Raw genomic sequence first — 112307 nt, forward strand, 5'->3', positions numbered from 1 at the left:
GGGCTTAGGACAAAAGTCCAGGGTGAGACTGAGACTGGTGGAGGAACGGACCGGGGAGGTGCCGGGGATGCCGGAACTGTCGCAGGAGACCGAGCGGGGGAGGGCGGTGGCGCCCTTCGGGCTGGCAGAGGTGACCGGCCCGTCCATGGTGCCCACGCTGCACCACGGGGACCGGTTGCTGGTGCGGTACGGGGGCGCGGTGCGGCCCGGTGACGTGGTGGCCCTGCGCCATCCCTTCCAGCAGGACCTGCTGGTGGTCAAGCGGGCGGTGGAGCGGCGCGACGGCGGCTGGTGGGTGCTCGGGGACAATCCGTACGCGGGCGGGGACAGCACGGACTACGGGGTGGTGCCCGAGGAACTGATCCTGGGCAAGGCGCTGTTCCGGTTCCGGCCGGCGGGGGCCGGTCAGCGGTCGCCGCTCGCGCTGCTGCGCTGGGCGCTCTCGGCGGCCCGGCCGCTGCTGCCGGACCGGTCGGCCTCCAGGCGCTTGCGGGCCCGGTAGGCGGCCACGTTGGCGCGGGTGGCGCAGCGGTCCGAGCAGTAGCGGCGGGAGCGGTTGGTGGAGGTGTCCAGGTAGGCGTTGCGGCACGGGGGCGCCTGGCACAGGCCGAGGCGGTCGACGCCGTACTCGGTGAGGTGGAAGGCGAGGCCCATCGCCGCTATCGCCGCGTAGCCGGCGGTGGCGTTGGAGGGGTGGTCGGCCAGGTGCATGTGCCACAGCGGCCGGCCGTCGTCGTCGCGGTGGTCGTGCCCGGAGATCTGCGGGCTGACCGGGAACTCCAGCAGCAGTGAGTTCAGCAGGTCCACGGCCAGGGTCTCGTCGCCCTGGTCGGCGGCCTCGAAGACCGCGCGCAGCCGGCCCCGGACCGAGCGGAAGCGGGTGACGTCGGCGTCCGTGGCGCGGCGGGCGGCCGACGCGTTGACGCCGAAGAGGTCGCGGACGGCCTCGACCGTGGTCAGGGTGTCCTTGCCCCGGGCCGGCTCCTCGCTGTTGACGAGACGTACGGCGTAATCCGAGTAATAGGCCAGTTCCACTTGTAGTCCTTACGAGGGCGTCTTATGGTCGTGTCTGCGGTCGGGTAAGAGCCGGTCGTGCTTCCAGGGTATTACGCGAATCCGAGGGGAGTCGGTGTTCCACATGACGACGGGTACCGGGACCGACTGGGCGGCCTGGCAGGAGAGCTGGGACCGGCAGCAGGAGTGGTACATGCCGGACCGCGAGGAGCGCTTCCGGATCATGCTCGACATGGTGGAGGCGCTCGTGGGCCCCGCCCCGCGCGTGCTCGACCTGGCCTGCGGCACCGGCAGCATCACCGCCCGGCTGCTGCGCCGCTTCCCGGAGGCCACCAGCACCGGTGTCGACCTGGACCCGGCGCTGCTGGCCATCGCGCACGGCACCTTCGACGGCGACGACCGCGTCCGGCTCGTCACCGCCGACCTCAAGGACCCCGACTGGCCGGCGCGGCTGCCGTACGACTCCTACGACGCCGTCCTCACCGCGACGGCCCTCCACTGGCTGCACGCCGAACCCCTCGCGGTCCTCTACGGCCGGGTCGCGGAGCTGGTCCGCGACGGCGGTGTCTTCATGAACGCGGACCACATGATCGACGAGACCACGCCCCGGATCAACGAGGCCGAGCGCGCCCGGCGGCACGCCCGTATGGAACAGGCCAGGCGGGACGGCGCCCTGGACTGGGCCGACTGGTGGCGGCTGGCGGCGGAGGACCCGGTCCTCGCCGGACCGACCGCCCGCCGCTTCGAGATCTACGGCGAGCACGCGGACGGGGACATGCCGTCGGCGCGGTGGCACGCGCGCGTGCTGCGCGAGAAGGGATTCGCCGAGGCCAGGCCGGTGTGGTGCTCCCCGTCGGACACGCTGCTGCTCGCGCTGAAGTAGGCGGACGGCGGTGAGGGGCGGTACGGGAGACCCGTACCGCCCCTCACGCGCGGGTTCAGAGGACCTTGGACAGGAACGACTGCGTCCGCTCGTGCCGCGGGTTCGTCAGGACGTCCCTGGGGTGGCCGGATTCGACCACCACACCGCCGTCCATGAAGACCAGGCTGTCGCCCACCTCGCGGGCGAAGCCCATCTCGTGGGTGACGACGACCATGGTCATGCCGGACTCGGCGAGGTCCCGCATGACGTCCAGGACGTCACCGACCAGCTCCGGGTCCAGGGCCGAGGTCGGCTCGTCGAAGAGCATCAGCTTCGGCTCCATCGCCAGGGCCCGGGCGATCGCCACCCGCTGCTGCTGGCCGCCGGAGAGCTGGGAGGGGTAGTGCCCGGCCCGGTCGGCCAGGCCCACGCGCTCCAGCAACTGCATCGCGCGCTCCCGGGCCTCGGCGCGGCTCGCGCCCTTCACCTGGACCGGCGCCTCCATGACGTTCTCCACGGCCGTCATGTGCGGGAACAGGTTGAAGCGCTGGAAGACCATGCCGATGTCGCGGCGCTTCATGGCGACCTCGCGGTCGCGCAGCTCGTACAGCTTGTCGCCCTGCTGGCGGTAGCCGACCAGCTCGCCGTCGACGTACAGCCGCCCGGCGTTGATCTTCTCCAGGTGGTTGATGCAGCGCAGGAAGGTCGACTTCCCGGAGCCGGAGGGGCCGATCAGGCAGAACACCTCGCCCGGCTTCACCTCCAGGTCGATGCCCTTGAGCACCTCGACCTGGCCGAAGGACTTGTGCACGCCCTCCGCCCTGACCATCGGGACCGCGTTCCGCGGCCGGGCGTCCTGCGTCTTGCTCAGCTTGTCGGTCATGCCGTGACCTTCCTGCTGGAGAAGGTCGTCAGATGCCTCTTCACCTTCTGCCACGGGGTCGGGGGGAGGGTGCGGCTGGAGCCGCGGGCGTAGTACCGCTCCAGGTAGTACTGGCCCACGCTCAGCACCGAGGTCATGATCAGGTACCAGGCCGCGGCGAGGAAGTACATCTCCACCGGGGCGCCGGAGTTCTGCCCGATGTCCTGGGCGTAGCGGAAGAGTTCGGAGAACTGGACGGCCGCCACGAGCGAGGTCGTCTTCAGCATGTTGATCACTTCGTTGCCCGTGGGCGGCACGATCACCCGCATCGCCTGCGGGACGACCACCCGGCGCAGGGTCTTGCCGTGGCTCATGCCGAGCGCGTGGGCCGCCTCGGTCTGGCCCTCGTCCACCGCGAGCAGGCCGGCCCGGCAGATCTCGGCCATGTACGCGGCCTCGTTCAGACCCAGGCCGAGCAACGCCGTCAGCAGCGGCGTCATGAAGCTCGACCAGTAGTCCTTGTAGATCGGCATCAGGTTGATGTACTCGAAGACCAGGCCCAGGTTGAACCAGAGGAACAGCTGGACCAGGACCGGGGTGCCGCGGAAGAACCAGATGTAGAACCAGGCGATGGACGAGGTCACCGGGTTCTTCGACAGCCGCATCACCGCCAGGACGATGCCGCCGACGATGCCGATCACCATCGACAGGACCGTCAGCAGGAGGGTCTTGCCGACACCGGTCATGATCCGGTCGTCGAAGAAGTAGTCGGGTACGGCGTGCCAGTTGATCTTGCCCTGGGCGAACGCGTAGACGATCGCGACGAGGACCGCGATCGCGATGACGGCGGTGACGTACCGTCCGTAGTGCCGGACCGGGATGGCCTTGATGGCCTCGGCGCCGGCCGGGGGCGTGTCCTTCGGATCCGCCGTCTTGTCGATGTCAGTCACGGATAGTGCCTCTCGGTGGCCGCTGCTGTCGGTCGCGGGTCACTTGCCGCCGTTGATGACGGACTGCTTGACGGCGCCGTCCTGGGCGCCCCACTTCTCGAGGATCTTCTGGTACTCGCCGTTCTTGATGACGGCGTCCATCGCCGCCTGGAGGGCGTCCCGCAGCTGCGTCTCCTTCTTGGAGACCGCGATGCCGTACGGGGCCGCCTCGACCTGGTCGCCGACCAGCTCGAAGTCCTTGCCGCCGCCGGAGGTCTTCACCGCGTACGCGGCGACCGGGAAGTCGGCGGACACCGCGTCCACACCGCCCGAGCGCAGCCGGGTCTGGGCCTGCTGGTTGTCGTCGAACGCCTCGATGGAGAGCTTCTTGCCCTTCGGACACTTCGCGGCCTGCGCCTTGGCCAGGTCGTCCGAGGTGGTGCCGCGCTGCACGGCCAGCTTCTTGCCGCACAGGTCGTCCCAGGTGGATATGGACTCGGTGTCGCCCTTGCGGGTGTATATGGAGACACCGGCCGTCAGGTAGTCGACGAAGTCGACGCCCTCGCCGACCTGCTTGCCGGTGTCCGGGTCCACGCCCTCCTGGCGGTTCTTGTTGTCCGTCATCGCCGACATCGCGATGTCGTAGCGGTCCGAGCGCAGACCGGTGAGCAGGGCGTCGAAGGTGCCGTTCTGGAACTCGAACGTCACCCCGAGCTGCTTGCCCAGGGCCTGGGCCAGGTCCGGGTCCAGGCCGACCACCTTGCCGGAGTCGTCCTTGTACTCCACCGGGGCGTACGCGATGTCCGAGCCGACCCGGATCTTGCCCTTGCTCCGGATGTCCTGCGGGAGCTTGTCGGCGAGCGGGGCGCTGCCGGTCGACGCGCTGCCGGAGTCCTTGTCCTTGTCCTTGGTCTGGTCACCACAGCCGGTGAGCAGCAGGGCGCCTGCGACCGCGATCGCACCGACCGCGGCAAGACGGGAGCGCGCGGCGGTGGTACGACGGGTGGAGCTTGCGGTCATCGTGGTTCCTCCGGCGGATGGGAAGAGGTGCCGATGGGTCGACGGAAACACACACCTTCGGGTGTCGCGACCTCGTGGGTTTACGGCATCTTGCCATTCGGACGACGCCATTCAGGGGACCCGTTATGTCAAAATCGGATAACGGGCGACCCCCGAACCGCACCAGGTCGGTACAACCTCGGTCCATAGCCGCAGGACCATCTGCGGGAATCCACTGCTCCGACCGGAGAATCTTCACCGCGTCTCACGATGTGGTCGCTCGACCCCGTGTGGCGCGTACGCGATTTCACGCCATTTCCGCCCGTCGGCCGTCCGTCATCCCCGCGTCGCCTCCGCGTTCCGGGATGTGACCTTGCACCTATTGGACTCGTCGCGGGCGCCGTCCGTCCGGTAAGAAGGTTCTTTACACCCCTCATCCGGGGCTCAGGGCGCGTGTGCGGCGCGCCCGTCGCGTATGGCCTCGCACGTATCAGCAATCGGGCCGTACGCGGTGCCCGCCCACCCCTCACCAGGAGTGGTCGACCCTCAAACCATGCATACCTAAGGGGTAAGACAAAGTGGCAGCGGAGATCGTCAATCCTCGCAGCGACGACACAACGGAGCAGGACGGCGGGGCCGAGCCCCTCGATTCCTTCGATCCCGTGTTCGCGCTGCACCGCGGCGGCAAGATGGCTGTGCAGGCCACCGTGCCGGTCCGCGACAAGGACGACCTTTCCCTCGCGTACACGCCCGGAGTCGCGCGCGTGTGCACCGCGATCGCGGAACAGCCGGAGCTGGTCAACGACTACACGTGGAAATCCAGTGTGGTCGCCGTCGTGACCGACGGTACGGCCGTGCTCGGGCTCGGGGACATCGGTCCCCAGGCCTCCCTCCCCGTGATGGAGGGCAAGGCCATCCTGTTCAAGCAGTTCGGAGGCGTGGACGCGGTCCCGATCGCCCTCGACTGCACCGACGTCGACGACATCGTGGAGACCGTCGTCCGGCTCGCTCCCTCCTTCGGCGGAGTGAACCTGGAGGACATCTCGGCCCCCCGGTGCTTCGAGATCGAGCGCCGGCTCCAGGAGCGCCTGGACATCCCGGTCTTCCACGACGACCAGCACGGCACGGCCGTCGTGACGCTCGCGGCGCTGCGCAACGCGGCGCGGCTGAGCGGACGCGAGATCGGGCAGCTGCGGGCCGTCATCTCGGGCGCCGGCGCGGCCGGTGTCGCCATCGCCAGGATGCTGGTCGAGGCCGGCATCGGGGACGTGGCGGTGACCGACCGCAAGGGCGTGGTCTCGGCCGACCGGGACGACCTGACCGCGGTCAAGCGCGAGCTGGCCGGCTTCACCAACAAGGCCGGCCTCACCGGCTCGCTGGAGGACGCCCTCGCGGGTGCGGACGTGTTCATCGGCGTCTCCGGCGGTACGGTCCCCGAGGAGGCCGTGGCCTCCATGGCGAAGGGCGCCTTCGTGTTCGCGATGGCCAACCCGAACCCCGAGGTGCACCCGGACGTCGCGCACAAGTACGCGGCGGTCGTCGCCACCGGGCGCTCGGACTTCCCCAACCAGATCAACAACGTGCTGGCCTTCCCCGGCATCTTCGCCGGCGCCCTCCAGGTGCGGGCCACGCGGATCACGGAGGGGATGAAGATCGCCGCCGCCGAGGCGCTGGCCGCGGTGGTCGGTGACGATCTCGCCGCCGACTACGTGATCCCGTCGCCGTTCGACGAGCGGGTCGCCCCGGCGGTCACCGCGGCGGTCGCGGCCGCCGCGCGCGCCGCGGGTGTCGCGCGTCGCTGACGTCGCGCCGCATGGTCCCGCCCGTCAGGGCGGGACCATTTTTTTGCCCACCGCACCGTCGGGGCACTGGCGAGTGCCGTCCGGGGGCCCGGGGATCCTGGCGAGTGCCGTCCGGGGCCGGGGGACCTGGTGAGCGCCGTCCGGGGGTCTGGCGAGCGCCGTCCGGGTGTCCGGAACCCGCCGTCCGGGACGTGCGGCTCGGAGGCCGGCGGGCGGGGTGCCGGTGGTCGTGCGCCGCACGGGTGCCGTTGCGCAAGAGGGCATGTGTCACAGGGGCGCCCGGTTCCGCCGGGTGCGTCGCGCCCCTATCGTCGGCTGCATGTTCGCTGTCTACGCCGCCCGAATCGACCGCGACCAGCCGCTCACCGGCCTCGAGTTGGGGGAGCGTCCGGCTCCCGAGGCCCGTCCCGGCTGGAGCACCATCACCGTGCGCGCCGCTTCCCTCAACCATCACGACCTCTGGTCCCTGCGGGGCGTCGGCCTCCCGGAGGACCGGCTGCCGATGATCCTCGGCTGCGATGCGGCCGGTGTCGACGCGGACGGCAACGAGGTCGTCCTGCACTCCGTCATCGGCCAGACCGGTCACGGCGTCGGCCCCGGTGAGCCGCGTTCCATCCTCACCGAGCGCTACCAGGGCACCTTCGCCGAACAGGTCGCCGTGCCGACCTGGAACGTCCTGCCCAAGCCGAGGGAACTGTCCTTCGCCGAGGCCGCCTGTCTGCCCACGGCCTGGCTGACCGCGTACCGGATGCTGTTCACCAACGCCGGGGTACGGCCCGGTGACTCGGTCCTCGTGCAGGGTGCGGGCGGTGGTGTCGCCACCGCCGCGATCGTCCTCGGCAAGGCGGCCGGGCTGCGCGTCTTCGCCACCAGCCGGGACGAGGCGAAGCGGAAGCGGGCCGTGGAACTGGGGGCCGTGGAGGCGCTGGAGCCGGGGGCCCGGCTGCCGCAGCGGGTGGACGCCGTCATCGAGACCGTGGGCGCCGCGACCTGGTCCCACTCGGTGAAGTCCCTGCGGCCCGGCGGCACGCTCGTCATCTCCGGGGCCACCAGCGGGGACCGGCCCTCGCACGCCGAGCTGACCCGGATCTTCTTCCTCGAACTGAAGGTCGTCGGCTCCACGATGGGCACCAAGGACGAGCTGGAGGACCTGCTCTCCTTCTGCGCGGTGACCGGGGTGCGGCCCGTCATCGACGAGGAACTGCCCCTGGACCGGGCCCGGGAGGGCTTCGAGCGGCTGGCGTCGGGGGAGCAGTTCGGGAAGATCGTGCTCACCAACTCCTGAGGTTCGACGAGACGTTGGGGTGAAGGGCGGGTCCGGGGTGCCGGGCCCGCCTTTCGCGTGCCCGGGCTGTCAACTGTGGTTGACGAAGGAGAGGTGTCAACCTACATTGACGGCATGAGTGAGGCAACCGATCTCGCCGAGCGTGCCGGTGACCGTGATCCACGGGTCGGGCTGCGGGCCGTGGCCGCGCTGCGCCGGCTGCTGGAGCAGCTGGAGGCGGTGCAGGTGCGCAGCGCGCGCAATCAGGGCTGGTCGTGGCAGGAGATCGCCGCGGAGCTGGGTGTCAGCAGGCAGGCCGTGCACAAGAAGTACGGGAGGCGTTGATGTTCGAGCGGTTCACCAAGGACGCGCGGGCGGTGGTCGAGGGAGCGGTCGCGCGGGCGCGGCAGGGCGGGGAGCGGACCGTGGGGCCCGAGCATCTGCTGCTGGCCCTGCTCGACAGCGAGGGAAGCCGGGCCTCCTTCGCGCTGTCCGCCCTCGGGCTCGCGCCGTCGCGGGACGCGGTGCGTGGCGCCCTGGGCGAGGCGCGGCGGAGGGCGGGGCTGACCCGGGCCGAGGCGGAGGCGCTCGCGGGGCTGGGGATCGACGTCGGGGAGATCGTGGCCCGGGTGGAGGAGGTGCACGGAGTCGGAGCGATGGCCGCGGACGCGGGGAAGCGGACGTGGCGGGCCGGGCGCCGGCCCCGGTTCGGCCGGGGGGCCAAGGACGTGCTGGAGCGGGCGTTGCGGGTGGCCCTCGGGCGGGGGGAGCGGTTTGTCGGGGGTGAGCATCTGTTGCTGGCGCTCACGGCTTTGCCGGGGGTGGGCGGGGAGGTGCTGGCGGACTTCGGGGTGACCTTCGAGGAGGTGTCGAGGGTCTGCCCACCCGCCCACCCGACTCGCTCGACTCGCTCGACTGGAGGGTGACCGCCGCGGGGCCGCCCCGGACCCCGGGCCCGCCCGCCCGCCGGGCTCCGCCCCTGCCTCGGGGGTTGCCCGCGCACCTGCCCGACTCGGCCGGCCGGAGCCGGGCCTCCGGGGTTCCGCCCTCAGCCCCGGAGTTCGCCCAGCTGTCCGGCCGGTCGACTCGGTTGGCCGGGAGACGGACCTCTGGGGTCCCTTGCCCCGGGAGCGCGCCCGCGGGTCCGCCCGTCTCGGTCGACTGGAGGCGGGTCTCCGGGGTTCCGCCCTCGGCCCGGGAGTTCGCCCAGCTGTCCGGCCGGTCGACTCGGTTGGCCGGGAGACGGACCTCTGGGGTCCCTTGCCCCGGGAGCGCGCCCACGGGTCCGCCCGTCTCGGTCGACTGGAAGCGGGTCTCCGGGGTTCCGCCGTCGGCCCGAGAGTTCGCCTGCTCGTCCGTCGAGTCGGTTGGCCGGCCGGGAGGTGGGCCCCTGCCTGGGCCCCTGGCCCTGGCCCGGGGAGTCTGCTCGCCCTCCCCCGACTTGGTCGGCTGGAGGGGGGAGGGCAGCGCAGGGCTCCGCCCCGGCCCCAGGGGCTTGCCCGCGGGGCCGCTCCGCTCGACCGGCCGGGAGGTGGGTCTCCAGGGCTTCCCCCTGGTTCCCGGGAGCTTGCCTGTGCCTCCCCCGAATCGGTCGGCTGGGAGGTGGGCCTCTCCGGGCGGGTCGGTTGGCGGAGGGCGGGGGTGCCCGAGGGCTGGTGTGGGGGCGGTCAGGGGGTGTGCGGGTGGAGGAGGGCCGCGATGTGGGCCGCTGCCTCGGTGAGGTGGTGGCGGGTTTCCCGGAGTTGGGCCGGGGTGATGCCGTTGTCCCGGGCCGCGTCCCGGATGTCGTCGCGGAAGCGGTCCAGGAGGCGGTCCAGGTCGCGGACCGGGTCGCCGGTGGGCGTCTCGTGGGCCCAGCTCGGTTCGTACCCGGCGGGGAAGTCCTCCGGGGCCGGGGTGTAGTGCGGCTCCGAGGACGGGGCGGGCCGGGGTGTCTCCTCGCCGGCGCGGGGGGAACCCCAGTCCCCGCCGAAGTCCTTGCCCGGGCCCCTTCCCCAGTCCTTGCCGAAGTCCTTTCCGAATTCGCCGAACTCCCTCGCCAGTTCGGACAGGCCCTCGCGCAGGCCCGTCGGCCAGTCGCCGCGCGTGAAGTGGTCCTGGACGCGCCGGGCGATGCGCTGCACCTCCTCCTGCGCCTGGACCCGCGCCCGCGCCTGTGCCTCCTGGGCCTGGCGGCGGGCCCGCTGGGCCTCCTCGCGGGCCCGGCGGCTCTCGTCCTTCGCGCGCCGCGCCTGCTCCTTCCACTCCTGCCTGGCCCGGCGCATCTCCTCCTTGGCGGCCTTCCACGCCTCCTTGTCACCCGGCTCGCCGTACTCCCCGTGGGCGAAGTCCTCCCCGGGCGTCCGTGCGCGGCGTGCCTCGGAGGCGGCGGCTCGCATCTCGCGGCGCAGGTCGCCGGCCGCGCCGCGCACGTCGGCCCTGATCTCGGCGGCCAGCTCCGCGACCGACTCGCGGATCTCCAGCTCCAGGTCGGCCAGCTCACCGCTGCGGTCGGCCAGCTCGGCGCGGCCCGCGTCCGTGATGGCGTACACCTTGCGGCCGCCCTCGGTGGTGTGCCGGACCAGGCCCTCCGCCTCCAGCTTGGCCAGGCGCGGGTAGACCGTGCCCGCCGAGGGGGCGTAGAGGCCCTGGAAGCGTTCCTCCAGGAGCCTGATCACCTCATAGCCGTGGCGCGGGGCCTCGTCGAGCAGTTTGAGCAGGTACAGGCGCAGGCGGCCGTGGGCGAAGACGGGAGGCATGTCAGAGCACCTTCTTGTCGGTCGTGCCGTCGGCCGGTGCGCCGGTGGCGGCGGCGTCCTGGCCGGAGACGGAATTGTCCCCCGGGGCGGCCGGGGAGCGATCGGCCGGGTGGGATGCCGTTCGGGCGTCCGGTGCGGTGGGGGCGGTGCCGTCCGTCGTGCCGGCGCCGGTGTCCGTGCCTCCGCTCGCGCCCCTGCCGGTGGCCGGGCCCGTGCCCTTGTCCGTGCCCGTGTCGGGGTCCCGCGGGGGCCTGGGGTCTCCGGCGCGCGCCTCCTCCTCGTCCCGGGGCGGGCGGCGCAGCAGGGCTATCGAGCCGGAGACCGTGGTGGCCCGCAGCCTGCCCGTGCCCGCGCCGAGGCGGCCGGTGATCTTGTGCATGCCCCACTGGCCTTGCACCCGCAGCCCCTCGAAGGCGTTGGAGATCACACCGCTCGCGGTGTTCGCCTCCACCTCGGCGTCCGCCGGCTGCGGCAGGCGGATGGCGATCTCACCGGAGACGCTGGTCAGGCCGACGTTCGTGGGGCCGTCCGGGTCCAGGTCGACGATCATCGAGCCGCTCACGGTGTCGGCGCGCACCGAGGGGCCCGAGCCGTCGACCACGGTGAGGTCTCCCGACACGGAGTGGAACGTCAGGTCCCCGGTGACCGCCTGGGCCTCCACGCTTCCCGAGACGGTCTCCGCGCGGACCGGGCCCGAGACGCCGACCAGGGTGGTGTCGCCGTTCACCCCCCTGATCACCGCCGGGCCGCGCATGCCCGAGACCACCGTGCCGGCGCCCCCCACGCCCACCTCCACGCGCGTGTCCGCCGGGACCGCCAGGGAGACCACCGCGCTGCGGCGCCAGCCCCTGCGCTCGATCCACCTGAGGAGGCCCTTCCAGGGCAGGTCTTCATAGGCCACGGTCAGCGTGGTGTCGGTCTGGGTGACCACCAGGGGCGGGCCGTCGAGTTCCGAGACCTCCAGGCGGGCCGTCGTCTCCTCCGTGCCGACCACGTTCACCGTGCCGTTGATGATGCGGACCTGGAGCTCGCGCACGGGGCTGTCGAAGGTCAGCTTCTTGGGTTCGGTGACGGACCACTCGGACATGGGACCTCCTCGGCCGGGCCGGAGCGACGACGCGCCATATCGCGTCCCCTGCAAAACACGATATATCGCGGCCAGGGGAAGTCAAGACACACTTTCGAGTGGCCGCGCGACCCCGTACCCGGCCCGAGCGGCGCGTGCGGCCGCGCCCGTCCGGTCCGCGACCGCCCCTGTCCGGCCCGCCGCGGCGGCGGCATACGCTGGTGGGGAGAGTTGCCGGCTGGATGTTTACGCAGGAGACGTAGCCCCTATGTACTTCACCGACCGCGGTATCGAGGAGCTGGAGAAGCGGCGTGGCGAGGAAGAGGTCACCTTCGAGTGGCTCGCTGAGCAGTTGCGCACGTTCGTGGACCTGAACCCCGACTTCGAGGTGCCCGTGGAGCGGCTGGCCACCTGGCTCGCCCGGCTCGACGACGAGGACGACGAGTAGGCCGGCGAGCCCCCGGCGCGGAGGCCGGACCCAGCCGGGCGCGCGGAGCGCGCGTACGGCCGCTTCCGCCCCGTGGCCACCGGCATGCGGTGCGGCACCGGGCCGGTGATGCGGCCGCCGACGAGCCGGCCGAGCCGCTGCCCATGCCCGAGTCCGCGCTCGCCGGGCCGGGCGCCGCGCTCGGTCCGGACCACCCGAGCGTGCCGGGCCGCGCCCGCAACGCGGCCGGCGGACGCGACTCTGCGGGCGGATCGGGGGCGCGGTGGAACCGAGCCGCGACACCCCGCGCCGGTCCCGCCACGCGCCCGGTCACGACACCCGCTGACCGTGTCCCGCCAGGAGGCGCTCGCCGCGGACCTCCGGGCGGCGAAGGAACAGGACGGGGCGGGCAAGCAGGAGGAGGACGCTCTCCTCACCCGCGCCCTGGGCGCACAGCACCCGCACGCCCTCTCGGCGCGGCGGCGGGCCGGGCCGCACCGGGACTTCGAGGCCTACCCCGGCCGACGCGAAAGGGCCCGGCACCGAGCGTGAACTCGGTACCGGGCCCTTTTCGGGAGGCCTACGCCTCGAACACCTCACGCACGAGCTGCTCCTGCTCGGCCTGGTGCCGCTTCGCGGAGCCCACCGCGGGCGACGAGGAGTGCGGACGCGAGATGCGCCGCAGCCGCTCGCCGGCCGGGATGTCCGCGCCGACCGCCAGGTCCAGGTGGTCGATCAGGTTGAGCGCGATGAACGGCCACGCACCCTGGTTCGCCGGCTCCTCCTGCGCCCAGAGGTACTTCTCGGCGTTCGGGTACTTGTTGACCTCCGCCTGGAGCTCGTCACCCGGCAGCGGGTACAGCCGCTCGATGCGGATGATCGCCGTGTCCGTCACGCCCCGCTTCTGCCGCTCGGCCTCCAGGTCGTAGTAGACCTTGCCGGCGCAGAAGACGACCTTGCGGACCGCGGCCGGGTCGACCGTGGCGTCGCCGATGACCGGGCGGAACTGGCCGTTCGTGAACTCGTCCGCCTTCGACGCGGCGGCCTTCAGGCGCAGCATCGACTTCGGGGTGAAGACGACCAGCGGCTTGTGGTGCGGGTTGTGCACCTGCCACCGCAGGAGGTGGAAGTAGTTCGACGGAGAGGTCGGCATGGCGACCGTCATGTTGTTCTGCGCGCACAGCTGGAGGAACCGCTCGGGGCGCGCGGAGGAGTGGTCCGGGCCCTGGCCCTCGTAGCCGTGCGGGAGCAGCAGGACGACGCCGGAGGTCTGGCTCCACTTCTGCTCCGCCGACGAGATGAACTCGTCGACGACCGTCTGGGCGCCGTTGACGAAGTCGCCGAACTGGGCCTCCCACATCACCAGCGCGTCCGGGCGGGCCAGCGAGTAGCCGTACTCGAAGCCCATCGCCGCGTACTCGGACAGCAGCGAGTTGTAGACGTTCAGCCGCGCCTGGTCCTCGGAGAGGTACTGCAGCGGGGTGTACTCCTCGCCGGTCTCCCGGTCGATCAGCACCGCGTGGCGCTGGCCGAAGGTGCCGCGCTGGGAGTCCTGGCCGGCCAGCCGGACCGGGGTGCCGTCCAGCAGCAGGGAGCCGATGGCGAGGGTCTCGCCCATGCCCCAGTCGATCGTGCCGTCCTCCACCATCGCCGCGCGGCGCTGGAGCTGCGGCAGCAGCCGCGGGTGGACGGTGATGGTGTCGGGGATGTTGACCTGGGACTCGGCGATCCGCTTGAGGACCTCCGAGGAGATCGCGGTCGGCACGGCGACCGGGAAGCCGTCCTGGGGCGCCCGGACGTCCCCGGCGGCCGGCTGCGAGGTGGCCTCGCGGACCTCCGTGAAGACCTTCTCCAGCTGACCCTGGTAGTCCTGGAGCGCCTGCTCGGCCTCTTCCAGGGTGATGTCGCCGCGACCGATCAGCGACTCGGTGTACAGCTTGCGCACCGAGCGCTTCTTGTCGATCAGGTCGTACATCAGCGGCTGGGTGAAGGCCGGGTTGTCCGACTCGTTGTGACCGCGGCGGCGGTAGCAGATGAGGTCGATCACCACGTCCTTGTTGAACGCCTGGCGGAACTCGAAGGCGAGCCGCGCCACGCGCACGACGGCCTCGGGGTCGTCGCCGTTGACGTGGAAGATCGGGGCCTCGATCATGCGGGCCACGTCCGTCGCGTACATGGAGGAACGCGAGGACTCGGGGGCCGCGGTGAAGCCGACCTGGTTGTTGATGACGATGTGGACCGTGCCGCCGGTGCGGTAGCCGCGCAGCTGCGACATGTTCAGGGTCTCGGCCACCACGCCCTGGCCCGCGAAGGCCGCGTCGCCGTGGATCGCCACCGGCAGCACCGTGAAGTCCGTGCCGCCCTTGTTGATGATGTCCTGCTTGGCGCGGGCGACACCCTCCAGGACCGGGTCGACGGCCTCCAGGTGGGAGGGGTTGGCGACCAGCGAGACCTTGATCTGCTCGCCGTCCAGGCCGGTGAAGGTGCCCTCGGCGCCCAGGTGGTACTTCACGTCGCCGGAGCCGTGCATCGACTTCGGGTCGAGGTTGCCCTCGAACTCGCGGAAGATTTGCGCGTACGACTTGCCGACGATGTTGGCGAGGACGTTCAGCCGGCCGCGGTGGGCCATGCCGATGACGACCTCGTCCAGGCGGGACTCGGCGGCGGAGTCGATCACCGCGTCGAGCAGCGGGATGACGGACTCGCCGCCCTCCAGCGAGAACCGCTTCTGGCCGACGTACTTGGTCTGCAGGAAGGTCTCGAACGCCTCGGCGGCGTTCAGCCGGCGCAGGATGCGCAGCTGCTCCTCGCGCTCCATCTTGGAGTGCGGGCGCTCCACCCGGTCCTGGATCCACTTGCGCTGCTTGGGGTCCTGGATGTGCATGAACTCGATGCCGGTGGTGCGGCAGTACGAGTCGCGGAGCACGCCGAGGATGTCGCGCAGCTTCATCATCGACTTGCCGGCGAAGCCGCCGACGGCGAACTCGCGCTCCAGGTCCCACAGGGTGAGGCCGTGCTCGACGATGTCCAGGTCGGGGTGCTTGCGCTGCTTGTACTCCAGCGGGTCGGTGTCGGCCATGACGTGGCCGCGGACCCGGTAGGAGTGGATCAGCTCGAAGACGCGGGCGGCCTTGGTGACGTCGTCGTCGTGGCTGGCGTCGATGTCCTTGAGCCAGCGGACCGGCTCGTAGGGGATGCGCAGCGCCTCGAAGATGTCGTCGTAGAAGCCGTTCTCGCCGAGCAGCAGGTTGGCCACCTGGCGCAGGAACTCGCCGGAGGCGGCGCCCTGGATGACCCGGTGGTCGTAGGTCGACGTGAGCGTCATGACCTTGGAGACGCCGAGCTTGTTCAGGGTGTCCTGGCTGGTGCCCTGGAACTCCGCCGGGTAGTCCATGGAGCCGACGCCCATGATCACGGACTGGCCGGGCATCAGACGCGGCACGGAGTGGACGGTGCCGAGGCCGCCGGGGTTGGTCAGGGAGACCGTGACGCCGGAGAAGTCGTCCATCGTCAGCTTGCCGTCGCGGGCGCGGCGGACGATGTCCTCGTAGGCCTGCCAGAACTCGAAGAAGTTCAGCGTCTCGGCCTTCTTGATGGCGGCCACGACGAGCTGGCGGTCACCGTTGGGCTTGACCAGGTCGATGGCCAGGCCGAGGTTGACGTGCGCCGGCTTGATCAGGGTCGGCTTGCCGTCCTTGACGCCGTACGCCCAGTTCATCGACGGCATGGCCTTGATGGCCTGCACCATCGCGTACCCGATGATGTGCGTGAAGGAGATCTTCCCGCCGCGGGCGCGCTTGAGGTGGTTGTTGATGACGATCCGGTTGTCGAACAGGAGCTTCACCGGGACGGCGCGGACCGAGGTGGCGGTCGGCATCTCCAGCGAGGCGTCCATGTTCTTCGCCACGGCGGCGGACGGGCCGCGCAGCGTGACCAGCTCGGGACCCTCCGGGGCCTCCTTCGCCGAAGACCGCGCGGCGTCGGCCGCTCCAGTGGAGCCGGTGCTTGCACCGGTCTTCGGCCGAGCGGGCGCCTGTGCGGGTTGCGCCGGCTTGGCCGGGGCGGCCTTCGCCGCGGGTGCCTGAGCGGGGGCCGCGGGCGCCTGGGCGGGGGCCGCGGGCGCCTGGGCGGGGGCCGCGGCGGGCTTCGGGGCCGGGGCGGCGGCCTGGGGGGCCGGGGCCGGGGCCGCGGGTGCCTGCGGGGCCGGGGTGGTCTCTGCGGCCCCCGTGGCCGCAGTGCCCGCCGGGGCCGGGGTGGCAGGAGCACCCGGCTTGTAGTCGGCGAAGAAGTCCCACCAGGCGCGGTCTACGGAATTCGGGTCCTGGAGGTACTGCTGATAGATCTCGTCGACGAGCCATTCGTTCGCACCGAACGCGGCGGCGGGGTTCTTCCCGGCTTGGTCGTCGGTGGAGATGCTCGATGAGTTACTGGGGGACTGTGGCGACACGGCGGCAACCGCCCTCTTCCGCTTCACAAGGTGATGGACAGCGGGAATAAAGGCTACGCCTCCCTGGCCGGGAAGGTCAGGTCGGGCATGGTCATCGTCGCGTAAGTCACATCGGAAATCTTGTTTCGGGGCTTGATATGGCGGGAAACAAGCGTGGTTCCGCGCAGGAGAGGGTGCGGCGGCGCGGCCCGGCGCGCCGTCGTCCGACGGGTGCCCCGGGCCTGCGCTGATCACACGTGTCGAGCTGCGCGAACGCGCGGCGACCGGCGTGGATCTTGGTCTTCCGGTTCGGACCTTACGTCAACTAGCCGGGGAAGTCAGTCCCGGAAGAGTGACGATGATCCGGCAGCCACGCTCGGATTCGGCCACGCCGATCCGGCCGCCGTGCAGATCCACCGCCCACCGGGCGATGGCCAGCCCGAGCCCGGTGCCGCCGTCGCTGCCCGGGCCGTGCGGCCGGGTCGCGGCACCCCGGTTGAACCGCTCGAAGACCCGGTGCCACTCGGAGCGGGGGATGCCGGGGCCCTCGTCCAGGACCTCCAGCACCAGCGACTCCGGCTGCGGCCCGCGCCGCGCCCGTACGGTGACCCGGCCGTGCGGGGGGCTGTGCTTGACCGCGTTGTCGATCAGGTTGGCGACGACCTGGTGGATGCGCTCGGGGTCCGCGTGCGCGGTCAGCTCCGGCGGTGTGACGTCCAGGTGTAGATGGACGTCCGTGCGGCTGTGGCTGCCCGAGCCGGAGGCGATGCCCGCGCGCGCGGAGGCGACCATGTTGGCCTCCTTCAGCACGCCCGACAGGTACGGCCACACCTCGAACCGCCGGGCCTTCAGCGGCACCACGCCGTTGTCCAGCCGGGACAGGTCCAGCAGGGTCTCCACCAGGCGGCCGAGCCGCTCGGTCTGCTTCAGGGCCGTCCGCATGGTCTCCGGGTCGGCCTCGGTGACCCCGTCGACGATGTTCTCCAGCACCGCGCGCAGCCCGGCGATCGGGGTGCGCAGCTCGTGCGAGACGTTCGCCACCAGCTCCTTGCGCTGGTTGTCCTGGGCCTCCAGCTCGTCGGCCATGACGTTGATCGTCTGGGCCAGGTCGCCGAGCTCGTCCCGGCGGTTCTCCCGCACCCGGCGGGTGTAGTCGCCGTGCGATATGGAGCGGGCCACCGTGTTCATCTCGTCCAGCGGCATGGTCAGCGAGTGCGCCACGAACTGGGTGATGAGCAGGGTGGCGATCATCGAGAAGACCGTGATGAAGCGCAGCTCCGTCTTGGTGTGCACCGCGACGATCGACAGTCCGGTGGTGATCAGCACCGCGATGACGACGAGCGCGCCCAGCTTGGTCTTGATCGAGAACGGGCGTACGCCGCCCCAGGGCTCCTCGCCGAGGATCCCGGGGCTCCTCCGTGCGGCCTGGCGCCCGCTGTCGCTCACGGGGCCGGTGTCTCCAGCGCGTAGCCCACGCCGTGCACGGTCCGGATGCGCTCGGCGCCGATCTTGCGCCGCAGCGCCTTGATGTGGCTGTCGACCGTGCGGGTGCCGGAGGCGTCCGCCCAGTCCCACACCTCGGCCAGCAGCTGCTCCCGGGAGAGCACCGCGCGCGGGGTGTTCGCCAGGCACACCAGCAGGTCGAACTCGGTGGGCGTCAGGTGGACGTCCTCGGACTTCACCCGCACCCGGCGCTGCGCGTGGTCGATCTCCAGTTCGCCGAGGCGCAGGATGCCGGTGCGGGGCGTGGCGGCGGCCAGCGCGGCCCGCTCCACCCGGCGCAGCAGCACGTGCACCCGGGCCGCCAGTTCCCGCATGGAGAACGGCTTGGTCATGTAGTCGTCGGCGCCCACGCCGAGCCCGACCAGCATGTCCGTCTCGTCGTCGCGTGCGGTGAGCATCAGCACCGGCACCGGCCGCTGCGCCTGCACCCGCCGGCACACCTCGAGGCCGTCGAAGCCGGGCAGCATGATGTCCAGGATCAGCAGGTCGGGCTGCCATGCCTCGGCCGTGTCGACGGCGGCCGGTCCGTCGGCCGCCGTTTGCACCAGAAATCCCTCGGCGCGGAGCCGGGCCGCGATGGCGTCGACGATCGTGGGGTCGTCCTCGACGACCAGCACCCGGCGCTGTGCGCCCGGGGTGGTCGTCGCCGCGCCGCTCTGGGAGGTGTGTGTCTGCTCCATCGCCCGCCCCTGTTGTTGCTTTCCGGAATCCGTGGGGTGATCCCATGTCTGCGTTCGACGCTTGAATGATCCGCGTCAGGGCAGCACATTACGGGGACTCGCCGCGCTGTCGCTATCCAGGTCGGACGGCGAGGTGGACGACGTCGGGAACGCCCCGGGCAACGGGCACCTCTTCGGTACGCACCTGCTGGAACCCGGCATTCCGCAAGGTTCCTTCAAATTCCGGAGAGGGTTCGGCGGACCATACCGCGAGTACTCCGCCGGGCCTCAACAGCCGTGCGCAGGCGGCGAGTCCGGCCGGCGCGTAGAGGCTGTCGTTGTCCTCGGTGACGGTCCAGCCGGGGCCGTTGTCGATGTCGAGGCACAGCGCGTCGAACGTGTCGGATGTCTCATTGACGTAGGTCACGAGATCCGCTCGCACGATCGTGGTGCGCGGGTCGGCGAGCGCGCCGGCGGAGATCTCGGACAGCGGGCCGTCCCGGTGCCAGTCGATGACGGCGGGCTCCCGCTCCACGACGGTGATCCGCCCCCACCCCGGGTCGGCCGCGGCGTGTGCGAGCGAGAAGCCCACGCCCAGCCCGCCGATCAGCACCGCCGGGGCGGGCCGCCCGTCCAGCGCGTCCCGCGCGGCGTCGACCAGCAGCCGTTCCGAGCGGCCGTCGGAGGTGTCCATCAGGAAGCAGCCGTTGGCGATGATCTGGAGGAGCGCGCCGTGCCTGCGCAGCACCACCTCGCCGTAGGGGCCTTCGCGTCGATCCAGGACCACGGGAGTGTCGTACACGGCAGTCATGCCCCCCATCCTGCTCGAACAGGGGCGGGCGGTCACGGGATTTGCGCGGGACGCCCACGGACGGGTGGCCCCGGGCGGGGCGCACGGATGCCCGGCGGGTGGGAGGGCGCCGCGCACCGCCCCGCGTCCGGCGCCGGCGCGGACGGCGGCGCCCCGGCGGCCCGGCGCGGGCCCCGGCGGCAGGGCGCGCCACCCCGTGGGGCCCGGAGAAGTCCCGTGACGCCGCACTCCCTTGGCCGTACGTGATCGCTCACAGCGAACAAGGCCCTGGGAACAATCGGCGGCGCCGGAACATTGAGTCGGCATAGCTCAAGTTGACTGCCTAAGGGGAGATCATGGCTGCTGAGTCACCGGCGTTCACGCTGACCCTGCCCGTGCTGCCGCTCGACGACGAGGTCGTGCTGCCCGGGATGGTGGTTCCGCTGGACCTGAGCGACGCCGAGGTACGGGCCGCGGTGGAGGCCGCGCAGGCCGCCGCCCGTTCCGAACCCGGAAAGCCCAAGGTGCTGCTGGTGCCGCGCATCGACGGCACGTACGCCAGGACCGGCGTCCTCGGCACGGTCGAGCAGGTCGGCCGGCTGGCCGACGGTGACCCCGGCGCCCTGATCCGCGGCCGCGACCGGGTCCGCATCGGCGCCGGCACCACCGGGCCGGGCGCCGCGCTCTGGGTGGAGGGCGCCCGCGTCGAGGAGGGCGTCCCGGAGCCGCTGCCCGGGCAGGTCGCCGAACTGGTCAAGGAGTACAAGGCGCTCGCCACCAGCTGGCTGCGCAAGCGCGGCGCCTGGCAGGTCGTGGACCGCGTCCAGGCCATCGACGACGTGTCCGCGCTCGCCGACAACTCCGGCTACTCGCCCTTCCTGACCACCGAACAGAAGGTCGAACTGCTGGAGACCGCCGACCCGGTGGCCCGCCTGCGCCTCGCCACCCAGCAACTGCGCGACCACCTCGCCGAGCAGGAGGTGGCCGAGACCATCGCCAAGGACGTCCAGGAAGGCGTCGACAAGCAGCAGCGCGAGTTCCTGCTGCGCCGTCAGCTGGAGGCCGTCCGCAAGGAACTGCGCGAGCTGAACGGCGAGCAGGAGGGCGAGGAGTCCGACGACTACCGCGCCCGCGTGGAGGCCGCCGACCTGCCGGAGAAGGTCCGCGAGGCCGCCCTGAAGGAGGTCGACAAGCTGGAGCGCGCCTCCGACCAGTCGCCCGAGGGCTCCTGGATCCGCACCTGGCTGGACACCGTCCTGGAGATGCCGTGGAACGAGCGGACCGATGACGCTTCCGCGTACGACATCCGGGGCGCCAGGGCCGTGCTGGACGCCGAGCACGCGGGCCTGGAGGACGTCAAGGAACGCATCACCGAGTACCTGGCCGTGCGCAAGCGGCGCACCGACCGGGGCCTGGGCGTCATCGGCGGGCGGCGCGGCGGCGCCGTCCTCGCCCTGGTGGGCCCGCCCGGCGTCGGCAAGACCAGTCTCGGGGAGTCCGTCGCGCACGCCATGGGCCGCAAGTTCGTCCGGGTCGCCCTCGGCGGCGTCCGCGACGAGGCCGAGATCCGCGGCCACCGCCGCACGTACGTCGGCGCGCTGCCCGGCCGGATCGTGCGCGCGATCAAGGAGGCCGGGTCGATGAACCCGGTGGTCCTGCTGGATGAGATCGACAAGGTCGGCTCCGACTTCCGGGGCGACCCGGCCGCCGCCCTGCTCGAAGTCCTCGACCCGGCGCAGAACCACACCTTCCGCGACCACTACCTGGAGGTCGAGCTGGACCTCTCCGACGTGGTCTTCCTCGCCACCGCCAACGTCCTGGAGGCCATCCCGGAGGCCCTCGCCGACCGCATGGAGATCGTCCGCCTGGACGGCTACACCGAGGACGAGAAGGTCGTCATCGCCCGTGACCACTTGCTCCCGCGCCAGCTGGAGCGCACGGGCCTGGACCGGGACGAGGTCACCCTGGAGGAGGGCGCCCTGCGCAAGCTGGCCGGGGAGTACACCCGCGAGGCGGGCGTGCGCACCCTGGAGCGCTCGATCGCGCGCCTGCTCCGCAAGGTCGCCGCCCAGCACGAACTGGGCGAGCGTCAGCTGCCGTTCACCGTCACCGAAGACGATCTGCGCGACCTGATCGGCCGGCCGCACCACGTGCCCGAGTCCGCCCAGGACCCGGCCGAGCGCCGTACGGCCGTGCCCGGCGTGGCGACCGGTCTCGCGGTCACCGGCGCGGGCGGCGACGTGCTCTACGTGGAGGCGTCCCTGGCCGACCCGGAGACGGGCGCGGCCGGGCTCACCCTCACCGGCCAGCTGGGCGACGTGATGAAGGAGTCGGCGCAGATCGCGCTGAGCTTCCTGCGCAGCCACGGCGCCGAGCTGGAGCTGCCGGTGGCCGACCTGAAGGACCGGGGCGTGCACATCCACTTCCCGGCGGGCGCGGTGCCCAAGGACGGCCCGAGCGCGGGCATCACGATGACCACGGCCCTCGCCTCGCTGCTCTCCGGCCGCCTGGTCCGCACCGACGTCGCCATGACCGGCGAGGTCTCGCTGACCGGCCGCGTCCTGCCCATCGGCGGGGTGAAGCAGAAGCTGCTCGCCGCCCACCGCGCCGGGGTGACCACCGTGATCATCCCCAAGCGCAACGAGCCCGACCTGGACGACGTCCCGGCCGAGGTGCTGGACAAGCTCGACGTCCACACCGTCACGGACGTCCGCCAGGTCCTGGAACTGGCGCTCGCGCCGGCCGTGAACGGCGCGGAGCCGGCGGTTCCCGTGGCGGCGTGACGGACGCCGCGGGAAAGGCGGGGCCCGGGTTCCGTGAGGGAGGCCCGGGCCCCGGCCGTGCCGCGTCCGGCGTCCGGCGTCCGCTCAGGGCGCGGCCGGGGACTGCTCCGCCCACACCGTCTTGCCCGTCCGCTCGTGCCGGGTGCCCCAGCGCTCGGCGAGCTGGGCGACCAGCAGCAGGCCCCGGCCGCCCTCGTCGAAGATCCGGGCCCGGCGCATGTGCGGGGTGCTGCCGCCGGCGTCGTACACCTCGCAGATCAGGCCGGTGCCCGGGCGGAGCAGCCGCAGCCGGATGGGCGGGCGGCCGTAGCGGATGGCGTTGGTGACCAGCTCGCTGGCGATCAGCTCGGTGGTGAACACGGCGTCCGCCAGGCCCCAGGCGGACAGCTGCTCGTCCACGTACCGGCGGACCCGGGAGACCACGGTCGGCTCGTTGTCCAGTTCCCAGCAGGCCACCCGGTCCCCGTGCAGGGCCCGGGTGCGGGCCAGCAGCAGGGCGATGTCGTCCTCGGGGTGGTGGCCGAGCAGCTCGGTGAGGACCCGGTCGCACACCGAGTCCAGCGGGGACGCGGGGTCTTCGGCCGCCCTTTCCAGCGCCCGGCCGAGGGCGTGGTCGCGGGCCCCGGACGGCCCGTTCGCGCAGAGCGCGAGGACGCTGCCCTCGGGCAGTTCCGTCTCGACCGTCTCGAAGGGCGGCCCGCCCATGCCCAGCGGCGGACCGGCGGGCACGTCGAGGAAGCGGACGGCGCCGTCCGGGTCCGCCACGGCGGGCGGCGGATGCCCGGCCCGGGCCGCCGCGCACCGGCGCGAGACGGGGTCGTAGACGGCGTACAGGCAGGTGGTGCCGATGCCGCCGGCGGTCTCGCCGGCCGGGTCCGCGCTGCCCTCGTCGGCGGCCAGCCGCAGCACCAGGTCGTCCAGGTGGGTGAGCAGCTCGTCGGGGGGCAGGTCCACGTCGGCCAGGGTGCGCACCGCCGTGCGCAGCCGGCCCACGGCGGCGGAGACGCGGATGCCGTGGCCGACCACGTCGCCCACGACGAGCGCCACCCGCGCCCCCGACAGCGGGATCACGTCGAACCAGTCGCCGCCCGGACCGGCCCCGTTCACGGCCGGCAGGCAGCGGGTGGCGATCTCCAGGGCGGCCTGGACGGGCGGCGGGTGCGGGAGCAGACCGTGCCGCAGCGGCGCCGGAGCGCGGGGCGGGGCCTCGGCGCGGGCCTGCTCGACGCAGGCGGCGGCCTTGGCGGCGAACTCCTCGGCGAGCCGCACGTCCTCCGGTCCGAAGGGCCCCCGCCCCCAGGTGCGGCCGAACAGGGCCACGCCGAGCGGGTCGCCCCCGGTGAGCAGCGGCACCGCCAGCAGGAACCGCGTCCCGGACGCGCGCAGCCACCCGGCGCACGGGTCCAGCGCCGCCCACTCGGCGATGCCCGGTTCCGCCGTGTCGTACAGCAGCGGGCGGGCCGTCGCCAGGCACCGGGCGGGCGGCGAGCCGGCCGGGCAGACGACCGCCTCGCCGACGCAGGTGCCCCGGGCGGGCTCGCCTCCCGGGTCCGCGCGCAGGGCGGCCCGGCGCAGCACGACCTGGCCCGGCGGCGGGCCGCCGGCCCCGGAGCGCGGGTGGTCCAGCAGGTCGACCGTCATGGCGTCGGCCAGCCGCGGGACCGTGGCCTTGCCCAGTTCCTGGGCGGCGAGGACCTGGTCCGCCGCCCGGGCGCGGGCGTCGGGCTCGCCCGCCGGGCGCTGCCGGCCGGCGCCGCCGGGGGCCGGTGGCGGCAGGGACAGGCAGACGGCCCGGACCCGGCCGTCGGCGTCCTTCAGGGGGGTCAGGGCGGCGGCCCGGGGGAGGTCCGGGCCGAGCGGTCCGCGCGCCTCCTGCGGCCGGCCGGTCTCCAGCGCGGCCCGCATGGACCGCTCGGCCTCCTCGCTCGCGGCGCCGGGCACGATGTGGCCGAGGCGCAGCCCGCGCATCGCGGCCTCGGGCAGGGCGAGCGCCTCCTCCAGCCGGCGGTTGGCCCGCAGCAGGCGCAGGTCGGGGCCGAAGAGGGCCAGTGGAAAGGGGGACTGGAGGAAGGTCCACTCCTCCAGGGGGTCGCCCCGGGGCGGCTGCGGCCGGGCCGTCACCGCGCTCACCACGAGCCAGTCGGTGCGCCCGGTGCCGGAGGTCCGGCGGTGGGCGATGACGTCCAGCTCCAGGCGCCGGCCGTCCTGGTGGCGCAGCGGGACGGTCCCGTGCCAGCGGCCCTGCCCGGCCAGCGTGCGGCGGGTGGCGGCCGGGTCGGTGGCCGGGTCGGTGGCGAGCAGCGCGGCGGCGGGCCGGCCGATCACCGCCGGGGAGTCGTAGCCGAGCAGCCGGCGCGCGCCGTCGCTCCAGCCGGTCAGGATGCCCCGCTCATCGATGGTGGCCGTGGCCGTGTACGTCGACTGTCGCTCCATCGCCGCTCATCTCGCCCTTGCTCGGCAGGCTCTCCTGACCAGCATGATCCCGGACGGGGCGGAGCACCAACGCAGGGCCGCGGCGGGCGGGGACGGCCCCCGTCCGCCCCCCGTGCGCGCCGGACGCGCACGGGGTGTGCGCCGCAGCCGCCCCGCCCCGGGCCGGCCCGGGGGCCGGCCGCCGCCTCAGCCGTTGGCCAGGGCCTGCACCCGGTCCAGGGCGCCGTTGAACTTGTCGTGGTCGCCGACGGTCGGGCCGGAGGAGGTGTACTGCCACATGGTGTAGAACGACCACCCGGCCGGCAGGGTCCCCGGGTCGGTGGCGTAGCGGGCGATCCACAGCGGGTTGTTCACCGCGAAGCCGCCGTAGTTGCCGGTGCACTGGGTCCACCAGCTGGTGGCCGTGTAGATCACGGCGTACCGCCCGGTGCGCGCCTTGTAGGTGTTGACGAAGTCGGCGATCCAGCTGACCATCTGGCTCGCGGTCTTCCCGTAACACGCGGCGCCGTACGGGTTCCACTCGATGTCGAGGGCGCCGGGCAGGGTCTTGCCGTCCCCGGACCAGCCGCCGCCGTGGTCGACGAAGTAGTTGGCCTGGGTGGCGCCGCTGGTGGTGTCCGGGGTGGCGAAGTGGTAGGCGCCGCGGATCATGCCCACGTTGTAGGAGCCGTTGTACTGCTGGGCGAAGTAGGGGTTCGTGTAGTACGTGCCCTCCGTCGCCTTCGTGTACGCCCAGCGCACCCCGCTGCCCCACAGCGTGGACCAGGCGACGTTGCCCTGGTACGCCGAGACGTCCACGCCCTCGGTCTGGGTGGCGTCGCCGGTGCTGGGGGTGCCGTCCCGGCCGTCGTGGGCGAGGACGCCGATGCCCAGGTAGGCGGAGCCGCGGGCGGGCGTGCCCGCCGCCCGGGCTGAGGTGAGGGGCAGCGTGAGGGAGAGCGCCGCGAGCAGGGCCGTGACCAGGACGGCGAGGGGGCGCGGGCGCAGCGGACGGGTACGACGGGTGGGACCGGGTCTGAGCACGGTCATGGCGTGCCTCCGGGGTGGGGAGTGGGGGAGCGGGGTGGGGATCGTGGGGGGTGTCCGCCGACCGGCTGGGCGTGGGCATGCCAGTAAGGGCGTGGTAAAGAAGCTACGCACGTAGATGACGGCGTGGAAGAGGGTCCGGACGACGCCGTTGGTCTATGCCTGCGAAATACTGACCGAGCTGCGGCAATGACGACGTGTGACAGAAACTTTCAGGACTGCGAAACCGATCAGGGGTGCTGACGTGCACGAGGACAGAAACAGCGGGGGACTTCACGCCGCCAGCCAGGTGACGCCCAGTGGTGCAGACCAGGAATTCCTGGCACTGGAACGCGAGTTGACCGTGCTGCTGCGGCGCGCCCGGGCCAACCAGGCCGAGATGGCCCGCGAGGTCCACCCCGACCTGGAGTCCTCCGCCTACGGCCTGCTCATCCGGCTGGACGAACTCGGCGGCCAGCGGGCCACCGAACTCGCCGCCTACATCGGCGTCGGCAAGGCCACCATGTCCCGGCAGCTGCGCGCGCTGGAGGAACTCGGCCTGATCGCCCGCGAACCCGACCCGGCCGACGGCCGCGCCTGGCTGGTCACCCTCACCGAGGAGGGCAGCCGCCGCGTCGGCACCGTCCGCGAGGCCCGCCGCGCCCGCTACGTCCGCCAGCTCGCCCACTGGGACCGCCGTGAGGTCGCCGAGCTGGCCCGGCTGCTGCACGGACTGAACGACGTCATGGCGAAGTAGCGGCTCACAGCTCCGCGTACACCACCGTCGCGTCGTCATGCGTCTTGCCCCGCCCCAGGTACGCCCGCTCCCGACGGTCCGCCGCCTCCAGCTCCCGCACCCGCTCGACCAGCGACCGGGCACCCTCCTTGGCGACCACGTCGAACAGCGCCGTCCAGTCGCCCACGCGGAACGTCTCCGTCCAGCGGGCCGCGCCGTCCGTCAGCGCGGCCAGGGCCCGCACCGAGCGCCGGGGCAGTACACCGGTGACCGCCCGGGCCGCCACGGCCGGGTCGGCGGCGGCCGTGAAGAAGCCACCCTCCTTGTTGCGCACGTGCGCGTCGACCAGGGCGTCCGTGGCGAGCGCGGAGCGGGGCAGCCGGGCGAGCCGGTCGTCCAGCACCGGGGTCACCTCCCCGTCGGGCCCCCGCAGCAGCAGCGTCGAGTCGCACAGCACCAGGTACTCGACCTCGGCGGCCGACCAGCGGGCCAGGGCGACGGTTGCCTGGGGCGTTCGCGGGTGAGAAAGGTCACAGGTGCCCGCGTGGGCGTCGGCGGTGCGCCGGATCGCCCGCGCGAGAATCTCCGGCAGCGTCAGATCTCGGCCGGAAACGGTCAGTTCGGTCAGCGCCCCGCCCAGTCGCGCGGTGAACCAGGGCACGGAGTGCAGACAGCCCGCGCCGTCGTCCGGCGGCGTCACCCCGTCCAGGACGATCACGCAACCTCCCTGTCCGGAGGCGGGTAGTCCGACACCGGCGAAGTCCTCGTTGGGTCGGGTCGCGTCGCCGGGTTCCGAAACGAGATCAGTGCGCACCCGGTCAGTCTGCACGACCCCTTCACACAGTGCGCCAGGGGCCGGCCGACCCGCGGGATTCACGCGACCTCGCAGGTCAGGCGCCTGATTTGGGCAAGAATGAGGCACTCCGGGAAGACGTGGTGGCGAATATTGCCAAAGCCTGCCGCGCGCGTCCAACCGGCCCGCCACGCCGGAGTCCGGCACGCGCCGGAGGAACTTGCCCGCCAACTCCCCTCCGATGTTCACTCCTTCGGGTGGCGGGTCAGGTGATGCGCGGCCCCTGCCCACCGGCGCTGGGAGGGTCGGGAACCATACGAACCGGGTGTACGCACCACTTGGCCCCGAGATGACGGGGCGCCACCCGGGCCCCTGGGTACACGAGTTCAGGAATGCGAGCACCGGTGCAGAAGAAGCGGCCTCGGCGCACAGGCAGTCAGCCGGCCCCCGCGGGGACCGTCCCGCAGACCCCCGTGGGCACCGGCCGCCCCACCCATGTGCGCACCCGGCTGATCGTCGCCGTCGCCGTGGTGGCCGCCGCCGTGGCCGGAGCCGGCGCGCCCGCGCTGCTCACCGCCTCCCGGGACGTCGGCGACAGCCAGGAACTGGTGACGCTCGCCACCCGCACCCAGGACGCGCTCACCCTCGCCCACTCCCTCGCCGACGAACGCGACGAGGTCACCTCCTACGTCGCGGCCGGCCGCCCCAAGTCCAAGGCGCCCGCCGAGGACCGCAGCGCCCGCGTGGACCGGCAGGCCGGGGAACTGCGGGCCGACCCCGACCTCCCGGGCCGCCTGCGCACCGCCCTCGACGGCATCGACAAGGCCCGCCGGGCCGCCCTCACCGGCCGCACCGACGCCCTCCAGACCCACCAGGCCTACTCGGCGGCGATCACCGAACTGCACCGGCTCGCCGAGCGGCTGGCCGAGCGGATGCCCCCGCGGGCCGGCTCCGGCGCCCACGCCCTCGCCGAACTGGACTCCGCCGTCCAGCAGTCCGCCGCCGCCCGCGGCCTGCTGCTGGCCGCGCTGAACGTCCCGTCCCACGAGCGGACGGTCATCGACCCCGTCACCGGCCTGCCCACCACCTCCACCACCGGCGGCGACGCGGAGCGCAAGCAGCGCGACGCGCTCACCGCCGCCGCCCAGCAGGCCCGGCTGCGCGCCGACGCGGCCCTCGCCGGCTTCCGCGCGACCGCCCCCGAGGCGGCCGTCGACTCCTACGACTCCACGGTCACCGGAGCCGAGGTCAACTCGGCCGAGAAGTACCTGGCCAAGCTCACCGGCCGGCCGACCCTCGCCGACGGCGAACCGACGGTCGGCACCAAGAAGCTGGACGCGGCCCTGTCCGCCCGCGTCGACCTGATGCGCGGCGCCGAGTCCGCGCTCTACGACCACCGCACCAAGGACCTGGAGAAGCTCCGGGACGACGACGTCACCGCCCTGGAGATCCGCGTCGCCGTCCTCGGCGTGCTGCTGCTGGTCGCGGTCGGCGTCGCCACCGCCATGGCCCGCAGCCTGACCCGCCCGCTGTCGGTGCTGCGCCGCGGCTCGGCCCGGCTGGCCGAGGCCGAGGACCCGGCGGCCCAGGACCCGATCGCCTTCACCGGCCGCAACGACGAGTTCGCCCAGGTGGTGCGCTCGGTCAACGCCCTGCACGCGCACGCCGCCGCCCTGCACGAGCGGGTGGCCACCCTGGAGACCGACCGCAAGCACCTGGTGGGCCAGCGCCAGAGGATGGCCGACGCCCGCGAGGAACTGCGCGCCGAGCTGGCCGAGTCCGCCGCCCAGCTGGAGCGGCTGCGCACCAGCATCGGCTCCACCTTCGTCAACCTGGCCCTGCGCACCCTCGGCCTGGTCGAGCGCCAGCTCGCGGTCATCGAGGGCCTGGAGGAACGGGAACAGGACCCCGAGCGCCTGTCCACCCTGTTCAAGCTGGACCACTTCGCCACGGTCATGCGCCGGCACAGCGAGAACCTGCTGGTCCTCGCCGGTACCGAGCACGTCCAGCAGCACCCCGGCCCGGTGCCGCTGGTCGACGTGGTCCGCGCGGCGGTCAGCGAGATCGAGCGCTACGAACGCGTCCGCATCGCCGCCCTGCCCCCGCACGCGCACCTGGCCGGGTTCGCCGCCGACGACCTCTCCCACCTGCTGGCCGAACTGATGGAGAACGCCACCTCGTTCTCCCCGCCGGACCTGCCGGTGGAGGTCTCCGGCTGGCTCCTGGAGTCGGGCGAGGTCATGCTCTCCGTCCAGGACGAGGGCATCGGCGTGGCCAAGGAACGCCTGGCCCGCCTCAACGCCCGCCTCGGCGACTTCGACCCCCGGTCGCTCTACGACCAGGAGGACGCCGACGGCCTCGGCCTCGGCCTGTACGTCGTCGCCCGCCTCGCCCACCGCCACGGCGTCCGGGTCCAGCTGCGCGAGCAGAAGCAGGGCGGCACCGCGGCGGTCGTGGTCCTGCCGGCCCAGCTCCTCGCCGAGGCCCCGTCGGCGACCCTCCCGCCGTCGAGCGCGTCCGGCAGCACCACGGGTACGTACACCCTCCCGGGCGCCGACGCGGAGGCCAACTCCAACGTCCTGCGGGCCCGCACCAAGGACCCGCTGGTGGCCCTGGCCGAACAGGCCGTACGGGACACCCACGAACAGGCCACCCCGCCCGCCGGGCCCACGGAGACCCGCCCCAAGCCGGCGGAGAGTCCCGCCGAGACCACGATGGAACTCCTGCTGCCGACACCCCAGGAGGAGCCGGCGCGGCGGGAGGACGCGACGGAACCGGGGGATGCGGCCGGCACCCCGACGACGCCGCCCACGCCGGCCGCCGGGGGCGAGCACACCCCGCAGGGGCCGCCCGCGGCCGCCGACGAGGCCCGCACGGGCGGCACGGGCGCGAACCCGGACGCCGCCGAAGGCGAAGCCGGCGCGCACGCGCCGGCCGAGGACCCGGAGGCGGACGCCGAGGAGCGGCTCACCAGCAAGGGTCTCCCCAAGCGCACGCCCAAGATCACCGCCCCCGCCGCCCCGGCCGGCCAGCGCGGCACCCGCGTCGACGCCGAGGCCCTGCGCCGCAGGCTCGGCGGCTTCCGCAACGGCGCCGAGGCCGGCTACCGCGACGTAGAGGCGGAGATCGCCGAGAAGACGGCCGGCCACCGGCGGCCGGCCAGCTACGCACACGCCGAAGAAGCCACGGGGGGCACAGCCGAGGAGGCAAGCAGTTGACCGCGCCCACAACCTACGGACTGAGCAGTGAAGCCCGTAACCTGCACTGGCTGCTGACCAACCTGGTCGAGGAAGTACCCGGCATCCAGTCCGTCGCCGTGGTCTCCTCGGACGGACTGCTGCTGCTGTCGTCCGATCCGGCCCACACGGAGCAGTCCCGTGCGGCCCGACCGGCGAAGGGCCCGCGCGGCTCCTCCGCCGACCTCGCCACCATCGTCTCCGGCATCGGCAGCCTCACCGTGGGCGCCGCCCGGCTGCTGGAGTTCGGCGGGGTCAAGCACACCATGATCGCGATGGACGAGGGCAGCCTGTTCGTGATGTCGATCAGCGACGGCTCGCTGCTCGGCGTGCACGGCAGCGCCGAGTGCGACATGAGCGTCGTGGCGTACCACATGGCGCTGTTCGTGGGCCGTGCCGGGCACGTCCTGACGCCCGAACTCCGCAGCGAGCTGCGGAAATCCATGGAGTCCGAGTCGACGGGGAGCACCCGGTGAGCGGCCCCGCGAACGAGCCCGGCAAGCAGCGGCTCCCGGTACGCGGCGGCGACCGCAAGCCCGCCCGCGTCCGCCCCTACTCGCTCACCGGCGGCCGTACCCGCTTCGGCCACGTCCTCCTCGTGGAGACGTTCGTGGCGGCGCTGGAGGCCCCGGAGGAGCGCAAGGAACTGACGCAAGGCCCGCAGGGCGCCCCGGGCATGCCCGAGATGCGGGCCATCGTCGAACTCTGCCGCCGTATGCGCACGGTGGCCGAAATCGCCGCGCTGCTGAAGATGCCGCTCGGCGTGGTCCGCGTCCTCCTGAGCGATCTCGCGGACCAGGGAAAGATCCGTGTGTACGGCACCGGAACCGGTCACGGCACCGGCCGCCCGGACCGCGCGCTGCTGGAAAGGGTGCTGAGTGGACTCCGCCGTCTCTGACGCCACCGCCGCCTTCGGGGGACCGTCCCTCGCCGCCTCCTTCGGCGAGCCGGACGAGGACCTGAAGGCCTGGCAGACCGACCGCACGCGCGCTCCCATCGCGACGAAGATCGTGGTGGCGGGCGGCTTCGGCGTCGGCAAGACCACCCTGGTCACCTCCGTCTCGGAGATCACGCCCCTGCAGACCGAGGCGCTGATGACCGAGGCCAGCGAGGGCACCGACGACCTGTCGGCCACGCCGGGCAAGCTCACCACCACCGTGGCCATGGACTTCGGCCGCATCACGCTCGACGACGACCTGGTGCTCTACCTGTTCGGCACGCCGGGCCAGCAGCGGTTCTGGTTCATGTGGGACGACCTGGTGCGCGGCGCGATCGGCGCCGTCGTCATGGCCGACACCCGCCGGCTGAAGGACTGCTTCCCCGCGCTGGACTACTTCGAGAGCTGCGGGCTGCCCTACGTCGTGGCGGTCAACCACTTCGACGGCAGCGAGCGGTTCGACCCGGAGGACGTCCGGGAGGCGCTGACGATACCGGCGCACATCCCTGTCATGATCATGGATGCGCGACGGCGGTTCTCGGCCATCGAGACCCTCCTGGCCCTCGTCGGCCACGCGCTGGACGAAACCCCCGAGTAGTCCGGTCCCAGCCCCCGTAGGAGACACCACCGCATGCGGAAGATACTCGTCGTCGGAGCCGGCCAGTCCGGCCTCCAGCTCGCCCTCGGCCTGCAGTCGCACGGCTACGAGGTCACCCTGATGTCGAACCGGACCGCGGACGAGATCCGCACCGGCCGTGTCATGTCGACGCAGTGCATGTTCCACACGGCACTCCAGCACGAGCGCGACCTGCAGCTGAACTTCTGGGAGTCCCAGGCCCCGAAGATCGAGGGACTCGGCGTCTCGGTCGCCGCGCCCGGCTCGCACGACCCGGGCCCCACCCAGCGGGCCATCGACTGGGTGGGCAGGCTGGACGGGTTCGCGCAGTCGGTGGACCAGCGGGTGAAGATGGCCGGCTGGATGGAGACCTTCGCGCAGCGCGGCGGCCAGCTGGTCATCCACGGCGCGGCCGTCGGCGACCTGGACTACTTCTCCCGCACCTACGACCTCGTCCTGGTCGCGGCCGGCAAGGGCGAGCTGGTGTCGATGTTCGCCCGCGACCCCGAGCGCTCGCCGTACGCCGAGCCGCAGCGCGCGCTGGCGGTGGCGTACGTGCACGGGCTCGGCCCGCGCCCGGAGCACCCGGAGTTCGACGCGGTCCGCTGCAACCTGGTCCCCGGCGTCGGCGAGCTGTTCGTCATGCCGACCCTGACCCTGTCCGGGCGGGCCGACATCCTGTTCTGGGAGGGCATACCCGGTGGCCCGCTCGACGCCTTCCGGGGCGTCAAGGACCCGGCCGAGCACCTCTCCCTGACCCTGGAACTCATGGAGCGGTTCACGCCCTGGGAGTACGCGCGGGCCACGAAGGCCGAACTGACCGACGCGGGCGGCACGCTGGCCGGGCGCTACGCCCCGACCGTGCGCAACCCCGTCGGCCGGCTGCCCTCGGGCGGTCTGGTCCTGGGCGTGGCCGACGTGGTCGTGGCCAACGACCCGATCACCGGCCAGGGCTCCAACTCGGCGTCCAAGTGCGCGGCGGCCTATCTGGCGTCGATCCTGGAGCGCGGTGACAAGCCCTTCGACGAGGAGTGGATGCGCGCCACCTTCGACCGCTACTGGACCACCGCCCAGCACGTCACCAAGTGGACCAACGCCATGCTGGCCCCGCCGCCCGAGCACGTGCTGAACCTCATCGGCGCGGCCGGCTCGCTCCAGCCCGTGGCGGACCGTTTCGCCAACGCGTTCAACGACCCGTCCGACTTCGAGAACTTCTTCTACGACCCGGAGAAGACGGCCGCCTACCTGGGGTCCCTCACGGAAGCCTGATGGTTTTGTCCCCCTTTTGACACCTGATACCGGCGGGGGGACGCTGGGACAGGTGTGCAGGGGGGACAAGCCATGGAGGAGTTTCCATGAACGCTCGTCGTGTACGCCTCGCGGTTCTGGCACCCCTGGCGGTGTCGTCGCTCGCGTTGGGGTCGGTGACGTTCTCCGCCTCGACAGCGGCGGCGGCATCGCCCACCTGCGGCGTCAGAAGCACCGAGAACCCGAAGAACCTGCTCGTCAGCGGCAAGGACTTCAAGCCGAACAAGGCCGTGGCCGTCGAGTCGGGCAGCGGTGCCGAGGGCAGCGTGAAGGCGGACGCCGGCGGCGGCTTCTCCCTGACGGTCACCGACGCGAGCGGCACCGTCAGCGCCCAGCAGATCGGCGGCCCCGAGGTCAAGTGCGGTACGGCCGAGGAGGGGGAGCAGAAGAACGCCAAGGAGCAGTACAACGAGGGCTTCGACAAGGGGTTCGCGGCCGTGAAGCGCAGCTGCAGCGCGCGGGACGAGCAGCATGGCCTCGTGGCCGTGGACGAGAACTTCAAGCAGGGGTTCAAGGACGGGGCGAAGCAGGCGCGCGACCAGTTCTGCGACTAGGGCGCGGCCGTCACTGCGGCGCCGGCTGCGGCCGGACCGCGCCGAGCACCGGGTGGGACGCGAGCGGTGAGACCTTCACCCTCCCGCCCGGTCTCGGCGCCTGGACGACCTTCCCGTCGCCGACGTACATCGCCACGTGGGTCGCCTCGGGGAAGTACACCACCAGGTCTCCCGGGCGCAGCCGGCGCAGCGGGACCCTGGTCAGCCGGGCCCACTGCTCCTGGCTGGTGCGCGGGACCGCGACGCCCGCCCGGGACCAGGCCCGGGAGGTCAGTCCCGAGCAGTCGAAGGCGTCCGGGCCCGCCGCGCCCCACCGGTAGGGCTTGCCGACCTGGTCCAGCGCGTAGCGGACCGCGCGCTCGGCGGCGGGGGCGCCGGCCGCCGGGGCCGCGGGGCGGTCGTCGGGCAGGGCGCCCGCCGTGACCAGTTCGCGCTGGGCCTCGGCGATCGACCGCTCCTCCAGCCGGGCCACGGCCGCGAGCCGGTCCGGGGTGAGGGTGGCCAGCACGCGTTCCACGTCGGCCAGTCTCCTTCGGACGTCGTCGCGCTGCCTCTTCTGCCGGGCGGCCAGGCCGAGCTGGGTGTCCAGTGCCTTCCGGGCCGCGCGGGCCAGGGCGTCCCGGCGCCGCTCGGCGGTGGTCAGCCGGGCCACCGTACGGGCCCGTTCGCGCGCCAGCTCCCCGATGACGTGCCCCTCGTCCAGCGCGTGCTGCGGATCGCGCGCGAGCAGGAGGCGGACGTAGGGACCGAGGCCGCCGCCGCTCTGGTACTGCTGCCGGGCCAGCCGGCCGGCGTCCAGCCGCGTGGTGCGCAGGGCCAGCCGGGCGCGGGCGAGTTCCCCGTCCAGCCGGGCGACCTCGGCGCGCTGCCGCTCCAGTTTCTCCGTGGTGGCGTTGTAGGTCTCGGTGGCCTGCTCGGCCTGCCGGTACAGCCGCTGAAGATCCGTCAGCAGCCGGGCCACGGAGGGCTGTGTGCCGGACGCGGCCGGGGCCGGTCGCGCGTCGGGCACGGCCAGGGACGGCCGTGGGTCCGGTACGGCCGCGGCGGGCACGGGTGCGAGGACGGCCTGGGCCGCCACCGCGGCCGTACCGGCCAGACGCACGAGCACTCCTGACACGACATCACCTCCGGCGCGGGGAGAACGGTCCCTCCGCCTCCCGTCGCACGGTGATAATCAGACGTGTCGGCACACAATATGCGGGAAGCCTGCGCGATTCGGCGCACCGCTTTCACTCGTTCGTGTCAGCCGGCTTGCCGGATCGCGGGGCGTCCGGCCGGGGAGCGGACGCGGCGGCCGGCTTGGACCAGGGCCACCTGAGCCGACCGCCGGAGGTGTCGTCGGGGTCGTACCGGTACTTCCAGCCCCGCACCAGTCCGAGTCGCCGGCTGTGCCCGCGCGGCTCGCGCCGGTAGACCAGCACCGTGGGCCGGCCGCCGTCCGGGTCCGGGACGGGGATGCGGTACGTCTTCGGGGGGTGCCCGGTGGGGCCGAGCAGGACGGGCAGCACGCGCCCGTCCATGGGGCCGCCCTCGAAGGGGGTGTCCTGGCTCTTCACGGGGCCGGTACCCGGCCGTCCTCGGAGAGCGTGGCGACGAGCGCCGCCGTCTGCGGGTCGCGGCCCGCCGTGACCGTGAGGACGGCCACGAACTGCTCCACCAGCCAGTCCCGCAGCTCCGCGGGCGGCGGCTGTTTGTCGTTGTCCAGCCAGATCAGGGAGGCCGCCTCCACGGCCGCGATCCACATGCGCACGGTCATCCGCAGCGGCCGGCCGGGATCGGCGACCTCCAGGTGCTGGTAGATGTGGTCGGCGGCGGACCGGCGCACCCCGTCCACGATGGCGGTGGTGCGCTTGGTCTCCACCACGCTGCCGCCCTGGAGCAGCGCGCTGAACCCGGTGTCGTGCTGGTCGACGAAGGCCAGATAGCGGTCGAGGACACGGGACAGGCGGGACAGCGCGGACGTCTCGTGGGGTTCGTCGAAGCACTGGTTCAGCTGCTCGGCGGCCGACCCGAGCGCGGCCTCGTAGAGCTGCTGCTTGCCGCCCGGGAAGTAGCGGTACACCAGGGGACGCGAGACTCCGGCCGCCTCCGCCACGTCATCGAGGGACACGTCCTCGGGCGCGCGGTGCGCGAAGAGCGAGAGCGCGGCGTCGAGGAGCTGGCTTCGTCGCTCCTCGACGCTCAGGCGGCGGTATGCGGGGGTGGCCGACGGGGTCATGGCGGTCAGCCTAACCGCCGGGGTGGGCCCGCCCCGCGGCGTGCGCGGGCGGCCGGGGGGCACTCGCGCCGTGCTCCGCGCCCCCGGGCGGGGTGCCGGGGTCACGCCAGGAGACCCGACGCCCTCCACAGCCGGCGCCCCACGCCCCGCAGGACACCGATGTCGTCCAGGAAATCGGTCAGCCGCTTGGCACCCGTCTGCATGATCTCGCGGCGGTGCCCGCTCGCCTTCACCTGGGCCATCGCCTCCCGCTTGTCCAGACCCACGTTCGTGTACACCTCCGGGTTGACGAAGGCGACCGAGAACACCCGGGCGAACTCGCCCGAGGTGACCCGGGTGAACTCCTGCGACCACTTCGGCGCGGTCACCATCTGGCGCCGCAGCTCCTCACGGGCGTACCGGACGTGCCGGGCCTCCTCCACCACGTGGATCCGCGTGACGCCCCGGATCAGCGGCTGGACCCGCTCGTCGGGGAAGGTCAGCCGCTGCATCCAGTCGAGGACCTCCTCGCCGAGCAGCGTGGCGGTGAAGGAACCGGGCGTGGTCGAGATCGTCTTGAACAGCCGGCCCAGGTTCTGGTGGGTCCGGCTCACCGGGTACCAGGGGGTGTCGCCGCGCGATATCAGGCGCGCGAACATCTTCGAGTGCCGGCACTCGTCCTCGATCTCGGTGAGGGCGTACCGCACGTGCGCGCTCGTCGCCGCCTTGTCGTAGATGTGCCGGACCAGCAGCTGCATCAGGATCAGCTCGAACCAGATGCCGAGCGAGGCCAGCGCCGCGGCCTCGTGCTGGGAGAGCAGGATGCGCTGCTCCTCGCTCATCCGCCGCCACATCGGGGTGTCGTACAGCGAGACCAGCTCCGGCGGCCAGAACCACTTGCCCTCCTCGAAGGGCGCGTCCCAGTCCAGCTCCTTGTCCGGGTCGAAGGAGTGCTTGGCGGAAGAGGCGAGCAGCCGTTCGGCCACTTGTTCCCGGTCCTTGAGCAGGCCGAGCGCGTCGCGCAGCCCGTCCAGCGCGTCCGCTTCCGTCAGGGTCGTCATGGCTCCCTCACCTCGTTACCCGGGGGTAGTCGTCCTGTTCTTATAAGACTCCCTGTCAGTAAGGTCGTCAATCCCCCGCGCAGGACTTGTTGACGCGGCGGCCGGGCGTGAGCCTGGGAAGTATGCGGACCCATGAGCTGTACGCCGACGATCCGGGAGACTCCCCCTGGCAGGTGCCCGCCACCGGCGCGGCCCGGTTCAGCTGGGAGTACGACGACGGGCGCGACCGTCTGTTCGCCCTGTACCAGAAGGGCAAGGACAAGCAGTGGGACGGGCGGACCCGCATCGACTGGGACCTGGAGGTGGACCCGTACGACCCCCTCGGCACACCCGAGGAGGCCATGGCCCTGTACGGCACCCGCCATTGGGACAGGCTCTCCGAGCGGGACAAGGGCGAACTGCGCCGGCACTACGCCTCCTGGCAGTTCAGCCAGTTCCTGCACGGCGAGCAGGGCGCGATGATCTGCGCGGCGCGGATCGTGGAGTCGGTGCCCGACCTGGACGCCAAGTTCTACTCCGCGACCCAGACCGTGGACGAGGCCCGGCACGCCGAGATATACGGGCGGTTCCTGCACGAGAAGGTGGGCCTGCTCTACCCGGTCAACGACGACCTCCGGGCGCTGCTCGGCGACACCCTGCGCGACAGCCGCTGGGACATGCCCTACCTGGGCATGCAGGTGCTGATCGAGGGACTGGCGCTGGCCGCCTTCGGTATGATCCGGGACACCACGGACAAGCCGCTGCCGCGGCAGATCCTGACCTACGTCATGCAGGACGAGGCCCGGCACGTGGCCTTCGGCCGGATGGCGCTGCGCGACTACTACCGGCAGCTCACGGACGCCGAACTGCGCGAGCGCGAGGAGTTCGTCATCGAGGGCTGCCACCTGATGCGCGACCGGCTGCGCGGGGTGGAGGTGCTGGAGAACTTCGGCATCCCGAGGGCCGAGGCGGCGCGGATCAGCGAGGACTCCGAGTTCCTGCGGCTGTTCCGCAAGCTGCTGTTCAGCCGGATCGTCCCGTGCGTCAAGGACATCGGCCTGTGGGGCAGGCGCCTTCAGCAGGCCTACGCCGACATGGGCGTCTTCGAACTCGGCGACTTCGACCTCGACCGGCTGATGGCACAGGACGAGGAGTCGGCCGACCGGCTGGACGCCGAACGCTTCGCCGCGGAGGAACGGCGACGGGTGGCGGAGGTGGAGGCGGCGATCGAGTCGGGCACGGCGGAGGACTGACCGGACGCCCGGGAGGCGGCGGGCCGGCGCCGGGGGTGCGCGGGACGCGGTGCCGGGCGGGTCGGCGGGGTGCAGTAGCGTGCTGGCGTGTCCATGCCTCCGTCGCAGCCGCCGCCGTACCCGGGGCCCTACGGCCAGCAGCCCCCGCAGGCCGCCCCCGGCCCGTACGGCCCGCCGTACCCCCAGCAGGCGCCGTTCCCGCAACAGCAGCCGTACCCGCCACAGCAGCAGCCGTACCCGCAGCAGCCGTACCCGCCGCAACAGCAGCCGTACCCCCCGCAGCAGCCCTACCCCGGCTGGGGCGTGCCGCCCATGGTGCCGCCGCCGAGGAAGCGCCGGATCGGGCTGGTGCTCGGCATCGTGGGCGGAGTCGTCACGGTCGTCGTCGCCGGTCTCGTGGTGCTCGGCCTGGTGGCCGACAGCGGTTTCCCGGCGGCCCGGTACAAGCTGGTCCTGCCGCACCGCCTGCTGGACGGCGAGTACACCCTCGCCGAGGACCTCTCCGGCACCGAGGGCAAGGGGATCGAGGACGAGGCCGACGGCGCCTGGGACGCCAGGGACGTCCACGCCACCGTCGGCCGCTACAGCCCGCCCGGCGACGACTCCCGGGCCATGCTGCTCGTCTCCGGCATGTACGGCCGGTTCAAGAACACCCCCGCGATCCGCCGCGGCCTGCTCAAGGGCGCCGCCGAGGCCGACGGCGTCACCGTCGAGCGGCCCGCGCGGGACGTCACCCCGTCCGGCGCCGCCACTCCCGTCAGCTGCCAGGTGCTCACCCAGAAGAGCGCCGCGGTCACCCTGACCTACGGCGTCTGCGCCTGGGCGGACGGCAACACCGCGGCCGTCGTCGGCAATGTGGACCGCTCCGTGCGGGACCCCGCCGACGTGGACCTCCAGGAGGCCGCCCGCACCACCCTGCGGATCCGCTCCGAGATGCGGCGGCCCGCCGGCTGACCCGCCCTCACCCGCCGAGCACGGCCCGCATCACCTCCCGCGCGATCGGGGCCGCGACGCCGTTGCCGCTGATCTCGCCCCGGTCCGCCGACGCGTCCTCCACCACCACCGCGACCGCCACCTGCGGCTGCGGGGCGTCCTCGGACTTCGCCCAGGAGACGAACCAGGCGTACGGCACCCCCGTGTTGCCGACCCCGTGCTGCGCCGTGCCGGTCTTGCCGCCGACCAGCACGCCGGGCAGGGACGCGTTGGTGCCGGTGCCCTCCCGGACCACCCCGGCCATCAGCTCCGCGAGCCGCGCCGCGGTGGCCGGCCGCATCACCTGCCGGCCCGGCCGGGCCCCGCTCCCGGACAGCGTCTCGCCGCCGTGCCGGGTGGTTCGTTCCACCAGGTACGGCGGGCGCAGCACACCCCCGTCCGCGACCGCCGCCGCGACCATCGCCATCTGCAACGGCGTGGCCCGCGTGTTGTACTGCCCGATCGAGGACAGCGCGAGCTGCGCCCGGTCCACCCGGGTGTCGAACGTACTGGGCGCCACGGAGAAGGGGACGCGCACCTCGGTGTCGTTGAACCCGAACGCCTGCGCCATGGCCACCATGTCCCGCACCCCCACGTCCACGCCCAGCTTGGCGAAGACCGTGTTGCAGGACCACTCGAAGGCGTCCCGCACCGAGGCGTCCGCACAGCCGTCGCCCTCGTTGGTCAGCCGCGTGGTGGTGCCGGGCAGCCGGTAGGGATCGGGGGAGTCGGTGCGCTCGTCCAGGTCCGTGACCACGCCCGCGTCCAGCGCCGCCGCCGCGGTGACCACCTTGAACGTCGACCCCGGCGGATACGTCTGCCGCACCGCCCGGTTGAGCATCGGCTTCTCCGGGTCGTGGTTGAGCCGGGCCCACGCCGCCGTCACCGCCTCGCTGTTGCCCGACAGCTCCGCCGGGTCGTACGACGGGCTGGTCACCAGCGCCAGGATCCGGCCCGTGGCCGGCTCCACCGCCGCCACCGCGCCCTTGCGCCCGGCCAGCCCCCGGTACGCGGCCTCCTGCGCCCGCCGGTCGAGGGTGGTGACCACGTCACCGCCCGGAGCGCGCCCCCGTGTCACGTCGCGCCACAGCGGCAGCGGCGCGAGCAGCGGATCGGTGCCGGACAGCACCCCGTCCTCGGTGTGCTCCAGGAACGTGGTGCCGTACTTCTGCGAGGAGAACCCGGTGACCGGCGCGTACAACGGCCCGTCCGCGTAGGTGCGTTCGTACCGCAGCTGCTCGCCGGTGTCCACCGACCCGGTGACCGGCCGGCCGTCCACCAGGACGTTCCCGCGCGGCTGCTGGTATCGGGCGATCACGGCCCGCCGGTCGGCCGGGTTGGCGTCGTACTCCCGGGACCGCACGACCTGCACCCGGGCCGCGTTGGCCAGCAGCGCCGCCAGCAGCAACGCGCAGAACGCGCGGGCGTGCCGGATGTACCGCGCCATCGGCCGCCCGCCCTCGGGCAGCGAGCCGTACTCGGTCACGGCGCCTCCCGGCCGTCGTACTGGCTGCGCGCCGAATCGCTCACCCGGACCAGCAGTGCCACGATCGCCCAGTTGGTGACCACCGACGAGCCGCCCTGGGCGAGGAACGGCATCGCCATGCCGGTCAGCGGGATCAGCCCGGTCACCCCGCCCGCGATCACGAACACCTGGAGCGCCACGATCGAGGCGAGCCCCACCGCGAGGAGCCGGCCGAACGGCTCGCGCAGCGCCAGCCCCGCCCGGTAACCGCGCTCCACCAGCAGCGCGTACAGCAGCACGATCGCCGCGAGCCCCGCGAGTCCCAGCTCCTCCCCGGCCGTCGCCAGGATGAAGTCCGACTTGGTCGCGAAGCCGATCAGGATGGAGTGCCCGAGCCCGAGCCCGGCGCCCAGGATCCCGCCGGCCGCGAAGGCGAACAGGGACTGGGCGAGCTGGTTGGGACCCCGCCCGGCCTCGATGGTGGCGAACGGGTGCAGCCAGTCCTCGATCCGCCCGCCCACGTGCGGCTCCAGCCGTCCCACGGCGACGGCGCCGAGCACGGCGAGCAGCAGCCCCACCGCGATCCAGCCGGTGCGCCCGGTGGCCACGTACAGCAGCACCACGAACAGCCCGAAGAACAGCAGCGAGGTCCCGAGGTCCCGCTCCAGCACCAGCACGCCCACGCTCACCAGCCAGATCGTCAGGATCGGCCCGAGCACCCGGCCGGTCGGGAACTGCAGCCGCCACAGCCGGCGCCCGGTGTACGCCAACGCGCTGCGGTTGGCGGCCAGATAGGCGGCGAAGAACACCGCGAGCAGCACCTTCGCGAACTCGCCGGGCTGGAAGGAGAACCCGGCGATCCGGATCCAGATCCGGGCCCCGTTGACCGCCGGGAACAGGATCGGCAGCGCCAGCAGGGCGAGGGCGGCCACCACGCAGACGTACGCGTACCGCTGGAGCACCCGGTGGTCCCGCAGCACCAGCACGACACCGATGAACAGGCCGACGCCCAGCGTGGACCACACCAGCTGGGTCGGGGCCGCCCGGTCGCCCGGTGTCTCCAGGTCCAGCCGGTAGATCAGGACCAGCCCCAGCCCGTTGAGCAGCATCCCGATGGGCAGCGGCAGCGGATCGGCGTACGGCGCCCGGATGCGCACCGCGATGTGGGCGAACAGGGCGAGCACCCCGAGCCCGGCGCCGTATCCGACGGCACCCGGCGGGACGGTCCCGGACCGGGCCAGCCCCACCGCGCAGTAGCCGTACACGGACAGCAGGACGGCCAGCACGAGCAGGGACAGCTCGACGCCCCGGCGCCGGGGAAGACGCACGGCGCGCGCGGGAGCGGGTACCGCCGCCAGGGTGCTTCCGGCCTTCGTCATGACCGGAACTTACCGAAATGGGGGGTCTTGTGCCCATTGTTCGGTGGCCGGGCGCGCCCCGGGCGAACGCCCGAGGAGCGCAGCGCCGTATCGGCGTGCGGCCCCGCCGCGCGGGCGCGCCCGGCCGCACACGGCCAAGAGCCCGGAAACCGACTGGCCCGGAAACCGCCCCAGGCCCCGGGTGCTACTCGCCCCCGGGCAGCCGCAACGTCGCCACCGCGCCCCCGTCCGCCGCGTTGCCGAAGCCCAGCGCGGCGCCCAGCACCTCCGCCTGCCCCACCGCGATGGTCAGCCCCAGCCCGTGCCCGGTCGCCCCGCCCTCCGTGCGGAACCGCTGCGGCCCGTGGGTCACCAGGTACTCCGGATACCCGGCCCCGTGATCCCGCACGGTCACCACCGGCCCGTCCACGGTCAGCACCACCGGAGGGGCACCGTGCCGGTGCGCGTTGGCCACCAGGTTGCCCAGCACCCGCTCCAGCCGCCGCCGGTCGGTCTCCACCCGGACGTCCCGCTCCACGCGCACCTCGGTGTCGGTGCCCGAGGCCCGCACCACCCGCTCGGCCAGCGCGCCGAGCGCCTCCGTGCCGAGCTCCAGCCGCTCCCGCCCGGTGTCCAGCCGGGAGATCTCCAGCAGGTCCTCGGTGAGGGTGCGCAGCGCCGCCACCCGGTCCCGCACCAGCTCCGTGGGACGGCCCGGCGGCAGCAGCTCGGCCGCCGCGTGCAGCCCGGTCAGCGGGGTGCGCAGCTCGTGCGCCACGTCCGCGGTGAACCGCTGCTCGCTGAGCAGCTTGCCCTGCAACGAGGCCGCCATCGAGTCCAGCGCGGCGGCCACGGCGGCGACCTCGTCCGGCGGCCGGGACGGATCCTTCGTACGGGGGTCGTTCACCCGGGCGTCCAGGTCGCCCGCGCTGATCCTGCGCGCCACCCGCGCGGTGCCGTGCAGCCGCCGGGTCACCCGGGTCACCGCGAACACGCCGACCAGCACGGTCGCCCCGATCGCCAGCCCCGACGACCACACGATCGACCGGTCCAGACCGGCGATGGTGCGGGCCTGCTGCGAGTAGTCGACCGCCACGCCCAGCGCCCGGTGCCCGGCCACCGGCCCCGCCGCCCACATGGCCGGACGCCCCCGGTAGGCCGCGACCATCGTGCCGCGCTGCCCGGCCACCGCCAGCCGGCGCAGCTCCGAAGGCAGCTCCGCGGGCTCCACCCGGGCACCCGGCAGCAGCCTGTCCCCGGCCTCGTACGCCTCGGTGGCGTCCGCCAGCCGGGACAGCGCCAGGTCACGGGCCTGGCCGACGGTCTGGTCGGTCACCGAGACGTGCACCAGCACACCCAGCAGCGCGGCCAGCGCGCAGCACATCACCGTCATGAAGGCGGCGGCCTTGACGGCGAGCGCCCCGGACCAGTGCGGCAGCGTGAGCCTCATCGCGCACCCGGGGAGGCCGAGGGGGACGGGGACGGCTTCCGCTTGCCGTGCCGCCCGTCGCCGACGTGCAGGTACTCGTCGCGGGAGAACACCATCGCGCGCTGGCCCGGGTCCCACACCCAGGTGGTGCGGTACTCGTAGCCGGAGGTGTCGGCGGGGGAGCGCTCGATCAGCGCCCGCCCGGCCAGCTCCACCCCGGTGAGCGCGTCGTTGTCGGCCAGCACCTGCACCAGCCGGCGCCCCTCGACGGTGTAGACCCGCACCGCCGTCTGGTTGGTCGGGTACAGCCGGAAGCCGAGCGTCAGATCCGCCCGGCCGTCCCCGGTCAGGTCCCGGTAGTACGGCTTGAGCAGCGGACAGCGGGCCCGCTGTCCGCCCGGCCGGCACTGCCGCATCCGGTCCACCGTCGCGTGGTAGGCCCCCTTGGGTCCGTAGTCGCCCGGGTGCGCCGCCAGCTCCGCCTCGACGACGTCCACCGGGTCCACCTTCCGTACGTCCCCGGCGGGCACCGTGACGCCCTTGACGGTCTCCCGGGTCGACACGGCGTACGGGTAGGCCGGGCTGGACGCCGGCCTGAGGTCCGGCCACAGCCGGGCGGGGCTGACGGCGGTCGTGGTGGGCCCGGCGCCGCGCAGCCCGCCGGTGTCCCCGCAGGCCGACGCCGTCGCGGACAGCAGGACGACGGCGGCCAGGGAGAGGGCGGTGCGCGCGGAACGACGGGCTGGCATCCCTACATTCTGACGGAAGTCTGCTTTGTACTGCTTCGCGCGCCGGGCACGAGGGGCGCGGGGAGCTACTCGGCCAGCTCCTCCAGCAGCCGCACGGTCGCGAGCCCCGTCCGCAGATACTCCACGAACAGCTCGTTGTGCAGCGCCCACGCCGAGCGCCGGGCCCGGATCAGCTGGATCGCCTGGTCGGCCGTGTCACCCCGCTGGACCAGCGCGTGCGCGACGACCAGCCCCGAGCGGTTGTACCCGTGGTAACAGCGCACGAGCACCCGGCGGCCCGCCTCCAGCGCCTCGTTCACCGCCCCGGCCAGCCGGATCACCCCCGCCAGCTGCGTGCCGTCCAGCGGTCCGTCCGGTATCGGCCACACATGGTGCTCCACGCCCGGATCGGGCCCGTACCCCGGCAGCCGCAGCAGCGTCTGCACGACGTCGAACTCGTCCCGTACGACGGCGAGCTCCAGCCGTCCGGAACGGTCCCGGAACTCGTGGCCGCCCATCCACAGACCGGGCACGATCTCGTTCCACGCGCTCTCCGGAGCCGGCACGCCGGGCTGCATTCCGCGGGTCCGCAACGGTCCCTCCCCAAGTCCCCGCACAGGGCCGCCTCCACGGTAACCGGTCTTGCCCCCGGAGCGCCCCGCCTGTTCCCATGGTCGAGGGGTGATGGCGCATGAGCGGACTGCGCGTGGTGCCGGCCTTCCGGCACGGTGGTGAGCGGCTGTACGTCTGCCGCGAGGACGGAGCCGGCATCGCCTGGTACGACCGTGAGGCCGGCCGGGTCAACCTCCTCGGCGAGGACAGCCGGGACGCCGTGCTGGAGGCCCTGGGACCCTTCCTCACCGGCCCGGTGACCGTGGGCCCGCCCCCCGTCCCGACCCCCGCCGAACTCGCCCGGCTGACCCTGCACCCGGACGACGACCTGGCCCCCAACCGCCCCGGCGAGGCCCTGCTCGTCGCCCTGGACCGCCACCCCGGCCCCGCGCACCGGCTGCGCCCCGACCCCCGGCGGCGTGCGCTGACCGCCGAGCGGACCGTCGGCCGGGCACTGGACGCGCTGGAGGGCGCCGGCTGGCACACCCTGCACTCCGTCCCGCTGCCCGGCGGCGACCGCGTCCACCACCTGGTGATCGGACCCGGCGGCCTGTTCGCCGTCCACGCCCTGTACGCCCGCCGGGCCCGGGTCCGGATCGCCGACCCGATGGTCGCCCTGGGCCGCCGCGAGGCCGAGCCGCTGCTGCGCCCGCTGCGCTCCGCCGCCGACCGCGCCTCCTACGCGCTGACCGCCGAGGTCCGCCCGGTGCTGGCCCTGGTGGACCCGGCCGAGGTCACCGTGACGGCGCCGCCGCGGGGGGTGCGGATCCTGCGGGACCCGGAACTGGCCGACCTGGCCCGGCTGGGCGGGGTGCTCAAGCCGGCGGACGTGGAGGCACTGCACGGGATGGCCCGGGACCGCAACGTCTGGCGCAGGGTCTGAGCACCGCCCGCCGCACTGCCCTGCCCCGGCCGGCCCTGCCCGGCCCCGCCCGGAGACCATCCGCCTCGCTGTCCTGCCCCGCCCCGTCCCGCTGCCCCGCCCCGCGGCCGTCCGCCGCCATGCCCTGCCCCGCTGCCCTGCCCTGCCGCGACCCGGCAACCGCCCGCCGCACCGCCCTGCCCCGGCCGGCCGGCCGGCCCGGCCCCGCCCGGAGACCGTCCGCCGCGCTGTCCTGCCTCGCTGTCCTGCGCCGCCCCGTCCCGTCCCGCTGCCCCGCCCCGTCCCGCGGCCGTCCGCCGCGCTGCCCCGGCCGGCCCGGCCCCCCCGCCCGCCCGGAGGCCGTCCGCCGGGCCCGGTCACGGCAGCGTGGCGGCCGACTCCGGGTCCAGCAGGGGTGCCATCAGGTCGCCGTGGTCCGTCAGGCGCGGGGCGATGTCCTCGGGCCGGAACTCCAGCTGGGCGGGGGCGCGGCAGTCGGCGACCTCCTGCCAGGTCACCGGCGCGGACACCAGCGGGACCCGGCGGGCGCGCACGGTGTACGGGGTGGCCGTGGTCTTGCGGGCCGCGTTCTGGCTCCAGTCGACGAACACCTTCCCCGGCCTGAGGCTCTTCGTCATCCGGTGCACCACCAGCCGGGGCAGCGCCCGCTCCGCCTCCACCGCCAGCGCCTTCGCGTACTGCGACGTCCGCTCGGACGAGCTGCCGCGCACCGCGGCCAGCAGGTGCAGCCCCTTCGACCCGGCGGTCTTCGGGTACGCCTCGATCCCGTCCGCCGCGAGCCGCTCCCGCAGCCACGAGGCGACCTCGCAGCAGTGCACGACGTGCGCGGGCGGCCCCGGGTCCAGGTCGAAGACCAGCCGGTCCGCCTCTTCGGGACGCTGCACCAGCCACTGGTGGGTGTGGAACTCGGTGACCAGGTTCGCCGCCCACACCAGGCTCGGCAGGTCCTGTACGACCACCATCCGGGCCGGGCTGTCCGCGGCGGACCGCGGGACCTCGGCGGTGGTGACCCACTCGGGCGTACCCGGCGGCACGTTCTTGGTGAAGAACAGCTGCCCTCCGGGACCGTCCGGATAGCGCAGGAAGGACACCGCCCGGTCGCGCAGGTGGGGCAGCAGGGCGGGGGCGGTGGTCGCGTAGTAGTGCAGCAGCTCCCCCTTGGTGAAGCCGGTCTCCGGATAGAGCACCTTCTCCAGGTTGCTGAACGCGACCCGGCGCCCCTCCACCTCTGTGATAGGCGTCATAGGATGACAATCCCAGACGAACCGGCAAAAACGGCTATGGAAGGGTGCGGCACGTGCGATCGATATGGAACGGCGCGATCTCCTTCGGCCTGGTCAGCATCCCGATCAAGCTGGTGAACGCCACGGAGAGCCACGCGATCTCCTTCCGCCAGATCCACACCGAGGACAACGGCCGCATCCGCTACCGCAAGGTGTGCGAGCTGGAGGACCGCGAGGTCACCCAGGCCGAGATCGGCAAGGCGTACGAGGACGCCGACGGCACGATGATCCCGATCACCGACGAGGACCTCTCCCACCTGCCCATCCCCACCGCCCGCACCATCGAGATCGTGGCGTTCGTGCCGGCCGACCGGATCGACCCGCTCCAGATGGGCGCGGCGTACTACCTCGCCGCCGGCGGGGCCCAGGCCGCCAAGCCGTACACCCTGCTGCGCGAGGCCCTCAAGCGCAGCAACAAGGTCGCCATCGCCAAGTACGCGCTGCGCGGGCGGGAGCGGCTCGGCATGCTGCGCGTGGTCGACGAGGCCATCGCCATGCACGGCCTGCTGTGGCCGGACGAGGTCCGCACCCCGGAGGGCGTCGCGCCGGACGAGCACGTCACCATCCGCGACAAGGAACTGGACCTGGCGGACGCTCTGATGGACACCCTCGGCGAGGTCGACCTGGAGGACCTGCACGACGAGTACCGCGAGGCGCTGGAGGAGGTCATCGCCGCGAAGGCCACCGGCGAGGTCCCGCCCGAGACCCCCGCCCCCGCCCCCGGCGGCAAGGTGCTGGACCTGATGGCCGCCCTGGAGAACAGCGTCCGGGCGGCCCGCGAGTCCCGCGGCACCCCGGGCGAGGAGGCCGAGGTCAGACAGCTCCGCGGGGCCGGCTCGGCACCGAAGGAGACGGGCACCAGGAAATCGACGTCGACGAAGAAGGCCCCGGCCGCGAAGAAGGCGGCCCCCGCCCGCAAGTCGACGTCCAAGGCGGGGGAGGGAGCGGGAACGGCGAAGAAGACGTCAACGGCGAAGAGCACCGCGGGGAAGAAGGCGGCGGCCAAGACGACGGCGAAGACGGCGGGGAAGAAGGCGGCGTCCCGCAAGCGAACGGCGTGAGGGGCGCGGAGGGAGCGCGGCAGGCCGGTCAGCCGGCCGAGGGCACCCGCCCGTGCCCGAGCAGCACCACCGCGCCCCCCGCCACGGCCAGCCCCGCCAGCGCCGTACCGAAGACCGTCGCCCCCGCGGTCAGCCCCACCGCGTCACTCAGATAGCCCGCACTCACCGGCAGCAGCCCGGCGGGAAGGTAACCCCCCACGTTGAACGCCGCGTTGGCCTCGGCCAGCCGAGCCCCGGGCACCGCCGAGTTCAGCAGCGACAACCCGCCGAGCTGCCCCATTCCCTGCCCGGCCCCGGCCAGCAGCGCCGCCGCGGCCAGCGCCGCGACCGACCCGGTGTGCACGGCGCCGACGAGCAGGGCCATGCCGAGCGCGGTCGCCCCGGCACCCGCGGCCAGCACCGTGCGCCGCCCCAGCCGCCGCACCGCGAACTGCACGCCCGTCGCGCACAGGAACATAGCGAACGCCAGCGCCCCGGGTACGGCCCGGCTGCCCGCACCCGGCAGCTCCGCCAGCAGCGACGGCCCGAGCGACAGCACGAAGGACGTGGCGGTGATGCCGGGCGCGAACACGGCGATCCCCAGCGCGAGCCGCCACCCGGCCCCCCGGGGCACCCCCGGCACCCGGACCCACCCGCCGGCACCGGCGTTCCCCCGCCCCGGCCCCCGCACCGGCATGCGCAGCACCACCCCGACGGCCGACACCAGCAGCGCCGCCTCCACCGCGAACACGGTGACCGCGGGCCCGGGCAGCGTCTCGGACAGCACGCCGGCCAGCAGCGGTCCCACCCCCGCCCCGAACACCATCGCGCACGAGGCGAGCAGCGCCGCGAGCCGTCGCCGGCCGGGCCCCGCCACGTCCGTCACCGCGGCCATCCCCGCCGAGACCACCGCCCCCACCGCGACACCGGTGCACAACCGGGCCACGACCAGCGCCGCCACCCCGCCGGCGGTCGCGAAGACCAGGCAGGCGACGAGGGCGAGCCCCAGCGCGGGCAGCAGCACCGGCTTGCGCCCGAACCGGTCGGAGACGACACCGCAGACCAGCAGGGATCCGAGCAGCCCGGCGATGTAACAGGCGAAGACCACCGTCAGGGTGCCCCGGCCGAACCCCATCTCGCGCTGCCACAGCACGTACAGCGGGGTGGCCGCGTTGGACAGCACGAACACCGCCGTCACGGGCCAGGCGGCGAGCCACACCCACCGGACGGGCACCTCGCCCCCGCCCACCGCTCCCCGGACGCGCGCTCCGGCCGTCGTCGTCATGACACAGTCCTCCCCTGGACTCGAGTACGACTCAAGCCGTACTTGTACGAGTGGAGTCGAACCTAGCATGCAGTACGATCTGAGTCGTACAGGAAGTCTGCGAGAGGGAGCCGCAGTGACCGGGCAGAGCACCGAAGCGACCCAGCCGGCCGTCGGCATCGAGGAGCGGCCGGAACCCCCCGGCCTGCCCGACCCGCTGCCCGAGCCGGCCGTCGGCGACATCAGGCTGGAAACCGTGCTGGGCGCGCTCAGCGACCCGCTCAGACTGCGGATCGTCCGCAAACTCCTCCTGGAGTCGCAGGAGTACGACCACACCTGCGGCTGGTTCGGCCTGGACCGCCCGAAGTCCTCGCTGACCCACCACTTCCGGGCCCTGCGCGAAGCGGGCGTCACCCGGCAGCGCCAGTACGGACTGGAGCGCCGCAGCCGGGTCCGGGTGGCCGACCTGAACGCCCGCTTCCCCGGCCTGCTGGACCTCGTCGCCGCGTGGACCCCGCCGGAGGGCGACTGAGCCGGCGCGGCCCCGCCGGGTGCCCGGGATGCGGACCGCGACCCGGTCCCCGACCATGGAAGTCGTCGCGAGGGGAGGGGCAGTCAGGCGGCCGACCTCCCGGGAGTGTGAGCGATGACCGGTGACAGACCCTCCGCGGCGGCCTGGCGCAACCTGGTCATGGCCACCGTCGGCTTCACCCTCACCTTCTGGGCCTGGAACCTCATCGCCCCGCTCGCCGGCGACTTCGACGCCCGCCTGCACATGGGGGCCTCGGCCCAGTCCCTCCTGGTGGCGGTCCCGGTCCTGGTCGGCTCACTCGGCCGGGTCCCGGTCGGCGCGCTCACCGACCGCTACGGCGCCCGCCTGATGTTCCCGCTGACCAGCGCCCTGACGATCATCCCCGTACTGCTCCTGATCCCGGCCCGCTCGTCGTACGTGGCCCTGCTGCTGGTGGGCTTCGTGCTGGGCCTCGGCGGCACGACGTTCGCGATCGGCGTGCCGCTGGTCAACTCCTGGTTCCCGCCCGCCCGCCGGGGCGCGGCCCTCGGCATCTTCGGCATGGGCATGGGCGGGGTGGCGCTGTCCGGCTTCCTCACCCCGCGCATGTACCACCGGGGCGAGAATCTGCCGTTCCTGGTGATGGCGATCGCGCTGGCGGTGTACGCCGCGCTGGCCGCCTTCCTGATCAACGACCGCCCCGGCCGGGAGATCCCCTCGACGCCGCTGGCCGCCCGCCTCGGCCGGGCCGCCCGCCTCCGCGTCACCTGGGAACTGTCGGCGCTCTACGCGATCGGCTTCGGCGGCATCGTCGCGTTCGGCGTCTACCTCCCCACCTACCTGCGCACCTGGTACGGCCTCACCCCCACCGACGCCGGCACCCGGGCGGCCGGCTTCGCCCTCGTCACGGTGGTCTTCCGCCCCCTCGGCGGCTGGCTCGCCGACCGCGTCCACCCGGCGATCGTCACGGCCTGCGCGCTCGGCCTGGTGGCGGTCCTGGCGATCCTCCAGTCCTTCGACCCGGTCCTGGTCCCCACCGCCACGATCTGCCTCCTGCTGATGGCGGCGGGCCTCGGCACGGCCAGCGGCTCGGTCTTCGCCCTGGTCTCCCGGGTCACCCCCCAGCCCCAGGTGGGCAGCGTCACCGGCATCGTCGGGGCGACAGGCGGCCTCGGCGGCTTCGTCCCACCCCTGGTCATGGGCGCCGTCTACAGCGCCAAGTCCTCGTACTCCATCGCCTACATGCTCCTGTCGGACCTGGCCCTGGCGGCCTGCGTCTACTCCTACGCCCGCATGCGCACAGCGGGCCCCACTCCGGAACGGCCCCCGAGCCGGACCCCCGCCCACGAGGAACCGACGGGCCGAAGTGCCTGAACCGCCAGGCCCCGACGACCGTGGCTCATGCGCCGCACGTGGCGGGCGATCGGCTCGGTGACCGTATTCCGGCGGGCCGGGTGCGGGGCGCTCCCGGGTTCGCCCTGGACCGGGTCGCGCGGGCCGACACTTCCCCGCAAAAACAAAGAAGTCCTTGACCTGCGTCTCGGCAGGGCAAGGACTTCTTCAGCACTTCGATCGAAGTGCCCCCGGCAGGATTCGAACCTGCGCACACGGCTCCGGAGGCCGTTGCTCTATCCCCTGAGCTACGGGGGCGTGTCGGGCGCTGAGCTTCTCGCTCGCGGCGACGGGTAGAACACTAGCAGGTCCGGAGGGGTGATCAGCAATTCGGTTGCCCGGGCGGGGTGGGCAGGTCCCCTGTAGGGGGTGGAAGTGGGGAAAACCCGGACGCGGTGGCCGGTCCGCACCTACTCTCGAGTTGTGCCAGGCGCTCCGGGTCGGGTGCTTGTTGTGGACGACAACAAGGTCATCCGGCAGCTGATCAGGGTCAACCTCGAGCTGGAAGGGCTGGAGGTCGTGACCGCGGCCGATGGTGCCGAGTGTCTGGATGTGGTGCATGAGGTGCGCCCCGATGTCGTGACGCTCGATGTCGTCATGCCCCGGCTGGACGGGCTCCGCACCGCCGCCCGGCTCCGCGCCGATCCCCGTACGCAGCACCTGCCCGTCGCCATCATCAGCGCGTGCACCCAGTACGAGGTCCAGGCCGGCCTCGACCTGGGCGTCGACGCCTTCCTCGCCAAGCCCTTCGAGCCCGCCGAGCTGGTCCGGCTCGTGAAAGACCTCATCGAGGGGAAGGCCGGGCGTGCGGCGTCCGGGGGAGACGGGTCCGCCGCGGGCGACGGGCCGGGTGAGGTCGGTGACGGGGATGTCGGCGAGGCGGTCGACGGCGGCAACGCCGAACCGGCGGGTGCCGGGAGCGACGGCGGGGGAGAGGAGGCCGACGAGGGTGCCTCCGGCCATGAGCGCCTCCCCTGCGCGCAAACCCTCCCGTGTCGGCAAGGCCTCGCCGGCCACGAGGGCATGCGCCCGCATGAAGACCCGCGTGGGTACGAGGACCCGCCCGGCCGCCACGAAGGTCTCCTCGGTCGCGATCACCTACCGGGTCAGGACGGGCCGGCCCCCGGCCGTGAAAGCTTCCCCGTGCACGAAGGCGTCCCCGATTCCGGTGGCCTGACCGGTTCCGGCGGTCTTCCCAGTGCGCACGACCACTCCGGTCACGAAGGTCTCCCGAGCTCCGGTCTCCCGAGTCCCGGCGGCCTCCCCGCCCCCGGTCTCCCCGCCTCCGGCCTCCCCGACCCCGACGGGCTCCCCAGCCCCGACGGCATCCACCCCTAGCCACGCACTCCCCGGCCAGGCACCCGCAGGCCCCGCGCCCCTGGCACCCTCCTCCCGGTCCGGCCCCCCGGCCCCGCCCCGGTCCCGCGCGCCCCAGCCGTCCACCAGCGTTCACCTCACCCGACGCTCCCCGGCCCTCCCCCCGAAGCCCCGGCGCGCACACCCACGCCCCCGCCCCGCCCCCTCACCCACCCCCCGCCCCGGAAAAGCCATAACCGGCTCGCCCACCCACCCCCCTCCTCCCCTACGCTTGTCCCGTGACCCCCGCCGAGCTCTCCCACACCGTGCTGCACGCGGTGTGTCGTGCTGTCGACGACGGGGAGCTGCGCGTGGCCGTGCCCGAGCGGGTCGTGGTGACCGAGCCGGGGCCCGGGGGGTGCGGGGACTTCGCCACCGCCGTCGCGCTGCGGCTCGCCCGCGCGGCCGGGCAGCCCCCGCAGCGGGTCGCCGCGATCTTGCGGGAACGTCTCGTCGGGGCCGACGGGATCGAGGACGTCGTCGTCACCGGGCCCGGGTTCCTGAACATCCGGCTCGCGGAGCGGGTCGACCCGGTGGCCGCGCTCGTCGCGGAGGTCCGGGAGAAGGGCGCACGGTACGGGCACGGAGACACCCTCGCCGGGCAGGTCGTCGCGCTCCGGGTGCCGTACGAGGTGCGGGCCGAGGTCGTCGCCGACACCGTCGTGCGGATCGTGGGGACCCAGGGCGGGCGGGCCACCGTAGAGCACGGCGAGCCCGTCAACCTGCGGCCCGTGCCCGCCCCGGAGGACCCCGCGCCGCTCGGGCCCGACGCCGCCCGGTGGGCCCTGCTCCACCCCGCCCCGCACGACCGGCCCCGGATCACCGCCGACCACCTGGTGCAGCGCGAGGGCAACCCGCTGTTCCGGGTGCGCTACGCCCACGCCCGTGTCCGTTCCCTCGGCCGCAACGCGGCCCGCCTCGGCTTCGCCGCCGAACCCGGCCCCCCGCACACCAAGGCGGGCGCCCCCCTCCTCACCCCCCTCGCCGACCACCCCCGGATCCTCACCGCGGCCGCCACCCACCGTGCCCCGGACCGGCTCGCCCGGCATCTCGTCACCGTCGCCGACGCCGTGCTGCCCCTGCTGCCTTCCGTGCTTCCCGTCGGCGAGGAGAAACCCTCGGCCGCCCACCGCGCCCGGCTGGCCCTCGCCGAAGCAGCCGGGACGGTGCTGGCCGGTGGCCTGTCCCTGCTCGGCATCGACGCACCCGAACATCTCTGAGGCGCGTGAGCGGATGCGCCCCGGAGAGAGACAGAGAGCCTGAGAATCACGTCATGAGCCGTTCCGCCCATCCCGCCGGGCCCCGCCACGCCGACGTCCTGCCCGAGGGGCACCACCCCGCGCCGCCCGCCGACCCGAACGCCCTGGACCGGAAGGTGTGGGCCCGGACCGTCGCGCGCGGCGACGACGGTGTGGTCGCCGTCGCGGGTATCCCCGTCACCCGGCTCGCCGAGGAGTTCGGCACGCCCGCCTACATCCTCGACGAGGACGACTTCCGGGCCCGCGCGCGTGCCTGGCGCACCGCGTTCGGCCCGGACGCCGACGTGTTCTACGCCGGCAAGGCCTTCCTCTCCCGGGCCGTGGTGCGGTGGCTGGACGAGGAGGGGCTGAATCTGGACGTGTGCTCCGGCGGCGAGCTGGCCACCGCGCTGTCCGCGGGGATGCCCGCCGAGCGCATCGCCTTCCACGGCAACAACAAGTCCGTCGAGGAGATCCGCCGGGCCGTCGAAGCCGGTGTCGGGCGGATCGTGCTCGACTCCTTCCAGGAGATCGTGCGGGTCGCCCACACCGCCCAGTCCCTCGGCAGGCGGCAGAAGGTCCAGATCCGGATCACCGTGGGCGTCGAGGCGCACACCCACGAGTTCATCGCCACCGCCCACGAGGACCAGAAGTTCGGCATCCCGCTGGCCGGCGGACAGGCGGCGGAAGCCGTGCGGCGGGCGCTCCAGCTCGACGGGCTGGAGCTGATCGGGATCCACTCGCACATCGGCTCGCAGATCTTCGACATGTCCGGCTTCGAGGTCGCCGCCCACCGGGTCGTCGGCCTGCTGAAGGACATCCGTGACGAGCACGGCGTCGAACTGCCCGAGATCGACCTCGGCGGCGGGCTCGGCATCGCCTACACCAGTGCCGACGACCCCCGCGAGCCGCAGGAGATCGCCAAGGCGCTCACCGAGATCGTCACCCGCGAGTGCGAGGCCGCCCGGCTGCGCACGCCCCGCATCTCCGTGGAGCCCGGGCGGGCCATCGTCGGCCCCACCGCCTTCACCCTGTACGAGGTCGGCACGGTCAAGCCGCTCGACGGGCTGCGGACCTACGTCTCCGTCGACGGCGGCATGTCGGACAACATCCGCACCGCGCTCTACGACGCCGAGTACAGCGTCGCGCTCGTCTCCCGCGCCTCCGACGCCGAGCCGGTGCTCACCCGCGTCGTCGGCAAGCACTGCGAGAGCGGGGACATCGTGGTCAAGGACGCGTTCCTGCCGGGCGACCTGGCACCGGGCGACCTCGTCGCCGTGCCGGCCACCGGCGCGTACTGCCGGTCCATGGCCAGCAACTACAACCACGTCCTGCGGCCGCCGGTCGTGGCGGTACGGGACGGCGAGGCCCGGGTGATCGTCCGGCGCGAGACGGAGGAGGACCTCCTGCGTCTCGACGTCGGGTGACGCGCCCCCCGAGAACGGCGGGGGCGGGAAGAACGGAAGATCTCCGGTCTCCGGCCCCCGTGAAAATGAAATAGATGTCTCACGATCCGGACGAAGGGTAGAAACTGCCGTCCGGTGAGTGAGACTGGACCAACCGTAGACGGTATGAGGAAACGAGGTCGGATGATGCGTACGCGTCCGCTGAAGGTGGCGCTGCTGGGCTGTGGAGTGGTCGGCTCAGAGGTGGCGCGCATCATGACGACGCACGCCGCCGACCTCGCCGCCCGCATCGGCGCGCCGGTCGAACTCGCCGGCGTGGCCGTGCGGCGCACCGGCAAGGCGCGCGAGGGCATCGACCCCGCGCTCGTCACCACCGACGCCACCGCCCTGGTCAAACGCGGGGACATCGACGTCGTGGTCGAGGTCATCGGCGGGATCGAGCCCGCCCGGACGCTCATCACCACCGCCTTCGAGCACGGCGCCTCCGTCGTCTCCGCCAACAAGGCGCTGCTCGCCCAGGACGGCGCCGCCCTGCACGCGGCGGCCGAGGCGAACGGCAAGGACCTCTACTACGAGGCCGCCGTCGCCGGCGCCATCCCGCTGATCCGGCCGCTGCGCGAGTCCCTCGCCGGCGACAAGGTCAACCGGGTCCTCGGCATCGTCAACGGCACGACCAACTTCATCCTCGACAAGATGGACTCCACCGGCGCCGGCTACCAGGAGGCCCTGGACGAGGCCACCGCCCTCGGGTACGCGGAAGCCGACCCGACCGCCGACGTCGAGGGCTTCGACGCCGCCGCCAAGGCCGCGATCCTCGCCGGCATCGCCTTCCACACGCGCGTCCGCCTGGACGACGTCCACCGCGAGGGCATGGCCGAGGTCACCGCCGCCGACTTCCGCTCCGCCAAGGAGATGGGCTGCACCATCAAGCTGCTCGCCATCTGCGAGCGCTCGAAGGACGGGACGTCGGTCACCGCGCGGGTGCATCCCGCGATGATCCCGCTCAGCCACCCGCTCGCCTCCGTGCGCGGCGCGTACAACGCCGTCTTCGTGGAGAGCGACGCCGCCGGGCAGCTGATGTTCTACGGCCCCGGCGCCGGCGGCTCGCCCACCGCCTCCGCCGTCCTCGGCGACCTGGTGGCCGTCTGCCGCAACCGGCTCAACGGCGCCACCGGACCCGGCGAGTCGGCCTACGCCGACCTGACCGTGTCCCCGATGGGTGACGTCGTCACCCGGTACCACATCAGCCTCGACGTGGCCGACAAACCGGGCGTGCTCGCCCAGGTGGCCACCGTTTTCGCCGAGCACGGCGTGTCCATCGACACGGTTCGGCAGCAAGGCAAGGACGGCGAGGCCTCTCTCGTCGTCGTCACCCACCGGGCCTTCGACGCCTCCCTGTCCGGGACCGTCGAGGCGTTGCGCAAGCTCGACACCGTGCGGGGTGTCGCCAGCATCATGCGGGTTGAAGGAGAGTAACCAGCAATGACCCACCAGTGGCGCGGAATCATCGAGGAGTACCGGGACCGGCTGCCCGTCTCCGACACCACGCCGGTCGTGACGCTCCGCGAGGGCGGCACGCCCCTCGTGCCCGCGCAGGTGCTCTCCGAGCGCACGGGCTGTGAGGTCCACCTGAAGGTGGAGGGGGCCAACCCCACCGGATCCTTCAAGGACCGCGGCATGACCATGGCGATCAGCAAGGCCAAGGAGGAGGGGGCGAAGGCCGTCATCTGCGCCTCCACCGGCAACACCTCCGCCTCCGCCGCCGCGTACGCGGTGCGGGCGGGCATGGTCTCGGCCGTCCTGGTGCCGCAGGGCAAGATCGCCCTCGGCAAGATGGGCCAGGCCCTCGTGCACGGCGCGAAGATCCTCCAGGTCGCCGGCAACTTCGACGACTGCCTCACCCTCGCCCGCGCGCTCAGCGAGAACTATCCCGTGGCGCTGGTGAATTCGGTGAACCCGGTGCGGATCGAGGGCCAGAAGACGGCCGCCTTCGAGATCGTGGACATGCTCGGCGACGCGCCCGACATCCACGTCCTCCCGGTCGGCAACGCGGGCAACATCACCGCGTACTGGAAGGGCTACCAGGAGTACGCCGCCGACGGCGTGTCCACCCGCACCCCGCGGATGTGGGGCTTCCAGGCCTCCGGCAGCGCCCCGATCGTGCGCGGCGAGGTCGTCAAGGACCCGTCGACCATCGCCACCGCCATCCGCATCGGCAACCCGGCCTCCTGGCAGCGCGCCCTGGCCGCGCGCGACGAGTCCGGCGGCGCCATCGACGAGGTGACGGACCGTGAGATCCTGCGCGCCTACCGCCTGTTGGCCGCGCAGGAGGGCGTCTTCGTGGAGCCCGCCTCCGCCGCCTCGGTGGCCGGTCTGCTCAAGGCCGCCGAGCAGGGCAAGGTCGACCCGGGCCAGCGCATCGTGTGCACGGTCACCGGCAACGGCCTGAAGGACCCGGACTGGGCCGTCGCCGGTGCCCCGCAGCCGGTCACCGTCCCGGTCGACGCCGCCACCGCGGCCGAGCGCCTCGGCCTCGCCTGAGCGCCCCCCGACCGGGGAATCCCTGACAAGGTGCACAGGGGGCTTACGACACGCATCGTGCGCCTCCTGTGCGCCCTATGTCGCCACAGAACCTTCCTTCGATAGGCTGTAGCGAACCCGCCTGCCGCATATGCCCTCGCGCATGGCCGGCGCCGCGCCGTCTCCGCGGCCCGACGGGTGTTCGTACGTCAGTCATCGGCAGTCCACCGAATGACCATCGAATCCATCGAGCGTCATTCGACCGCAAACGCAGCTCAAGGAGAGTCTTCGAGCGATGGCCGGTCCAGCGTTCCGCGCCGCCGCCGTCCGGGTGCGCGTTCCCGCCACCAGCGCCAACCTCGGCCCGGGCTTCGACGCCCTGGGCCTCGCGCTGGGGCTCTACGACGACGTGGTCGTCCGGGTCGCCGACTCCGGGCTGCACATCGACATCGCGGGTGAGGGCGGCGAGACCCTGCCGCGGGACGAGAGCCACCTTCTCGTCCGCTCCCTGCGGACCGCCTTCGACCTGCTGGGCGGACAGCCCCGCGGGCTGGAGATCGTCTGCGCCAACCGCATCCCGCACGGCCGCGGCCTCGGCTCCTCCTCCGCCGCCATCTGCGCCGGCATCGTCGCCGCCCGCGCCGTGACCATAGGCGGCGAGGCCCGTCTGGACGACGCCGCGCTGCTGGAACTGGCCACCGAGATCGAGGGCCACCCGGACAATGTGGCCGCCTGTCTGCTCGGCGGTTTCACCCTGTCCTGGATGGAGGCCGGCACCGCCCGCGCCATCAGGATGGAGCCGCACGATTCCATCGTTCCGGTGGTTTTCGTGCCCGGAAAGCCCGTGCTGACCGAGACCGCGCGCGGACTGCTCCCGCGCAGTGTGCCGCACGTGGACGCCGCCGCCAACGCGGGCCGCGCCGCCCTGCTGGTCGAGGCCCTGACCAGGCGCCCCGAGCTGCTGCTGCCCGCCACCGAGGACCGCCTCCACCAGGAGTACCGCGCCCCGGCCATGCCCGACAGCGCCGCACTGGTGGAGCGGCTGCGCGCCGACGGCATCCCGGCCGTCATCTCCGGCGCCGGTCCCACCGTCATGGCCCTCGCCGACGCCGACAGCGCCGACAAGGTCTCCCACCTCGCGGGCGAGGGCTGGGCCGCCAACCGGCTGGACCTGGATGTGCGGGGAGCGAGCGTCCTGCCGCTCGCGACGTGACACACGGTTGCCGGATTTGGAGAGGGGGAATGTTTGTTGGATCCGGTAGTGTTAATCTCAAGTCTGCACCCGACCTCACCATGGCGAGGTGCCTCGTGTCCCCGTCCGGGACAGACATTCTTCCGGGAGCCTCCCGGGCCACTCCGTGACCCTTGCGCCGTACCTGGGCAGTACGACGCACGCGGACACTGAGCGGGCCACAGGTGGGGGTACCCCCTCTGGGGGAGCTCCGGAGCAGGTGCTACCACGCCACGTGACACTGGGTGCCACGGCTCGCGGAAGCGCCGTCACCGCACATTATCTTCCGCCGCTTTGGCGGACCACCGCCCCGGCACGGTTCACAGAAGACAGGACCGTAGCCGGACAGCACAACCGGTCGCCGAGCCAGACAGGCCGACGTCCGCTCCAGGGAAGGACCCTTCGTGAGCGACACCACCGATCTGATGGGCGCACGTGTCGAGGACACCGCTGCCGCGCCCGCCACGGACGCCTCCGCGCCTGCCACCGGTGCCGGGTCCCGGCGGCGCCGCGGTACCGGCCTCGAGGGCATGGTGCTGGCCGAGCTGCAGCAGGTCGCCTCGGGCCTCGGGATCAGGGGCACGGCGCGGATGCGCAAGAGCCAGCTGATCGAGGTCATCAAGGAGGCGCAGGCCGCCGGGGGCGCCGCCCCCAAGGCCGAGGCCGCCGCCACCGAGACCAAGCCGAAGCGCCGGGCCACCTCCCGGACGCGCACCGGCGAGGAGACCGCCGGCAAGAAGGCGGACAAGGCCGCCGAGGCCCCTGCCGACAAGGCCGCGGCCCAGCAGCAGATCGAGATCCCGGGCCAGCCGGCCGGGGACACCGCCCGCGCGGCCGCCGAGCGCGGGGGAGAGGACGCCCCGACCGAGCGCCGTCGCCGCCGCGCCACGGCCGACGCGGGCAGCCCGGCCCAGAACGGCGCCGAGACCGTCGCCGCCGAGGCCCGCACCGAGCCCAAGGCCGAGACGCCGGCCCAGTCGCAGCAGGGCGAGGCCAAGGGCGACGCCGGTGACGGCGAGGGCCGTGGCCGCCGGGACCGCCGCGAGCGAGGCCGCGACCGTGACCGGGACCGCGACCGCGACCGGGACCGCCGCAACAAGGGCGACGAGCAGCAGGGCGGCCAGCAGCGTCAGCAGCAGGGCCAGCAGCAGGGCGGCCGGCAGGACAGCCGGCAGGACGACGACGACTTCGAGGGCGGCCGCCGTGGCCGCCGCGGCCGCTACCGCGACCGCCGTGGCCGTCGCGGCCGCGACGAGATCGCCGAGCCGCAGGTCGCCGAGGACGACGTCCTGATCCCCGTCGCGGGCATCCTCGACATCCTCGACAACTACGCCTTCATCCGGACCTCCGGCTACCTGCCGGGCCCGAACGACGTCTACGTCTCCCTCGCCCAGGTCCGCAAGAACGGCCTGCGCAAGGGCGACCACGTCACCGGCGCGGTCCGTCAGCCGAAGGAGGGCGAGCGCCGCGAGAAGTTCAACGCGCTGGTCCGCCTGGACTCCGTCAACGGCATGGCGCCCGAACACGGCCGCGGCCGCCCCGAGTTCAACAAGCTGACCCCGCTCTACCCGCAGGACCGGCTCCGCCTGGAGACCGACCCGGGCGTGCTGACCACCCGGATCATCGACCTGGTCTCGCCGATCGGCAAGGGCCAGCGCGGTCTGATCGTGGCCCCGCCGAAGACCGGCAAGACCATGATCATGCAGGCGATCGCCAACGCGATCACGCACAACAACCCCGAGTGCCACCTGATGGTCGTCCTCGTCGACGAGCGTCCGGAAGAGGTCACCGACATGCAGCGGTCGGTCAAGGGCGAGGTCATCTCCTCGACCTTCGACCGTCCGGCCGAGGACCACACCACGGTCGCCGAACTGGCCATCGAGCGCGCCAAGCGCCTGGTCGAGCTGGGCCACGACGTGGTCGTCCTGCTGGACTCGATCACCCGTCTGGGCCGCGCCTACAACCTGGCGGCGCCGGCCTCCGGCCGCATCCTGTCCGGTGGTGTCGACTCGACCGCGCTCTACCCGCCGAAGCGGTTCTTCGGCGCGGCGCGCAACATCGAGGACGGCGGCTCGCTCACCATCCTCGCCACCGCCCTGGTGGACACCGGGTCCCGCATGGACGAGGTGATCTTCGAGGAGTTCAAGGGCACCGGCAACATGGAGCTGAAGCTCGACCGGAAGCTCGCGGACAAGCGGATCTTCCCCGCGGTGGACGTGGACGCGTCCGGCACCCGCAAGGAGGAGATCCTGCTCGGCGCCGAGGAGCTGGCGGTCGTCTGGAAGCTCCGCCGGGTCCTGCACGCGCTGGACCAGCAGCAGGCGATCGAGCTGCTGCTGGACAAGATGAAGCAGACCAAGTCGAACGTCGAGTTCCTGATGCAGATCCAGAAGACGACGCCGACGCCCGGCAACGGCGACTGAGCGTCCGGGAACCGCTGAGAGAAGGCCGCCTCCCTCCGGGGAGGCGGCCTTCTCCCGTCTTCCGGCACCGCCGCTGCCCCTTCCGGCGCCGCCCATGGCGAGATCTCCGCCACAGCGCCCCCGGTGCCCGCCCACCGCCGGGCGCACCGCCGAGGGCCTCGAAACCGCAGGTGAGCGCCGTCCGTCCGGCGCGCCCGACTACACACCGTGGCGATTTCCGTACACGGCGGCCACAGTGCGTTGTGCAACCCTGTCCCGAGTTTCTCCGTCTGACCCGGCGGAGCGACGATGGAGCGGTGACGACCGCGCCCGACCCTGGCCGCAGGGGGTACCCGACCGCCGAGACCTAGGAGCGATGTGGCCGCCGAGAGCACGCCCGCCATACCCGAGCCGGGCCCGACCGGACCCCGCCGGCGGGGCAAGGGGCGCCGCCGCAAGGCCCCCAGCACCGGTCGCAAGGCCCTGCGCGCGACCGCCTGGACGGCCGCGGGCGTCGTGGTGCTGGGCGGCGCCGGAGCCGGGTTCGTCTACTTCAAGCTCAACGGCAATCTGCGCAGCGTCGACCTCAACCAGGCCCTCGGCACCGACCGGCCCGCGAAGGTCGACAACGGCTCGCAGAACATCCTGGTCCTCGGCTCGGACACCCGCGCCGGCACGAACAAGAAGCTCGGCGGCGGCACGGACGACGGCAGTGCCCGCTCCGACACGGCGATGATCGTCCATGTGTACGAGGGCCACAAGCAGGCCAGCGTGGTCTCCATCCCCCGGGACACCCTCGTCGACCGCCCCGAGTGCACCGACACCAAGGGCACCGCCCACCCGGCCGCCACCGGTGTGATGTTCAACGAGGCGTACTCCACCGGGGGCGCGGCCTGCGCGGTCAAGACCGTCGAGTCGATCACCGGCATCCGCATGGACCACTACCTGGAGGTCGACTTCGAGGGCTTCCAGCAGCTCATCGACGACCTCGGCGGCGTGCGGATCACCACCACCAAGGACATCCACGACCGGCAGAGCCACCTCGACCTCACGGCCGGCCCGCACACCCTGAACGGCGAGCAGGCCCTCGGCCTGGTCCGCACCCGGCACGGCGTGGGCGACGGCTCCGACCTCGGCCGCATCCAGCTCCAGCAGGCGTTCATCAAGGCCCTCATCGACCAGGTCAAGCACGTCGGCGTCCTCACCAGCCCCAAGAAGCTCTACGACCTCGCCGACACCGCCACCAAGGCCGTCACGACCGACTCCGACCTCGGCTCGGTCAACGCCCTGATCGACTTCGCGGGGAACCTGAAGGGCATCAGCTCCTCCCGCATGAAGATGGTCACGATGCCGGTCCAGTACGACCCGGCCAACCCCAACCGCGTCCTGCTGGACACCGCCAAGGCCCAGCTGGTCTGGAACGCCCTGCGGGACGACCGGCAGATCCCGGCGGCGGCGACGCGGGGCACGGCGACGGGCGAGGCCAAGGGCGTCGTCAACGCCCAGTAGGGACGCCCCGCGCACCCCCCGGAATAGAACAGCCACACCCCCGGTTTGGGTGGATGGCGCCAGTCCTGGCAGACTGGTACGTCGGCTCCGGTTCACGCCTCCGCATCCCGCGGCAGCGACCCGGCGCCCTCCCGAAACCTAGGAGACACCTTGAAGCGCGACATCCACCCCGCGTACGTCGAGACGCAGGTCAGCTGCACCTGCGGCGCGTCGTTCACCACCCGCAGCACCATCGAGTCCGGCACCATCCGGGCCGAGGTCTGCTCCGAGTGCCACCCGTTCTACACGGGCAAGCAGAAGATCCTCGACACCGGTGGCCGTGTGGCCCGCTTCGAGGCCCGCTTCGGCAAGGCCGCCGGCTCCAAGAAGTAGCGAGCCCCATTCCGCCGGTCCACGGCCACACCCCGCTCGCGGGCGGGTGTGCCCGGGACCGGCGTTTTTGGTCGCCGCCCTTCCCTTCACCGCAGTACAGGAGCCCAAGATGTTCGAGGCCGTCGAGGAACTCGTCGCCGAGCACGCCGACCTGGAGAAGAAGCTCGCCGACCCGTCGGTCCACGCCGATCAGGCGAACGCGCGCAAGCTGAACAAGCGCTACGCCGAGCTGACCCCGATCGTCGCCACGTACCGCTCCTGGAAGTCGACCGGCGACGACATCGAGACCGCCCGCGAGCTGTCCGCCGTCGACCCCGACTTCGCCGCCGAGGTCAAGGACCTGGAGAAGCGGCGCGAGGAGCTGACCGAGAAGCTGCGCCTGCTGCTCGTCCCGCGCGACCCCAGCGACGACAAGGACGTCATCCTGGAGATCAAGGCGGGCGCGGGCGGCGACGAGTCGGCCCTCTTCGCCGGCGACCTGCTGCGGATGTACCTGCGCTACGCCGAGCGCGTCGGCTGGAAGACCGAGATCATCGACGCCACGGAGTCCGAGCTGGGCGGCTACAAGGACGTCCAGGTCGCGGTGAAGGCCCGCGGGCAGATCGAGCCCGGCCAGGGCGTCTGGGCCCGGATGAAGTACGAGGGCGGGGTGCACCGCGTGCAGCGCGTCCCGGCGACCGAGTCCCAGGGCCGCATCCACACCTCCGCTGCCGGTGTGCTCGTCACCCCCGAGGCCGAGGAGGTGGACGTGGAGATCAACCCCAACGACCTCCGCATCGACGTCTACCGGTCCTCCGGGCCCGGCGGCCAGTCCGTGAACACCACCGACTCCGCCGTGCGCATCACGCACATCCCGACCGGCGTCGTCGCCTCCTGCCAGAACGAGAAGAGCCAGCTGCAGAACAAGGAGCAGGCGATGCGTATCCTGCGTTCCAGGCTGCTCGCCATGGCGCAGGAGGAGGCGGAGCGCGAGGCCGCCGACGCCCGCCGCAGCCAGGTCCGCACCGTGGACCGCTCCGAGAAGATCCGCACCTACAACTTCCCGGAGAACCGCATCTCGGACCACCGCGTCGGCTTCAAGGCGTACAACCTGGACCAGGTCCTGGACGGCGACCTCGACGCGGTCATCCAGGCCTGCGTCGACGCCGACTCGGCGGCGAAGCTCGCCGCCGCGTAACACCCGTACGCACGAGTACGACACGGAGGAGACGCGTGAACCTGCTGCTCGCCGAGGTGGCCCAGGCCACCCAGCGGCTGGCCGACGCCGGTGTGCCCTCGCCGCGCAACGACGCGGAGGAGCTGGCCGCCTTCGTGCACGGCGTGAAGCGCGGTCAACTGCACTCCGTGAAGGACGCCGACTTCGACGCCCGGTACTGGGAGGTCATCGCCCGGCGCGAGCAGCGCGAGCCGCTGCAGCACATCACCGGGCGGGCCTACTTCCGCTACCTGGAGCTCCAGGTCGGGCCCGGGGTGTTCGTGCCCCGGCCGGAGACCGAGTCAGTGGTCGGCTGGGCGATAGACGCGGTCCGCGCGATGGACGTCGTGGAGCCGTGCATCGTCGACCTGTGCACCGGCTCCGGCGCCATCGCGCTCGCCCTCGCCCAGGAGGTGCCGCGCTCGCGCGTGCACGCCGTGGAGCTGTCCGAGGACGCCCTCGTGTGGACCCGGAAGAACGTGGCCGGCTCCCGCGTCGACCTGCGCCAGGGCGACGCGCTGACCGCCTTCCCGGACCTGGACGGCCAGGTCGACCTGGTCGTGTCCAACCCGCCGTACATCCCGCTCACCGAATGGGAGTACGTCGCCCCGGAGGCCCGCGACTACGACCCGGAGCTGGCGTTGTTCTCCGGTGAGGACGGTCTCGACCTCATCCGGGGCATCGAACGCACCGCGCACCGGCTGCTGCGCCCCGGCGGTGTCGTCGTGATCGAGCACGCCGACACCCAGGGCGGCCAGGTGCCGTGGATCTTCACCGAGGAGCGGGGCTGGGCCGACGCCGCCGACCACCCCGACCTCAACAACCGGCCGCGCTTCGCCACCGCCCGCAAGGCGCTGCCGTGACCACCCCGACGACTTCCATCCCGCAGTACGTGTACGAGGAGGCCCGCTAGTTATGGCACGGCGATACGACACCAACGACGCGACCGACCGCGTGACGGGTCTGCGCGAGGCCGCGTCCGCCGTCCGCCGGGGCGAGCTGGTGGTCCTGCCGACCGACACGGTGTACGGCATCGGCGCCGACGCGTTCTCCTCGGAGGCGGTCGCCGACCTGCTCGCCGCCAAGGGCCGGGGCCGCAACATGCCCACCCCCGTCCTCATCGGCTCCCCGAACACCCTGCACGGCCTGGTCACGGACTTCTCCGAGCTGGCCTGGGAACTGGTCGACGCGTTCTGGCCGGGCGCCCTGACGATCGTCGCCAGGCACCAGCCGTCCCTGCAGTGGGACCTCGGCGACACCCGGGGCACGGTCGCCGTGCGGATGCCGCTGCACCCGGTCGCCATCGAGCTGCTCACCGAGGTCGGCCCGATGGCCGTCTCCTCGGCGAACCTCACCGGCCACCCGGCGCCGGAGGACTGCGACGCGGCCCAGGGCATGCTCGGCGACTCCGTCTCCGTCTACCTCGACGGCGGCCCCACCCCGGGCAACGTGCCGTCGTCCATCGTGGACGTCACCCGCGCGGTGCCGGTGCTGCTGCGCGAGGGCGCGCTCTCCGCGGAGGAGCTGCGCAAGGTCGTACCCGACCTCGAGGTGGCGAATTGACGGCCCCTGGGACGGGGCGCGGCATAGGCGGCGGGAGCTGGAGCGCGGAGGAGACGACGACGTTCGGGTTCCCCCGCGACACCTTCCGCATCCTCCACGTCAGCACCGGCAACGTGTGCCGCTCGCCCATCACCGAGCGGCTGACCCGCCACTTCGTCGCGGAGCGGCTCGGCGTGCTCGGCGGCGGGCTGGTCGTGGAGAGCGCGGGCACCTGGGGCCACGAGGGCGCGCCCATGGAGTCCCACGCGGAGACCGTGCTCGCCGAGTTCGGGGCGGACGCCTCCGGCTTCGTCGGCCGGGAACTGCTGGACGAGCACGTGATCAAGGCCGACCTGGTGCTGACCGCCACCCGCGACCACCGCGCCCAGGTCATCTCCATGGGCCACTCGGCGGGCCTGCGCACCTTCACCCTGAAGGAGTTCACCCGGCTGGTCCGGGCGATAGATCCGGCCACCCTGCCGCCCCTGGAGGACGGCGTGGTCATGCGGGCCCGGGCGCTGGTGCGCGCCGCGGCGGCGCTGCGCGGCTGGCTGCTCGCCCCGACCGCCGAGGCGGACGAGGTGTACGACCCCTACGGCGCGCCCCTGACCTTCTTCCGGTCCATCGGCGACGAGATAAGGGACGCCCTGGATCCGGTGGTGACGGCGCTGACGGGGGTCCCCGCGCGGACGTAGGGCCCGCCGAGCCCCGACGCGGTCCCCGGCCTACATTGGAGCTACGTCACCGCCGACCGCCCGGGAGCCCGCCATGTCGGTCACCCACACCCTCGAGACCGACGTGCTGCGCCGGCAGGACCCGGCGATGGCCGAACTGCTGCTCGCGGAGCTGACGCGGCAGTCGACCACCCTCCAGCTGACCGCCGCCGAGAACTTCTGTTCCCCGGCCGTCCTCGCCGCCCTCGGCTCCGCGCTCGCCAACAAGTACGCCGAGGGCTACCCCGGCGCCCGCCACCACGGCGGCTGCGAGATCGCCGACGCCGCCGAACGCGCCGCCGTCGACCGGGCCAAGGACCTGTTCGGCGCCGAGCACGCCAACGTCCAGCCGCACTCCGGCTCCTCGGCCGTGCTGGCCGCCTACGCGGCCCTGCTGCGCCCCGGCGACACCGTCCTCGCCCTCGGCCTGCCCTACGGCGGCCACCTCACCCACGGCTCGCCGGCCAACTTCTCCGGCCGCTGGTTCGACTTCGTCGGCTACGGCGTCGACGCCGAGACCGGGCTGATCGACCACGACCAGGTGCGCCACCTGGCCCGCAACCACCGGCCGAAGGCCATCGTGTGCGGCTCCATCGCCTACCCGCGCCACCCGGACTACGCCTTCTTCCGGGAGGTCGCCGACGAGGTCGGGGCCTATCTGATCGCGGACGCCGGCCACCCCATCGGGCTGGTCGCCGGGGGAGCGGCGCCGAACCCGGTGCCGTACGCGGACATCGTCTGCGCGACCACCCACAAGGTGCTGCGCGGTCCGCGCGGCGGGATGATCCTGTGCGGGGCCGGGCTGGCCCAGCGCGTGGACCGGGCCGTGTTCCCGTTCACCCAGGGCGGTGCCCAGATGCACACCATCGCCGCCAAGGCCGTCGCGTTCGGCGAGGCGGCGACCCCGGCCTTCGCCGGGTACGCCCACCGGGTGGTGGACAACGCGCGGGTGCTGGCCGGCCATCTGGCCGCCGAGGGGCTGGCCGTCACCACCGGCGGCACGGACACCCACCTGATCACCGCGGACCCGGCCCCGCTCGGCGTGGACGGCCGCACCGCGCGCGGCCGGCTGCTGGCGGCCGGAGTGGTGCTGGACTGCTGTGTGCTGCCGCACGGCGACGGCCGCGGGCTGCGCCTGGGCACGGCGGCGGTGACCACCCAGGGCATGGGCGAGCCGGAGATGGTGCGGATCGCGGCGCTGCTCGCGGCCGTGCTGCGCGGGGAGGCGGAGCCGGCCCGGGCGCGGGCGGAGGTCCGCGCGCTCACCGGCCGCTTCCCGCCGTATCCGGGCTGAACGGGGGGAGGAGCGGTCCCGTACCTCCCGGTGCGGACCGGTCCGGGACGGGGCGTACGGCCCCGGGTGCAACCTCCTTCGCTACCCGGCCGTCCTCATCCATATGCATCCGTCGCTAGGGTGTGAGGCTGTGATGGCCAGCGAGACCTGTGGGGAAGCCCGTGCGTGAATACCTGCTGACGCTCTGCATCACGGCCGCGGTGACGTATCTGCTGACGGGGCCGGTACGGAAGTTCGCGATCGTGGCCGGGGCGATGCCGGAGATCCGGGCCCGTGACGTGCACCGGGAGCCCACTCCGCGTCTCGGCGGGATCGCGATGTTCTTCGGCCTGTGCGCGGGCCTGCTGGTCGCGGACCACCTGACGAACCTCAGCGAGGTCTTCGCCAAGTCGAACGAGCCGCGGGCGCTGCTCTCGGGGGCCGCCCTGATCTGGCTGATCGGCGTCCTGGACGACAAGTTCGAGATCGACGCGCTGATCAAGCTGGGCGGTCAGATGATCGCCGCGGGCGTGATGGTCATGCAGGGTCTGACGATCCTGTGGCTGCCCATCCCGGGCGTCGGCAACGTCGCGCTGACCCAGTGGCAGGGCACGCTGCTGACGGTGGCCCTGGTGGTCATCACGATCAACGCGGTGAACTTCGTGGACGGCCTGGACGGTCTCGCGGCCGGCATGGTGTGCATCGCGGCCTGCTCGTTCTTCCTGTACGCCTACCGGATCTGGTACTCGTACGGCATCGAGGCCGCCGCCCCCGGCACCCTGTTCGCGGCCATCCTGATGGGCATGTGCCTGGGCTTCCTGCCGCACAACATGCACCCGGCGCGGATCTTCATGGGCGACTCCGGCTCGATGCTGATCGGCCTGGTGCTGTCGGCGGGCGCGATCTCGATCACCGGCCAGGTGGACCCGGACGCCCTCGCGCTGTTCACCGGCTCGGAGAAGGCGGCCGTCCACCAGACGGTGCCGGTCTACATCCCGCTGCTGCTCCCGCTGACCATCATCGCCGTGCCGGCGGCCGACCTGGTGCTGGCGATCGTCCGCCGCACCTGGCGGGGGCAGTCCCCGTTCGCCGCCGACCGGGGCCATCTGCACCACCGTCTGCTGGAGATCGGCCACTCGCACAGCCGGGCCGTGCTGATCATGTACTTCTGGTCGGCGCTGATCGGCTTCGGGGCGCTGGCGTACTCGGTCAACTCGGCGTCGATGTGGATCGTGCTGGGCGTGGTCTTCCTCAGCGCGGTCGGCCTGGTCCTGCTGCTGCTCCCGCGCTTCACCCCGCGCGTGCCGCTGTGGGCCCAGCGCTTCGTCCCGCCGCGCTACCGCAGGCGCCGCCCGGCCCCCGAGGCCGTCGCGGAATCCGCCGCCGAGGGCGGCGCCGAGGGCGCGGAGCGGTCCCCGGTCCCGGCCGGGATCCCGGGCGTCAACGGGGCGACCGCGATCGGCGCCCGATCGCGTTTCCCCGACCGCGGCTGAGACGGCCAAGGTAAGAATCTGACTAGAGCATTGCCAACTCGTGGGGGAGCAAAGCGCCCTAATATCAGACAACTGGGCGGCGTTTTTGCACAGACGGGCACGTTCACTCTCATGTGTGACAGCCAGCACACCCAACAGGTAAAGACCTCATCAAATAGTTTGTGATACGGTTCACGAGAACCCCGGATAGGACCCAGGCGCCTCAGTGTGACGGTCCGCAGGTGTGAGATCTCGATCACTCGGTCCGGGACTACGCTCGTCCATGACGACACCCTGCCCCCTTGTGAAAGCGGAGTTGCCGCCATGCCGTCCAATGACGCCCGGATCCTGGCCCAGGCCGCAGTGCCCACGGCTGCCGTCGGTGTGATCGCCGCCGTCGTCAGTGCCGTGGTCGCCGGGGGCAAGGGAGCGATCGGGGCCGTCGTGGCGACGCTGGTGGTGCTCGTCTTCATGGGGCTCGGCCTCTACGTGCTCCAGCGCACCGCCAAATCCTTTCCCCAGCTGTTCCAGATGATGGGCCTGATGCTGTACGCGGCCCAACTGCTGCTGCTGGTCGTCTTCGTCGCCTTGTTCAAGAACACGACGCTGTTCAACCCGCGTGCCTTCGCCATCACGCTCGTGGTCGCCACCCTCGCGTGGATCGCCGCGCAGACGCGTGCGCACATGAAGGCCAAGATCCTCTACGTCGATCCCGATGCCTCGTCGAAGGGCGACAAGCCCGAGAAGACAGGGCATTCGTCGTGAGGGGTAGGGCCGGGATAAAGGCGCACGAGAGATGCTGCTATCGTCCGGTGCCAACTGCGGCATCGCGGGCGCGGGCATCTGAGCTGACGCCTGCTCGAACGCGAGGCGAGATGCCCCACAGCCGCCCCCACATCCGTAACACCAGTCCCGTGCCGACCCGCGGCCGTGCGCCGCGCCGACACAACGAGGTTGCCGTACCTATGCGCCACGATGAAGGAGCCCGCGGTGAGTGCTGACCCGACGCAGACGCTCGCTTTCGAAACGAGCTGCCACCTGTTCGACGGGTGCGGCTTCCCGGCTCCGGGCCTGCACTCGTTCCTGTTCAAGCCGCTCTGGGGCGACGCGGACAGCAACTTGTACTTCAACAAGACGATGCTGCTGGCGCTCCTCGGTTCCATCATCATCGTGGGCTTCTTCTGGGCCGCCTTCGCCAAGCCGAAGGTCGTCCCGGGCAAGCTCCAGATGGTGGCCGAGTCGGGTTACGACTTCATCCGCCGCGGGGTGGTCTACGAGACCATCGGCAAGAAGGAGGGCGAGAAGTACGTCCCGCTGGTCGTCTCGCTGTTCTTCTTCGTCTGGATGATGAACCTCTGGTCCGTCATCCCGGTCGCCCAGTTCCCGGTGACCTCGATCATCTCGTACCCCGCCATCCTGGCCGGCATCGTCTACGTCCTCTGGGTCGGGCTGACCTTCAAGCGGCACGGCTTCGTCGGCGCCTTCAAGAACTTCACCGGCTACGACAAGTCCCTCGGCGCGGTGCTCCCGCTGTCGATGACGATCGAGCTGTTCTCGAACCTCCTCGTGCGGCCCTTCACCCACGCCGTCCGACTCTTCGCGAACATGTTCGCCGGCCACACGCTGCTGCTGCTCTTCACGATCGCCAGCTGGTACATGCTGAACGGCATCGGCATCGCCTACTCCGCCGTGTCGTTCGTGATGGTCATCGTGATGACCGCCTTCGAGCTCTTCATCCAGGCTGTCCAGGCGTACGTCTTCGTACTGCTGACCTGCAGCTTCATCCAGGGCGCGCTCGCCGAGCACCACTGAGCCACCCGACCACCCACCCCAGACATCCGGTGGCCAACCCCCACCGGTCTTTGAAAGAGAAGGAAGAACCGGCATGTCCGCTCTCGAAACCCTTGCCGCCGGCGTCCAGATCAAGGGCAACCTCGGCTCCATCGGTTACGGTCTCGCCGCCATCGGCCCGGGCGTCGGCGTCGGCATCATCTTCGGTAACGGCACCCAGGCCCTCGCCCGCCAGCCCGAGGCGGCCGGTCTGATCCGTGCCAACCAGATCCTGGGCTTCGCCTTCTGTGAGGCGCTCGCCCTGATCGGTCTGGTCATGCCGTTCGTCTACCCGGCCTCCTGACCCGACCGCCGCGCACCAATAGACGAAAGGCACTGATATGAGCCCCCTGGTTCAGCTGGCGGCTGAGGAGGCCGAGAACCCCCTCATCCCGCCGATCCCAGAGCTCGTCATCGGCCTGATCGCCTTCGTCATCGTCTTCGCCTTCCTCGCCAAGAAGCTCCTCCCGAACATCAACAAGGTTCTGGAAGAGCGCCGGGAAGCCATCGAGGGCGGTATCGAAAAGGCCGAGGCCGCGCAGACCGAGGCCCAGAGCGTCCTTGAGCAGTACAAGGCCCAGCTCGCCGAGGCCCGGCACGAGGCCGCGCGCCTGCGCCAGGAGGCGCAGGAGCAGGGTGCCGCGCTCATCGCCGAGATGCGGGCCGAGGGCCAGCGCCAGCGCGAGGAGATCGTCGCCGCCGGTCACGCGCAGATCGAGGCCGACCGCAAGGCCGCCGCCTCCGCGCTGCGTCAGGACGTCGGCCGGCTCGCCACCGAACTGGCCGGCAAGCTCGTCGGCGAGTCCCTCGAGGACCACGCCCGCCAGAGCCGTGTGATCGACCGCTTCCTCGACGAGCTCGAGGAGAAGGCCGAGGCCACGCGATGAACGGAGCGAGCCGCGAGGCACTGGCAGCCGCCCGGGAGCGTCTCGACGCGCTGACGGACTCCACGTCCGTGGGCGCCGCGCAGCTCGCCGACGAGCTGGCGGCCGTCACCGCGCTGCTCGACCGCGAGGCCGGTCTGCGCCGGGTCCTCACCGACCCGGCGCAGCCCGCAGAGGCGAAGGCCCAGCTGGTCCAGCGACTGATCGGCGGCCAGGTCAGCGGGTCCACCGCCGACCTGCTGGCCGGGCTGGCGCGGTCCCGCTGGTCGCAGCCGCGCGACCTGGTGGACGCGCTGGAGGAGCTGGCGGACATCGCCGACCTCACGGCGGCGGAGAAGACGGGCACGCTCGACGACGTCGAGGACGAGCTCTTCCGGTTCGGCCGGATCGTCTCCTCCAGCACCGAACTGCGCGCCGCGCTCACCCACCGCGCCGCCGGCGCCTCGGCCAAGACCGAGCTGCTGCACCGGCTGCTGGGCGGGCGGGCCAAGCCGGCCACCGAGCGACTGGTCACGCGCCTCACCACCGCGCCGCGTGGACGTAGCCTGGAAGCGGGACTGGAGTCCCTGTCCAAGCTCGCCGCCGAGCGCCGGAACCGCATGGTCGCCGTCGTCACCTCGGCGGTGCCCCTGAGCGACGGCCAGAAGCTGCGCCTCGGCGCCGCCCTGACCAAGCTCTACGGCCGGCACATGCACCTCAACCTCCATGTCGACCCCGAGGTCGTCGGCGGCATCCGGGTGCAGGTCGGTGACGAGGTCATCAACGGCTCCCTCGCGGACCGGCTCGACGAGGCCGCCCGCCGCATGGCGAGCTAGCAGCAACTCGATATATCGGTCCCTCGGCGCATGCCGGGAGACGCAGTACGTACTTACGGCCCTGGTTGGGCCGTGCAGAGGATTCCTGGGGGTCGCCCCCAGACCCCCAAAGTGAAACTTCGGGCCCAACAAGGAGAGCAGGGAACCCAGATGGCGGAGCTCACGATCCGGCCGGAGGAGATCCGGGACGCGCTGGAGAACTTCGTCCAGTCGTACAAGCCGGACGCGGCCTCGCGCGAGGAGGTCGGTACGGTCACCCTTGCCGGCGACGGCATCGCGAAGGTCGAGGGCCTGCCCTCGGCCATGGCCAACGAACTGCTGAAGTTCGAGGACGGCACCCTCGGCCTCGCGCTGAACCTGGAAGAGCGCGAGATCGGCGCCATCGTCCTCGGTGAGTTCAGCGGCATCGAGGAGGGTCAGCCGGTCACGCGCACCGGTGAGGTCCTCTCCGTCGCGGTCGGCGAGGGCTACCTCGGCCGTGTCGTCGACCCGCTCGGCAACCCGATCGACGGCCTCGGCGAGATCGAGACCGACGGCCGCCGCGCCCTCGAGCTGCAGGCCCCCACGGTCATGCAGCGCAAGTCGGTGCACGAGCCGATGGAGACGGGCTACAAGGCCGTCGACGCGATGACCCCGATCGGCCGTGGCCAGCGTCAGCTGATCATCGGCGACCGCCAGACCGGCAAGACCGCCCTGGCCGTCGACACGATCATCAACCAGCGCGACAACTGGCGCTCGGGCGACCCCAAGAAGCAGGTCCGCTGCATCTACGTCGCCATCGGCCAGAAGGGCTCCACCATCGCGTCGGTCCGCCGCGCGCTGGAGGAGAACGGCGCGCTGGAGTACACGACCATCGTCGCCGCCCCGGCGTCCGACCCGGCCGGCTTCAAGTACCTGGCGCCGTACACCGGTTCGGCCATCGGCCAGCACTGGATGTACCAGGGCAAGCACGTCCTGATCATCTTCGACGACCTGTCGAAGCAGGCCGACGCCTACCGCGCCGTGTCGCTGCTGCTGCGCCGCCCGCCGGGCCGTGAGGCCTACCCGGGTGACGTCTTCTACCTGCACTCCCGTCTGCTGGAGCGCTGCGCCAAGCTCTCCGACGAGATGGGCGCGGGTTCGATGACCGGTCTGCCGATCGTCGAGACCAAGGCCAACGACGTCTCGGCGTTCATCCCGACCAACGTCATCTCCATCACCGACGGCCAGTGCTTCCTGGAGTCGGACCTCTTCAACGCCGGTCAGCGCCCCGCGCTGAACGTCGGTATCTCCGTCTCCCGAGTCGGTGGTTCCGCCCAGCACAAGGCGATGAAGCAGGTCTCCGGCCGCCTCCGCGTCGACCTCGCCCAGTTCCGTGAGCTGGAGGCGTTCGCCGCCTTCGGTTCCGACCTGGACGCCGCCTCCAAGGCCCAGCTGGAGCGCGGTCAGCGCATGGTCGAGCTGCTGAAGCAGGACCAGTACCAGCCGATGTCCACCGAGGACCAGGTCGTCTCCGTCTGGGCCGGCACCACCGGCAAGATGGACGAGGTCCCGGTCGCCGACATCCGCCGCTTCGAGAAGGAGCTGCTGGAGTACCTGCACCGCCAGGAGCAGGGCCTCATGACCTCCATCCGCGAGGGCGGCAAGATGTCCGACGACACCCTCACGGCCGTCGCCGACGCGATCGCGGACTTCAAGAAGCAGTTCGAGACCTCGGACGGCAAGCTGCTCGGCGAGGACGCCCCGTCCGCCGCCAAGTGACGTAAGGAAGGGACCTGACTCATGGGAGCCCAGCTCCGGGTCTATAAGCGTCGCATCCGATCCGTCACCGCGACCAAGAAGATCACGAAGGCGATGGAGATGATCGCCGCCTCGCGCGTCGTCAAGGCGCAGCGCAAGGTGGCGGCCTCCACTCCCTACGCGACCGAGCTGACGCGCGCGGTCACGGCGGTCGGCACGGGTTCGAACACCAAGCACCCGCTCACCACCGAGGCGGACAACCCGACCCGCGCCGCGGTCCTGCTCCTCACGAGCGACCGCGGCCTGGCCGGCGCCTTCAACTCCAACGCCATCAAGGCGGCGGAGCAGCTGACCGAGCGCTTGGAGCGCGAGGGCAAGCAGGTCGACACGTACATCGTCGGCCGGCGCGGTGTCGCCCACTACAACTTCCGTGAGCGCAAGGTCGCGGAGTCGTGGACGGGCTTCACGGACGAGCCGTCGTACGCGGACGCCAAGAAGGTGGCGGCGCCCCTGATCGAGGCCATCCAGAAGGACACGGCCGAGGGTGGTGTGGACGAACTCCACATCGTCTTCACCGAGTTCGTCTCGATGATGACGCAGACGGCGCTCGACGCCCGGCTGCTGCCGCTGCGCCTCGACGAGGTGTCGCAGGAGACCGCCCCCCAGGGCGAGATCCTCCCGCTGTACGACTTCGAGCCCTCGGCGGAGGACGTCCTCGACGCCCTGCTGCCGCGCTACGTGGAGAGCCGCATCTACAACGCGCTGCTCCAGTCGGCCGCTTCGAAGCACGCCGCCACGCGGCGCGCGATGAAGTCGGCCACCGACAACGCGGGCGAGCTGATCAACACGCTCTCCCGTCTTGCCAACGCGGCCCGCCAGGCCGAAATCACCCAGGAAATCAGCGAGATCGTCGGTGGCGCGAGCGCCTTGGCCGACGCGACCGCGGGGAGTGACCGATAAATGACCACCACTGTTGAGACCGCGACGGCTACGGGCCGCGTCGCCCGGGTCATCGGCCCGGTCGTCGACGTGGAGTTCCCCGTCGACGCGATGCCGGAGATCTACAACGCCCTGCACGTCGAGGTCGCCGACCCGGCGAACGAGGGCGAGAAGAAGATCCTGACCCTGGAGGTCGCCCAGCACCTGGGTGACGGCCTGGTCCGCACCATCTCCATGCAGCCCACCGACGGCCTGGTCCGCCAGGCCCCGGTGACGGACACCGGCTCCGCCATCTCCGTCCCGGTCGGCGACTTCACCAAGGGCAAGGTGTTCAACACCCTCGGTGAGGTGCTGAACGTCGACGAGTCCTACGACGGCGAGCGCTGGCCGATCCACCGCAAGGCGCCGAACTTCGACGAGCTCGAGTCGAAGACCGAGATGTTCGAGACCGGCGTCAAGGTCATCGACCTGCTGACCCCGTACGTCAAGGGCGGCAAGATCGGTCTGTTCGGCGGCGCCGGCGTCGGCAAGACGGTGCTCATCCAGGAGATGATCTACCGTGTCGCCAACAACCACGACGGTGTCTCCGTGTTCGCCGGTGTCGGCGAGCGCACCCGTGAGGGCAACGACCTGATCGAGGAGATGTCCGACTCGGGCGTCATCGACAAGACCGCGCTGGTCTTCGGTCAGATGGACGAGCCCCCGGGCACCCGTCTGCGCGTCGCGCTGGCCGGCCTGACCATGGCCGAGTACTTCCGTGACGTCCAGAAGCAGGACGTGCTGTTCTTCATCGACAACATCTTCCGCTTCACGCAGGCCGGTTCCGAGGTCTCCACGCTGCTCGGCCGCATGCCGTCCGCGGTGGGTTACCAGCCGAACCTGGCCGACGAGATGGGTCTCCTCCAGGAGCGCATCACCTCGACCCGCGGTCACTCGATCACCTCGATGCAGGCGATCTACGTCCCCGCCGACGACCTGACCGACCCGGCCCCGGCCACCACCTTCGCCCACCTCGACGCGACGACGGTTCTGTCCCGTCCGATCTCCGAGAAGGGCATCTACCCGGCCGTGGACCCGCTGGACTCCACGTCCCGGATCCTGGACCCGCGCTACATCACGCAGGACCACTACAACGCGGCCATGCGCGTGAAGACGATCCTGCAGAAGTACAAGGACCTCCAGGACATCATCGCGATCCTCGGTATCGACGAGCTGGGCGAGGAGGACAAGCTCGTCGTCCACCGGGCCCGTCGTGTGGAGCGCTTCCTCTCCCAGAACACCCACGTCGCCAAGCAGTTCACCGGCGTGGACGGTTCGGACGTGCCGCTGGACGAGTCGATCGCCGCGTTCAACGCGATCTGCGACGGCGAGTACGACCACTTCCCGGAGCAGGCGTTCTTCATGTGCGGTGGTCTCGACGACCTCAAGAAGAACGCGAAGGAGCTGGGCGTCTCCTGAGCCCCGAGCTCATCGGAGGGGGCGGGCGCGTCCCGCCCCCTCACCCACGCCCACTAGAATTGACCCCAACACCCGGCGCCCCTGCCGGGTGGTGACCCGAGGAGCCACTCTTGGCTGCTGAGCTGCACGTCGAGCTGGTCGCCGCCGACCGCCAGGTCTGGTCCGGCGAGGCCACCCTGGTCGTCGCGCGCACCACGTCCGGCGACATCGGCGTCATGCCCGGTCACCAGCCGCTGCTCGGTGTGCTGGAGTCGGGCCCGGTGACCATCCGTACGAGTGAAGGTGGAACGGTCGTCGCCGCGGTGCACGGCGGTTTCATCTCGTTCGCGGACAACAAGCTGTCCCTGCTGGCCGAGATCGCCGAACTGTCGGACGAGATCGACGTCCAGCGCACGGAGCGGGAGCTGGAGCGGGCGAAGGCGGAGGGCGACGCCGCCGCCGAGCGCCGCGCGGACGTCCGACTGCGTGCTGCGGCGGCGCGCTGATCCAGCCGCGCGGTACGTTGACGTCACTCAGCCGCGGCCGGCCCGGAGCAATCCGGTGCCGGTCGCGGCTGAGGCAGATGTAGGTGTTTTTTCCGTTTCATTACTCAAGTGCAGAAGCAGTTCCCCCAACTAGGAGACGAGGAGGTCGGTGCCGATGGTCCTCGCTCTGACTGTGTGCGGAATCGTGGTCGCGCTCGTGGTGGTGGGACTGTTCCTGTTCGGGCTGCGGCGCCGGCTCATCCAGCGCTCCGGCGGCACCTTCGACTGCTCGCTGCGCTGGGACGTCTCCGAGAAACCCGACGCGGGCGGCAAGGGCTGGTCCTACGGCGTCGCCCGCTACAACGGCGACCGCATCGAGTGGTACCGGGTCTTCTCCTACGCCGTCCGCCCCCGCCGGGTCCTGGAGCGGGCGCAGATCGAGGTGGCCGGGCGCCGGCTGCCCGATGGCGAGGAGGAACTGGCGCTGCTGTCGGACGCGGTGGTGCTGGCCTGTACGCATCGGGGCACGCGCCTCGAACTCGCCATGAGCGAAGACGCGCTGACCGGATTTCTCGCGTGGCTGGAAGCAGCCCCGCCCGGTCAGCGCGTCAATGTCGCTTAGGACTCTTTTCGGTTGTGGCGCGGGTCCCGCGAGGTGTTCTTACAGGTTGTCGCTGATCGCGCTCACCAGTTCGCCGTTGGCGGTGTCACCGGTGAAGTCCCAGAAGAACGCGCCGCCGAGGCCCTGGCTGTTGGCCCAGGCCATCTTCGACTTGATGGTGGTGGGGGTATCGTAGGACCACCAGTTGCTGCCGCAGTGCGCGTACGCCGTGCCGGCGACGGTGCCGGTGACCGGGCAGGACGTCTTCAGGACCTTGTAGTCCTCGATGCCCTGCTCGTAGGTGCCGGCCGCGGGGCCGGTGGCGGTGCCGCCGGGGGCGTCCTGGGTGACGCCGGTCCAGCCGCGGCCGTAGAAGCCGATGCCGATGAGCAGCTTCTTGGCGGGGACGCCGATCGCCTTGAACTTGGCCATCGCGTCGGCGGTGGTGAAGCCCTCCTTCGGGATGCCGTTGTAGGAGGTCAGCGGGGAGTGCGGGGCGGTCGGGCCCTTCGCGTCCCAGGCACCGAAGAAGTCGTACGTCATCACGTTGTACCAGTCGAGGTACTGGGCGGCACCCGCGTAGTCCGCGGCGTCGATCTTGCCGCCGGTGGTGGCGTCCGCCGTGGTGGCGGCGGTGACCAGGTTGTTGGCGCCGAACTTGGCGCGCAGCGCGGCCATCAGGTTCTTGTAGGCCGCGGCCCCGCTGGTGTCACAGGTGAGACCGCAGGCGTTCGGGTACTCCCAGTCGATGTCGATGCCGTCGAAGACGTCGGCCCAGCGCGGGTCCTCGACCAGGTCGTAGCAGGACTGCGCGAAGGCCGCCGGGTTCTTGGCCGCGTCACCGAAGCCGCCGGACCAGGTCCAGCCACCGAAGGACCACAGCACCTTGATGTGCGGGTACTTGGCCTTCAGCTGGCGCAGCTGGTTGAAGTTGCCGCGCAGCGGCTGGTCCCAGGTGTCGGCGACGCCGCTGACCGAGTTGTCGGCGGTGAACGCCTTGTCGTAGTCGGCGTAGGAGTCGCCGATCGTGCACTTGCCGCCGGTGACGTTGCCGAAGGCGTAGTTGATGTGCGTGATCTTGGCGGCGGAACCGGACGTCACCAGGTTCTTGACGTTGTAGTTCCGGCCGTAGATGCCCCACTCGGTGAAGTAGCCGAGCTTGACCTTGTCACCGGAGGGCTGGGGAGTGGTGCCGCCGCCGGTGGTGTGCACCTTCACCGCGCCGCTGACCGGACCGGTCTGGTCGGCCGTGTCGCGGGCCTGCACGGTGTAGGAGTAGTCGGTTCCGGCGGTCAGCCCGGTGTCGGTGTACGACGTGGTGGTGACCGTGGAGACCTTCTTGCCGTCGCGCAGGACGTCGTAGTTCTTGACGCCCTTGTCGTCGGTGGCCGCGCTCCAGGAGAGCTTCACCGAGGTGTCGGTGACGGAGGAGGCGGTCGGGGTGCCGGGGGCCGACGGGGCGGCGTCGCCCGGGACCGTGGCGCCGTCGCAGCTGTCGCCGTTGAGCTTACAGTTGGAGGGGGAGCCGGAACCCGTGCCGTTGAAGCCGAAGGAGACGGAGGCGCCGGGGGCGATGGTGCCGTTCCAGCCGACGTTCTTGGCGGTCCAGTGGTCACCGGAGTTGGTGACCGTGGCGTCCCAGGCCGAGGTGGCCTTGGTGCCCGAGGGGAAGTCCCACTCGATGGTCCAGGAGCTGATGCTGCTGGTGCCGGTGTTCTTGACGGTCCACTGGCCGCCGAAACCGGAACCCCAGTCGCTGGTCTTGGTGAAGGTGGCCGTGGCGTTGCCCGCGGCCTGGGCGGGGCTCGCGAGAGCGACGGCGCCGGCCAGGGGGAGCAAGAGGGACGCGAACCCTGCCGCGGCTCTGTGTCTGAAGCGCATGCTGCGCCTTCCTCGTCGTAGAGGTGTCAGGGGCATGACTGAGCCTTCATGCCCCACGGTGCTGCGAGGGTAGAAAGGTCTGGACCACAGGTCAATAGGTCTGGACCATTCTGGGGCCCATTCCGGAGGGCTCCCGGCTAGAGCCCCAACTCCTTCGCCAGCACGGCCGCTTGCACCCGGCTGCGCAGCCCCAGCTTGGCCAGCAACCGGCTGACGTGCGTCTTCACCGTTCCCTCCGCCATGTCCAGCCGGCCCGCGATCTCCGCGTTCGACAGGCCCTCGCCGATGCGCCCGAGCACCTCCCGCTCCCGCCGGGTCAGCTCCTCCAGGACCACCGGATCGGCCGCCGCACCCTGGTCCGGGACCGCGCCCGCGGCGAACTCGGCGATCAGCCGCCGGGTCACGGCCGGCGCCACGATGCCCTCCCCGCGCGCCACCGTCCGCACCGCCTCCAGCAGCTCCCGCGCCTCCGCGTTCTTCAGCAGGAACCCCGCCGCCCCGGCCCGCAGCGCCCCGAACACGTACTCGTCCAGGTCGAACGTGGTCAGCACCAGCACGTCCGCCAGGCCCTCGGACACGATCCGCCGGGTCGCGGACACCCCGTCGAGCACCGGCATCTGCACATCCATCAGCACCACGTCGGGCCGCAGCCCGCGGGCCAGTTCCACCGCCCGCTCCCCGTTCGCCGCCTCACCGGCCACCTCGATGTCGGGTGCGCTGCCCAGGATGAGCACCAGCCCGGCGCGGACGGCGGACTGGTCCTCGGCGACCAGGACACGGATCATGCGGAATCTCCTTCGGTGAGCGGAAGAGCGGCCCGTACGGCCCACAGCCCGTCCCGGGGCCCGGCCTCGAACGTGCCGCCGAGCAGCGCCGCCCGCTCCCGCATCCCGGTCAGACCGGAACCGGAGCCCGGCGCGCGGGGGCCGTCGCCCGGCCGGTAGGGACTGGTCACCCGGATGTCCAGCAGGCCGTCCCGCTGCCGCAGCACGACGCGCACGCATCCCTCGGAAGCGTGCTTGAGGGCGTTGGTCAGCGACTCCTGCACGATCCGGTAGGCGGCCAGCTCCACGGGCGCCGGCACCTCCCCGTGCCCGGCGTCCAGACGCACGTCCAGGCCGTTGGCCCGGGCGGTGCCGACCAGCGCGCCGAGGCCCGCCAGGGTGGGGGAGGCGGCGGGCTGCCGGTCGCCCGAGCGGTCCCGCAGGATCCCGATCAGCCGGCGCATCTCGGCCAGTCCCGCCACGCTGTTCTCCCGGATGACGGCCAGCGCGTCCCGGGAGGTTGCCGCGTCGTCGAGGGAGAGCGCCGCCGTGGAGTGGATGGCGATGGCCGACAGATGGTTGGCGACCATGTCGTGCAACTCGCGGGCCACCCGGGCGCGTTCCGCGGTCACCGCCTGGGCCCGGTCCATCTCGGCCAGCAGCGCGGTCTGTTCGGCCCGCAGCCGGGCCGCCTCGGCGGCGTCGCGGTGGCCGCGCACCAGGGCGCCGGTCGTGGCGGGGGCCAGCGCCACCACTCCGACGCCCAGCCCGATCAGCAGCCCCTGCGGATCGCGCCACAGCGCCGCCGGCACCACCCCGCCGAGGACCGTCAGCATCCCGGTGATCCACGGGATGCGGCGGGCCGAGGCGGGGGTGCCGTACAGGACGGCCGCGTACACCAGGTCGGTGTACAGCACGACCGTGGCCATGCTGCCGAGGGTCACCGTGTCCAGCGCCAGCATGAGGGTGCCGATCAGCAGGCCGGTGCGCGGGCGGACGCGGCGCAGCGGCTCACAGGCGGCGGTCAGCGCCAGCGGGACCAGGGGCGCCCAGGGCGCGTGCCACAGCACCAGGCCGGTCGAGGCTTCCCGGGGGTGGATGCCGAGCGCCCACAGCAGCACCCCGCCGAGCAGCCCGACCACGGCGATCCACCAGTCGTCTCGGTGCGGGCGGGGGAGCGTGCGGGCCATGACCCCATCCAACACGGCCGCCGCACGCCCCGCCTGCTCCCCGGGAAGGGTGCGGGACTGCGACTTTCGCTTACGGCACTCTCCTCAGCGCCGACGACGCGGCCGGCCCGGGCGGCCGGGACCCTGGAGGGGTCAACGAGGGGAGCGAACCGTGATCGTCGGCCTGGTCATCGCCTGCGAGGTGGCGTTCTGGGTGCTGCTGGCGGCCGGCCTGGCCTTCCGGTACGCGCTGCGGATGCCGCGCACCGGACTGGCGCTGCTGCTGTGCGAGCCGCTGCTGGAGGCCGTGCTCTTCGTAGCCACGGCGATCGACCTGGAGCACGGCGCCGAACCGGACTGGCGGCACGGGCTCGCCGCGGTCTACATCGGCTTCACCGTCGGTCTCGGCCACTCCACCGTCAAGTGGGCCGACGCCCGGGTGGCCCACCGCTTCGCCGGCGGGCCGCCCCCGGTGAAACCGCCCAGGTACGGCACCGCCCGCGCCGTCCACGAGTGGAAGGTCGCGGGCCGCTGGATCCTGGCCGCGGCCGTGGCACTCGCCCTGCTCCAGGGGGCGGTCTGGTACGTCGGCGACGACGGCGACACCGCTTCGCTGCGCGGCTGGCAGCAGTCCATGCTGTGGCTGATCGGCATCAACGTGCTCATCGCGGCGAGCTACACTCTGTTCCCCAAACGGGAGCCGGCCGGACGCGGCTAGGCCCGGCCGGACCTAGCGCTCCCCGCCCGGCACCCACAGCACGTCCCCGGTCTCCGTGTTGGCGCTGCGGGCCAGGATGAACAGCAGGTCGGAGAGGCGGTTGAGGTAGGTCGCGGTGAGCGGGTTCATCGTCTCGCCGTGCGCCTCCAGGGCCGCCCAGGTGGAGCGCTCGGCCCGGCGGACGACCGTGCACGCCTGGTGCAGCAGGGCCGCGCCCGGGGTGCCGCCCGGCAGGATGAAGGAGCGCAGCTTCTCCAGCCGCTCGTTGAACCGGTCGCAGTCCGCCTCCAGCCGGTCGATGTAGAACTGCTCCACCCGCAGCGGCGGGTACTCGGGATCCTCCACGACCGGCGTCGACAGGTCCGCGCCCACGTCGAACAGGTCGTTCTGCACGCGGGTGAGGACCGTGACGATCTCCTGGGGCAGCCCGCCCAGCGCGAGGGCGGTGCCGATCACCGCGTTCGCCTCGTTGGCGTCCGCGTACGCGGCGATCCTGAGGTCCGTCTTGGGCACCCGGCTCATGTCACCGAGGCTGGTGGTGCCCCGGTCGCCGGTCCTGGTGTAGATACGCGTCAGATTGACCATGCGGCCAGCGTAGTTACGCCCCGGCCGTCCGGAACACCCGAGTGCCCGCCGTCAGGGCCGGCGCCGCGAACCCCACGGCGACCAGGACGCCGTAGAGCATGTGCGCGCTCGTGTAGTCGCCGACGTACGCGTCCCGGACCGCGTCCACCAGGTAGCGGAACGGCACCAGGTGCGACAGCGCGTCCAGCCAGGCCGGCGCGAGGCTCATCGGGAGCATCAGCCCGGACAGCAGCATCGACGGCATCGACACCGCGTTGATCAGCGGACCGAATTCCTGCGGGCTGCGCACCTTCATGCCGAGCGCGTACGACACCGAGGCCAGCGACACCGTGAGCAGGGCCACGAAGACGAAGCCGATCAGGATGCCGGCCAGCGGCGCCCGCAGGCCCATCACCAGGGCCGCCAGCACCAGCAGCACCGCCTGGAAGACGAACACGGTGGCGTCCCGCAGCACCCGGCCGAGCAGCAGGGCGAGCCGGCTGACCGGGGTCACCCGCATCCGCTCCACCACCCCCTGCCCCTTCTCGACGATCACCGTGAACCCGGCGAACAGCGCGCCGAACAGGCCGAGCTGGAGCAGCAGCCCCGGCACCAGCACCTGCCAGGAGCCGCCCCGCCCGCCCAGCGGCAGGTCCGTGAGCAGCGGGCCGAAGAAGAGCAGGTACAGCAGGGGCGTCAGCACGCCGAAGAGCAGCGCGAAGCGGGAGCGCAGGGACTGGCGGAGGTAGCGGCCGTAGACGAGGGCCGTGTCGTGGAGCAGCATCGTTTCCGTCTCTCCTATACGGCCACGGGGGCGGTGTCGGCCGGGGCGGGCCCGCGGCCGGTGATGGCGAGGAACGTGTCCTGGAGGGTGGCGTCGAGCGAGCCGCCGTAGCGGAGCCTGAGCGCGCCCGGGGTGCCCTCGGCGGCGACCGTGCCCCGGTCGACGATCACCAGGCGGTCGGCCAGGGCGTCGGCCTCGTCCAGGTAGTGGGTGGTCAGGAAGACGGTCGTGCCGTGCTCGTCGCGCAGCCGGCGGACCAGCGCCCACAGGTCGGCGCGGCTGCCGGGGTCCAGACCGGTGGTCGGCTCGTCCAGGAACAGCACCCGCGGGCGGTGGGTCAGCGCCATCGCGATGTCCAGCCGGCGCCGCTGACCGCCGGAGAGGGCGCCGGTCCTGCGGTCGAGGAGCCCGGTGAGGTCCAGTTCCGCGGCCAGTTCGGCGGCGCGGGCGACGGCCCGGTCCTTCGGCAGGCGGTACATCCGGCCCTGGGTGACCAGTTCCTCCCGCACGGTGATCTGCGGATCCGCCCCGCCGGACTGGGCGACGTAGCCGATGGCCCGGCGGACCCCGGCGGGATCGGCCACGAGGTCGCGGCCGGCCACGGTGGCCGTGCCGCCGGTCGGTCCCAGCAGGGTGGTGAGCATGCGCAGGGTGGTCGTCTTGCCGGCGCCGTTGGGGCCGAGGAAGCCCAGGATCTCGCCCTCGTGGACGGTGAGGTCGATGCCGCGGACGGCCGCGACGGGGCCGGCCTTCGTCCGGAAGGTGCGGGCCAGGCCCGCCGTGCTGATGACTGCTGCCATGCCCACAGAAAAACAGAGTCTCTCAAATTTTGCAATGACACCAAATTTTCATCGAACCCAGCGAAGTTAGGATGGCGGGCATGGCTGAAGGGCTCAGGGAGCGGAAGAAGAGGCAGACCCGGCAGTACATCTCGGATGTCGCCACGGGGCTGTTCCTGGAGCGCGGCTTCGAGGCGGTGACCGTCGCGGAGATCGCCGAGGCGGCGAACGTCTCCGTCAACACCGTCTACAACTACTTCCCGGCCAAGGAGGACCTCTTCTTCGACCGCTCGGCCGGCATGGCCGACCGGCTCGCCCGCTGGGTCCGCGGCCGGGACGCGGGGGAGTCCGCCGCGCGGGCCGTCCTGCGCGAACTGCGCTCGGAGGTCGAGGCCGTCTCGCCCCGGGTCGGCCTGATGCCGGGCTACGACCGCTTCATGCGGGTCATCCACGAGGCCCCGGCGCTGCGTTCGCGGCTGTGGAGCCTGCAGCAGGAGGCCCACGGCATCCTGGAGGCGGCCCTGCGCGAGGAGACCGGCGCCGCCGCCGAGGATCCGCTGCCGGACCTGATGGCCGGTCAGATCTGCTGGGTTCAGCAGGCCGTCTTCGCCGCCATCGGCCGCGAGATGGTGGCCGGCCGCAAACCGGCCGAAGTATCACGAGAGGTACTCGTCCTGCTGGACGACATCGAGGACCTGTTGAGTGAAAACGTCCTCAACTACGCCGTCCGAGGCGAGGCCTGACCCCTGCCGGTGTGATGTCCGTCAATTGGGACGTGACGCGCGTTACTTACCGGTCACACGGCGCCGCCGGAGCGCTATGGTCCGCCGGAGAGGCAGACGTTCAGCGCGTTCAAGGGAGTCGGAGTGGCACGGAAGCTTGCCGTCATCGGGGCCGGGCTCATGGGATCCGGTATCGCTCAGGTCGCCGCGCAGGCCGGCTGGGAGGTCACGCTGCGGGACGTCACCGACGAGGCGCTCCGGCGCGGCACCGACGGCATCAGGGCCTCGTACGACAAGTTCGTCGGCAAGGGCAAGCTGGCGGCCGAGGACGCCGAGGCGGCCCTCGCCCGCATCACCCCGACCACCGACCTGGACGCCGCCGCCGACGCGGACGTCGTCGTGGAGGCCGTCTTCGAGAAGCTGGAGGTCAAGCACGAGATCTTCCGCGCGCTCGACAAGCTCGTGCGCGAGGACGCCGTGCTCGCCTCCAACACCTCCGCCATCCCGATCACCAAGATCGCGGCGGCCACCGAGCACCCCGAGCGGGTCGTCGGCGTCCACTTCTTCTCGCCGGTGCCGATGATGAAGCTCGTCGAGCTGGTCCGCGGCTACAAGACCAGCGACGAGACCCTCGCCACCGCCCGGGAGTTCGCCGAGTCCGTCGGCAAGACCTGCATCGTCGTCAACCGCGACGTGGCCGGCTTCGTCACCACCCGGCTCATCTCCGCCCTCGTGGTGGAGGCGACCAAGCTCTACGAGTCCGGCGTCGCGACCGCCGAGGACATCGACCTCGCCTGCAAGCTGGGCTTCGGCCACGCCATGGGCCCGCTCGCCACCGCCGACCTCACCGGCGTGGACATCCTCCTGCACGCCGCGAGCAACATCTACACCGAGTCCCAGGACGAGAAGTTCGCCCCGCCGGAGCTGATGCGCCGGATGGTGGACGCCGGTGACATCGGCCGCAAGAGCGGGCAGGGCTTCTACACGTACTGAATCCCCCACGCCGTCACATAAGCCCCGGGAGCATCACTCCCGGGGGTGAATTCGGTATCGGTTCGCTTACAAACAGCAACCGCACCGCCACCCGCACAGTCAGACGGGGCACAGCATCCGTCACCGAGACGCCAACCGCATTCAACGGGGAGCGCATATGCACATCAGGGGCGACCACGCCGAGCTGGTCGTCGGGGGCCGCCTCGACGTCCGCAGCGCGGCGGACGCCCGTACGGCCCTGCACTCGGCCGTCGACACCGGAGTCGGCGACCTGGTGCTCGACCTGTCCGAACTGGATTCCTGGGACGCCACCGGACTCGGCGTGATCATGGGTGCCCACCGGAGGGCCGGCCGCTGCGGGCGCCGGCTGGTGCTGCGGGGCGTGCCCCCGCAGATGCAGCGCCTGCTGGTGGCCACCCGGCTGCACCGCATCCTGGCCATCGAGGGCGGCATCGGCGTGGAGTCGCTGCCCCGGGTCTGAGGCACCCGCGAGGCCGGGACGCGCGGGGTGTGCGGCGCGTACGGGTGAACCGGCGCGCAGTGACCCGACCCTGGCGCATCCGCCGGCGCACGCGTCGGGGAAAATCCTCCCAAGACCGTGACGTCTCGGACGGCATGGCACCCCGCCCTGTCGGAGACACCCCGTGACGGTTTAGTGTGCGGTCGCCCGCCGTCTCGCGACCCTCGACCGAGCGGGCCCGGACCAGAAGCGACAGCGCGGTGTGCGACAAGGCCGGGAGGGCCACAACACGGGCACACGACGCTTTTGGGAGCTTGAACCCATGGACCCGATCAACCCGGGACCCGAGGACCACGGCCAGGCGCACAGCCGCCGCCCGCCCCGGGATCCCCTCGCCTCCGACCTCGCCCCGGCCACGCCCGCGCCCGCCCGCATGGACCGGGTGGTCTGCGGCGGCCTCCAGCTGACCGTCAACCCGGTCGACGGCAGCGAGATCGAGCCCTGCCCGCCGGCCGGGCGCCCCGGCAGGCCCCCCAGGCGCACCGCCGCCGAACGCGCCGAGGCCGCCCTCGCGGCCCGTCCGCCCGCGCCGGCCGGCTCGACCCCGGCCGAGCCCGCGGTGCCGGAGCGGCAGGAGGAGCGCGAGCGCCTGGCCCGGCTGCTGGCCCGGGGCCGCTCGGTCCGCCTCACCGGCCCGGCCGGCTCCGGCCGCACCGCCCTGCTCGACCTGGTCGCCGAGGACTGCCGCGACCTCGCCCCCGACGGCGTGGTCCGCCTGGGCGGCTTCCGCCGCACGCCCGGCGATCTGCTGCACGAGCTGTTCCACGCCGTCCACCACGCCCCCGGCTACCGCCCCGATCCGGACGAACTCCTCGCGATCGTCCGGGAGATCGGCGCGGTCGTCGTCCTGGACGACCTGGAGTTCGGCGGGTCCGCCCTGGACGAACTGCTCGACGCCACCCCCGAGTGCGCGTTCCTGTTCGGCGCCGCGCCCGACGCGCCCGCTCCCTCCGCCGAGGCGGACGTGGAGGAGGTCTTCCTCGGCGGCCTCGACCGGGCCGCCGGGCTGCGGATCCTGGAGCGGACCGCCGGCCGGGCGCTCACCGAGGAGGAGGTCAACTGGGCCGGCGACCTGTGGTTCGAGTCCGAGGGGCTGCCGCTGCGGTTCGTCCAGGCCGGCGCCCTGCTGCGGCAGCGCGACCAGCTGCGGGTCAGCACCGGCGCGGTGGACGAGTACGGCGTCTTCGAGGACGTCCGCAACGCCCTCGACCTGCCGGTCGAGCCGGCGGAGGAGGTTCCGCTGCCGTCCCTGGGCGAGGCCGCGGCGCCCGCCCCGCTGCTCGCCTCCCGGCTCACTCCCTCGGCCCGGGCCGCCCTGCGCTTCGCGGTGGCCCTCGGCGGGGAGCTGCCGCACCAGGCCCACCTGCCCGCCCTGGTCGGCGACACCCACGCCGACGCGGCCCTCGCCGAACTGCTGGAGTGCGGGCTGGTCGCCCCGGTCGGCTCCCGCTACCGGCTGGCGGCCGGTGTGCGGGCCCAGCTGGAGGCCGCCGGATACGCCGACGACGCCGCCGGGCACGCCCTGACCGCGGCCCGGCACTACGCCTGGTGGGCCGGGCATCCCTCGGTCACCCCCGACCGGGTGTGCGCGGAGGCCGACGCGGTGCTGGCCGCGCTGGCCGCCGTCGTCCCGCGTACGTCGCCGGGCGCGGAGGGCGAGGAGAGCGGCGCGGTACGGCTGGCGCGCACGGCGGCGCCCGCCTTCGCGGCGGGGCTGCACTGGAGCGCCTGGGAACGGGCCCTGCGGTCCGGCGCGGAGGCCGCCCGACTGACCGGCGAGGTGGCCGAACAAGCCTATTTCCACCACGAGTTGGGCATCCTCGCGCTGTGCACCGGGCAGTTCGGCCGGGCCCGTGCCGAGCTGGAGGCGTCGAGCGGGCTGCGCGGCGCCCTCGCCGACAAGCGGGGCGCGGTGGCCGGCCGCCGGGCGCTGGCGCTGCTCGCCGACCTCGCCGGTGAGGTGCCGGGGGCGTCGGTGCGGGGACCGGCGGTGCCGGGGTCTTCGGTGCCGGACTCCGTCGTGCCGGGCTCCGCGGTGCCGGACTCCGTGGTGCCGGTGGAGGAGGAGCCGGCGGCGGTGCGGCAGGACGGACCGGCGCCGGCGCCCCACGGCCCTGCGGCCGAGCCCCCGGCCACCCGGCAGCTGACGCAGCCGGTGCCGCAGACCGTGCCCCAGCCGGCGCCGGCATCGGCGCCGGAGCCGGGGGCGCGACCCGCGGTACGGGGCGGCGGCCTGCGCCGGCTGGCCCGGCGCAACCTGGTGGCGGCGGGGGCGGGCGCGCTGCTCGCGGCCGTGCTCGGCACGGTCGTCACGCTCGGCATGACGTCCTCCGGCAGCAGCGAACGGGACCCGGCGGGGAAGGTCGACGCCAACCCGTCGGCGAGCCAGGGGACGGACGACGGCGAGTCGGGCGTGGGGCCGACGGAGACCGGGGACACCGGCGCGGCCGGCGGCGGCCGGTCCACGTCGCCGGGGCCCGACGGCACGTACGGCACGGCGGACGACCCCGTCCCGCCGGGCGCCACGACGCGTCCGCGGGAGAGCGTCGAGCCGTCGCGTCCCGGCACGTCCTCCGGCTCGCCTTCGACGTCGCCGAAGCCCGGCGGATCGGGCGGTTCGTCCACCGGCGGCACGACGGGCGGCACGTCCGGCGGGTCGACCGGGGGCGGCGACACGGGCTCCACCGGTTCGTCCGGCGGTACGTCCACGGGCGGCGGCGGCTCGGCGACCGGCGGCTCCACGGACGGCACGTCCACGGGCGGCTCGACGGGGACCGAGACCGGCGGCTCGACCGGTACGACGGGCGAGACGACGGGCGGCTCCACGGACGGCGCGGCCACGGGCGGTACGGCGGACGGCGGCACCGGCACCGGCGGCGCGACGACCGGCGACACCTCCGGCACGACGACCTCCGGTTCCACCGAGGGCACCACGGCCTCGGCGTCCCTCCCGGCCCCGTCCTCGACGAACCCGCTGATCTGACCCCGCCGGCGCCGGGGGAGGGGGCCGCGCGGGTGGGGCGCCGTCGCGGCGGAGGTGCCCGGTGGCCGGTCCGCCGGTGACGGTGTGAGAACGCAGACGGCCCCGTGCCGGTGCCGTCGTTCCGCCGCGGCCCCGGCACGCCGCGGTGCCTGTGTCCGGCGGTGCCGGCCGGGGCCCGTCGCGGCGGGGACGGCGGGGGCCGGGGCGGTCAGAAGAGGCGGAGCTTGTCGTCCTCGATGCCGCGGAGGGCGTCGTAGTCGAGGATGTGGCAGCCGATCCCGCGGTCGGTGGCGAGGACGCGGGCCTGGGGCTTGATCTCCTGCGCGGCGAAGATGCCGCGGACCGGCGCCAGATGGGGATCGCGGTTCAGCAGTTCCAGGTAGCGGGTGAGCTGCTCCACGCCGTCGATCTCGCCCCGCCGCTTGATCTCCACCGCGACCGTCTGCCCGTCGGCGTCCCGGCACAGGATGTCCACCGGCCCGATCGCGGTCATGTACTCGCGGCGGATGAGGCTGTACCCCTCGCCCAGGGTCTCGATGCGGTCGGCGAGCAGTTCCTGGAGGTGCGCTTCCACGCCGTCCTTGATCAGGCCCGGATCCACCCCGAGTTCGTGCGAGGAGTCGTGCAGGACTTCCTCCATCGTGATGATCAGTTTCTCGCCCGCCTTGTTGACGACGGTCCACACGCCCGCGTCCTCGCCCGTCCCCTCCTTCAGCGTGCAGGGCGGCGACATCCAGTTGAGCGGCTTGTAGGCCCGGTCGTCGGCGTGGATGGAGACGCTGCCGTCCGCCTTGACGAGGATCAGGCGCGGCGCCGAGGGAAGGTGGGCGGTGAGCCGGCCGGCGTAGTCGACCGAGCACCGGGCAATGACGAGACGCATGGTCGGCAACGCTACTCGACGCGCGCCGGTGCACGCGATCCGCCCATCCCGCTCCCTGCGGATCGCCCCATTTGTCCCTGGAAACTCTTGTTCATCCCTGGCCGATAGTGAGCATGAGCCGACCGTTCCATATACGCATTCTGCTGGTGTGGTCACCGACCGTTGCCTACCGTAGGGACGGGAGGTCGCGGTCCCTGTACCGAGCGTGTTCGAAGTCGCGAACTCCCCTATCTGTTCTGTCCGCCAACCCCTGCGCTTCGGGGGTGCGAGAGGAGAACCCATGTCGCTCGACGTCTCACCGGCCCTACTCGAACAGGCCGAGCGAGGCGAGGTCGACGATGCAGCATTCGTCGACTGCGTCCGGACCTCCCTGCCCTACGCATGGGAGATGATCAGCTCCCTGGTGGCCCAGCTGAAGGTGGACGGCGGACCCTTCGCCGACAACCAGACGCCCCCGCCGGACGAGCAGGCGCGCGGTCAGCTGCTGCGTGCGCTCGCGAGTGACGCCATACGCGGCGCGCTGCAGCGGCACTTCGGTGTGCGGCTGGCCTTCCAGAACTGCCACCGGGTGGCGGTCTTCCCGCTGGACGCCTCGGTGGACGAGAAGCTGGCCCGCTTCACGTCGGTGCGCAGCCAACTGCTGAACCAGTCGCCGGAGTTCCGGGACTGCTGACGCGGCCGCGGTACGGCCGGGACCGGATCGGACCGGGCGGCCGTCGGCTTGCCGCTCCACCTCGCGGGAGGTGCGCATACGTCGTCGGGGCGGCGAGCCCCCGGCCGGCCCCGCACCGGGGCCGGCCGGCCCGGGGCCGGGCGGTCAGCGCAGCCGGGGCAGGACCTCGGTGCCGAGCCGCCGCAGGTTCTCCTCGGTGGCCGCGAGCTGCCCCGAGCCCTCGACCATGAGGGCGAAGCGGCTGATTCCGGTGCGCTCCGAGGTGGCCGCGAGCCGGTCGGCGGCGAGCCGGGGGGTGCCCACCGGATGCAGCCCGCAGAGCAGCTCGGTGTAGGCGTACGGATCACGCATCACCCGCTCGCGTCCGTGCACCGTCATATGGGCCGCGAGGCCCTGGCGCAGCCAGCCCGGCATCGCCTTCAGCAGGGTTTCGGCCGCGTCCGCGCGCCGGTCGGCGAGCTGGCAGACCCCGGCCGAGACATGGGCGGCGCCCGCGATCTCCTCGGCCGGCAGGCCCGCCGCGCGGGCGCAGTCCCGCCACAGGGCGACCATCTCGGCCTTCTCCTCGTCCCCGACGTGCATGCCGAGCAGCATCGGCAGCCCGCGCTCGGCGGCGAGGCGTACGCTCGCCGGCGAGGTGCAGGCCAGGACGACCTCGGGGCCCGGGGTGTCCGTCAGGGCGTCCGACGGGCGGGGCACCACGGGCACCTCCCGGAAGGAGAACCGCTCCCCGGAGGCCGCCACCGACGGTTCGCCCAGCCAGCGCAGCAGCAGATCGAGTGACTCGGGGAACCCGTGTTCGTAGGCCTCCAGGCCCGCGCCGAACACCTCCAGGTCCACCCAGGGGCCGCCGCGCCCGACGCCCAGCGTGAACCGTCCGCCGCTGGTCAGGTGGAGCAGCGCGGCCTGCTCGCCGAGGGCGACCGGGTGGGCGGTGGGCAGGACGCTGACCGCCGTGCCGACCCGGATGCGGCGGGTGCGGCCCAGCAGCAGCGCGGCCAGGGTGACCGCCGACGGGCATGTGCCGTAGGGCACGAAGTGGTGCTCGGCCAGCCATACGGCGTCCAGCCCGGACTGCTCGGCGACCTCCGCCGAGCGGACGGCCCGGTGCAGGGCCTCGCCGGGGCCCTGGCCCGGGAACTGGGCGGCCAGCACAAAGGTTCCTACGCGCATCGCATTTCCTGCTTCCTTGGCTCCGACCCGGAGCTCCCCCACCGGGCATAACCGTCCGACACGTGCCAAGGACACGGTCTCGCGGGGAGATTTGCCGATTGTCTGCAGAATGGATCGCTTCGGAGGGGGACTTGTGGGGGTTGGTTCCGTACACGTACCCCGCTCGGCGCCGCGTAGGCTGGATGGCGCCCGTGCTCCCTGTATAGCCCCGAGAGGTGTCCCGTGTCCCCGCGTCGCAACCGACCGAAGGCAGCCGGATCGTCGGGCCGGAGCGCCGAGGACGACCGCGCCGGCCGGTACGGCGGCTGGCAGTCCACGGAGAGCTGGCAGGGCGAGGACTGGAGCGTGCGGCACGTCGCCGGGGCCAGCGCGGAGGGCAAGACCTACCGCTGCCCGGGCTGCGACCAGCTGATCCCCTCCGGCGTCCCGCACGTGGTGGCCTGGCCGGAGTTCGCGGGCGTCGACGACCGCCGGCACTGGCACAAGGCCTGCTGGAACGCGAAGGACCGCCGCACCACGCCGGTGCGGCGGTCCCGTAACGCGCCGAGGTTCTGAGCCGCGGGGCCCGTCCTCGCGACGTCCCCGCGGGGCTACACGTCGCGGCTCCGCAGCAGCGCGTACGTGCCCGCGTACACCGCCGCCGTCACGCCCAGCATGATCCACAGCGGGTCCCAGCCGGACGGGCCGGACTCGGTCAGGGAGTTGGCGTAGAAGACGCTCAGCTGGTTCGGGATCGAGTACTCGAACAGCCAGTCGCGCAGCTTCTCCATCGACTCCGCGACCATGAACATCGCGATCACGAGCGGTGCCAGCACCACGCCGATCATGATGGTGATGGCGCCCGCGGAGTGCCGGATGACCGAGCCGATGAGCAGCGAGAGCAGCCCGAGCAGCGCGATGTAGAGGCTGATGCCGACGGTGGCCTTGAACCACTCCGAGCCGCTCGGGGCGTCGGCGCCCGCGCCCTCCAGCATGGACACCTGGACCATCGCCACGAAGGCGGACGTGACCAGGGTGAACACGAAGGCGACGGCGAAGAACACGAGCGACTTCGCGGCGAGCACCCGGGCCCGGCTCGGGCACGCGGTCATCGTCGTGCGGATCATGCCCGTGCCGTACTCCGAGGCTGTGGTCAGCACGCCGAGCGTGATGATGCAGATGGAACCGAGGAGCAGGCCGAAGAAGCCGAACGACAGCGGGTTCTCGCCGGCCAGGGTCGAGGGGTCGGAGTTCGCCTCGACCAGCGCGCCGGCGGCGAGGCCGATGCCGACGACGAGCAGCACGAACACGCCGAGCGTCCACATCGTGGAGCGCACCGACCTGATCTTCGTCCACTCGGAGGCCAGCGCGTGCCCGAGGTGGGTGCGCACGACCGGGATGGGCGAGGTGTAGCCGGGGTACGCCCCTCCGGGCGCCGCCGCGTGCCAGTCGGGCGCGGCGGCGGGGGCCTGCGGCATCGGGGGCTGGGGGGTGCTCATCGGGCGTCCTCGGGCTGGGTCGTCGGGGCGGCGGAGACGGGGGCGGCGGCCGGTCCGGGAGCCGGGGCCGCGCCGGGAGCGGGGGCCTGGCTCGCGGCGGGGGCCGGCGCGGCGGCGGGCGCCTGCTGCGGCGCGGGCGGCGCCGAGGGGGCCTGCGGGGCGGCCGGCGCCTTCTGGGTCGACGGCGTCGGCCGGTCCTGCGCCACCGGCGGCGCCGCCGGGGCCGAGGGAGCCGGCGCGGGCTGCGGGGCCCGACCGGCGGCCTGGCCCGGCGCGCCCGCCTGGCCCGGCGCGCCCGCCTGGCCCGCCGTGCCCGAAGGCGCCGGTGCGGCCGCGGGGGCCGGGGGTGCGGGCTGGGCGTACGGGTTGGGCGTGCCCGGGGCCGCCCCCGGGGCGGCACCCGCGCCCGGAGCGCCGTAGCCGTTCGCGCCCTGGCCGGGCGCCGGGGCGCCGCCGTACGGGCCGCCCGCCGGCATCGTGAAGGGCGCTTGGCCCTGCTGGGGCGGCGGCGGGGCGTACCAGCCGGGCTGGCCCTGGCCGGGGACCGGCACGGGCGGCTGGGCGCCGGGCGGCAGCGGCTGCTGGAGACCCGCCTTCTGGTCGACGGTCGAGCGGTAGTCCACCGCGGCCTGGGTCATCCGCATGTACGCCTCTTCCAGCGAGGCCTGGTGCGGGGACAGCTCCCACAGCCGGACGCCCGCCTCGTGCGCGAGGTCGCTGATGCGGGGCAGCGGCAGCCCGGTCACCCGCAGCGCGCCGTCCTGCTCGGGCAGCACGTGCCCACCCGCCTCGGCGAGCGCGGAGGACAGCTTCTCCCGCAGCTGCGGCTCGGTGTCGGGGGTGCGGACGCGCGCGAAGTCGGCGGAGTTCGCCGAGATGAAGTCCGTCACGCTCATGTCGGCGAGCAGCTGCCCGCGGCCGATCACGATGAGGTGGTCGGCGGTCAGCGCCATCTCGCTCATCAGGTGGGAGGAGACGAAGACCGTCCGGCCCTCCGCCGCGAGCGCCTTCATCAGGTTGCGGACCCAGAGGATGCCCTCGGGGTCGAGGCCGTTGACCGGCTCGTCGAAGAGCAGCACCTGCGGGTCGCCGAGCAGCGCGGCGGCGATGCCGAGGCGCTGGCCCATGCCCAGCGAGAAACCCTTGGAGCGCTTCTTGGCCACGTCCTGGAGGCCGACGACGCCGAGCACCTCGTCCACCCGGCGGGCCGGGATGCCCGACAGCTGGGCGAGGCTCAGCAGGTGGTTGCGGGCGGAACGGCCGCCGTGCACGGCCTTGGCGTCGAGCAGCGCACCGACCTGACGGGGTGCGTTGGGCAGCTTGCGGTACGGGTAGCCGCCGATGGTGACCGACCCGGACGTGGGGTTGTCCAGCCCGAGGATCATCCGCATCGTCGTCGACTTGCCCGAGCCGTTCGGCCCGAGGAAGCCGGTCACGGCGCCCGGCCGCACCCGGAAGGAAAGGTTGTACACGGCGGTCTTGTCGCCGTAGCGCTTGGTCAGGCCGACAGCCTCGATCATGCTCCGCACCCATCGAAAAGGTTCAGGAAGGCGGGGCACACGCCCCCGTAAGGGTTAGGAGGATATCCAGGCGCTGACGGTTCCGCCCAAGAGAGAGTAAAGCGGGAGCGCCCGCGGAGGGCGACGGCCGCGGCCGCGGCGCCCCGGGGAGGACATGGGCGCCCTTGATCACCGGGCCTCGCGGTTCGCGGCAGGGAACGGCGAAGGGGCGGTGGGGCCGGGCCCCACCGCCCCTCACGGTGTCAGCGTCGCGTACGACTACCGGGACTGCTGCGCCGGGACGCTGCGGGAGACCGGCTCGTCGTCGCTGGAGGTGCCGGCCGCGGCCACCGCGGCGCCGGTCAGCGTGGCGAGCATCTCGCGGACGTTCGTCAGCTGGGCGTTGATGCTGTCGCGGCGGTTGGTGAGCGCCGCCAGCTCCCGCTCGGACTCCGAACGGATCCGGTCCGCCTTGGCGTTGGCGTCGGCCACGATGTCCTCGGCCTGCCGCTGGGCGGTCTCCACGGTCTGGCGGGCCCGGCGCTCGGCGTCGGTGCGCAGCTTCTCCGCCTCCAGGCGCAGCTGCTCCGCCCGGTGCTCGATCTCGGCGAGCCGCTTCTCGGCCTTCTGCTGGCGCGAGGCGAGGTCGCGCTCGGACTGCTCGCGCCGCTTGGCGAGGTTGGTCTCGAAGTCGGCGGCGGCCTGCGCGGCCTTGGCGCGGGTCTCCTCGAAGAGGGCGTCCGCCTCCTCGCGCTTGGACTGCGCGTCCTTCTGCGCCTCGGCGCGCAGCTGGGCCGCGTCGGCCTTCGCCTTCTCGACGATCCGGACGCCCTCGTCCTCGGCCTTCGCCTTGCGCTCGGCCGAGTACGTCTCGGCGTCGTTGCGGACCTGCTGGGCCGCGGACTCGGCGAGGTCGCGGTGCTGCTCGGCCGCCCGCCGGGCCTCCTCACGCAGCTCCTTGGCCTCTTCCTCGGCCAGCCGCAGGATCTTCTCGACCCGCGCGCCGAGACCCGCGTACGACGGCTCGGCGTCCGTGATCTGGGCCTGGGCGTTCTGCGTTTCGAGGTGCAACTCCTCGATGCGCTTCTCCAAGGCGGTGATCCGGGCGAGAGCGCTGTCACGGTCGGAGACGAGCTTGGAGATACGTTCGTCCACCTGAGCGCGGTCGTATCCACGCCGCACAAGCTCGAAGCCGTAGGGGGAAGTGTCGCTCATGGGGTTCCTGTCGAATGAGACCGGTGAGTGAGGTGATAAAAGGAATCCTAGGGGCCGCAGCGGTGTGTCATCGAGCGGATACGGTTTTGATCTGGAGAATGGCACCTCTTTTGGGTGGCCGGCCGTGGCACGGCTCGCCGAGGAGTCGGGCAAAGCCCCCAGAAAACACCCGAACCCTCCCCGAACGCTAGCCTTCTGACGCCTTGCCACCCGAACGGGGGGCGCCCACCGTGGCGCCCGCCTTGACCCCGCCGTCCTTGCCGGAGGCGGGCGCCTCGAAGGACTCCAGTGCCTCCAGGACGTCCTGCACCCGGGAGATCTCGGCGTTGATGTCCTCGCGCCGGCGCATCAGGAGCTCCAGCTCCCGCTTGCCCTCGTCGACGGTGCGCCGGGCCTCGCGGATCGCCTCCGCCTTCAGCTCCTCGGCCTCCTCCACGGTACGCCGGGCGTCGCTCACCGCCTGGGCCTTCAGCTCCTCGGCCTCCTTGACCAGGCGGGCCTTCTTCTGCTCGGCCTCCTTGAGCAGCCCCTCGGCCTTCTTCACCGCGGCGATCCGCACCTTGCCCGCCTCGGAATCGGCCTCCGTGACCAGCTCCTTGGCCTTCGCCTCGGCCTTCGCGAGCTGCTCCTCGGCGGCCTTGATGAGCGCGTCGCAGCGGTCGCCGGTGGACTTCATCGTCTCGGCGGCCTCCCGGCGGGCCCGCTCGTGCAGCTCCTCGATCTCCGTGGTGACCCGGTTGCGCAGTTCCTCCGCGCGCTCCCTTATGGCGGTGGCGTCCCGGCGCGCGCCGACCAGCAGCTCGTCCGCGTCCGTACGGGACTTCTCCACCAGCGAGTTGCCCTCGATGGTCGCCTCGGCGACGATCCGCTCGGCCTCGCTGCGGGCCGCGCCCACCATCGCGTCGGCCTGCGACTCGGCGTCCGCCGTGGTCTTCAGGGCCTGCGCCTGCGCCTCGGCGAGCAGCTTGTCGGCCTCGGCCGTGGTCTCCGTGATGAGCTTGTCGACCTGCTCGGCCGCCTCCGAACGCCGCTTGTTGGCGTCCTTGCGGGCCTCGTCCAGGGTCCGCTCGGCCTCTTGGCGCGCGGAGCCGACGAGCCGTTCGGCCTCGGCCTCGGCGTCCGCCTTCGTCCGCTCGGCCTCCGCCCGCACCCGCTTGGCGTGCGTCTGCGCGGAGCCGACCTGCTCGGCGGCCTCCGCCCGCAGCCGCTCGGCGTCGCCCGTGGCGTCCCCGATCAGCTGCTCGGCGTTCGCGACGGCCTCCGCGCGCACGCGCTCGGCCTCGGTCAGCGCCTCGGTGCGCACGCGCTCGGCCTCGGCGGCGGTCTCGGTCTGGAGCCGTTCGGCCTCGCTGCGGGCCTCGGTGATGAGGGTGTCGGCCTGGGTGGCGGCGTCCGAGCGGATGCGGTTGGCGTCCTCGCGGGCGTCCGCCCGGGTACGGGCCGCCGCCTCGTCGGCCTCGGCCAGCGTCTGCGACGCCTTCGTCCGGATCCGCTCGGCCTCGGCGGCCGTCTCCGTCCGCAGCCGCTCCGCCTCCGTGATCGCCTCGGTGCGCACGCGCTCGGCCTCGGCGGCGGTCTCGGTCTGGAGCCGTTCGGCCTCGCTGCGGGCCTCGGTGATGAGGGTGTCGGCCTGGGTGGCGGCGTCCGAGCGGATGCGGTTGGCGTCCTCGCGGGCGTCCGCCCGGGTACGGGCCGCCGCCTGGTCCGCCTCGGCGAGCGCGTCCGACGCCTCGGTGCGCACCCGCTGGGCGTACTCGCCCGCGTCCGCGCGCAGCCGCTCGGCCTCGGCGATCGCCTCCGCCGTCGTCCGCTCGGCCAGCGCCTTCGCGGCCTCCGTCTCCTCGTGCGCCTCGCGCCGGACCCGGGCGGCGTCCTCGCCCGCCCGCTCCCGCTCGGCGTAGGCGTCGGCGCGGACCCGGTCCGCCTCCTCCTCGGCCTCCCGCCGGGTACGGTCCGCCGCGTGCTCGGCGGCCGAGCGCAGTCCGGCGATCTCCTCCTGCGCCTGCTCGTGCAGCCCCGCGACGGAGTCCCGGACCTGCTGGGCGTGCTGCTCGGCGGCGGCGACCATCTCGCCGGCGCGCCGGTCGGCCTCCTCCACCAGCCGGGTGGCCTCGGCCTGCGCCTCCTCGACCCGCTTGCGGGCGGCGGCCAGCAGCTCCTCGCTCTGCTGCCGGGCCCGCTGCCGCTCCTGGTCGGCCTCCTCGCGGGCGGCGCCGAGCAGCTCCTCGGCCTCGCGGCGGCGCCGGGCGGCCTCCTCCTGCGCGGCGGCCAGCGTCTCGGACGCCTCGGCGCCCAGCCGCTCGGCGGCGGCCTGCGCCTCCGCGCGCACCCGGTCGGCGGTGTCCTGGGCCTCCGCCTTCAGCCGCTCGGCCTCGGCGGCGGCCTCCGACCGCAGCCGTACGGCGATGGACTCGCCCTCGGCGCGGGAGGCGGACGCGTCGGCGGCGGCCTCGGTGCGCAGCCGCTCGGCCTCGGCCTCGGCCTGCTGCCGGAGCGTACGGATCCGCTCGGCGGACTCCGCGCGCAGCCGCTCGCTCTCCTCGGCGGTCTCCCGGCGGACCCGGGCGGCCTCCTCGCGGGCCTCGGTCAGCGCCCGCTCGGCCGACGCCAGCCGCTCCTGCGCCTCGGACTGCAGCCGGGCCAGTTCCTCGGCGGTCTCGGCACGCCGGGCCTCGACGGCCTTCTCGGTCTCCTCGCGCAGCTCCCGCGCGGCCTTCTCGGCGTCCGTCCGGGCCGTCTCGGCCTGCTCGGCGGCCTCGGCGCGCAGCCGCTCGGCCTCCTCGCGGGCGCGTTCCAGGGCCTCCTCAGCCTGCCGGCGCAGGGAGGTGGCGCGCTCGGCGGCCTCGGCGCGGACCTTTTCGCTGTCGGCCGTCGCGGTCTGCCGCAGCTCCTCGGCGTCCGCCTTGGCCTTGGCCAGCAGCTCCTCGGCGGTCCTGGCCGCCTCCTCGATCTTGGCGACGGACTCGCGGCGGGCCTCGGCACGGATCGACTCGCCCTCGGCGACCGCGTCGGCGCGCAGCTGCTCGGCCTCGCCGCGCAGCCGGCGGGCCTCCTCCTGGAGCTCGACCGTCTTGGCCCGGTACTCCTTGGTGTCGTCCTTGGCCGCGCCCTTGAGCTGCTCGGCGATGTCGTGTGCCTCGGCGCGCAGCCGGTCCGCCTCGGCCTCGGCCTCCGAGCGGATCCGCTCGGCCTCCTCGGCGGCGGCCCGGGTGGTCCTGCGGGCGTCCTCCGACGCCTTGTCGAGCACGTCCTCGGCGGTCTTGGCCGCCTTGGACAGCTGGGTGGCCGTCTCCTCGGCGGTGATCGTGCGGGCCTTCTCGGCGGCCTCGGCGACGAGCTTCTCGGCCTCGGCGCGGGCGTCCGCGACCAGCTGCTCGGCCTCGGACCGGGTGTGCTCGGCCTCCTTGGTGGCCTCCTCGACCAGCCGGGCGACCTGCTCCTTGGCGGTGCGCGTCCGCGTCTCGTTGGCGGCCTCGGCCGTGGCCAGCGCCTTGGCGGCGGCCTCCTTCGCCTCGGTGACCACCTTCTCGGCCTCGGCGTGCGCCTTGCGCAGCGCCTCCTCGGCCGCCGTCATCCGCTCCTCGGCGGCCCGGCTCAGCTCGGCCGCCTGCCGGCGGGCCGCGTCCGACTCGGTGACCGTGGCCGTGCGCAGCTGCTCGGCGTGCTCGGTGGCCTCCTGCGCCTGCGTGGAGGCCGCGTTCAGCAGCCGCTCGGCGTCCGCGCGGGCCCGGCGCAGGATCTGGTCGGCCTCGGCGCGTGCGGACTCCGCCTCGCTCCGCAGCCGCTCCCGGGCCTCCCGGGTCAGCCGCTCGGCCTCCGCGCGGGCGGCGGCCATCGCCTGCTCGGCCTCCGCGCGGGACTCCTCCAGCAGCCGGCGGGCCTGCTGCTCGGTGCGGGCGCGCAACTGCTCCGCCCACGCCACGTTCTCGTTGACGTGCGACTCGACGGTGGCGCGGCGCTCGGCCAGCTCCTGGTCGAGCTGCTGGCGCCGGGTCACCGCCTCCTGGTGCAGCTCCGCCTGGAGCCGGGCGGCCTGCTCGGCGTGCTCCTGGAGGATGCGCTGGGTCTGCGCGCGGGCCTGGCTCAGCTCCCGCTCGGCGTCCTGGCGCAGCTGCTCGGCCTGCATCTGGGCGTTGCGGAGCAACTGCTCGGCCTGGTAGCCGATGTCACCGCCGTCGTAGGCGGGCCGGGTCATGAGGGTGCGGCGCGCCTCGTGCAGCTTGGCGCGCAGCACCTCGACCTGGTAGCCGAGGTCCTCGGCGTGCTGGATCGCCTTCTCCCGCTCGGTCCTCAGCCGCTTCATCTCGGCCTCGAACCGAGAGAGGTGGTCGACGTCAGCCGCCGGCTCTCGCTCCTGGCTCTCGTAGCCCCGCACTGCGCGGTCCCATCCGTCCCCTGGTCAGCTTCTCCAACGAGCTCCGTCCGTCCGCGGACGGGGCCCCCGGGGAATGGTGTCAGACAGACGGCGGAGCACGGGCTGATGCCCCGACGCTCGCCCCCGAAACCCGGACCCCGGCCGGGTCCCGCCGGCAACGGCAGGACCCGGTCGCCCCGGTGGACGGGACGACCGCCCCCAACCCTACCGGCCCTTATGTACGGGGGTCAGTGCTCGGGCGTCTCAACAGGGGCCGAAGTGACCAGTTCTGTGAGGACTCCGTGGCAGTCCTTGGGGTGCAGGAAGGTGATCCGCGAGCCCATGGAGCCGCGCCGGGGCTCGTCGTAGAGCACCCGCACGCCCTTGCCCCGGATCTCCTCGGAGTCGGCGTCCACGTCCGCGGTGCCGAAGGCGATGTGGTGGACGCCCTCCCCGTTCTTCGCCAGCCACTTGGCGACCGTGGAGTCCTCGCGGACCGGTTCGAGCAGCTGGAGGTAGGAGGCGCCGCCGTCGGACGTGCCGTTGATCCGGAGCATGGCCTCGCGCACGCCCTGCTCCTCGTTGACCTCGGTGTGGAACACCTCGAAGCCGTACGTGGCCCGGTAGAACTCGACGGTCGCGTCGAGGTCGTGGCAGGCGATCCCGATGTGGTCGATTCGCGTCAGCATGGATTCAGTGCAGCGCCCCCGGGGTGGTTACGCAACGTGCGCGCGATCACACCGACAGGCCGATGACGGCGTGTCCAACCGCTCAGTACATTCGAAGTAAACCCTCGTTCACTCCTCGGCTGTACGCAGCTGGAAGGGGATCGCACCTCATGTCTTCTGGAACGACCAGCTCGGTGATCGTCGCGGGCGCCCGGACGCCCATGGGGCGGCTGCTGGGCTCCCTGAAGTCCTTCTCCGGAGCCGACCTCGGAGCCTTCGCGATCAAGGCCGCCCTCGACCGTGCGGGGATCGGCGGCGACCAGGTGCAGTACGTGATCATGGGCCAGGTGCTCCAGGCCGGCGCGGGCCAGATCCCGGCCCGCCAGGCCGCCGTCAAGGCCGGCATCCCGATGAACGTCCCGGCGCTCACCGTCAACAAGGTGTGTCTCTCCGGTCTCGACGCCATCGCCCTCGCGGACCAGCTGATCCGCGCCGGCGAGTTCGACATCGTCGTGGCGGGCGGCCAGGAGTCCATGAGCAACGCCCCGCACCTGCTGCCCAAGTCCCGCGAGGGCTACAAGTACGGCGCGGTCCAGATGCTCGACGCCATGGCCCACGACGGCCTGACCGACCCGTGGGAGAACATCCCGATGGGCGAGTCCACCGAGAAGCACAACACCCGCCTGGGCATCGAGCGTCCCGAGCAGGACGAGATCGCCGCCCTGTCCCACCAGCGCGCCGCCGCCGCCCAGAAGAACGGCCTGTTCGAGGCCGAGATCACCCCGGTGGAGATCCCGCAGCGCAAGGGCGACCCGGTGCTGTTCAGCAAGGACGAGGGCATCCGCGCCGACACCACCGCCGAGTCCCTGGCGAAGCTCCGCCCGGCCTTCGCCAAGGACGGCACGATCACCGCCGGTTCCTCCTCGCAGATCTCCGACGGCGCCGCCGCCGTGGTCGTGATGAGCAAGGCCAAGGCCGAGGAGCTGGGCCTGGAGTGGCTCGCGGAGATCGGCGCGCACGGCAATGTGGCCGGTCCCGACAACTCCCTGCAGTCGCAGCCGTCCAACGCCATCCGGCACGCGCTGAAGAAGGAGGGACTGGACGTCGCCGACCTGGACCTCATCGAGATCAACGAGGCCTTCGCGGCGGTCGCCGTGCAGTCAATGAAGGACCTCGGCGTGTCCACGGAAAAGGTGAACGTCAACGGCGGCGCCATCGCGCTGGGTCACCCGATCGGCATGTCCGGCGCCCGTCTCGTGCTGCACTTGGCGCTGGAGCTCAAGCGCCGGGGCGGCGGGGTCGGCGCCGCCGCGCTGTGCGGCGGCGGCGGCCAGGGCGACGCGCTGATCGTGCGGGTGCCCAAGGCCTGAGACCCGTAGGTCCGATTCCGGTACGTCGGTGAAGTGAACGGAGTTGTGATGCAGGACGTCTCCTCTCTGGTGGCCCAGGCCAGGGAAGGCCGGCCGCGGGCCGTGGCCCGGCTGATCTCCCTGGTGGAGGGGGCGTCACCGCAGCTCAGGGAGGTCATGGCGGCACTGGCGCCGCTGACCGGCAACGCCTATGTGGTGGGCCTGACCGGCTCGCCCGGCGTCGGCAAGTCGACCTCCACCTCCGCGCTGGTCACCGCCTATCGCAAGCAGGGCAGGAGGGTCGGCGTCCTGGCCGTCGACCCGTCCTCGCCGTTCTCCGGCGGCGCCCTGCTCGGCGACCGGGTCCGGATGTCCGACCACGCCTCCGACCCCGGGGTCTACATCCGCTCCATGGCCACCCGCGGCCACCTGGGCGGACTGGCCTGGGCCGCCCCGCAGGCCATCCGGGTGCTGGACGCGGCGGGCTGCGACGTGATCCTGGTCGAGACGGTCGGCGTCGGCCAGTCCGAGGTCGAGATCGCCTCCCAGGCCGACACCAGCGTGGTGCTGCTCGCCCCGGGCATGGGCGACGGCATCCAGGCGGCGAAGGCCGGCATCCTGGAGATCGGCGACGTCTACGTGGTCAACAAGGCCGACCGGGACGGCGCCGACGCCACCGCCCGCGAGCTGAACCACATGCTGGGCCTGGGCGAGTCCCGCGGCCCCGGCGACTGGCGCCCGCCCATCGTCAAGACCGTCGCGGCCCGCGCGGAAGGCGTCGACGAGGTCGTGGAGGCCCTGGAGAAGCACCGGGCCTGGATGGAGGAGCGGGGCGTCCTCGCCGAGCGCCGCAAGGCCCGCGCGGCCCGCGAGGTGGAGACCATCGCCGTTACCGCGCTGCGCGAACGCATCGGTGACCTGCACGGCGACCGCCGGCTCGGCGCCCTCGCCGAACGCGTCGCCGCCGGCGAGCTGGACCCCTACCGCGCGGCGGACGAACTGGTCGCCGGCCTGACCCAGGGCTGAGTCTGGCCGGTCCGGTGAGCACGCTGCTACCGTGACCGGCATGTTGTTCCTCCTCATGGCATAGGGCACGCCCGGCACGCGGGGCCGCGCAGACGGTCACCGCGGCCCCAGGTGTCCCCTTTTCCGCCTCTCCCAGAGGAACATCCGCGTGTCCACGCCCCTGTCGCGGCCCTCGTACGCCGCCGTCCTGCGCGTGCCCCAGGCCCGCCGCACCTTCACCGCCGCCCTGACGGCCCGTCTGTCCTACGCCACGGTCGGCCTGGCCGTGCCGCTGTCCGTCACCGCCGTCACCGGTTCCTGGGCCGTCTCCGGTGTCGTGCTGTCCCTGTTCGGCGCCGCCACGGTCCTGCTGATGCCGCTGCGCGCCGCCCTCGTCGACCGCCACGGCCCGCGCCGGGCCCTGCTGCCCATGTCGGTGCTGTACGGCGCCCTGCTGACCCTCCTGGCCGCGCTGACCTGGCGTCCGGGCGCCCCGGCGGCGGCCCTCGCCGGCACCGCCGCGCTCGCGGGCTGCTGCGCGCCGCCGCTGGGCCCGGCCATGCGCGCCCTGTGGTCGGAGCTGATGCCCGACGAGGCCATGTCACGGCGCGCCTACAGCCTCGACGCCGTCGCCGAGGAACTGCTGTACGTCTCCGGCCCGGCGCTGGTCGGCGTGCTCCTGGGCGTCGCCCCGGCGGCCGCGGGGATCCTGCTGAGCGCGGCCCTGAACGTGGCCGGCACGTGTGCCTTCGTCACCTCCCCGGCGCTGCCCGGCCCGCGCCCCGCCGCCCCCCGGGAACGGCCGGCCCCGGTGCGGGGCCTGCTGCCGGCGGTCGTGGTCGCGCTGGGCCTCGGGCTGGCCATCAGCGCCGTGGAACTGCTGGTGCTGGCCTTCGCCGCGGCCCGCTCCTACGACACCGCGCTGGTCCCCTGGGCCCTGGGCGCCCTCTCGGTGGGCAGCGCGCTCGGCGGGCTCGCGGCCGGGGCGGTGCGCTGGCGCGTGGCCGCCCGGGTCCGGCTGTGCCGGTTCGCCGCCGCCTTCGGGCTGGTGCTGGCGGCGGCGGGGCTGGCCCCCGGTCTGTGGACCCTGTCGGCCGGGCTGGCCGTCGCGGGCGCGTTCATCGCCCCCGCGCTGACCACCGCGTATCTGCTGGCCGACGAGACGGCGACGCGGGACACCCGCATCCGGGCCGGGGCCTGGGTGAACACCGGCGTGAACGCGGGGAGTTCGGCCGGGGCCCTGGCGGCCGGCCTGCTCATCGACCGCCTGCCGCTGCCCCTGTGCTTCGCCCTGGCGGGCGCCACCGTCCTGGCGACGGCCGCGGCCGCCATGGGCCGCGCGGGCGCGGCGGGCCGTGCGCGCGGGACGGGCCGTGCGGCCCGTGCGGCGCGGGTGACCGCGCCCGCACCCGGCGAACGCGGCTGAGCGAGAGCGCTGCCGCCGGCCGGCCGTCCGTGACCACGGACGCGCCGCGCCCTGGCGGCTGCGGCCACCACCGGATGGGCGGGGTGGCGCGGCGGGCACCGGGCGACGCGGCCCCCCGGCGTCGTCTGCCGCCCTCCGACCGCCCGTGACTGCCACTGTCCGACCGCCCGTGACTGCCACTGTGCCGCGCCGCCCCGGCGGTGATCGGGGTCGCGGTCGCGGCGGGGGCGCGTACGGACGGCGGTGGACGGGTTGATCCCTGTACGACCTGGTCGGCCGTCGCCGGACCGCTGGTGGCTGGTGATGCGCCGTGTCCCGGCGGCGGTGGCGACCGCCGTCGGGTGCGCGGGGGCGCGGGGATGCGCGGCGGGCGCTCGGGGAGCCGCCGGCCCCTGCCCGGCCCCGGATGGCGCAGGTCGTGCGGCGGGGTGGCCGGGCGGGTGTCCGGCGGGTGCCGCCAGCGGTTCCCGGCCGGGGTGCGCGGGCGGGGGTGGCCGGTGACCGCCGCCGCCCGCGTCAGGGGGAGGCTCAGGGGCGTCCCCGCTGTCCTCTCAGGTGCTCGGCGACCGGCTTGAGCGCCTTGTCCAGTTCCATCAGCGCGTCCGTCGACAGCAGATCGATGAAGTGGCGCCGCACCGATGCCACGTGGTGCGGGGCGACCTTCCGCATGGTCTCCATGCCGTGGTCCGTGAGCACGGCGTACAGCCCCCGCCGGTCCGTGTCACAGTTCTCGCGGCGAACCAGGTTGGCGTTCTCCATGCGCGTGATCTGGTGCGAGAGCCGGCTCTTGGACTGCAGGGTCGCGGAGGCGAGGTCGCTCATCCGCATCCGTACGTCTTCCGACTCGGACAGGTTCACCAGGATCTCGTAGTCGTTCATTGTCAGGCCGAACGGCTGCAGATCCTTCTCGAGCTGGTACGTCAACAGCCTGTTGACCTCCAGGTGGGTGCGCCAGGCGCACTGCTCCGCATCGGTCAGCCAGCGCGTGGCCGTCTCGGTCTCCATGAATGAAGTCTACCTAAGAAGTTGAATGGCGAACTACTTCGGGTGGTGTGACTGTGCGCACGCGTTCGACGTCACACTCCGCAGACTACCGCTCACAGCCCGAAGCGACGCTGGAGGTCTCCCAGCTGTCCGGGAAGGCGCGGTGCGCCCGGCGATTGCGGACCGTGTCCGTCCGGTGCCATTCCGCCACCCCCGGGCACGCCCGGTTCGGACGGAACCGCCCCCGTCGCCGCCTCGGCCATGAGGGTCTCGGTCGACTGCAGCAGGACCGTCCCCGCGCCGACGAACTCGAACTGGTGCTCCTCCCCGGAGACCCCGCCGAAGCCCGTCATCGCACGTAGACCGCCCAGTACACCCGTCAGGTACCCATGGCCGTAGTGATGGCACGGGGACGGGCAGTCGGCCCACCCGACGAGCGCCTGGGGGTCGACCCGGATCGGAGGCTCCAGGAACACCACCGGACCGTTTGATGCCGCCACGAACTTGCCGGTTCCGATGAGGGTCAGAAATCCCGGGACGATCGACTGTTTGAGGGCCAGACTTGGCTGAAAAGCGAGCAGATTGCCCGCGCGAATGGTCAAGTTCCCGTCGTCCAGGTCGTAGGAGTTGACGTCGAACGCCCGGTCGGCCAGCAGCATCTTCCCGGAGCCCTCCGCCACGACCCAGTCGCTCGCGTGCAGTGGCGAATGAAACGACGTACGGACAAGCCGGTCGAGTCGCCCGTGCCCGATGCCGTTGAACTCGATCGTCCCGTAGTAGGCGATCATCTTTCCCTTCTGCAGGAACCACTGCCCGCTCCTGAGCTCCACGCAGAAGGTGTACGGGTTGACGTTGTCGTCCGCGGGCAGCGACAGCGGGTCGTACGCGACCGGTGCGGCGCCCGGGGTTCCGTAGGTGCTCACAGCTTCTCCTCCGACGCCTGGACGAACACCGTTCCGTTGCCGCTCAGCTCCAGCTGGAAGGCCTCGCCGGAGCCGCGGCCCACCATCTCGCGCCAGCCGAGCGCGGTGGACAGCCTGTTGCGGACCTCGCCGTGGTGGGCGACGTACGCCTGCGGGTCGACGTGGACCGGGCGCTGCGGGGTGACCGGGATCTCGAAGACGCCGCCGTGCGCCATCACCGCCACCGAGCCGTGCCCCTGGAGCGTCGTCGTGAACAGGCCCTGCCCGGTGACCTGGCCGCGCACCAGGCCCATCACCCCGCCCTGGGCGCCCAGGAACATCGTGCCCTGCCGCAGCGTGCCCTCGAAGGCGAGCAGCCGGTCGGCCTCCACGTGGAGCGTGTCACCGGAGAGGGTGATCACATGGACGTGGTGGCCGCCGTGCCCGAAGAAGACCGTGCCGCTGCCCTCCACGGTCATCAGCGGGGTCGCCTCGCCGGCCACCCGGCGCCCGAGCATGGACATCAGCCCGCCCTGGCCGCCCTGGAGGTTGGGCGTGAAGGACACGTCCCCGCGGTAGGCGAGCATCGCGCCGCGCTGGCTGAACAGCCGCTGCCCCGGCGCCACGGTCGCCTCCACCATCTTGGCGTTGATCTCCCGGAAGGTCATCACACGTCCCCCGCGATCGTGGTCCGCTCGCTCGGCTGCACGTACACCAGCCCGTCGCCCTCGAAGCGGATCTGGAAGGCCTCGCCGCCGCCCTCGCCGAGGAACGTGCGGAACGTCACACCGGACTGGAAGGACTGCCGGACATCACCCTGATGGGCGACATAGGCGCCCGGGTCCACGGTCAGCGGGTACTGCGGGCTGACGCGGAGGGCGACCGCCGGACCGTCCGAGAGGATCGCCGCCTGCCCGTGGCCCTCCACGGTCGTCGTGAACAGGCCGTTGCCCTGGGAGGCCCCGCGCACGCCGGTGAACGTCGTCCCCGTGCGCAGCGCCGCGTCCGTCGCCAGCAGATTGCCCGCCTCGACGTAGAGCTTGTCCCCCCGGAGGGTGACCAGGTTGATCTCGGACGCCCGGTCCGCGAACCAGCACGTCCCGTGCCCTTTCACCTCCATCACCGTCATCTGCTCGCCGGTGAGCCGCCGGGTCACCATCCCCCGCAGCCCCTCGCCGCCACCGCTCAGCTTCTTGAAGGCCATCTGCCCGTCGTACGCGACCATGGAGCCGTTCTTCGCCTTCACGGCGTCCCCGGTCATGTCGACGGCGAGCACCTTGCTGCCCTGGAGTCGGAACATCGCCACGCAGCGAAAGTAGCGGCGGCGCGGGTGGGCGGAACAGGGCCCACGGGTGGAAACCCACCCTGAGCGGCCCCCTAGGGGCGCGGTTTGCCACAATGGGGGAACGCTTGTGCGTGCGTTCACAAACCGGTGCCGTCGCCGGTACGCTCCGGCACGCGCCGGCGCGCTCCAACCGGCAGTCCGTAGCCGGCAGACCGTCGTCGACCCTCCCACCGAAGGTGACCCGTGGACATCAAGACCGCCACCGCCCTCCGCCGCCTCCGCCTGGTCTCGGCCCCGGAGGCCGTGTCCTTCCTGATCCTGCTCGTCTGCTCGGTGCTGAAGCGGACCACGGACTTCGACGCGGTCCCCGTGATGGGGGCGGTCCACGGCGTCCTCTTCGTCCTGTACGTGATCTTCTGGGCGGACGCCTGGAACCGGACCAAGTGGCCCCTGAAGACCGCGGCCCTCTACTTCGTCCTCTCGGTCCTGCCCACCGGCGGCTTCTTCGCCGAGCGCCGGCTGCGCCGCGAGGCCGAGGACGCCGTCATCGCCGCCCGCGCCCGCCAGGAAGGAGTCGTGAACGCATGATCGTCGCCTTCTCCGTGACGCCCCTCGGCGTCGGCGAGGACGTGGGGGAGTACGTCGCCGACGCCGTCCGCGTGGTCCGCGCCTCGGGCCTGCCCCACCGCACCGACGCCATGTTCACCTCGATCGAGGGCGAGTGGGACGAGGTCATGGACGTCGTCAAGCGCGCCGTCGCCGCCGTCGAGGCCCGCGCCCCGCGCGTATCGCTCGTCCTCAAGGCCGACATCCGCCCCGGCGTGACCGACGGCCTCACCAGCAAGGTGGAGACCGTCGAACGGCACCTCGCCTCCTAGCGCGTCCCCCCGCGCGAAACCCCGGTCCTCCAGGGCCGGGGTTTTTCCGTCCCGCCTCTTTGAGCGATCGCTCAAAAAGGTGTACGTTCAGCGCCAGATGATTTGAGCAGTCGCTCAAACACCGTGCTCACGTGGGGGAACACATGGGTCTCTACATAGAGACGCACATCCGGGCCGGCCTCGACGAGCTGTGGGCGCGCACCCAGGACCCCGCCCGGCACCAACGCTGGGACCTGCGGTTCACCCGGATCGACCACCTCCCGCGCACGGAGGGCGAACCGCAGCGCTTCCGGTACGCCACGCGCGTCCTGCCGTTCCTCACCGTCTCCGGCACCGGCGTCGCCGCCGGCGAGAAGGAACGCGCCGACGGCACCCGCACCTCCGCCCTGCGCTTCGCCTCCCCGCACCCCCTCTCCCTCATCGCCGAGGGCAGCGGCTACTGGCGGTACGTGCCCGACGCCCACGGCGTCCGCTTCCTCACCGGCTACGACTACCGCCCGCGCTGGGGAGCGCCCGGCGCCCTCGCCGACCGCCTGCTGTTCCGCCCGCTCATGGGCTGGGCGACCGCCTGGTCCTTCGACCGGCTCCGGCTCTGGCTGGAGCGGGGCATCACCCCCGAACGGGCCCGGTGCAACTGGCTCGCCGAACTCGCCGTCCGCGCCCTCGTCCTCGCCCTCGGCCTGACCGTGCTCGGCCGCGGCTCGCTCCCCGGCCTGCCCGGTCCCTTCGCCGACGCCATGGCCTTCCTGTGCCCGCTGCTGCTCGTGCCCGGCGTCTTCCTCGCCCTGTTCAAGGCGCCCCTCGCCGGCACCCCGGCCGCCCGCCGCTGCCTGCGCGCCCCCACCGGCCGCACCCGCGCCCCCCGCCTGCTGAACACGCTGGAGAAGCACGGATGACGCCGCCGTCCCGGACGGCCTCCCGGAGAAGCACGGATGACGCCCCCGCGCACACGACGGACGACCTCCCTGGAGGAGCACCGATGACCTCGATCTTCCGCACCGCGATGGGCCCCGCCTTCGACCGCCTCCACCCCGCCCTGCGCCGCCGCTTCTCGGTCGGCCTGGCCGGGGGCGAGGCGTGCACCGGCCGGGGTGTGATGGACCGGATCTGGCACGGACGGGCGTTCGTGAAGCCGTTCCTCGCCCTCGGCGGCACCCGCAACATCCTCGTCCCGCGGCCCGGCCGGAACATCCCCTTCGTGATCGAGAACGTGCCGTACACCGACGGCTTCGGCCGTGAGACGGTGAGCTTCGTGCGCACCTTCGACCTGCCCGGCCGCGCCCGCCGCTTCGACGCGCAGATGGTGCTCGGTCCGCGCGGCGACCGCGTCCTGGACTACCTCGGCACCCACCAGCACCTCGCCAGCGACCTGCACTTCCACGCCGAGCCCGACGGCTCCCTGCTCATCCGCTCCGGCACGCACCGGTTCCGGGAGGGCCCGGTGGACGTCCGCGTCCCCGAACTCGTCGGCGCCACCGCCGAGGTGCGCGAGTCCTACGACGACGCCGCCGGCCGCTTCCGGATCCGGGTGCGCGTGGTGAACCGGTACTTCGGGCCGCTCTTCGGTTACGAGGGCTCCTTCACCGCCTCGTACACCGACCTCCACGCCCGCGGTGTACGGCCCGGACTGCGCCCCGTACGGGAGGAGGCGCGCGCATGAGCCCGGAGACCGCGAAGTCCCAGGAGACCAAGACCAGACTGCTGGAGGGCGCCCTGCGCACCCTCACCGAGCAGGGCATCGCCAAGACCTCGGCCCGTACGGTGGCCGCGGCGGCCGGCGTCAATCAGGCGCTCGTCTTCTACCACTTCGGATCCGTGGACGAGCTGCTCGCGGCGGCCTGCCGGTACGGGGCGGAGCAGGCGGTGGCCCGCTACCGGGAACGGCTCGCCGAGGTGGGTTCGCTGTCCGAACTGCTGACCGTCGGCCGCGAGATCCACGAGCACGAGCGGGCCGGGGGCCATGTCGCCCTGCTCGGCCAGCTGCTGGCCGGCGCCCCGACCCACCCCGGCCTCGGCCCGGCCACGGCCGCCGGGCTCGACCTGTGGATCACCGAGATCGAGCAGGTGCTCCGCCGCGTCCTGGCGGCGACACCGTTCGGCGAGTTCACCGACCCGGCGGGGCTGGCGCGCGCGGTCGCCGCGTCGTTCGTCGGGATCGAGCTGTACGAGGGCGTGGACGAGGCGGGGGCGGGGGCGGCGCTGGCCGCGCTGGAACAGCTCGGGGTCCTGGTGGCCGCGGTGGAGTCCCTGGGCCCGGTCGCCCAGCGCGCGGTACGGCACCAGCTGCGGCGCCTGGCCCCGTAGCCGGGTGTCCGCCTGAGGGTGAGGGTGCGGGTGTGACGCGGCCCGTCCTGGTTCCCCGCCCACGTGAGCCCTCGCGCTCCCGGCGCCGGCGCCGGCGCCGTCCCGGCGGTGTCCGTCCGTGCGACACCCGGTGGCGGGCACGCCGTGCCCGTGGCGGCGGTCGGCCGGCGGCCCGCGTCGCGCAGGACCGTCGGGCGGGATGGCGACGGGGACGGGTGCGGGGTCCGGCCGCACCCGGTGGCGGGCACG

Annotated in this window: 102 protein-coding genes, 1 tRNA gene and 1 pseudogene; 62 read left to right on the top strand and 42 right to left on the bottom strand. The window is 72.7% G+C overall.

Features of this window, described 5'->3' with window-relative positions; all coding sequences use genetic code 11:
• Positions 1-67 precede the first annotated feature (67 nt).
• On the top strand, positions 68-502 hold the full coding sequence (gene sodX / locus ACZ63H_RS07115) for a nickel-type superoxide dismutase maturation protease (RefSeq protein ID WP_469862821.1): 435 nt from the start codon (positions 68-70) through the stop codon (positions 500-502).
• Here the strand turns inward: sodX and ACZ63H_RS07120 are convergent.
• Positions 406-1035, bottom strand: coding sequence for a CGNR zinc finger domain-containing protein (locus tag ACZ63H_RS07120; RefSeq protein ID WP_467933587.1), 630 nt, complete (start codon positions 1033-1035; stop codon positions 406-408). The two genes, sodX and ACZ63H_RS07120, sit on opposite strands and share 97 nt — an antisense overlap.
• A 103-nt stretch (positions 1036-1138) precedes the next feature.
• On the opposite strand from ACZ63H_RS07120, the gene ACZ63H_RS07125 reads away from it, so the two are divergent.
• The gene (locus ACZ63H_RS07125) at positions 1139-1897 is read left to right on the top strand and encodes a class I SAM-dependent methyltransferase (RefSeq protein ID WP_469862822.1); all 759 of its coding nucleotides are present in this window, start codon (positions 1139-1141) and stop codon (positions 1895-1897) included.
• Between the two features lie 55 nt (positions 1898-1952).
• On the opposite strand, the gene ACZ63H_RS07130 is transcribed toward ACZ63H_RS07125, so the two are convergent.
• Genes ACZ63H_RS07130 through ACZ63H_RS07140 form a run of 3 tightly spaced genes read right to left on the bottom strand, consistent with a single transcriptional unit; the run spans position 1953 to position 4687 of the window.
• Positions 1953-2705 (bottom strand): amino acid ABC transporter ATP-binding protein, encoded by a 753-nt coding sequence (locus tag ACZ63H_RS07130; protein ID WP_469862925.1) that lies wholly within the window; start codon positions 2703-2705, stop codon positions 1953-1955.
• A 50-nt stretch (positions 2706-2755) separates the two neighbouring features.
• Positions 2756-3688 (bottom strand): amino acid ABC transporter permease, encoded by a 933-nt coding sequence (locus tag ACZ63H_RS07135; RefSeq protein ID WP_469862823.1) that lies wholly within the window; start codon positions 3686-3688, stop codon positions 2756-2758.
• A 39-nt stretch (positions 3689-3727) separates the two neighbouring features.
• Positions 3728-4687, bottom strand: a complete 960-nt coding sequence (locus ACZ63H_RS07140) for an ABC transporter substrate-binding protein (protein ID WP_469862824.1) — start codon at positions 4685-4687, stop codon at positions 3728-3730.
• A 557-nt stretch (positions 4688-5244) separates the two neighbouring features.
• Here ACZ63H_RS07140 and ACZ63H_RS07145 point away from each other — a divergent pair.
• The 4 genes from ACZ63H_RS07145 (at position 5245) to ACZ63H_RS07160 (ending at position 8658) form a co-directional block, all read left to right on the top strand.
• On the top strand, positions 5245-6468 hold the full coding sequence (locus ACZ63H_RS07145; protein ID WP_469862825.1) for an NAD(P)-dependent malic enzyme: 1224 nt from the start codon (positions 5245-5247) through the stop codon (positions 6466-6468).
• A gap of 319 nt (positions 6469-6787) precedes the next feature.
• Positions 6788-7753, top strand: coding sequence for a zinc-binding dehydrogenase (locus ACZ63H_RS07150; protein ID WP_469862826.1), 966 nt, complete (start codon positions 6788-6790; stop codon positions 7751-7753).
• A gap of 114 nt (positions 7754-7867) precedes the next feature.
• Positions 7868-8077, top strand: coding sequence for a helix-turn-helix domain-containing protein (locus ACZ63H_RS07155; RefSeq protein WP_030339104.1), 210 nt, complete (start codon positions 7868-7870; stop codon positions 8075-8077).
• Positions 8077-8658 carry a Clp protease N-terminal domain-containing protein gene (locus ACZ63H_RS07160; RefSeq protein ID WP_469862827.1) on the top strand — a complete coding sequence of 194 codons (582 nt, stop codon included), beginning with the start codon at positions 8077-8079 and terminating at the stop codon, positions 8656-8658. The genes ACZ63H_RS07155 and ACZ63H_RS07160 overlap by 1 nt, the downstream gene beginning before the upstream one ends.
• 741 nt (positions 8659-9399) lie before the next feature.
• Here the strand turns inward: ACZ63H_RS07160 and ACZ63H_RS07165 are convergent.
• Both ACZ63H_RS07165 and ACZ63H_RS07170 read right to left on the bottom strand, forming a co-directional pair.
• Positions 9400-10470 carry a PadR family transcriptional regulator gene (locus tag ACZ63H_RS07165; RefSeq protein WP_469862828.1) on the bottom strand — a complete coding sequence of 357 codons (1071 nt, stop codon included), beginning with the start codon at positions 10468-10470 and terminating at the stop codon, positions 9400-9402.
• Position 10471: 1 nt separating this feature from the next.
• Positions 10472-11557, bottom strand: coding sequence for a DUF4097 family beta strand repeat-containing protein (locus ACZ63H_RS07170; protein ID WP_469862829.1), 1086 nt, complete (start codon positions 11555-11557; stop codon positions 10472-10474).
• A 247-nt stretch (positions 11558-11804) separates the two neighbouring features.
• On the opposite strand from ACZ63H_RS07170, the gene ACZ63H_RS07175 reads away from it, so the two are divergent.
• Positions 11805-11984, top strand: a complete 180-nt coding sequence (locus ACZ63H_RS07175) for a DUF6104 family protein (protein WP_003992906.1) — start codon at positions 11805-11807, stop codon at positions 11982-11984.
• A gap of 327 nt (positions 11985-12311) precedes the next feature.
• Complete coding sequence (locus ACZ63H_RS07180; protein WP_469862830.1) at positions 12312-12515, top strand: hypothetical protein; 204 nt, start codon at positions 12312-12314, stop codon at positions 12513-12515.
• A gap of 28 nt (positions 12516-12543) precedes the next feature.
• Here the strand turns inward: ACZ63H_RS07180 and ACZ63H_RS07185 are convergent, their stop codons facing one another.
• From ACZ63H_RS07185 to ACZ63H_RS07200, 4 genes are all read right to left on the bottom strand, one after another.
• Positions 12544-16410, bottom strand: a complete 3867-nt coding sequence (locus tag ACZ63H_RS07185) for a multifunctional oxoglutarate decarboxylase/oxoglutarate dehydrogenase thiamine pyrophosphate-binding subunit/dihydrolipoyllysine-residue succinyltransferase subunit (RefSeq protein WP_469862831.1) — start codon at positions 16408-16410, stop codon at positions 12544-12546.
• Between the two features lie 300 nt (positions 16411-16710).
• Positions 16711-17835 (bottom strand): sensor histidine kinase, encoded by a 1125-nt coding sequence (locus ACZ63H_RS07190; RefSeq protein ID WP_469862832.1) that lies wholly within the window; start codon positions 17833-17835, stop codon positions 16711-16713.
• The gene (locus tag ACZ63H_RS07195; protein WP_030789897.1) at positions 17832-18572 is read right to left on the bottom strand and encodes a response regulator transcription factor; all 741 of its coding nucleotides are present in this window, start codon (positions 18570-18572) and stop codon (positions 17832-17834) included. Before ACZ63H_RS07195 ends, ACZ63H_RS07190 begins: the two co-directional genes overlap by 4 nt.
• A 112-nt stretch (positions 18573-18684) precedes the next feature.
• The gene (locus ACZ63H_RS07200; protein WP_469862833.1) at positions 18685-19362 is read right to left on the bottom strand and encodes a spermine/spermidine synthase domain-containing protein; all 678 of its coding nucleotides are present in this window, start codon (positions 19360-19362) and stop codon (positions 18685-18687) included.
• A 335-nt stretch (positions 19363-19697) separates the two neighbouring features.
• Between ACZ63H_RS07200 and lon the strand changes: the two genes are divergently transcribed.
• Positions 19698-22124, top strand: coding sequence for an endopeptidase La (lon, locus tag ACZ63H_RS07205; protein WP_469862834.1), 2427 nt, complete (start codon positions 19698-19700; stop codon positions 22122-22124).
• 84 nt (positions 22125-22208) lie between these two features.
• Here the strand turns inward: lon and ACZ63H_RS07210 are convergent, their stop codons facing one another.
• Positions 22209-24557, bottom strand: coding sequence for a SpoIIE family protein phosphatase (locus ACZ63H_RS07210; RefSeq protein ID WP_469862835.1), 2349 nt, complete (start codon positions 24555-24557; stop codon positions 22209-22211).
• 186 nt (positions 24558-24743) lie between these two features.
• Complete coding sequence (locus ACZ63H_RS07215) at positions 24744-25586, bottom strand: lysozyme (RefSeq protein WP_469862836.1); 843 nt, start codon at positions 25584-25586, stop codon at positions 24744-24746.
• Positions 25587-25827: 241 nt separating this feature from the next.
• Between ACZ63H_RS07215 and ACZ63H_RS07220 the strand changes: the two genes are divergently transcribed.
• The gene (locus ACZ63H_RS07220) at positions 25828-26319 is read left to right on the top strand and encodes a MarR family winged helix-turn-helix transcriptional regulator (protein ID WP_358688584.1); all 492 of its coding nucleotides are present in this window, start codon (positions 25828-25830) and stop codon (positions 26317-26319) included.
• Positions 26320-26323: 4 nt separating this feature from the next.
• Here ACZ63H_RS07220 and ACZ63H_RS07225 read toward each other — a convergent pair whose 3' ends face one another.
• Positions 26324-27112: a protein phosphatase 2C domain-containing protein gene (locus tag ACZ63H_RS07225; RefSeq protein WP_469862837.1), complete on the bottom strand. Its 789-nt coding sequence runs from the start codon at positions 27110-27112 to the stop codon at positions 26324-26326.
• 383 nt (positions 27113-27495) lie between these two features.
• On the opposite strand from ACZ63H_RS07225, the gene ACZ63H_RS07230 reads away from it, so the two are divergent.
• The 6 genes from ACZ63H_RS07230 (at position 27496) to ACZ63H_RS07255 (ending at position 33742) form a co-directional block, all read left to right on the top strand.
• Positions 27496-30309, top strand: coding sequence for a sensor histidine kinase (locus ACZ63H_RS07230; RefSeq protein ID WP_469862838.1), 2814 nt, complete (start codon positions 27496-27498; stop codon positions 30307-30309).
• Positions 30306-30803 (top strand): roadblock/LC7 domain-containing protein, encoded by a 498-nt coding sequence (locus ACZ63H_RS07235; RefSeq protein WP_318201427.1) that lies wholly within the window; start codon positions 30306-30308, stop codon positions 30801-30803. The genes ACZ63H_RS07230 and ACZ63H_RS07235 overlap by 4 nt, the downstream gene beginning before the upstream one ends.
• The gene (locus tag ACZ63H_RS07240; protein WP_469862839.1) at positions 30800-31225 is read left to right on the top strand and encodes a DUF742 domain-containing protein; all 426 of its coding nucleotides are present in this window, start codon (positions 30800-30802) and stop codon (positions 31223-31225) included. The genes ACZ63H_RS07235 and ACZ63H_RS07240 overlap by 4 nt, the downstream gene beginning before the upstream one ends.
• Positions 31206-31862, top strand: a complete 657-nt coding sequence (locus ACZ63H_RS07245; RefSeq protein ID WP_469862840.1) for a GTP-binding protein — start codon at positions 31206-31208, stop codon at positions 31860-31862. The genes ACZ63H_RS07240 and ACZ63H_RS07245 overlap by 20 nt, the downstream gene beginning before the upstream one ends.
• A gap of 33 nt (positions 31863-31895) precedes the next feature.
• Complete coding sequence (locus ACZ63H_RS07250) at positions 31896-33149, top strand: styrene monooxygenase/indole monooxygenase family protein (RefSeq protein WP_469862841.1); 1254 nt, start codon at positions 31896-31898, stop codon at positions 33147-33149.
• 86 nt (positions 33150-33235) lie between these two features.
• The gene (locus tag ACZ63H_RS07255; protein ID WP_469862842.1) at positions 33236-33742 is read left to right on the top strand and encodes a hypothetical protein; all 507 of its coding nucleotides are present in this window, start codon (positions 33236-33238) and stop codon (positions 33740-33742) included.
• 10 nt (positions 33743-33752) lie between these two features.
• On the opposite strand, the gene ACZ63H_RS07260 is transcribed toward ACZ63H_RS07255, so the two are convergent.
• From ACZ63H_RS07260 to ACZ63H_RS07275, 4 genes are all read right to left on the bottom strand, one after another.
• Positions 33753-34859 carry a C40 family peptidase gene (locus ACZ63H_RS07260; RefSeq protein WP_469862843.1) on the bottom strand — a complete coding sequence of 369 codons (1107 nt, stop codon included), beginning with the start codon at positions 34857-34859 and terminating at the stop codon, positions 33753-33755.
• Positions 34860-34971: 112 nt separating this feature from the next.
• Positions 34972-35298, bottom strand: coding sequence for a hypothetical protein (locus ACZ63H_RS07265; RefSeq protein ID WP_469862844.1), 327 nt, complete (start codon positions 35296-35298; stop codon positions 34972-34974).
• A complete protein-coding gene (locus ACZ63H_RS07270) occupies positions 35295-35960 on the bottom strand; it encodes a TetR/AcrR family transcriptional regulator (RefSeq protein ID WP_469862845.1) in 666 nt (221 codons plus the stop codon). The genes ACZ63H_RS07265 and ACZ63H_RS07270 overlap by 4 nt, the downstream gene beginning before the upstream one ends.
• Before the next feature lie 101 nt (positions 35961-36061).
• Positions 36062-37000, bottom strand: coding sequence for an AurF N-oxygenase family protein (locus ACZ63H_RS07275; protein WP_469862846.1), 939 nt, complete (start codon positions 36998-37000; stop codon positions 36062-36064).
• A gap of 122 nt (positions 37001-37122) precedes the next feature.
• On the opposite strand from ACZ63H_RS07275, the gene ACZ63H_RS07280 reads away from it, so the two are divergent.
• A complete protein-coding gene (locus tag ACZ63H_RS07280) occupies positions 37123-38232 on the top strand; it encodes a ferritin-like domain-containing protein (protein ID WP_469862847.1) in 1110 nt (369 codons plus the stop codon).
• Between the two features lie 93 nt (positions 38233-38325).
• A complete protein-coding gene (locus ACZ63H_RS07285; protein WP_469862926.1) occupies positions 38326-39186 on the top strand; it encodes a hypothetical protein in 861 nt (286 codons plus the stop codon).
• Between the two features lie 7 nt (positions 39187-39193).
• On the opposite strand, the gene ACZ63H_RS07290 is transcribed toward ACZ63H_RS07285, so the two are convergent.
• The 5 genes from ACZ63H_RS07290 to ACZ63H_RS07310 all read right to left on the bottom strand — a co-directional run bounded on the left by ACZ63H_RS07290 (position 39194) and on the right by ACZ63H_RS07310 (position 44777).
• A complete protein-coding gene (locus ACZ63H_RS07290) occupies positions 39194-40651 on the bottom strand; it encodes a penicillin-binding transpeptidase domain-containing protein (protein WP_469862927.1) in 1458 nt (485 codons plus the stop codon).
• 35 nt (positions 40652-40686) lie between these two features.
• A complete protein-coding gene (locus ACZ63H_RS07295; RefSeq protein ID WP_469862848.1) occupies positions 40687-42048 on the bottom strand; it encodes an FtsW/RodA/SpoVE family cell cycle protein in 1362 nt (453 codons plus the stop codon).
• Between the two features lie 184 nt (positions 42049-42232).
• The gene (locus ACZ63H_RS07300; protein WP_469862849.1) at positions 42233-43477 is read right to left on the bottom strand and encodes an ATP-binding protein; all 1245 of its coding nucleotides are present in this window, start codon (positions 43475-43477) and stop codon (positions 42233-42235) included.
• Complete coding sequence (locus ACZ63H_RS07305) at positions 43474-44205, bottom strand: hypothetical protein (protein WP_469862850.1); 732 nt, start codon at positions 44203-44205, stop codon at positions 43474-43476. Before ACZ63H_RS07305 ends, ACZ63H_RS07300 begins: the two co-directional genes overlap by 4 nt.
• A 65-nt stretch (positions 44206-44270) precedes the next feature.
• Complete coding sequence (locus ACZ63H_RS07310; protein ID WP_469862851.1) at positions 44271-44777, bottom strand: protein-tyrosine phosphatase family protein; 507 nt, start codon at positions 44775-44777, stop codon at positions 44271-44273.
• A 98-nt stretch (positions 44778-44875) separates the two neighbouring features.
• On the opposite strand from ACZ63H_RS07310, the gene ACZ63H_RS07315 reads away from it, so the two are divergent.
• A complete protein-coding gene (locus ACZ63H_RS07315) occupies positions 44876-45679 on the top strand; it encodes a nuclease-related domain-containing protein (RefSeq protein WP_469862852.1) in 804 nt (267 codons plus the stop codon).
• A gap of 356 nt (positions 45680-46035) precedes the next feature.
• Here ACZ63H_RS07315 and ligD read toward each other — a convergent pair whose 3' ends face one another.
• On the bottom strand, positions 46036-46923 hold the full coding sequence (gene ligD / locus ACZ63H_RS07320) for a non-homologous end-joining DNA ligase (RefSeq protein WP_469862853.1): 888 nt from the start codon (positions 46921-46923) through the stop codon (positions 46036-46038).
• A 53-nt stretch (positions 46924-46976) separates the two neighbouring features.
• On the opposite strand from ligD, the gene ku reads away from it, so the two are divergent.
• Positions 46977-48023: a non-homologous end joining protein Ku gene (ku, locus tag ACZ63H_RS07325; RefSeq protein WP_469862854.1), complete on the top strand. Its 1047-nt coding sequence runs from the start codon at positions 46977-46979 to the stop codon at positions 48021-48023.
• Positions 48024-48051: 28 nt separating this feature from the next.
• Here ku and ACZ63H_RS07330 read toward each other — a convergent pair whose 3' ends face one another.
• The gene (locus tag ACZ63H_RS07330) at positions 48052-49287 is read right to left on the bottom strand and encodes an MFS transporter (protein ID WP_469862855.1); all 1236 of its coding nucleotides are present in this window, start codon (positions 49285-49287) and stop codon (positions 48052-48054) included.
• Positions 49288-49354: 67 nt separating this feature from the next.
• Between ACZ63H_RS07330 and ACZ63H_RS07335 the strand changes: the two genes are divergently transcribed.
• Together ACZ63H_RS07335 and ACZ63H_RS07340 are read left to right on the top strand one after the other, a co-directional pair.
• A complete protein-coding gene (locus ACZ63H_RS07335) occupies positions 49355-49798 on the top strand; it encodes an ArsR/SmtB family transcription factor (protein WP_469862856.1) in 444 nt (147 codons plus the stop codon).
• Between the two features lie 114 nt (positions 49799-49912).
• Positions 49913-51151, top strand: coding sequence for an MFS transporter (locus tag ACZ63H_RS07340; RefSeq protein ID WP_469862857.1), 1239 nt, complete (start codon positions 49913-49915; stop codon positions 51149-51151).
• A 204-nt stretch (positions 51152-51355) separates the two neighbouring features.
• Here the strand turns inward: ACZ63H_RS07340 and ACZ63H_RS07345 are convergent.
• Positions 51356-51427 (bottom strand) — tRNA-Arg (locus ACZ63H_RS07345).
• A 165-nt stretch (positions 51428-51592) separates the two neighbouring features.
• Between ACZ63H_RS07345 and ACZ63H_RS07350 the strand changes: the two are divergent.
• The 25 genes and pseudogenes from ACZ63H_RS07350 to ACZ63H_RS07470 all read left to right on the top strand — a co-directional run.
• Positions 51593-52066: pseudogene (locus ACZ63H_RS07350) on the top strand (response regulator); the annotation flags it as partial.
• A 698-nt stretch (positions 52067-52764) separates the two neighbouring features.
• Positions 52765-53745: an ArgS-related anticodon-binding protein NrtL gene (gene nrtL, locus ACZ63H_RS07355; protein WP_469862858.1), complete on the top strand. Its 981-nt coding sequence runs from the start codon at positions 52765-52767 to the stop codon at positions 53743-53745.
• 53 nt (positions 53746-53798) lie between these two features.
• Entirely contained in the window at positions 53799-55190 is a 1392-nt protein-coding gene (gene lysA / locus ACZ63H_RS07360) for a diaminopimelate decarboxylase (protein ID WP_469862859.1), read from the top strand.
• A gap of 162 nt (positions 55191-55352) precedes the next feature.
• A complete protein-coding gene (locus ACZ63H_RS07365; RefSeq protein ID WP_318201389.1) occupies positions 55353-56645 on the top strand; it encodes a homoserine dehydrogenase in 1293 nt (430 codons plus the stop codon).
• 6 nt (positions 56646-56651) lie between these two features.
• On the top strand, positions 56652-57710 hold the full coding sequence (gene thrC / locus ACZ63H_RS07370) for a threonine synthase (RefSeq protein ID WP_469862860.1): 1059 nt from the start codon (positions 56652-56654) through the stop codon (positions 57708-57710).
• A gap of 274 nt (positions 57711-57984) precedes the next feature.
• Positions 57985-58902, top strand: a complete 918-nt coding sequence (gene thrB / locus ACZ63H_RS07375) for a homoserine kinase (protein WP_469862861.1) — start codon at positions 57985-57987, stop codon at positions 58900-58902.
• A 422-nt stretch (positions 58903-59324) separates the two neighbouring features.
• The gene (rho, locus tag ACZ63H_RS07380; RefSeq protein ID WP_469862862.1) at positions 59325-61343 is read left to right on the top strand and encodes a transcription termination factor Rho; all 2019 of its coding nucleotides are present in this window, start codon (positions 59325-59327) and stop codon (positions 61341-61343) included.
• A gap of 357 nt (positions 61344-61700) precedes the next feature.
• Positions 61701-62831, top strand: a complete 1131-nt coding sequence (locus ACZ63H_RS07385; RefSeq protein ID WP_469862863.1) for an LCP family protein — start codon at positions 61701-61703, stop codon at positions 62829-62831.
• Between the two features lie 150 nt (positions 62832-62981).
• Complete coding sequence (gene rpmE, locus ACZ63H_RS07390) at positions 62982-63203, top strand: 50S ribosomal protein L31 (RefSeq protein WP_030740744.1); 222 nt, start codon at positions 62982-62984, stop codon at positions 63201-63203.
• A gap of 109 nt (positions 63204-63312) precedes the next feature.
• Positions 63313-64380, top strand: a complete 1068-nt coding sequence (prfA, locus tag ACZ63H_RS07395; RefSeq protein WP_469862864.1) for a peptide chain release factor 1 — start codon at positions 63313-63315, stop codon at positions 64378-64380.
• A 35-nt stretch (positions 64381-64415) separates the two neighbouring features.
• On the top strand, positions 64416-65261 hold the full coding sequence (gene prmC, locus ACZ63H_RS07400; RefSeq protein WP_467933513.1) for a peptide chain release factor N(5)-glutamine methyltransferase: 846 nt from the start codon (positions 64416-64418) through the stop codon (positions 65259-65261).
• 52 nt (positions 65262-65313) lie between these two features.
• Positions 65314-65961 (top strand): L-threonylcarbamoyladenylate synthase, encoded by a 648-nt coding sequence (locus tag ACZ63H_RS07405; protein WP_467933512.1) that lies wholly within the window; start codon positions 65314-65316, stop codon positions 65959-65961.
• Complete coding sequence (locus tag ACZ63H_RS07410; RefSeq protein ID WP_469862865.1) at positions 65958-66635, top strand: arsenate reductase/protein-tyrosine-phosphatase family protein; 678 nt, start codon at positions 65958-65960, stop codon at positions 66633-66635. Before ACZ63H_RS07405 ends, ACZ63H_RS07410 begins: the two co-directional genes overlap by 4 nt.
• 73 nt (positions 66636-66708) lie before the next feature.
• Positions 66709-67947, top strand: coding sequence for a serine hydroxymethyltransferase (locus tag ACZ63H_RS07415; RefSeq protein WP_469862866.1), 1239 nt, complete (start codon positions 66709-66711; stop codon positions 67945-67947).
• A 161-nt stretch (positions 67948-68108) separates the two neighbouring features.
• On the top strand, positions 68109-69419 hold the full coding sequence (locus ACZ63H_RS07420) for an MraY family glycosyltransferase (RefSeq protein ID WP_469862867.1): 1311 nt from the start codon (positions 68109-68111) through the stop codon (positions 69417-69419).
• A gap of 303 nt (positions 69420-69722) precedes the next feature.
• Entirely contained in the window at positions 69723-70163 is a 441-nt protein-coding gene (locus ACZ63H_RS07425; protein WP_469862868.1) for a hypothetical protein, read from the top strand.
• 210 nt (positions 70164-70373) lie between these two features.
• Positions 70374-71210, top strand: a complete 837-nt coding sequence (gene atpB / locus ACZ63H_RS07430) for a F0F1 ATP synthase subunit A (protein ID WP_362198326.1) — start codon at positions 70374-70376, stop codon at positions 71208-71210.
• A gap of 73 nt (positions 71211-71283) precedes the next feature.
• The gene (locus tag ACZ63H_RS07435) at positions 71284-71532 is read left to right on the top strand and encodes an ATP synthase subunit c family protein (protein WP_018544514.1); all 249 of its coding nucleotides are present in this window, start codon (positions 71284-71286) and stop codon (positions 71530-71532) included.
• 37 nt (positions 71533-71569) lie between these two features.
• Positions 71570-72115 (top strand): F0F1 ATP synthase subunit B, encoded by a 546-nt coding sequence (locus ACZ63H_RS07440; RefSeq protein ID WP_189998797.1) that lies wholly within the window; start codon positions 71570-71572, stop codon positions 72113-72115.
• Positions 72112-72927 carry a F0F1 ATP synthase subunit delta gene (locus ACZ63H_RS07445; protein WP_469862869.1) on the top strand — a complete coding sequence of 272 codons (816 nt, stop codon included), beginning with the start codon at positions 72112-72114 and terminating at the stop codon, positions 72925-72927. Before ACZ63H_RS07440 ends, ACZ63H_RS07445 begins: the two co-directional genes overlap by 4 nt.
• A 150-nt stretch (positions 72928-73077) precedes the next feature.
• Complete coding sequence (atpA, locus tag ACZ63H_RS07450; RefSeq protein ID WP_030610097.1) at positions 73078-74667, top strand: F0F1 ATP synthase subunit alpha; 1590 nt, start codon at positions 73078-73080, stop codon at positions 74665-74667.
• Positions 74668-74688: 21 nt separating this feature from the next.
• Positions 74689-75606: a F0F1 ATP synthase subunit gamma gene (locus ACZ63H_RS07455; protein ID WP_469862870.1), complete on the top strand. Its 918-nt coding sequence runs from the start codon at positions 74689-74691 to the stop codon at positions 75604-75606.
• On the top strand, positions 75607-77043 hold the full coding sequence (gene atpD, locus ACZ63H_RS07460; RefSeq protein ID WP_362198338.1) for a F0F1 ATP synthase subunit beta: 1437 nt from the start codon (positions 75607-75609) through the stop codon (positions 77041-77043).
• 110 nt (positions 77044-77153) lie between these two features.
• Positions 77154-77528: a F0F1 ATP synthase subunit epsilon gene (locus tag ACZ63H_RS07465; protein ID WP_023546729.1), complete on the top strand. Its 375-nt coding sequence runs from the start codon at positions 77154-77156 to the stop codon at positions 77526-77528.
• 154 nt (positions 77529-77682) lie between these two features.
• On the top strand, positions 77683-78129 hold the full coding sequence (locus ACZ63H_RS07470; protein ID WP_467933500.1) for a DUF2550 domain-containing protein: 447 nt from the start codon (positions 77683-77685) through the stop codon (positions 78127-78129).
• Positions 78130-78168: 39 nt separating this feature from the next.
• On the opposite strand, the gene ACZ63H_RS07475 is transcribed toward ACZ63H_RS07470, so the two are convergent.
• The 3 genes from ACZ63H_RS07475 to ACZ63H_RS07485 form a co-directional block, all read right to left on the bottom strand.
• Positions 78169-79989: a glycosyl hydrolase family 18 protein gene (locus ACZ63H_RS07475; protein ID WP_469862871.1), complete on the bottom strand. Its 1821-nt coding sequence runs from the start codon at positions 79987-79989 to the stop codon at positions 78169-78171.
• A gap of 137 nt (positions 79990-80126) precedes the next feature.
• Entirely contained in the window at positions 80127-80774 is a 648-nt protein-coding gene (locus ACZ63H_RS07480) for a response regulator (RefSeq protein WP_469862872.1), read from the bottom strand.
• Positions 80771-81943, bottom strand: a complete 1173-nt coding sequence (locus tag ACZ63H_RS07485; RefSeq protein ID WP_469862873.1) for a sensor histidine kinase — start codon at positions 81941-81943, stop codon at positions 80771-80773. The genes ACZ63H_RS07480 and ACZ63H_RS07485 overlap by 4 nt, the downstream gene beginning before the upstream one ends.
• Positions 81944-82094: 151 nt before the next feature.
• On the opposite strand from ACZ63H_RS07485, the gene ACZ63H_RS07490 reads away from it, so the two are divergent.
• On the top strand, positions 82095-82640 hold the full coding sequence (locus ACZ63H_RS07490) for a hypothetical protein (protein ID WP_469862874.1): 546 nt from the start codon (positions 82095-82097) through the stop codon (positions 82638-82640).
• 12 nt (positions 82641-82652) lie between these two features.
• Here ACZ63H_RS07490 and ACZ63H_RS07495 read toward each other — a convergent pair whose 3' ends face one another.
• Genes ACZ63H_RS07495 through ACZ63H_RS07505 form a run of 3 tightly spaced genes read right to left on the bottom strand, consistent with a single transcriptional unit; the run spans position 82653 to position 84788 of the window.
• Complete coding sequence (locus ACZ63H_RS07495) at positions 82653-83225, bottom strand: cob(I)yrinic acid a,c-diamide adenosyltransferase (RefSeq protein WP_467933494.1); 573 nt, start codon at positions 83223-83225, stop codon at positions 82653-82655.
• Between the two features lie 13 nt (positions 83226-83238).
• Positions 83239-83988, bottom strand: a complete 750-nt coding sequence (locus ACZ63H_RS07500; RefSeq protein ID WP_469862875.1) for an ABC transporter permease — start codon at positions 83986-83988, stop codon at positions 83239-83241.
• A gap of 14 nt (positions 83989-84002) precedes the next feature.
• Entirely contained in the window at positions 84003-84788 is a 786-nt protein-coding gene (locus ACZ63H_RS07505; RefSeq protein ID WP_451346448.1) for an ABC transporter ATP-binding protein, read from the bottom strand.
• 80 nt (positions 84789-84868) lie between these two features.
• Here ACZ63H_RS07505 and ACZ63H_RS07510 point away from each other — a divergent pair, with 80 nt between their 5' ends.
• From ACZ63H_RS07510 to ACZ63H_RS07525, 4 genes are all read left to right on the top strand, one after another.
• On the top strand, positions 84869-85510 hold the full coding sequence (locus tag ACZ63H_RS07510; RefSeq protein ID WP_397954111.1) for a TetR/AcrR family transcriptional regulator: 642 nt from the start codon (positions 84869-84871) through the stop codon (positions 85508-85510).
• 123 nt (positions 85511-85633) lie between these two features.
• On the top strand, positions 85634-86482 hold the full coding sequence (locus tag ACZ63H_RS07515) for a 3-hydroxyacyl-CoA dehydrogenase family protein (protein ID WP_469862876.1): 849 nt from the start codon (positions 85634-85636) through the stop codon (positions 86480-86482).
• A gap of 157 nt (positions 86483-86639) precedes the next feature.
• The gene (locus ACZ63H_RS07520; protein WP_014675024.1) at positions 86640-86963 is read left to right on the top strand and encodes an STAS domain-containing protein; all 324 of its coding nucleotides are present in this window, start codon (positions 86640-86642) and stop codon (positions 86961-86963) included.
• Between the two features lie 301 nt (positions 86964-87264).
• A complete protein-coding gene (locus ACZ63H_RS07525) occupies positions 87265-89985 on the top strand; it encodes an ATP-binding protein (protein WP_469862877.1) in 2721 nt (906 codons plus the stop codon).
• Between the two features lie 208 nt (positions 89986-90193).
• Here ACZ63H_RS07525 and nucS read toward each other — a convergent pair whose 3' ends face one another.
• Entirely contained in the window at positions 90194-90865 is a 672-nt protein-coding gene (gene nucS / locus ACZ63H_RS07530) for an endonuclease NucS (RefSeq protein ID WP_469862878.1), read from the bottom strand.
• A 280-nt stretch (positions 90866-91145) separates the two neighbouring features.
• On the opposite strand from nucS, the gene ACZ63H_RS07535 reads away from it, so the two are divergent.
• Entirely contained in the window at positions 91146-91538 is a 393-nt protein-coding gene (locus ACZ63H_RS07535; protein ID WP_469862879.1) for an SCO5389 family protein, read from the top strand.
• 144 nt (positions 91539-91682) lie between these two features.
• On the opposite strand, the gene ACZ63H_RS07540 is transcribed toward ACZ63H_RS07535, so the two are convergent.
• Positions 91683-92711: an LLM class flavin-dependent oxidoreductase gene (locus ACZ63H_RS07540; RefSeq protein ID WP_469862880.1), complete on the bottom strand. Its 1029-nt coding sequence runs from the start codon at positions 92709-92711 to the stop codon at positions 91683-91685.
• 222 nt (positions 92712-92933) lie between these two features.
• Between ACZ63H_RS07540 and ACZ63H_RS07545 the strand changes: the two genes are divergently transcribed.
• Positions 92934-93266: an ATP/GTP-binding protein gene (locus ACZ63H_RS07545; protein ID WP_469862881.1), complete on the top strand. Its 333-nt coding sequence runs from the start codon at positions 92934-92936 to the stop codon at positions 93264-93266.
• A 35-nt stretch (positions 93267-93301) separates the two neighbouring features.
• Here the strand turns inward: ACZ63H_RS07545 and ACZ63H_RS07550 are convergent, their stop codons facing one another.
• From ACZ63H_RS07550 to mce, 5 genes are all read right to left on the bottom strand, one after another.
• The gene (locus ACZ63H_RS07550) at positions 93302-94189 is read right to left on the bottom strand and encodes an ABC transporter permease (protein WP_469862882.1); all 888 of its coding nucleotides are present in this window, start codon (positions 94187-94189) and stop codon (positions 93302-93304) included.
• Positions 94186-95709, bottom strand: a complete 1524-nt coding sequence (locus ACZ63H_RS07555; protein WP_469862883.1) for an ABC transporter ATP-binding protein — start codon at positions 95707-95709, stop codon at positions 94186-94188. The genes ACZ63H_RS07550 and ACZ63H_RS07555 overlap by 4 nt, the downstream gene beginning before the upstream one ends.
• Positions 95710-95967: 258 nt before the next feature.
• Positions 95968-96903, bottom strand: coding sequence for a cellulose-binding protein (locus ACZ63H_RS07560; protein WP_467933478.1), 936 nt, complete (start codon positions 96901-96903; stop codon positions 95968-95970).
• Positions 96904-97090: 187 nt separating this feature from the next.
• The gene (gene scy, locus ACZ63H_RS07565) at positions 97091-101278 is read right to left on the bottom strand and encodes a polarized growth protein Scy (protein WP_469862884.1); all 4188 of its coding nucleotides are present in this window, start codon (positions 101276-101278) and stop codon (positions 97091-97093) included.
• Between the two features lie 227 nt (positions 101279-101505).
• Complete coding sequence (gene mce / locus ACZ63H_RS07570) at positions 101506-101946, bottom strand: methylmalonyl-CoA epimerase (protein ID WP_030790098.1); 441 nt, start codon at positions 101944-101946, stop codon at positions 101506-101508.
• A 149-nt stretch (positions 101947-102095) separates the two neighbouring features.
• Between mce and ACZ63H_RS07575 the strand changes: the two genes are divergently transcribed.
• The 3 genes from ACZ63H_RS07575 (at position 102096) to ACZ63H_RS07585 (ending at position 105705) form a co-directional block, all read left to right on the top strand.
• Positions 102096-103295, top strand: a complete 1200-nt coding sequence (locus ACZ63H_RS07575) for an acetyl-CoA C-acetyltransferase (protein WP_469862885.1) — start codon at positions 102096-102098, stop codon at positions 103293-103295.
• 48 nt (positions 103296-103343) lie between these two features.
• Positions 103344-104300: a methylmalonyl Co-A mutase-associated GTPase MeaB gene (gene meaB, locus ACZ63H_RS07580; RefSeq protein ID WP_469862886.1), complete on the top strand. Its 957-nt coding sequence runs from the start codon at positions 103344-103346 to the stop codon at positions 104298-104300.
• Positions 104301-104448: 148 nt separating this feature from the next.
• Positions 104449-105705, top strand: coding sequence for an MFS transporter (locus tag ACZ63H_RS07585; protein ID WP_469862887.1), 1257 nt, complete (start codon positions 104449-104451; stop codon positions 105703-105705).
• A 528-nt stretch (positions 105706-106233) separates the two neighbouring features.
• Here the strand turns inward: ACZ63H_RS07585 and ACZ63H_RS07590 are convergent.
• The 4 genes from ACZ63H_RS07590 to ACZ63H_RS07605 all read right to left on the bottom strand — a co-directional run bounded on the left by ACZ63H_RS07590 (position 106234) and on the right by ACZ63H_RS07605 (position 108891).
• Positions 106234-106710 (bottom strand): MarR family winged helix-turn-helix transcriptional regulator, encoded by a 477-nt coding sequence (locus tag ACZ63H_RS07590; protein WP_469862888.1) that lies wholly within the window; start codon positions 106708-106710, stop codon positions 106234-106236.
• Positions 106711-106802: 92 nt separating this feature from the next.
• The gene (locus ACZ63H_RS07595; RefSeq protein WP_469862889.1) at positions 106803-107612 is read right to left on the bottom strand and encodes an AIM24 family protein; all 810 of its coding nucleotides are present in this window, start codon (positions 107610-107612) and stop codon (positions 106803-106805) included.
• On the bottom strand, positions 107609-108259 hold the full coding sequence (locus ACZ63H_RS07600; RefSeq protein WP_469862890.1) for an AIM24 family protein: 651 nt from the start codon (positions 108257-108259) through the stop codon (positions 107609-107611). Before ACZ63H_RS07600 ends, ACZ63H_RS07595 begins: the two co-directional genes overlap by 4 nt.
• Positions 108259-108891, bottom strand: coding sequence for an AIM24 family protein (locus tag ACZ63H_RS07605; protein WP_469862928.1), 633 nt, complete (start codon positions 108889-108891; stop codon positions 108259-108261). Before ACZ63H_RS07605 ends, ACZ63H_RS07600 begins: the two co-directional genes overlap by 1 nt.
• Positions 108892-109119: 228 nt before the next feature.
• On the opposite strand from ACZ63H_RS07605, the gene ACZ63H_RS07610 reads away from it, so the two are divergent.
• The 5 genes from ACZ63H_RS07610 (at position 109120) to ACZ63H_RS07630 (ending at position 112058) form a co-directional block, all read left to right on the top strand.
• Positions 109120-109464 (top strand): DUF3817 domain-containing protein, encoded by a 345-nt coding sequence (locus ACZ63H_RS07610; protein ID WP_469862891.1) that lies wholly within the window; start codon positions 109120-109122, stop codon positions 109462-109464.
• A complete protein-coding gene (locus ACZ63H_RS07615) occupies positions 109461-109754 on the top strand; it encodes an MTH1187 family thiamine-binding protein (RefSeq protein WP_318201346.1) in 294 nt (97 codons plus the stop codon). Before ACZ63H_RS07610 ends, ACZ63H_RS07615 begins: the two co-directional genes overlap by 4 nt.
• A gap of 143 nt (positions 109755-109897) precedes the next feature.
• On the top strand, positions 109898-110650 hold the full coding sequence (locus tag ACZ63H_RS07620; protein WP_469862892.1) for a hypothetical protein: 753 nt from the start codon (positions 109898-109900) through the stop codon (positions 110648-110650).
• Between the two features lie 83 nt (positions 110651-110733).
• Entirely contained in the window at positions 110734-111414 is a 681-nt protein-coding gene (locus ACZ63H_RS07625) for a DUF4166 domain-containing protein (protein WP_469862893.1), read from the top strand.
• Positions 111411-112058: a TetR/AcrR family transcriptional regulator gene (locus ACZ63H_RS07630; protein ID WP_469862894.1), complete on the top strand. Its 648-nt coding sequence runs from the start codon at positions 111411-111413 to the stop codon at positions 112056-112058. The genes ACZ63H_RS07625 and ACZ63H_RS07630 overlap by 4 nt, the downstream gene beginning before the upstream one ends.
• The last annotated feature ends 249 nt before the right edge of the window (positions 112059-112307 follow it).

It is taken from the genome of Streptomyces sp. NPDC104831 (assembly GCF_055583025.1).

What these genes read in the sequence shown, in the direction of transcription:
- thrC (WP_469862860.1), top strand. Translation starts at nt 56,652, where the DNA reads ATGACCCACCAGTGGCGCGGAATCATCGAGGAGTACCGGGACCGGCTG.
- ACZ63H_RS07510 (WP_397954111.1), top strand. Translation starts at nt 84,869, where the DNA reads ATGGCTGAAGGGCTCAGGGAGCGGAAGAAGAGGCAGACCCGGCAGTAC.
- ACZ63H_RS07620 (WP_469862892.1), top strand. Translation starts at nt 109,898, where the DNA reads ATGGGTCTCTACATAGAGACGCACATCCGGGCCGGCCTCGACGAGCTG.
- lon (WP_469862834.1), top strand. Translation starts at nt 19,698, where the DNA reads ATGGCTGCTGAGTCACCGGCGTTCACGCTGACCCTGCCCGTGCTGCCG.
- ACZ63H_RS07295 (WP_469862848.1), bottom strand. Translation starts at nt 42,048, where the DNA reads ATGACGAAGGCCGGAAGCACCCTGGCGGCGGTACCCGCTCCCGCGCGC.
- ACZ63H_RS07280 (WP_469862847.1), top strand. Translation starts at nt 37,123, where the DNA reads ATGCGGACCCATGAGCTGTACGCCGACGATCCGGGAGACTCCCCCTGG.
- ACZ63H_RS07550 (WP_469862882.1), bottom strand. Translation starts at nt 94,189, where the DNA reads ATGAGCACCCCCCAGCCCCCGATGCCGCAGGCCCCCGCCGCCGCGCCC.
- ACZ63H_RS07315 (WP_469862852.1), top strand. Translation starts at nt 44,876, where the DNA reads ATGAGCGGACTGCGCGTGGTGCCGGCCTTCCGGCACGGTGGTGAGCGG.
- ACZ63H_RS07500 (WP_469862875.1), bottom strand. Translation starts at nt 83,988, where the DNA reads ATGCTGCTCCACGACACGGCCCTCGTCTACGGCCGCTACCTCCGCCAG.
- ACZ63H_RS07130 (WP_469862925.1), bottom strand. Translation starts at nt 2,705, where the DNA reads ATGGTCAGGGCGGAGGGCGTGCACAAGTCCTTCGGCCAGGTCGAGGTG.
- ACZ63H_RS07125 (WP_469862822.1), top strand. Translation starts at nt 1,139, where the DNA reads ATGACGACGGGTACCGGGACCGACTGGGCGGCCTGGCAGGAGAGCTGG.
- prfA (WP_469862864.1), top strand. Translation starts at nt 63,313, where the DNA reads ATGTTCGAGGCCGTCGAGGAACTCGTCGCCGAGCACGCCGACCTGGAG.
- ACZ63H_RS07340 (WP_469862857.1), top strand. Translation starts at nt 49,913, where the DNA reads ATGACCGGTGACAGACCCTCCGCGGCGGCCTGGCGCAACCTGGTCATG.
- ACZ63H_RS07275 (WP_469862846.1), bottom strand. Translation starts at nt 37,000, where the DNA reads ATGACGACCCTGACGGAAGCGGACGCGCTGGACGGGCTGCGCGACGCG.
- ACZ63H_RS07455 (WP_469862870.1), top strand. Translation starts at nt 74,689, where the DNA reads ATGGGAGCCCAGCTCCGGGTCTATAAGCGTCGCATCCGATCCGTCACC.
- lysA (WP_469862859.1), top strand. Translation starts at nt 53,799, where the DNA reads ATGAGCCGTTCCGCCCATCCCGCCGGGCCCCGCCACGCCGACGTCCTG.
- ACZ63H_RS07175 (WP_003992906.1), top strand. Translation starts at nt 11,805, where the DNA reads ATGTACTTCACCGACCGCGGTATCGAGGAGCTGGAGAAGCGGCGTGGC.
- ACZ63H_RS07560 (WP_467933478.1), bottom strand. Translation starts at nt 96,903, where the DNA reads ATGAGCGACACTTCCCCCTACGGCTTCGAGCTTGTGCGGCGTGGATAC.
- ACZ63H_RS07470 (WP_467933500.1), top strand. Translation starts at nt 77,683, where the DNA reads ATGGTCCTCGCTCTGACTGTGTGCGGAATCGTGGTCGCGCTCGTGGTG.
- ACZ63H_RS07270 (WP_469862845.1), bottom strand. Translation starts at nt 35,960, where the DNA reads ATGACCCCGTCGGCCACCCCCGCATACCGCCGCCTGAGCGTCGAGGAG.
- ACZ63H_RS07210 (WP_469862835.1), bottom strand. Translation starts at nt 24,557, where the DNA reads ATGGAGCGACAGTCGACGTACACGGCCACGGCCACCATCGATGAGCGG.
- ACZ63H_RS07425 (WP_469862868.1), top strand. Translation starts at nt 69,723, where the DNA reads ATGCCGTCCAATGACGCCCGGATCCTGGCCCAGGCCGCAGTGCCCACG.
- ACZ63H_RS07540 (WP_469862880.1), bottom strand. Translation starts at nt 92,711, where the DNA reads ATGCGCGTAGGAACCTTTGTGCTGGCCGCCCAGTTCCCGGGCCAGGGC.
- ACZ63H_RS07590 (WP_469862888.1), bottom strand. Translation starts at nt 106,710, where the DNA reads ATGGAGACCGAGACGGCCACGCGCTGGCTGACCGATGCGGAGCAGTGC.
- ACZ63H_RS07525 (WP_469862877.1), top strand. Translation starts at nt 87,265, where the DNA reads ATGGACCCGATCAACCCGGGACCCGAGGACCACGGCCAGGCGCACAGC.
- ACZ63H_RS07415 (WP_469862866.1), top strand. Translation starts at nt 66,709, where the DNA reads ATGTCGGTCACCCACACCCTCGAGACCGACGTGCTGCGCCGGCAGGAC.
- atpB (WP_362198326.1), top strand. Translation starts at nt 70,374, where the DNA reads ATGAAGGAGCCCGCGGTGAGTGCTGACCCGACGCAGACGCTCGCTTTC.
- ACZ63H_RS07485 (WP_469862873.1), bottom strand. Translation starts at nt 81,943, where the DNA reads ATGGCCCGCACGCTCCCCCGCCCGCACCGAGACGACTGGTGGATCGCC.
- ACZ63H_RS07440 (WP_189998797.1), top strand. Translation starts at nt 71,570, where the DNA reads ATGAGCCCCCTGGTTCAGCTGGCGGCTGAGGAGGCCGAGAACCCCCTC.
- ACZ63H_RS07215 (WP_469862836.1), bottom strand. Translation starts at nt 25,586, where the DNA reads ATGACCGTGCTCAGACCCGGTCCCACCCGTCGTACCCGTCCGCTGCGC.
- ACZ63H_RS07170 (WP_469862829.1), bottom strand. Translation starts at nt 11,557, where the DNA reads ATGTCCGAGTGGTCCGTCACCGAACCCAAGAAGCTGACCTTCGACAGC.
- ACZ63H_RS07155 (WP_030339104.1), top strand. Translation starts at nt 7,868, where the DNA reads ATGAGTGAGGCAACCGATCTCGCCGAGCGTGCCGGTGACCGTGATCCA.
- ACZ63H_RS07535 (WP_469862879.1), top strand. Translation starts at nt 91,146, where the DNA reads ATGTCGCTCGACGTCTCACCGGCCCTACTCGAACAGGCCGAGCGAGGC.
- ACZ63H_RS07305 (WP_469862850.1), bottom strand. Translation starts at nt 44,205, where the DNA reads ATGCCAGCCCGTCGTTCCGCGCGCACCGCCCTCTCCCTGGCCGCCGTC.
- ACZ63H_RS07495 (WP_467933494.1), bottom strand. Translation starts at nt 83,225, where the DNA reads ATGGTCAATCTGACGCGTATCTACACCAGGACCGGCGACCGGGGCACC.
- ACZ63H_RS07445 (WP_469862869.1), top strand. Translation starts at nt 72,112, where the DNA reads ATGAACGGAGCGAGCCGCGAGGCACTGGCAGCCGCCCGGGAGCGTCTC.
- ACZ63H_RS07300 (WP_469862849.1), bottom strand. Translation starts at nt 43,477, where the DNA reads ATGAGGCTCACGCTGCCGCACTGGTCCGGGGCGCTCGCCGTCAAGGCC.
- ACZ63H_RS07150 (WP_469862826.1), top strand. Translation starts at nt 6,788, where the DNA reads ATGTTCGCTGTCTACGCCGCCCGAATCGACCGCGACCAGCCGCTCACC.
- ACZ63H_RS07285 (WP_469862926.1), top strand. Translation starts at nt 38,326, where the DNA reads ATGCCTCCGTCGCAGCCGCCGCCGTACCCGGGGCCCTACGGCCAGCAG.
- ACZ63H_RS07600 (WP_469862890.1), bottom strand. Translation starts at nt 108,259, where the DNA reads ATGACCTTCCGGGAGATCAACGCCAAGATGGTGGAGGCGACCGTGGCG.
- ACZ63H_RS07435 (WP_018544514.1), top strand. Translation starts at nt 71,284, where the DNA reads ATGTCCGCTCTCGAAACCCTTGCCGCCGGCGTCCAGATCAAGGGCAAC.
- ligD (WP_469862853.1), bottom strand. Translation starts at nt 46,923, where the DNA reads ATGACGCCTATCACAGAGGTGGAGGGGCGCCGGGTCGCGTTCAGCAAC.
- ACZ63H_RS07255 (WP_469862842.1), top strand. Translation starts at nt 33,236, where the DNA reads ATGAACGCTCGTCGTGTACGCCTCGCGGTTCTGGCACCCCTGGCGGTG.
- ACZ63H_RS07330 (WP_469862855.1), bottom strand. Translation starts at nt 49,287, where the DNA reads ATGACGACGACGGCCGGAGCGCGCGTCCGGGGAGCGGTGGGCGGGGGC.
- ACZ63H_RS07555 (WP_469862883.1), bottom strand. Translation starts at nt 95,709, where the DNA reads ATGATCGAGGCTGTCGGCCTGACCAAGCGCTACGGCGACAAGACCGCC.
- ACZ63H_RS07575 (WP_469862885.1), top strand. Translation starts at nt 102,096, where the DNA reads ATGTCTTCTGGAACGACCAGCTCGGTGATCGTCGCGGGCGCCCGGACG.
- ACZ63H_RS07520 (WP_014675024.1), top strand. Translation starts at nt 86,640, where the DNA reads ATGCACATCAGGGGCGACCACGCCGAGCTGGTCGTCGGGGGCCGCCTC.
- ACZ63H_RS07405 (WP_467933512.1), top strand. Translation starts at nt 65,314, where the DNA reads ATGGCACGGCGATACGACACCAACGACGCGACCGACCGCGTGACGGGT.
- ACZ63H_RS07625 (WP_469862893.1), top strand. Translation starts at nt 110,734, where the DNA reads ATGACCTCGATCTTCCGCACCGCGATGGGCCCCGCCTTCGACCGCCTC.
- ACZ63H_RS07195 (WP_030789897.1), bottom strand. Translation starts at nt 18,572, where the DNA reads ATGGAGCAGACACACACCTCCCAGAGCGGCGCGGCGACGACCACCCCG.
- thrB (WP_469862861.1), top strand. Translation starts at nt 57,985, where the DNA reads ATGGCCGGTCCAGCGTTCCGCGCCGCCGCCGTCCGGGTGCGCGTTCCC.
- ACZ63H_RS07505 (WP_451346448.1), bottom strand. Translation starts at nt 84,788, where the DNA reads ATGGCAGCAGTCATCAGCACGGCGGGCCTGGCCCGCACCTTCCGGACG.
- ACZ63H_RS07605 (WP_469862928.1), bottom strand. Translation starts at nt 108,891, where the DNA reads ATGTTCCGACTCCAGGGCAGCAAGGTGCTCGCCGTCGACATGACCGGG.
- ACZ63H_RS07140 (WP_469862824.1), bottom strand. Translation starts at nt 4,687, where the DNA reads ATGACCGCAAGCTCCACCCGTCGTACCACCGCCGCGCGCTCCCGTCTT.
- ACZ63H_RS07480 (WP_469862872.1), bottom strand. Translation starts at nt 80,774, where the DNA reads ATGATCCGTGTCCTGGTCGCCGAGGACCAGTCCGCCGTCCGCGCCGGG.
- ACZ63H_RS07365 (WP_318201389.1), top strand. Translation starts at nt 55,353, where the DNA reads ATGATGCGTACGCGTCCGCTGAAGGTGGCGCTGCTGGGCTGTGGAGTG.
- meaB (WP_469862886.1), top strand. Translation starts at nt 103,344, where the DNA reads ATGCAGGACGTCTCCTCTCTGGTGGCCCAGGCCAGGGAAGGCCGGCCG.
- ACZ63H_RS07630 (WP_469862894.1), top strand. Translation starts at nt 111,411, where the DNA reads ATGAGCCCGGAGACCGCGAAGTCCCAGGAGACCAAGACCAGACTGCTG.
- ACZ63H_RS07290 (WP_469862927.1), bottom strand. Translation starts at nt 40,651, where the DNA reads ATGGCGCGGTACATCCGGCACGCCCGCGCGTTCTGCGCGTTGCTGCTG.
- mce (WP_030790098.1), bottom strand. Translation starts at nt 101,946, where the DNA reads ATGCTGACGCGAATCGACCACATCGGGATCGCCTGCCACGACCTCGAC.
- ACZ63H_RS07160 (WP_469862827.1), top strand. Translation starts at nt 8,077, where the DNA reads ATGTTCGAGCGGTTCACCAAGGACGCGCGGGCGGTGGTCGAGGGAGCG.
- atpD (WP_362198338.1), top strand. Translation starts at nt 75,607, where the DNA reads ATGACCACCACTGTTGAGACCGCGACGGCTACGGGCCGCGTCGCCCGG.
- nucS (WP_469862878.1), bottom strand. Translation starts at nt 90,865, where the DNA reads ATGCGTCTCGTCATTGCCCGGTGCTCGGTCGACTACGCCGGCCGGCTC.
- ACZ63H_RS07475 (WP_469862871.1), bottom strand. Translation starts at nt 79,989, where the DNA reads ATGCGCTTCAGACACAGAGCCGCGGCAGGGTTCGCGTCCCTCTTGCTC.
- atpA (WP_030610097.1), top strand. Translation starts at nt 73,078, where the DNA reads ATGGCGGAGCTCACGATCCGGCCGGAGGAGATCCGGGACGCGCTGGAG.
- sodX (WP_469862821.1), top strand. Translation starts at nt 68, where the DNA reads ATGCCGGAACTGTCGCAGGAGACCGAGCGGGGGAGGGCGGTGGCGCCC.
- ACZ63H_RS07615 (WP_318201346.1), top strand. Translation starts at nt 109,461, where the DNA reads ATGATCGTCGCCTTCTCCGTGACGCCCCTCGGCGTCGGCGAGGACGTG.
- ACZ63H_RS07200 (WP_469862833.1), bottom strand. Translation starts at nt 19,362, where the DNA reads ATGACTGCCGTGTACGACACTCCCGTGGTCCTGGATCGACGCGAAGGC.
- ACZ63H_RS07335 (WP_469862856.1), top strand. Translation starts at nt 49,355, where the DNA reads ATGCAGTACGATCTGAGTCGTACAGGAAGTCTGCGAGAGGGAGCCGCA.
- ACZ63H_RS07250 (WP_469862841.1), top strand. Translation starts at nt 31,896, where the DNA reads ATGCGGAAGATACTCGTCGTCGGAGCCGGCCAGTCCGGCCTCCAGCTC.
- ACZ63H_RS07165 (WP_469862828.1), bottom strand. Translation starts at nt 10,470, where the DNA reads ATGCCTCCCGTCTTCGCCCACGGCCGCCTGCGCCTGTACCTGCTCAAA.